The sequence below is a fragment of the Klenkia terrae genome (genome assembly GCF_900491935.1).
Taxonomy (GTDB): domain Bacteria; phylum Actinomycetota; class Actinomycetes; order Mycobacteriales; family Geodermatophilaceae; genus Klenkia; species Klenkia terrae.
Genome location: NZ_UEXK01000004.1, coordinates 3,263,859 through 3,377,180, shown reverse-complemented (window position 1 = coordinate 3,377,180; position 113,322 = coordinate 3,263,859). Strand labels below are relative to the sequence as shown.

105 protein-coding genes, 2 tRNA genes and 3 pseudogenes (1 of these 110 cut by a window edge) are annotated in these 113,322 nt (G+C 75.1%); 40 read left to right on the top strand and 70 right to left on the bottom strand.

What is annotated here, in order from left to right:
- The 3 genes from aroA to LFA75_RS16880 all read left to right on the top strand — a co-directional run.
- A protein-coding gene (aroA, locus tag LFA75_RS16890; protein WP_225234766.1) for a 3-phosphoshikimate 1-carboxyvinyltransferase crosses the window boundary here: on the top strand, window positions 1-1,168 show its 3' portion. The gene continues 110 nt to the left of window position 1, outside the view; only the last 1,168 of its 1,278 coding nucleotides appear in the window; its start codon lies beyond the left edge, outside the window; it ends in the stop codon at window positions 1,166-1,168.
- Window positions 1,169-1,172: 4 nt separating this feature from the next.
- Window positions 1,173-2,189, top strand: coding sequence for a ribosome small subunit-dependent GTPase A (rsgA, locus tag LFA75_RS16885; protein ID WP_225234765.1), 1,017 nt, complete (start codon window positions 1,173-1,175; stop codon window positions 2,187-2,189).
- Window positions 2,190-2,315: 126 nt separating this feature from the next.
- Window positions 2,316-4,067, top strand: coding sequence for a putative bifunctional diguanylate cyclase/phosphodiesterase (locus LFA75_RS16880; RefSeq protein ID WP_225234764.1), 1,752 nt, complete (start codon window positions 2,316-2,318; stop codon window positions 4,065-4,067).
- On the opposite strand, the gene LFA75_RS16875 is transcribed toward LFA75_RS16880, so the two are convergent.
- Window positions 4,034-4,582 (bottom strand): DUF2087 domain-containing protein, encoded by a 549-nt coding sequence (locus LFA75_RS16875; protein ID WP_225234763.1) that lies wholly within the window; start codon window positions 4,580-4,582, stop codon window positions 4,034-4,036. The genes LFA75_RS16880 and LFA75_RS16875 overlap by 34 nt on opposite strands.
- A gap of 24 nt (window positions 4,583-4,606) precedes the next feature.
- Between LFA75_RS16875 and hisN the strand changes: the two genes are divergently transcribed.
- Complete coding sequence (gene hisN, locus LFA75_RS16870; RefSeq protein ID WP_318250017.1) at window positions 4,607-5,401, top strand: histidinol-phosphatase; 795 nt, start codon at window positions 4,607-4,609, stop codon at window positions 5,399-5,401.
- Here hisN and LFA75_RS16865 read toward each other — a convergent pair whose 3' ends face one another.
- From LFA75_RS16865 to LFA75_RS16850, 4 genes are all read right to left on the bottom strand, one after another.
- Entirely contained in the window at window positions 5,402-5,578 is a 177-nt protein-coding gene (locus LFA75_RS16865) for a hypothetical protein (protein WP_225234762.1), read from the bottom strand.
- Between the two features lie 84 nt (window positions 5,579-5,662).
- On the bottom strand, window positions 5,663-6,172 hold the full coding sequence (locus tag LFA75_RS16860; protein WP_225234761.1) for an XdhC family protein: 510 nt from the start codon (window positions 6,170-6,172) through the stop codon (window positions 5,663-5,665).
- A complete protein-coding gene (locus LFA75_RS16855) occupies window positions 6,169-7,170 on the bottom strand; it encodes an aldo/keto reductase (protein WP_225234760.1) in 1,002 nt (333 codons plus the stop codon). The genes LFA75_RS16860 and LFA75_RS16855 overlap by 4 nt, the downstream gene beginning before the upstream one ends.
- 13 nt (window positions 7,171-7,183) lie before the next feature.
- A complete protein-coding gene (locus LFA75_RS16850) occupies window positions 7,184-7,966 on the bottom strand; it encodes an aldo/keto reductase (RefSeq protein ID WP_225234759.1) in 783 nt (260 codons plus the stop codon).
- A 100-nt stretch (window positions 7,967-8,066) separates the two neighbouring features.
- On the opposite strand from LFA75_RS16850, the gene LFA75_RS16845 reads away from it, so the two are divergent.
- From LFA75_RS16845 to LFA75_RS16830, 4 genes are all read left to right on the top strand, one after another.
- Window positions 8,067-9,482 carry a cystathionine beta-synthase gene (locus LFA75_RS16845; protein ID WP_225234758.1) on the top strand — a complete coding sequence of 472 codons (1,416 nt, stop codon included), beginning with the start codon at window positions 8,067-8,069 and terminating at the stop codon, window positions 9,480-9,482.
- The gene (locus tag LFA75_RS16840; protein WP_225234757.1) at window positions 9,479-10,642 is read left to right on the top strand and encodes a cystathionine gamma-synthase; all 1,164 of its coding nucleotides are present in this window, start codon (window positions 9,479-9,481) and stop codon (window positions 10,640-10,642) included. Before LFA75_RS16845 ends, LFA75_RS16840 begins: the two co-directional genes overlap by 4 nt.
- Window positions 10,643-10,685: 43 nt before the next feature.
- A complete protein-coding gene (locus tag LFA75_RS16835) occupies window positions 10,686-11,543 on the top strand; it encodes a glycosyltransferase family 2 protein (RefSeq protein WP_225234756.1) in 858 nt (285 codons plus the stop codon).
- Window positions 11,544-11,643: 100 nt separating this feature from the next.
- Window positions 11,644-12,450: an IclR family transcriptional regulator domain-containing protein gene (locus LFA75_RS16830; RefSeq protein ID WP_225234755.1), complete on the top strand. Its 807-nt coding sequence runs from the start codon at window positions 11,644-11,646 to the stop codon at window positions 12,448-12,450.
- Window positions 12,451-12,468: 18 nt separating this feature from the next.
- Here LFA75_RS16830 and LFA75_RS16825 read toward each other — a convergent pair whose 3' ends face one another.
- Window positions 12,469-12,915, bottom strand: a complete 447-nt coding sequence (locus LFA75_RS16825; RefSeq protein ID WP_225234754.1) for a MarR family winged helix-turn-helix transcriptional regulator — start codon at window positions 12,913-12,915, stop codon at window positions 12,469-12,471.
- Window positions 12,916-12,973: 58 nt separating this feature from the next.
- Between LFA75_RS16825 and LFA75_RS16820 the strand changes: the two genes are divergently transcribed.
- On the top strand, window positions 12,974-13,468 hold the full coding sequence (locus LFA75_RS16820; protein WP_225234753.1) for a VOC family protein: 495 nt from the start codon (window positions 12,974-12,976) through the stop codon (window positions 13,466-13,468).
- 158 nt (window positions 13,469-13,626) lie between these two features.
- A pseudogene (gene nhaA, locus LFA75_RS16815) lies at window positions 13,627-14,766 on the top strand (Na+/H+ antiporter NhaA); the annotation flags it as partial.
- A 30-nt stretch (window positions 14,767-14,796) separates the two neighbouring features.
- On the opposite strand, the gene LFA75_RS16810 reads toward nhaA, so the two are convergent.
- Genes LFA75_RS16810 through LFA75_RS16780 form a run of 7 tightly spaced genes read right to left on the bottom strand, consistent with a single transcriptional unit; the run spans window position 14,797 to window position 20,238 of the window.
- Window positions 14,797-15,453 (bottom strand): DsbA family protein, encoded by a 657-nt coding sequence (locus LFA75_RS16810; RefSeq protein ID WP_263639386.1) that lies wholly within the window; start codon window positions 15,451-15,453, stop codon window positions 14,797-14,799.
- Window positions 15,450-15,749: a GNAT family N-acetyltransferase gene (locus LFA75_RS16805; RefSeq protein ID WP_225234751.1), complete on the bottom strand. Its 300-nt coding sequence runs from the start codon at window positions 15,747-15,749 to the stop codon at window positions 15,450-15,452. The genes LFA75_RS16810 and LFA75_RS16805 overlap by 4 nt, the downstream gene beginning before the upstream one ends.
- Before the next feature lie 23 nt (window positions 15,750-15,772).
- Window positions 15,773-16,780, bottom strand: coding sequence for a branched-chain amino acid ABC transporter permease (locus tag LFA75_RS16800; RefSeq protein WP_225234750.1), 1,008 nt, complete (start codon window positions 16,778-16,780; stop codon window positions 15,773-15,775).
- Window positions 16,777-17,646, bottom strand: a complete 870-nt coding sequence (locus LFA75_RS16795) for a branched-chain amino acid ABC transporter permease (RefSeq protein WP_225234749.1) — start codon at window positions 17,644-17,646, stop codon at window positions 16,777-16,779. Before LFA75_RS16795 ends, LFA75_RS16800 begins: the two co-directional genes overlap by 4 nt.
- A complete protein-coding gene (locus tag LFA75_RS16790; protein WP_225234748.1) occupies window positions 17,643-18,353 on the bottom strand; it encodes an ABC transporter ATP-binding protein in 711 nt (236 codons plus the stop codon). The genes LFA75_RS16795 and LFA75_RS16790 overlap by 4 nt, the downstream gene beginning before the upstream one ends.
- A complete protein-coding gene (locus LFA75_RS16785) occupies window positions 18,350-19,108 on the bottom strand; it encodes an ABC transporter ATP-binding protein (protein WP_225234747.1) in 759 nt (252 codons plus the stop codon). Before LFA75_RS16785 ends, LFA75_RS16790 begins: the two co-directional genes overlap by 4 nt.
- Window positions 19,108-20,238 carry an ABC transporter substrate-binding protein gene (locus LFA75_RS16780; protein ID WP_404820976.1) on the bottom strand — a complete coding sequence of 377 codons (1,131 nt, stop codon included), beginning with the start codon at window positions 20,236-20,238 and terminating at the stop codon, window positions 19,108-19,110. The genes LFA75_RS16785 and LFA75_RS16780 overlap by 1 nt, the downstream gene beginning before the upstream one ends.
- A 468-nt stretch (window positions 20,239-20,706) precedes the next feature.
- On the opposite strand from LFA75_RS16780, the gene LFA75_RS16775 reads away from it, so the two are divergent.
- From LFA75_RS16775 to LFA75_RS16765, 3 genes are read left to right on the top strand one after another with little or no spacing between them, the layout of a single operon-like run.
- Window positions 20,707-22,497, top strand: coding sequence for an FAD-dependent monooxygenase (locus LFA75_RS16775; protein WP_225234746.1), 1,791 nt, complete (start codon window positions 20,707-20,709; stop codon window positions 22,495-22,497).
- Window positions 22,494-23,363, top strand: coding sequence for an intradiol ring-cleavage dioxygenase (locus tag LFA75_RS16770; RefSeq protein ID WP_225234745.1), 870 nt, complete (start codon window positions 22,494-22,496; stop codon window positions 23,361-23,363). Before LFA75_RS16775 ends, LFA75_RS16770 begins: the two co-directional genes overlap by 4 nt.
- Window positions 23,360-24,412, top strand: a complete 1,053-nt coding sequence (locus tag LFA75_RS16765) for a maleylacetate reductase (protein WP_225234744.1) — start codon at window positions 23,360-23,362, stop codon at window positions 24,410-24,412. The genes LFA75_RS16770 and LFA75_RS16765 overlap by 4 nt, the downstream gene beginning before the upstream one ends.
- A 49-nt stretch (window positions 24,413-24,461) precedes the next feature.
- Here the strand turns inward: LFA75_RS16765 and LFA75_RS16760 are convergent.
- From LFA75_RS16760 to LFA75_RS16745, 4 genes are all read right to left on the bottom strand, one after another.
- Window positions 24,462-24,538: transfer RNA gene (locus tag LFA75_RS16760), tRNA-Met, on the bottom strand.
- Window positions 24,539-24,702: 164 nt separating this feature from the next.
- Window positions 24,703-24,779 (bottom strand) — tRNA-Met (locus tag LFA75_RS16755).
- A 48-nt stretch (window positions 24,780-24,827) separates the two neighbouring features.
- Window positions 24,828-27,821: a UPF0182 family membrane protein gene (locus LFA75_RS16750; RefSeq protein WP_225234743.1), complete on the bottom strand. Its 2,994-nt coding sequence runs from the start codon at window positions 27,819-27,821 to the stop codon at window positions 24,828-24,830.
- A gap of 221 nt (window positions 27,822-28,042) precedes the next feature.
- Complete coding sequence (locus tag LFA75_RS16745; protein WP_225234742.1) at window positions 28,043-29,077, bottom strand: YlbL family protein; 1,035 nt, start codon at window positions 29,075-29,077, stop codon at window positions 28,043-28,045.
- Window positions 29,078-29,196: 119 nt separating this feature from the next.
- On the opposite strand from LFA75_RS16745, the gene LFA75_RS16740 reads away from it, so the two are divergent.
- Window positions 29,197-30,627 (top strand): zinc-dependent metalloprotease, encoded by a 1,431-nt coding sequence (locus LFA75_RS16740; protein ID WP_225234741.1) that lies wholly within the window; start codon window positions 29,197-29,199, stop codon window positions 30,625-30,627.
- A 14-nt stretch (window positions 30,628-30,641) separates the two neighbouring features.
- Here the strand turns inward: LFA75_RS16740 and LFA75_RS16735 are convergent, their stop codons facing one another.
- A complete protein-coding gene (locus LFA75_RS16735) occupies window positions 30,642-31,226 on the bottom strand; it encodes a M48 metallopeptidase family protein (protein ID WP_225234740.1) in 585 nt (194 codons plus the stop codon).
- A 258-nt stretch (window positions 31,227-31,484) separates the two neighbouring features.
- Here LFA75_RS16735 and LFA75_RS16730 point away from each other — a divergent pair, with 258 nt between their 5' ends.
- Together LFA75_RS16730 and LFA75_RS16725 are read left to right on the top strand one after the other, a co-directional pair.
- Entirely contained in the window at window positions 31,485-32,570 is a 1,086-nt protein-coding gene (locus LFA75_RS16730; RefSeq protein ID WP_225234739.1) for a ThiF family adenylyltransferase, read from the top strand.
- A gap of 46 nt (window positions 32,571-32,616) precedes the next feature.
- Window positions 32,617-33,951, top strand: a complete 1,335-nt coding sequence (locus LFA75_RS16725; RefSeq protein WP_225234738.1) for an ABC1 kinase family protein — start codon at window positions 32,617-32,619, stop codon at window positions 33,949-33,951.
- 66 nt (window positions 33,952-34,017) lie between these two features.
- Here LFA75_RS16725 and LFA75_RS16720 read toward each other — a convergent pair whose 3' ends face one another.
- The 4 genes from LFA75_RS16720 to LFA75_RS16705 form a co-directional block, all read right to left on the bottom strand.
- Window positions 34,018-34,236, bottom strand: a complete 219-nt coding sequence (locus tag LFA75_RS16720) for a hypothetical protein (protein ID WP_225234737.1) — start codon at window positions 34,234-34,236, stop codon at window positions 34,018-34,020.
- Window positions 34,233-34,526: a WhiB family transcriptional regulator gene (locus LFA75_RS16715; RefSeq protein ID WP_263639385.1), complete on the bottom strand. Its 294-nt coding sequence runs from the start codon at window positions 34,524-34,526 to the stop codon at window positions 34,233-34,235. The genes LFA75_RS16720 and LFA75_RS16715 overlap by 4 nt, the downstream gene beginning before the upstream one ends.
- A gap of 134 nt (window positions 34,527-34,660) precedes the next feature.
- A complete protein-coding gene (locus LFA75_RS16710; protein WP_225234736.1) occupies window positions 34,661-34,900 on the bottom strand; it encodes a hypothetical protein in 240 nt (79 codons plus the stop codon).
- 109 nt (window positions 34,901-35,009) lie between these two features.
- Window positions 35,010-37,028: an ATP-dependent DNA helicase UvrD2 gene (locus LFA75_RS16705; RefSeq protein ID WP_225234735.1), complete on the bottom strand. Its 2,019-nt coding sequence runs from the start codon at window positions 37,026-37,028 to the stop codon at window positions 35,010-35,012.
- 126 nt (window positions 37,029-37,154) lie between these two features.
- Between LFA75_RS16705 and LFA75_RS16700 the strand changes: the two genes are divergently transcribed.
- The 3 genes from LFA75_RS16700 to LFA75_RS16690 all read left to right on the top strand — a co-directional run bounded on the left by LFA75_RS16700 (window position 37,155) and on the right by LFA75_RS16690 (window position 38,802).
- The gene (locus LFA75_RS16700; protein ID WP_225234734.1) at window positions 37,155-37,418 is read left to right on the top strand and encodes a mycoredoxin; all 264 of its coding nucleotides are present in this window, start codon (window positions 37,155-37,157) and stop codon (window positions 37,416-37,418) included.
- Between the two features lie 119 nt (window positions 37,419-37,537).
- On the top strand, window positions 37,538-38,161 hold the full coding sequence (locus LFA75_RS16695) for an ANTAR domain-containing protein (protein WP_225234733.1): 624 nt from the start codon (window positions 37,538-37,540) through the stop codon (window positions 38,159-38,161).
- A gap of 101 nt (window positions 38,162-38,262) precedes the next feature.
- Window positions 38,263-38,802: a nucleoside/nucleotide kinase family protein gene (locus LFA75_RS16690; RefSeq protein ID WP_225234732.1), complete on the top strand. Its 540-nt coding sequence runs from the start codon at window positions 38,263-38,265 to the stop codon at window positions 38,800-38,802.
- A gap of 4 nt (window positions 38,803-38,806) precedes the next feature.
- Here LFA75_RS16690 and nudC read toward each other — a convergent pair whose 3' ends face one another.
- From nudC to LFA75_RS16670, 4 genes are read right to left on the bottom strand one after another with little or no spacing between them, the layout of a single operon-like run.
- The gene (gene nudC, locus LFA75_RS16685; RefSeq protein ID WP_225234731.1) at window positions 38,807-39,796 is read right to left on the bottom strand and encodes an NAD(+) diphosphatase; all 990 of its coding nucleotides are present in this window, start codon (window positions 39,794-39,796) and stop codon (window positions 38,807-38,809) included.
- Window positions 39,793-41,139: a M16 family metallopeptidase gene (locus LFA75_RS16680; RefSeq protein ID WP_404820947.1), complete on the bottom strand. Its 1,347-nt coding sequence runs from the start codon at window positions 41,137-41,139 to the stop codon at window positions 39,793-39,795. The genes nudC and LFA75_RS16680 overlap by 4 nt, the downstream gene beginning before the upstream one ends.
- Window positions 41,136-42,452: a M16 family metallopeptidase gene (locus LFA75_RS16675; protein WP_225234730.1), complete on the bottom strand. Its 1,317-nt coding sequence runs from the start codon at window positions 42,450-42,452 to the stop codon at window positions 41,136-41,138. Before LFA75_RS16675 ends, LFA75_RS16680 begins: the two co-directional genes overlap by 4 nt.
- A gap of 33 nt (window positions 42,453-42,485) precedes the next feature.
- Window positions 42,486-43,355, bottom strand: a complete 870-nt coding sequence (locus tag LFA75_RS16670; RefSeq protein ID WP_225234729.1) for a DUF2510 domain-containing protein — start codon at window positions 43,353-43,355, stop codon at window positions 42,486-42,488.
- 16 nt (window positions 43,356-43,371) lie between these two features.
- Here LFA75_RS16670 and LFA75_RS24155 point away from each other — a divergent pair.
- Window positions 43,372-44,103 (top strand): annotated as a pseudogene (locus LFA75_RS24155) (hypothetical protein); the annotation flags it as partial.
- Between the two features lie 285 nt (window positions 44,104-44,388).
- Here the strand turns inward: LFA75_RS24155 and LFA75_RS24150 are convergent.
- Together LFA75_RS24150 and LFA75_RS16655 are read right to left on the bottom strand one after the other, a co-directional pair.
- Window positions 44,389-45,195, bottom strand: a pseudogene (locus LFA75_RS24150) (serine/threonine-protein kinase); the annotation flags it as partial.
- 14 nt (window positions 45,196-45,209) lie between these two features.
- Entirely contained in the window at window positions 45,210-46,601 is a 1,392-nt protein-coding gene (locus LFA75_RS16655) for a M20/M25/M40 family metallo-hydrolase (RefSeq protein ID WP_455428482.1), read from the bottom strand.
- Between the two features lie 215 nt (window positions 46,602-46,816).
- Here LFA75_RS16655 and LFA75_RS16650 point away from each other — a divergent pair, with 215 nt between their 5' ends.
- On the top strand, window positions 46,817-47,650 hold the full coding sequence (locus LFA75_RS16650) for an alpha/beta fold hydrolase (RefSeq protein ID WP_225234727.1): 834 nt from the start codon (window positions 46,817-46,819) through the stop codon (window positions 47,648-47,650).
- 44 nt (window positions 47,651-47,694) lie between these two features.
- Here LFA75_RS16650 and LFA75_RS16645 read toward each other — a convergent pair whose 3' ends face one another.
- The 7 genes from LFA75_RS16645 to LFA75_RS16615 all read right to left on the bottom strand — a co-directional run bounded on the left by LFA75_RS16645 (window position 47,695) and on the right by LFA75_RS16615 (window position 59,815).
- Entirely contained in the window at window positions 47,695-51,081 is a 3,387-nt protein-coding gene (locus tag LFA75_RS16645; RefSeq protein ID WP_225234726.1) for an ATP-dependent DNA helicase, read from the bottom strand.
- Window positions 51,078-54,488 carry an ATP-dependent helicase gene (locus LFA75_RS16640; RefSeq protein WP_225234725.1) on the bottom strand — a complete coding sequence of 1,137 codons (3,411 nt, stop codon included), beginning with the start codon at window positions 54,486-54,488 and terminating at the stop codon, window positions 51,078-51,080. Before LFA75_RS16640 ends, LFA75_RS16645 begins: the two co-directional genes overlap by 4 nt.
- A gap of 45 nt (window positions 54,489-54,533) precedes the next feature.
- Complete coding sequence (locus tag LFA75_RS16635; protein WP_225234724.1) at window positions 54,534-54,830, bottom strand: MGMT family protein; 297 nt, start codon at window positions 54,828-54,830, stop codon at window positions 54,534-54,536.
- Window positions 54,831-55,965: 1,135 nt separating this feature from the next.
- On the bottom strand, window positions 55,966-57,006 hold the full coding sequence (locus LFA75_RS16630) for a hypothetical protein (RefSeq protein WP_225234723.1): 1,041 nt from the start codon (window positions 57,004-57,006) through the stop codon (window positions 55,966-55,968).
- Between the two features lie 89 nt (window positions 57,007-57,095).
- A complete protein-coding gene (locus LFA75_RS16625) occupies window positions 57,096-57,659 on the bottom strand; it encodes a TIGR03086 family metal-binding protein (RefSeq protein WP_225234722.1) in 564 nt (187 codons plus the stop codon).
- 62 nt (window positions 57,660-57,721) lie between these two features.
- Window positions 57,722-58,882 carry an adenylyltransferase/sulfurtransferase MoeZ gene (gene moeZ / locus LFA75_RS16620; protein WP_225234721.1) on the bottom strand — a complete coding sequence of 387 codons (1,161 nt, stop codon included), beginning with the start codon at window positions 58,880-58,882 and terminating at the stop codon, window positions 57,722-57,724.
- A 72-nt stretch (window positions 58,883-58,954) separates the two neighbouring features.
- A complete protein-coding gene (locus tag LFA75_RS16615) occupies window positions 58,955-59,815 on the bottom strand; it encodes a DUF3152 domain-containing protein (RefSeq protein WP_225234720.1) in 861 nt (286 codons plus the stop codon).
- A gap of 311 nt (window positions 59,816-60,126) precedes the next feature.
- Between LFA75_RS16615 and LFA75_RS16610 the strand changes: the two genes are divergently transcribed.
- Together LFA75_RS16610 and LFA75_RS16605 are read left to right on the top strand one after the other, a co-directional pair.
- The gene (locus LFA75_RS16610) at window positions 60,127-60,789 is read left to right on the top strand and encodes a TetR/AcrR family transcriptional regulator (protein ID WP_225234719.1); all 663 of its coding nucleotides are present in this window, start codon (window positions 60,127-60,129) and stop codon (window positions 60,787-60,789) included.
- Window positions 60,790-60,906: 117 nt separating this feature from the next.
- The gene (locus LFA75_RS16605; protein WP_225234718.1) at window positions 60,907-61,134 is read left to right on the top strand and encodes a DUF3107 domain-containing protein; all 228 of its coding nucleotides are present in this window, start codon (window positions 60,907-60,909) and stop codon (window positions 61,132-61,134) included.
- Window positions 61,135-61,283: 149 nt separating this feature from the next.
- Here the strand turns inward: LFA75_RS16605 and LFA75_RS16600 are convergent, their stop codons facing one another.
- Entirely contained in the window at window positions 61,284-61,952 is a 669-nt protein-coding gene (locus tag LFA75_RS16600; protein WP_225234717.1) for a ferritin-like fold-containing protein, read from the bottom strand.
- Between the two features lie 198 nt (window positions 61,953-62,150).
- Between LFA75_RS16600 and LFA75_RS16595 the strand changes: the two genes are divergently transcribed.
- From LFA75_RS16595 to LFA75_RS16580, 4 genes are all read left to right on the top strand, one after another.
- Window positions 62,151-63,995, top strand: coding sequence for a DEAD/DEAH box helicase (locus LFA75_RS16595; protein WP_225234716.1), 1,845 nt, complete (start codon window positions 62,151-62,153; stop codon window positions 63,993-63,995).
- Window positions 63,996-64,014: 19 nt separating this feature from the next.
- Window positions 64,015-65,154 carry an outer membrane protein assembly factor BamB family protein gene (locus tag LFA75_RS16590; protein ID WP_225234715.1) on the top strand — a complete coding sequence of 380 codons (1,140 nt, stop codon included), beginning with the start codon at window positions 64,015-64,017 and terminating at the stop codon, window positions 65,152-65,154.
- A gap of 94 nt (window positions 65,155-65,248) precedes the next feature.
- The gene (locus LFA75_RS16585; protein ID WP_225234714.1) at window positions 65,249-66,073 is read left to right on the top strand and encodes an alpha/beta fold hydrolase; all 825 of its coding nucleotides are present in this window, start codon (window positions 65,249-65,251) and stop codon (window positions 66,071-66,073) included.
- On the top strand, window positions 66,070-66,918 hold the full coding sequence (locus LFA75_RS16580) for an oxygenase MpaB family protein (RefSeq protein WP_225234713.1): 849 nt from the start codon (window positions 66,070-66,072) through the stop codon (window positions 66,916-66,918). Before LFA75_RS16585 ends, LFA75_RS16580 begins: the two co-directional genes overlap by 4 nt.
- 4 nt (window positions 66,919-66,922) lie before the next feature.
- Here the strand turns inward: LFA75_RS16580 and LFA75_RS16575 are convergent, their stop codons facing one another.
- From LFA75_RS16575 to LFA75_RS16560, 4 genes are all read right to left on the bottom strand, one after another.
- Window positions 66,923-67,780, bottom strand: coding sequence for a PHP domain-containing protein (locus LFA75_RS16575; RefSeq protein ID WP_225234712.1), 858 nt, complete (start codon window positions 67,778-67,780; stop codon window positions 66,923-66,925).
- A 41-nt stretch (window positions 67,781-67,821) separates the two neighbouring features.
- The gene (locus tag LFA75_RS16570) at window positions 67,822-68,487 is read right to left on the bottom strand and encodes a PH domain-containing protein (protein ID WP_225234711.1); all 666 of its coding nucleotides are present in this window, start codon (window positions 68,485-68,487) and stop codon (window positions 67,822-67,824) included.
- 10 nt (window positions 68,488-68,497) lie between these two features.
- Window positions 68,498-68,656: a hypothetical protein gene (locus tag LFA75_RS16565; RefSeq protein WP_225234710.1), complete on the bottom strand. Its 159-nt coding sequence runs from the start codon at window positions 68,654-68,656 to the stop codon at window positions 68,498-68,500.
- A gap of 121 nt (window positions 68,657-68,777) precedes the next feature.
- A complete protein-coding gene (locus LFA75_RS16560) occupies window positions 68,778-69,389 on the bottom strand; it encodes a DUF6758 family protein (RefSeq protein ID WP_318250016.1) in 612 nt (203 codons plus the stop codon).
- A gap of 77 nt (window positions 69,390-69,466) precedes the next feature.
- Here LFA75_RS16560 and LFA75_RS16555 point away from each other — a divergent pair, with 77 nt between their 5' ends.
- Window positions 69,467-69,871: an NUDIX hydrolase gene (locus LFA75_RS16555; protein WP_225234708.1), complete on the top strand. Its 405-nt coding sequence runs from the start codon at window positions 69,467-69,469 to the stop codon at window positions 69,869-69,871.
- 1 nt (window position 69,872) lies between these two features.
- On the opposite strand, the gene LFA75_RS16550 is transcribed toward LFA75_RS16555, so the two are convergent.
- Complete coding sequence (locus tag LFA75_RS16550; RefSeq protein WP_336392101.1) at window positions 69,873-70,421, bottom strand: MaoC family dehydratase; 549 nt, start codon at window positions 70,419-70,421, stop codon at window positions 69,873-69,875.
- A 39-nt stretch (window positions 70,422-70,460) separates the two neighbouring features.
- Here LFA75_RS16550 and LFA75_RS16545 point away from each other — a divergent pair, with 39 nt between their 5' ends.
- Both LFA75_RS16545 and LFA75_RS16540 read left to right on the top strand, forming a co-directional pair.
- The gene (locus LFA75_RS16545) at window positions 70,461-70,946 is read left to right on the top strand and encodes a hypothetical protein (protein ID WP_225234706.1); all 486 of its coding nucleotides are present in this window, start codon (window positions 70,461-70,463) and stop codon (window positions 70,944-70,946) included.
- Window positions 70,943-71,857, top strand: a complete 915-nt coding sequence (locus LFA75_RS16540; protein WP_225234705.1) for an MFS transporter permease — start codon at window positions 70,943-70,945, stop codon at window positions 71,855-71,857. Before LFA75_RS16545 ends, LFA75_RS16540 begins: the two co-directional genes overlap by 4 nt.
- Before the next feature lie 5 nt (window positions 71,858-71,862).
- Here LFA75_RS16540 and LFA75_RS16535 read toward each other — a convergent pair whose 3' ends face one another.
- The 5 genes from LFA75_RS16535 to LFA75_RS16510 form a co-directional block, all read right to left on the bottom strand.
- Window positions 71,863-72,156, bottom strand: a complete 294-nt coding sequence (locus LFA75_RS16535; RefSeq protein ID WP_225234704.1) for a WXG100 family type VII secretion target — start codon at window positions 72,154-72,156, stop codon at window positions 71,863-71,865.
- A gap of 4,091 nt (window positions 72,157-76,247) precedes the next feature.
- Window positions 76,248-76,754, bottom strand: coding sequence for a DUF6912 family protein (locus LFA75_RS16525; RefSeq protein ID WP_225234702.1), 507 nt, complete (start codon window positions 76,752-76,754; stop codon window positions 76,248-76,250).
- 41 nt (window positions 76,755-76,795) lie between these two features.
- Entirely contained in the window at window positions 76,796-78,205 is a 1,410-nt protein-coding gene (locus LFA75_RS16520) for a WS/DGAT/MGAT family O-acyltransferase (protein WP_225234701.1), read from the bottom strand.
- 40 nt (window positions 78,206-78,245) lie between these two features.
- Window positions 78,246-79,532, bottom strand: coding sequence for an AAA family ATPase (locus tag LFA75_RS16515; RefSeq protein ID WP_225234700.1), 1,287 nt, complete (start codon window positions 79,530-79,532; stop codon window positions 78,246-78,248).
- Window positions 79,532-80,290, bottom strand: coding sequence for an SAF domain-containing protein (locus LFA75_RS16510; RefSeq protein ID WP_225234699.1), 759 nt, complete (start codon window positions 80,288-80,290; stop codon window positions 79,532-79,534). Before LFA75_RS16510 ends, LFA75_RS16515 begins: the two co-directional genes overlap by 1 nt.
- A 173-nt stretch (window positions 80,291-80,463) precedes the next feature.
- Here LFA75_RS16510 and LFA75_RS16505 point away from each other — a divergent pair, with 173 nt between their 5' ends.
- Window positions 80,464-80,712: a helix-turn-helix domain-containing protein gene (locus tag LFA75_RS16505; protein ID WP_225234698.1), complete on the top strand. Its 249-nt coding sequence runs from the start codon at window positions 80,464-80,466 to the stop codon at window positions 80,710-80,712.
- A gap of 21 nt (window positions 80,713-80,733) precedes the next feature.
- Here LFA75_RS16505 and LFA75_RS16500 read toward each other — a convergent pair whose 3' ends face one another.
- Entirely contained in the window at window positions 80,734-81,303 is a 570-nt protein-coding gene (locus LFA75_RS16500) for a hypothetical protein (RefSeq protein ID WP_225234697.1), read from the bottom strand.
- 998 nt (window positions 81,304-82,301) lie between these two features.
- Between LFA75_RS16500 and LFA75_RS16495 the strand changes: the two genes are divergently transcribed.
- A complete protein-coding gene (locus LFA75_RS16495; protein WP_380095822.1) occupies window positions 82,302-82,580 on the top strand; it encodes an Rv3235 family protein in 279 nt (92 codons plus the stop codon).
- A gap of 34 nt (window positions 82,581-82,614) precedes the next feature.
- On the opposite strand, the gene secA is transcribed toward LFA75_RS16495, so the two are convergent.
- Together secA and LFA75_RS16485 are read right to left on the bottom strand one after the other, a co-directional pair.
- Entirely contained in the window at window positions 82,615-85,599 is a 2,985-nt protein-coding gene (gene secA / locus LFA75_RS16490) for a preprotein translocase subunit SecA (RefSeq protein WP_225234696.1), read from the bottom strand.
- 72 nt (window positions 85,600-85,671) lie between these two features.
- The gene (locus LFA75_RS16485; protein WP_225234695.1) at window positions 85,672-86,373 is read right to left on the bottom strand and encodes an SDR family NAD(P)-dependent oxidoreductase; all 702 of its coding nucleotides are present in this window, start codon (window positions 86,371-86,373) and stop codon (window positions 85,672-85,674) included.
- A gap of 74 nt (window positions 86,374-86,447) precedes the next feature.
- Between LFA75_RS16485 and LFA75_RS16480 the strand changes: the two genes are divergently transcribed.
- Window positions 86,448-86,840: a pyridoxamine 5'-phosphate oxidase family protein gene (locus LFA75_RS16480; protein WP_225234694.1), complete on the top strand. Its 393-nt coding sequence runs from the start codon at window positions 86,448-86,450 to the stop codon at window positions 86,838-86,840.
- Between the two features lie 52 nt (window positions 86,841-86,892).
- On the opposite strand, the gene hpf is transcribed toward LFA75_RS16480, so the two are convergent.
- The 12 genes from hpf to LFA75_RS16420 all read right to left on the bottom strand — a co-directional run bounded on the left by hpf (window position 86,893) and on the right by LFA75_RS16420 (window position 99,702).
- A complete protein-coding gene (gene hpf / locus LFA75_RS16475; protein ID WP_225234693.1) occupies window positions 86,893-87,558 on the bottom strand; it encodes a ribosome hibernation-promoting factor, HPF/YfiA family in 666 nt (221 codons plus the stop codon).
- Window positions 87,559-87,645: 87 nt separating this feature from the next.
- A complete protein-coding gene (locus LFA75_RS16470; protein ID WP_225234692.1) occupies window positions 87,646-88,383 on the bottom strand; it encodes a ComF family protein in 738 nt (245 codons plus the stop codon).
- A 96-nt stretch (window positions 88,384-88,479) separates the two neighbouring features.
- Complete coding sequence (locus tag LFA75_RS16465) at window positions 88,480-90,186, bottom strand: LpqB family beta-propeller domain-containing protein (protein ID WP_225234691.1); 1,707 nt, start codon at window positions 90,184-90,186, stop codon at window positions 88,480-88,482.
- On the bottom strand, window positions 90,183-91,775 hold the full coding sequence (gene mtrB / locus LFA75_RS16460) for an MtrAB system histidine kinase MtrB (RefSeq protein WP_225234690.1): 1,593 nt from the start codon (window positions 91,773-91,775) through the stop codon (window positions 90,183-90,185). Before mtrB ends, LFA75_RS16465 begins: the two co-directional genes overlap by 4 nt.
- 7 nt (window positions 91,776-91,782) lie before the next feature.
- Complete coding sequence (gene mtrA, locus LFA75_RS16455; protein WP_225234689.1) at window positions 91,783-92,490, bottom strand: MtrAB system response regulator MtrA; 708 nt, start codon at window positions 92,488-92,490, stop codon at window positions 91,783-91,785.
- Between the two features lie 169 nt (window positions 92,491-92,659).
- A complete protein-coding gene (gene ahcY, locus LFA75_RS16450) occupies window positions 92,660-94,147 on the bottom strand; it encodes an adenosylhomocysteinase (protein ID WP_225234688.1) in 1,488 nt (495 codons plus the stop codon).
- 167 nt (window positions 94,148-94,314) lie between these two features.
- Window positions 94,315-95,496, bottom strand: a complete 1,182-nt coding sequence (gene manA, locus LFA75_RS16445; protein ID WP_225234687.1) for a mannose-6-phosphate isomerase, class I — start codon at window positions 95,494-95,496, stop codon at window positions 94,315-94,317.
- Between the two features lie 26 nt (window positions 95,497-95,522).
- Window positions 95,523-96,539 (bottom strand): cation diffusion facilitator family transporter, encoded by a 1,017-nt coding sequence (locus LFA75_RS16440; protein WP_225234686.1) that lies wholly within the window; start codon window positions 96,537-96,539, stop codon window positions 95,523-95,525.
- Between the two features lie 20 nt (window positions 96,540-96,559).
- Window positions 96,560-97,696 carry an SIS domain-containing protein gene (locus LFA75_RS16435; RefSeq protein WP_225234685.1) on the bottom strand — a complete coding sequence of 379 codons (1,137 nt, stop codon included), beginning with the start codon at window positions 97,694-97,696 and terminating at the stop codon, window positions 96,560-96,562.
- Window positions 97,693-97,893, bottom strand: a complete 201-nt coding sequence (locus LFA75_RS16430) for a Trm112 family protein (RefSeq protein WP_225234684.1) — start codon at window positions 97,891-97,893, stop codon at window positions 97,693-97,695. The genes LFA75_RS16435 and LFA75_RS16430 overlap by 4 nt, the downstream gene beginning before the upstream one ends.
- On the bottom strand, window positions 97,890-99,269 hold the full coding sequence (locus LFA75_RS16425) for a phosphomannomutase/phosphoglucomutase (RefSeq protein WP_225234683.1): 1,380 nt from the start codon (window positions 99,267-99,269) through the stop codon (window positions 97,890-97,892). Before LFA75_RS16425 ends, LFA75_RS16430 begins: the two co-directional genes overlap by 4 nt.
- A gap of 82 nt (window positions 99,270-99,351) precedes the next feature.
- Complete coding sequence (locus LFA75_RS16420; protein WP_091242127.1) at window positions 99,352-99,702, bottom strand: DUF3499 domain-containing protein; 351 nt, start codon at window positions 99,700-99,702, stop codon at window positions 99,352-99,354.
- A 113-nt stretch (window positions 99,703-99,815) separates the two neighbouring features.
- Between LFA75_RS16420 and LFA75_RS16415 the strand changes: the two genes are divergently transcribed.
- Together LFA75_RS16415 and LFA75_RS16410 are read left to right on the top strand one after the other, a co-directional pair.
- Window positions 99,816-100,271, top strand: a complete 456-nt coding sequence (locus LFA75_RS16415) for a metallopeptidase family protein (RefSeq protein ID WP_225234682.1) — start codon at window positions 99,816-99,818, stop codon at window positions 100,269-100,271.
- An 88-nt stretch (window positions 100,272-100,359) separates the two neighbouring features.
- On the top strand, window positions 100,360-101,187 hold the full coding sequence (locus LFA75_RS16410) for a hypothetical protein (protein WP_225234681.1): 828 nt from the start codon (window positions 100,360-100,362) through the stop codon (window positions 101,185-101,187).
- On the opposite strand, the gene LFA75_RS16405 is transcribed toward LFA75_RS16410, so the two are convergent.
- Together LFA75_RS16405 and LFA75_RS16400 are read right to left on the bottom strand one after the other, a co-directional pair.
- Window positions 101,184-101,999 carry a hypothetical protein gene (locus tag LFA75_RS16405; protein WP_225234680.1) on the bottom strand — a complete coding sequence of 272 codons (816 nt, stop codon included), beginning with the start codon at window positions 101,997-101,999 and terminating at the stop codon, window positions 101,184-101,186. The genes LFA75_RS16410 and LFA75_RS16405 overlap by 4 nt on opposite strands.
- 44 nt (window positions 102,000-102,043) lie before the next feature.
- Window positions 102,044-102,367 (bottom strand): WhiB family transcriptional regulator, encoded by a 324-nt coding sequence (locus LFA75_RS16400; protein ID WP_455428462.1) that lies wholly within the window; start codon window positions 102,365-102,367, stop codon window positions 102,044-102,046.
- A 321-nt stretch (window positions 102,368-102,688) separates the two neighbouring features.
- On the opposite strand from LFA75_RS16400, the gene cofD reads away from it, so the two are divergent.
- Genes cofD through LFA75_RS16380 form a run of 4 tightly spaced genes read left to right on the top strand, consistent with a single transcriptional unit; the run spans window position 102,689 to window position 106,633 of the window.
- Entirely contained in the window at window positions 102,689-103,639 is a 951-nt protein-coding gene (gene cofD, locus LFA75_RS16395) for a 2-phospho-L-lactate transferase (RefSeq protein ID WP_225234679.1), read from the top strand.
- Window positions 103,632-104,693 (top strand): coenzyme F420-0:L-glutamate ligase, encoded by a 1,062-nt coding sequence (locus LFA75_RS16390; protein WP_225234678.1) that lies wholly within the window; start codon window positions 103,632-103,634, stop codon window positions 104,691-104,693. Before cofD ends, LFA75_RS16390 begins: the two co-directional genes overlap by 8 nt.
- A 4-nt stretch (window positions 104,694-104,697) precedes the next feature.
- Window positions 104,698-105,312 carry a dTDP-4-dehydrorhamnose 3,5-epimerase family protein gene (locus LFA75_RS16385; protein ID WP_225234677.1) on the top strand — a complete coding sequence of 205 codons (615 nt, stop codon included), beginning with the start codon at window positions 104,698-104,700 and terminating at the stop codon, window positions 105,310-105,312.
- 16 nt (window positions 105,313-105,328) lie between these two features.
- Complete coding sequence (locus tag LFA75_RS16380; protein WP_225234676.1) at window positions 105,329-106,633, top strand: lipopolysaccharide biosynthesis protein; 1,305 nt, start codon at window positions 105,329-105,331, stop codon at window positions 106,631-106,633.
- Here the strand turns inward: LFA75_RS16380 and LFA75_RS16375 are convergent.
- The 6 genes from LFA75_RS16375 to LFA75_RS16350 form a co-directional block, all read right to left on the bottom strand.
- Window positions 106,618-107,526, bottom strand: coding sequence for a DNA-3-methyladenine glycosylase family protein (locus LFA75_RS16375; protein ID WP_225234675.1), 909 nt, complete (start codon window positions 107,524-107,526; stop codon window positions 106,618-106,620). The two genes, LFA75_RS16380 and LFA75_RS16375, sit on opposite strands and share 16 nt — an antisense overlap.
- Window positions 107,527-107,694: 168 nt before the next feature.
- A complete protein-coding gene (locus LFA75_RS16370) occupies window positions 107,695-108,087 on the bottom strand; it encodes a DUF2304 domain-containing protein (protein ID WP_225234674.1) in 393 nt (130 codons plus the stop codon).
- Window positions 108,084-108,836 carry a glycosyltransferase family 2 protein gene (locus LFA75_RS16365; protein ID WP_225234673.1) on the bottom strand — a complete coding sequence of 251 codons (753 nt, stop codon included), beginning with the start codon at window positions 108,834-108,836 and terminating at the stop codon, window positions 108,084-108,086. The genes LFA75_RS16370 and LFA75_RS16365 overlap by 4 nt, the downstream gene beginning before the upstream one ends.
- 54 nt (window positions 108,837-108,890) lie before the next feature.
- Window positions 108,891-109,982, bottom strand: a complete 1,092-nt coding sequence (locus LFA75_RS16360) for a mannose-1-phosphate guanylyltransferase (RefSeq protein WP_225234672.1) — start codon at window positions 109,980-109,982, stop codon at window positions 108,891-108,893.
- Window positions 109,979-110,896 (bottom strand): glycosyltransferase family 2 protein, encoded by a 918-nt coding sequence (locus tag LFA75_RS16355; protein WP_225234671.1) that lies wholly within the window; start codon window positions 110,894-110,896, stop codon window positions 109,979-109,981. The genes LFA75_RS16360 and LFA75_RS16355 overlap by 4 nt, the downstream gene beginning before the upstream one ends.
- Window positions 110,893-111,972 (bottom strand): glycosyltransferase family 4 protein, encoded by a 1,080-nt coding sequence (locus LFA75_RS16350; protein ID WP_225234670.1) that lies wholly within the window; start codon window positions 111,970-111,972, stop codon window positions 110,893-110,895. The genes LFA75_RS16355 and LFA75_RS16350 overlap by 4 nt, the downstream gene beginning before the upstream one ends.
- A 117-nt stretch (window positions 111,973-112,089) precedes the next feature.
- On the opposite strand from LFA75_RS16350, the gene rfbA reads away from it, so the two are divergent.
- Complete coding sequence (rfbA, locus tag LFA75_RS16345; protein WP_225234669.1) at window positions 112,090-112,953, top strand: glucose-1-phosphate thymidylyltransferase RfbA; 864 nt, start codon at window positions 112,090-112,092, stop codon at window positions 112,951-112,953.
- A 12-nt stretch (window positions 112,954-112,965) separates the two neighbouring features.
- On the opposite strand, the gene LFA75_RS16340 is transcribed toward rfbA, so the two are convergent.
- On the bottom strand, window positions 112,966-113,322 hold a 357-nt coding region (locus LFA75_RS16340), incomplete at its 5' end, for a glycosyltransferase (protein WP_225234668.1).

Here is a 113,322-nt window from a genome sequence, read left to right as displayed (position 1 = left end):
CGGCCCGTCGCGGCTGGTCCGGCCGCTGAGGGCCCGCGACACCGACCTGATGGCGGCGGGGCTGCGCGCCCTGGGCGTCGGGGTGACCGAGGACGGCGACGACTGGCTGGTCGTCCCGGGCCCGCTGCGCGGCCCGGCGACGGTCGACGCCGGGCTGGCCGGGACCGTGCTGCGCTTCCTGCCGCCGGTCGCGGCGCTGGCCGACGGGCCGGTCACCCTGGACGGCGACGAGCGGCTGCGCGAGCGCCCCAACGCCGGGCTGATCGAGGGCCTGCGCGGCTGCGGGGTCACCGTCGACGACGGCGGTCGTGGCCGGGCGCCGTTCACCGTGCACGGCACCGGGGCGGTGCGCGGCGGCACGGTCACCGTCGACGCCAGCGAGTCCAGCCAGGTGGTGTCGGGCCTGCTGCTGGCCGCGGCCCGGTTCACCGACGGCCTGGACCTGCGGCTGGCCGGCGGCGTGCCGTCCATGCCGCACGTGCAGATGACCGTGGAGACCCTGGCCGAGCACGGGGTGCTGGTGCAGCGCACCGACACCGGCTGGCGGGTGCACCCGGGGCCGGTGGCCGCGGTGGACCGGGTGGTCGAGCCCGACCTGTCCAACGCCGCCCCGTTCCTGGCCGCCGCGCTGGTCACCGGTGGGCGGGTCACCGTCCGCGACTGGCCGCTGCGCACCACCCAGCCCGGCGCCCAGCTCGAGCAGCTGCTGGTCGTCATGGGCGCGGACGTGCAGCGCACGGCCGACGGCCTGCAGGTCACCGGCGGGGAGACCGTGCGGCCGCTGGTCGCCGACCTGGGCGAGGTCGGCGAGCTGACGCCGGTGCTGGCCGCGCTGTGCGCGCTGGCCGACGGCCCGTCCCGGCTGACCGGCATCGCGCACCTGCGCGGGCACGAGACCGACCGGCTGCAGGCGCTCGACGAGGTGCTGACCGCGGTCGGCGCCACGGTCACCCAGCTGCCCGACGGCCTGGAGATCACCCCCGGTCCGCTCCGCGCGGCCGAGCTGGACTCCTACGCCGACCACCGGATGGTCATGGCCGCCGCGGTGCTCGGCCTGGCCGTCGAGGGCGTGGTCGTCCGGGACCCCGGCGCGGTCGCCAAGACGCTGCCCGACTTCACCGACCGGTGGGCGCAGCTGCTGGCCCCCGGCGTCGGTGCGATGGGCTGAGCAGGTGTCCGGTCGCACGTTCGACAGCCGCTCCGACGAGGACGACGTCCGGGTCCGCCCGGGCCGGCGGGGCTCCCGGCCCCGCACTCGCACCAGGCCCAGCCACGACGACGCCGTCCCCGGGCTGGTGGTCGGGGTCGACCGCGGCCGGATGACCGTACGGGTCGAGGACCCGGGCGGCGGCCACGTCGAGGTCACCGCCATGCGGGCCCGGGAGCTGGGCAAGCACGGCGTGGTCACCGGCGACCGGGTCCGCCTGGTCGGGGACACCAGCGGCCGCACCGACACCCTCGCCCGGATCGTGGTCATCGAGCCGCGGGCCACCACGCTGCGCCGCACGGCCGACGACACCGACCCCACCGAGCGGGTCGTCGTGGCCAACGCCGAGCAGCTGGTGGTCGTCACCGCGATCACCGACCCCGAGCCGCACGTCGGCTTCCTGGACCGCTGTCTGGTGGCTGCCTTCTCCGGCGGGCTGACCCCGCTGCTGTGCCTGACCAAGGCCGACCTGGGCAGCCCCGACGAGCTGCTGGCCAGGTACGCCGGGCTGGAGGTCGAGGCGATCGCGGTCAGCCGGGACACCGACCTCGACGAGCTCCAGCCCCGGCTGGACGGCCGGATCTCGGTGTTCGTCGGCCAGTCCGGGGTCGGCAAGTCCACCCTGGTCAACCGGCTGGTGCCCGACGCCTACCGGGCCACCGGCGGGGTGAGCAAGGTCGGCAAGGGCCGGCACACGTCGTCCTCGGCGGTGCTGCTCGACCTGCCCGGCGGCGGGATGGTCATCGACACCCCGGGCATCCGCAGCTTCGGGCTGGCCGACACCGACCCGGCCGACGTGCTGGCCGCCTTCGACGACCTGGCCGCGGTGGCCCGGGACTGCCCGCCGCTGTGCGCGCACACCGCCGAGGACCCCGACTGCGCGCTGGACGACTGGGCCGCCGAGGGCCCGCCGGCCCGCGGCGAGCGGCTGGCCAGCTTCCGGCGGCTGGTCGCGGCGGTCACCCAGACGCCGAACTGGTGACCCCCGCCCACCGGGAGATCACCCCGGCGGGCGAGAAAACGACCGTTGCCGTTCCGTAGGCCTCAACCGCACGGTGACCGTGCCGATGACCACGGCGTGCCGAGTCTCCTGCCGAGCCCACCCGAGGTGGCCACCCCCCGCGTGATGGCCGCCGTCACCGGGTCGCTGTACTGCGCCGGCGGGTCCGTCGTCCTCGCCGCCGGGCTGGACGGGCTGCCGGTCACCCCGGCCGTGGTCGGCCTGCTGGCCCTCGGGGTGCTGTCGGTGCTCACCGGGCTGGCCTGCCTGCGCTGGGGCCGCCTGCTGGGCCGGGGCGTCTCCCACCTCCTGGTCGCCGCCGGCACCGTCCTCATCGCCGCCGCCTCGCTGCTGGCCGAGCACCCCGCCACGGCCACCGCGCTGGCCGGGCTGATGGTCTTCGTGGCGCTGGACTCGTTCTTCTACTTCGCCGGCCTGGGGGCCGTGCTGCAGCTGCTGGGTGCCATGGCCGGGGGCACGGCGGTGCTGCTGGTCCGCCCGGACGTGCCCGACGCCGTCCCGGTCGCGCTGTGCCTGGTGTGCGTGGCGGTCGCCGTGGTCGTGGGGGCACTCGTGCGCCGCGCCTCCAGCGCCAGCCAGGACCCGCTGACCGGCCTGGCCAACCGGCGCGGGTTCGACGACGCGGTCGATCGGCTGCTGCCGCTGTGCGCCCGCACCGGCACCCCGCTGTCGGCCGCCCTGCTCGACATCGACCACTTCAAAGCGATCAACGACACCCACGGGCACGCCGTCGGGGACGACCTGCTGCGCCTGGTGGCCGACCGCTGGTCACCGGCCCTGCCCGCGGGCGCGGTGCTGGCCCGGCACGGCGGCGACGAGTTCTCCCTGCTGCTGCCCGACTCCGCCGGGCCGGTGGCGCTGGCCGTGGTGGAGCAGCTGCGCAACGCCGTGCCCGAGGTCGGGCTGTCCTGCGGGGTGACCCAGCTGCAGCCCGGGGAGACCGCGTCGCAGCTGATGCGCCGGGCCGACCGGGCGCTGTACCAGGCCAAGGCGGCCGGGCGGGCGCGCAGCGTGCTCGACGACTCCGGCCCCGACCCGCTGGCCACCGAGCTCGCGGCCGCGCTGGCCGGGGACCCGGTCGCCGCCGGTCTGCAGGTCCACTACCAGGGCATCGTCACCCTCGCCGACGGCGCGGTCGTCGGCGTGGAGGCGCTGGCCCGCTGGGCGCACCCCACCCTCGGCCCGCTCTCGCCGGCCCGGTTCATCCCGCTGGCCGAGCAGACCGGGCTCATCGGGGCGCTGGGCGCCCACGTGCTGCGCACGGCCTGCGCGGACCTGGCCGACCTGCACGCGCGCACCGGCCGCCGGCTGCTGCTCACCGTGAACGTCTCGGGCCACCAGCTGTGCGACCCCGACTTCCCCGACCTGGTCGGCGCCGCGCTGGCCGGCACCGGGTGGCCGGCCGGGTCCACGGTGATCGAGGTGACGGAGAACCTGTTCGAGGCGGAGTCCCCCGCCGCGGTGGCGGCCCTGGACACCCTGCGCGAGCAGGGTCTGTCGGTGGCCATCGACGACTTCGGGACCGGCTACTCGTCGCTGGCCCGGCTGGACACGCTGCCGGCGGACTTCCTCAAGCTGGACCACTCGTTCGTCTCGGCGCTGACCACGTCGTCGAAGCGGGCCCGGCTGATGCGCAGCATCATGGCGCTGTCGGACGCCCTGGGGCTGCAGCTCATCGCCGAGGGCGTGGAGACCCCGGCCCAGGCCGACCTGCTCCGCTCGCTGGGCTGCCTCTACGCGCAGGGCTACCACTTCAGCCGACCGGTCCCGATCGCCGAGGTCGAGGCCCTGCTGCCCGCGTCGGCTCAGACCTCGACGGTGCCCCCGCTGCGCCAGTAGACCCCGGCGTCACGGGACAGCAGCCCCTCGTCGACCAGGTAGCGGCGCAGGGCCGCGGTGTCCGGGTGCCAGACCGCCAGCAGCGCGTTGACCTCCCGCTCGGGGTAGCGCACGCCGGGCTCGAAGACCCGCACCAGGTGGTCCAGGACGACCAGCCGCTTGCCGCGGTGCGCCGGGATCGACGTCAGCCGGCCCTCGCGCACGAAGGACTGCAGGACCGCGTCGGCCGCCGGGTCCGGCGACAGCGGCTCCGGGGGCGGCCGGTGCTCCCCCGCCGCCCGGGCCGCCGCGGCGAACACCTCGGTGCGCAGCTGCAGGGCCGCGCCGTCCCGGCGGACCAACCCGCCCCGGCCGAGCCGGCGGGCGGCCAGCGCCACCTCCGTCGGCGTGCGGCCGGTGGCCGCGGCCACCCCGTCGATGTCGGCGGCGCCCAGCGCGAGCGCGGCGACCACGGCCAGGCGCACCTCGTCGGCCAGCAGGCCGGCCAGCTTGGCGGCATCCGGATCGGTACCCACGGTGCTCGACGCTACGGTCACCCGGTGACGAGCGCTCGCGGGTGGACCGAGGACATGCAACTGGCGCACGTGCTGGCCGACCAGGCCGACTCGATCAGCATGGACCGGTTCAAGGCGCAGGACCTGGTGGTGGACACCAAGCCGGACCTGACGCCGGTCACCGACGCCGACCGCGCGGTGGAGCAGCAGCTGCGCAGCTCGCTGGCCCGCACCCGCACCCGGGACGCCGTCCAGGGCGAGGAGTTCGGCACCACCGGGCACGGCTCCAGGCGGTGGGTCATCGACCCGATCGACGGCACGAAGAACTTCGTCCGCGGCGTCCCCGTCTGGGCGACGCTCATCGCCCTGCTGGACGGCGAGACCCCGGTCGTGGGGATGGTCAGCGCCCCGGCGCTGGGCCGGCGCTGGTGGGCCGCCGCCGGGGTGGGCGCCTACACCGGCCGCCGGCTGGAGTCGGCGACCCGCTGCCACGTGTCGGGGGTGACCGAGCTGGCCGACGCCTCGCTGTCCTACTCGTCGCTGTCGGGCTGGGAGGAGCGCGACCGGCTCGACGGCTTCCTCGACCTGACCCGGTCGGTGTGGCGGACCCGGGCCTACGGCGACTTCTGGAGCTACACGATGGTGGCCGAGGGGGCCGTGGACGTCGCCTGCGAACCCGAGGTGTCGCTGTGGGACCTGGCCGCCCTGGACATCATCGTGCGGGAGGCCGGCGGCCGGTTCACCGACCTCGACGGCACCCCCGGCCCGGCCGGCGGGAGTGCGGTGGCCAGCAACGGCCACCTGCACCCCGCCGTCCTGGCGGCGCTGCCCACCCGCTGATCAGCGGGCGGTGCCACCGCCCTTGCCGCCCTGCAGCTTGCTGCGGACCTGGTCGATCTTGGCGCGGTTCTTCGGGTCCTTCGCGAACTGCTGGGCCTTGTCGGTGGCCGTGCGGATGGCGCGCTGGCCCTGGGGGCTCTTGGCGAACTGGGTGAGCTTGCTGATCAGCGATGCCACGAGGGGTCACCTTCCGTGTGCGGGACCTGCGAGCGGGTCCTCCCAGGATCCTCAACGGTGGCAGGTCGCCCGGCGTTCCGCAGGTCAGCCGTCCAGGAAGCCCCCGGCCCGGCCGTTGCGGTCGGCGAGCAGCCCGGCCAGCGTGGACACCGCGATCTCCGCCGGGGCGCGCGAGCCGATGTCCAGCCCGATCGGCCGGTGCACCCGCGCGACCTCGGCCGGCGGCACGCCGAGCGCGGCCAGCGCGGCCACGTGCGGGCCCACGTGCCGGGGGTTGCCCATCAGCCCGATCCACCGGGTGGAGGTCGCGAGGGCATCGCGCAGCACCTCGCCCAGCTCGTCGCGGTGGTGGTCGCAGACGACGACGTCGGCGTGCGGCTCGGCGGGCACCGCGGTCAGCCGGGTCGTGCCGGCGGGCAGCCCGTCCACCTCGCGGTCCCCGGGCTCGACCAGCACGGGGGCGTAGCCGCACTCCGCGCCCAGCCGCAGCAGGGCCGCGGCGACCGGCGAGGCGAACACGGCCACCAGCACCCGGTCGGTCACCGGGTCCGCCGCGTCGCCGTGCGCGACCCCGCAGTTCGGGTCGGCGGTCACCGGGCCGGGCTGTCGCCGTAGGCGTAGCCGGCGTCGGCGTACCGGCCGCCCTCGGCCGCCCCGGGCGGGGCGATCTGCTCCAGCCGGGTCAGGTCGTCGGCAGTCAGCTCGACCGCGTCGGCCCCGGCGTTCTCCTCCAGGTAGCTGCGCCGCTTGGTGCCCGGGATCGGGACGACGTCCTCGCCCTGCGCCGACACCCAGGCCAGCGCCAGCTGCCCGGCGGTGACGCCCTTCTCCGTCGCCAGCGCCCGGACGGCGTCGACCAGCCGCAGGTTGGCGTCGAACGCCTCGCCCTGGAACCGCGGCATGCCCTTCCGGAAGTCGTCGTCGCCGAAGTCGGCGGGGCTGGTGATCGCCCCGGTGAGGAACCCGCGGCCCAGCGGGGAGAACGGCACGATGCCGATCCCGTGCTCGCGGGCGACCGCGAGGACGCCGCTGCTCTCCAGGTCGCGGGTCCACAGCGACCACTCGCTCTGCAGCGCGGTGATCGGGTGCACCGCGGCGGCCCGGCGGACCGAGTCGGCGGAGGCCTCCGACAGCCCCAGGTGCCGGACCTTGCCGGCCTGCACCAGCTCGGCCATCGCCCCGACGGTGTCCTCGATCGGGACCTGCCGGTCCACCCGGTGCTGGTAGTAGAGGTCGATGGTGTCCACGCCCAGGCGGCGCAGGCTGGCCTCGCAGCGGGCCCGCACGTTCTCCGGTCGGCCGTCGATGGCCATCACGCCGTCGGGCTGGCGGGAGATGGAGAACTTGGTGGCCAGCTGGACGTCGTCCCGGCGGGGGCGCAGGCGCTCGGCGAGCAGCTCCCCGTTGTGCCCGTCGCCGTAGACGTCGGGGGGGTCCCAGAAGGGGATGCCCAGCTCGAGGGCCCGGTCCAGGGTCGCGAGGGACTCGTCGCGGTCCGCCGTCCCGTAGGACTGGCTCATCCCCATGCAGCCCAGGCCCTCCGCGGACACGTCGAGGTCGCCAAGCCGGCGCCGGCTGATCGGTGTGGTCATGGGTCGATCCTGCTCACGACCGGGCCAGGCCGTCCACCCGACCGCGCTCGATCCCGGTCAGCGCGAAGCCGAGCACGTCGGCGTTGGCCGCGATCCGCTCCGGGGTGACCGACTTGGGGATGACGACGACGCCGTGGTCCAGGTGCCAGCGCAGCACGACCTGGGCGGTGGTCACCCCGTGCGCCCCGGCGATCTCCACCAGCACCGGGTCGTCGAGGTCGGTGGACTTGAACGGGCTGTAGCCCTCGAGCACCACCCCGCGCTGCCGGTGGCCCTCGAGCACGTCGGCGTCGAAGAGCGAGGGCGCCCAGCGCACCTGGTTCACCGCCGGCATCACCCCCGTCGCCTCGGCCAGCTCGTCGAGCTGGGCCAGGGAGAAGTTCGAGACGCCGACGTCCCGGGCCAGGCCGGCGTCCCGCGCCGCGATGAACTCCCGCCACAGCGCGACGTCGTCGTCCCCGGTGGACCAGTGCACCAGCCACAGGTCGACCTGCTCGACACCGAGGGCGGACAGCGATGCCTCCAGCGTCGACCGGGCGGCCGAGGCCCGCTCCGGGGGCAGCTTGGTGGTCACGAAGACCTCCCTGCGGGGGACGTCGGAGTCCGCCAGCGCCCGGCCGACCTCGGCCTCGTTGCGGTACATCGTGGCGGTGTCCAGGTGCCGGTACCCGGCGTCCAGGGCGGCCCGGACGGCGTCCGTGCACGCGGTCCCGGTGATCTGCCAGGTGCCGAACCCCAGCAGCGGCATGGCTCCGCCGCCGGGCAGTGCGGCCGTGGGCTGCTGCGTCGCTGTCATGCCCGGTGCCCTGCCCGGGGACGGCGGCACCGACACGTGGGATCGTCGGCACGGACCGGGGACCCCGGCCGCCCCGCACACCCACGCTGGAGGACCTCCCGTGCAGTACGCCGAGTCCGTCGTCGACCTCATCGGGAACACCCCGCTGGTGCGCCTGACCAAGGTCACCGAGCACCTGGGTCCTGACGCCCCGCTGGTGCTGGCCAAGGTCGAGTACGTCAACCCGGGCGGGTCGGTCAAGGACCGCATCGCCGTGCGGATGATCGACGCCGCGGAGGCGTCGGGGGCCCTGCAGCCCGGCGGCACGATCGTGGAGCCCACCAGCGGCAACACCGGTGTCGGGTTGGCCATCGTGGCCCAGCAGCGCGGCTACAAGTGCATCTTCATCTGCCCGGACAAGGTCAGCGCGGACAAGGTCAACACGCTGCGGGCCTACGGCGCGCAGGTCGTGGTCTGCCCGACCGCGGTGGACCCGTCGGACCCGCGGTCCTACTACTCGGTCTCCGACCGGCTCGCCCGGGAGACCCCCGGCGGCTGGAAGCCCGACCAGTACTCCAACCCGAACAACCCGCGCAGCCACTACGAGACCACCGGCCCGGAGATCTGGGCGCAGACCGACGGCCGGGTCACCCACTTCGTCACCGGTGCCGGCACCGGCGGCACCATCTCCGGCGTCGGGCGCTACCTCAAGGAGGCCTCCGGCGGTGCGGTGCAGGTCATCGGCGCCGACCCGGAGGGCTCGGTCTACTCCGGCGGCACCGGGCGGCCCTACCTGGTCGAGGGCGTCGGCGAGGACTTCTGGCCCTCGACCTACGACCAGACCGTGGCCGACGAGATAGTCGCGGTCAGCGACGGCGACTCCTTCGCGATGACCCGGCGGCTGGCCCGCGAGGAGGGCCTGCTGGTCGGCGGCTCCTGCGGCATGGCCGTGGTCGCCGCGCTGCGGGTGGCGGAGAAGCTGACCAAGGACGACGTCCTGGTGGTGCTGCTGCCCGACGGCGGCCGCGGCTACCTGAAGAAGATCTTCGACGACGAGTGGATGGCCGACTACGGCTTCGTCGAGGCCGCCGACGGCGAGACCGTGGGCGAGCTGCTGCGGGCCAAGTCCGGCGACGGCGACGCGCTGCCGGCCCTGGTGCACACCCACCCCACCGAGACCGTCCGCGAGGCCATCGACATCCTGCGCGAGTACGGCGTCTCCCAGATGCCGGTCGTGCGGGCCGAGCCGCCGGTCACCGCCGGCGAGGTGGTCGGCTCGGTCGAGGAGAAGGCGCTGCTGGACGCGCTGTTCTCCGGTGCCGCCGCACTGTCGGACACCCTGGAGAAGCACATGAGCGCGCCGCTGCCGATCATCGGCTCCGGCGAGCCGGTGTCCGCCGCGGTCGCCGCCCTCGGCGGCGCCGACGCGCTGCTGGTGCACGAGGACGGGAAGCCCGCCGGCGTGGTCACCCGGCAGGACGTGCTCGGCCACCTCGCCGGCATCCCCGCCGCCGTGCCTCCTACGGTGACGGCATGACCGACCCGCACTCCCCCGCGTCGACGCACGGCTTCAGCACCCGGGCGATCCACGCCGGCCAGGAGCCCGACCCGACCACCGGCGCCGTCGTCGTCCCGCTGCACCTGACCAGCACCTACAAGCAGGACGGTGTCGGCGGGCTGCGCCAGGGCTACGAGTACAGCCGCAGCGCCAACCCGACCCGCACCGCGCTGCAGGACGCGCTGGCGTCCCTGGAGCAGGGCGCCACCGGCCTGGCGTTCGCCTCCGGGCTGGCCGCCGAGGACGCCCTGCTGCGCACCGTGCTGAACCCCGGCGACCACCTGGTCATCCCGATCGACGCCTACGGCGGCACGTTCCGGCTGATCAGCAAGGTGCTGCAGCGCTGGGGCGTCGACCACACCCCGGTCGACCTCGGTGACCTGGACGCCGTCCGGGCCGCGTTCCGGCCGACCACGAAGCTGGTCTGGTGCGAGACGCCGACCAACCCGCTGCTGGGCATCGCCGACATCGCCGCGCTGGCCCAGCTGGCCCACGAGCACGGCGCGCTGCTCGCGGTGGACAACACCTTCGCCTCGCCCTACCTGCAGCAGCCGCTGCCCCTGGGCGCCGACGTGGTCGTGCACTCCACGACGAAGTACCTGGGCGGGCACTCCGACGTCGTCGGCGGGGCGCTGGTCGCCGGCACCGCCGAGCTCGGTGAGCAGCTGGCCTTCCACCAGAACGCGATGGGCGCGGTCGCCGGGCCCTTCGACGCCTGGCTGGTCATGCGCGGCATCAAGACCCTCGGCGTGCGGATGGACCGGCACCAGGCGAACGCCGGGGAGGTGGCCGAGTTCCTGACCTCCCACGCGGCGGTCTCCTCGGTGCTGTACCCCGGGCTGCCGGACCACCCCGGCCACGAGATCGCGGCGAAGCAGATGTCGGGCTTCGGCGGGATGCTGTCGTTCCGCCTGCGCGGCGGCGAGGAGGCGGCGCTGGCCGTCTGCGAGCGCGCCCAGGTGTTCACCCTCGCCGAGTCCCTGGGCGGCGTGGAGTCCCTCGTCGAGCACCCGCACCGGATGACGCACGCCTCGGTCGCCGGCTCCGCGCTGGAGGTGCCCGCCGACCTGGTCCGGCTGTCCGTCGGCATCGAGGACGCCACCGACCTGTTGGCGGACCTGGAGCAGATGCTCGCCTGAGATCCCTGCATGGCCGGCCGGCGGAGGTGGGCACCGCGGTCCGGTGAGCACCCTCGCCGACCGCGTGTCCGTCGTCGTCGCCACCCGGGACCGCCGGGCATCGCTGCTGCGCACGCTGCACGCCCTGCCCGCCGGTCCCGAGGTGGTCGTGGTGGACAACGGGTCCGAGGACGGCTCGGCCACCGCGGCCCGCCGGCTGGGCGCCACGGTGCTGGCCCTGCCGCGCAACGCCGGCGCGGCCGCCCGCACCGACGGCGTCCGCCGGGCCGGGACCCCCTACGTCGCCTTCGCCGACGACGACTCGTGGTGGGCGCCCGGCGCGCTGGAGCGGGCCGTCGAGCTGCTGGAGGCCCACCCCCGGCTCGGCGTCGTCGTCGCCCGGGTGCTGCTGGCCGACGGCCGGGAGGACGCCGTCAGCCAGGAGCTCGCCCGCGCCCCGCTCGGCCGCTCCCCCGGTGCACCGGGCCCGGACGCGCTCAGCTTCCCGGCCTTCGCCGCCGTCCTCCGGCGGGAGGCCTACCTGGCCACCGGCGGCTTCTCCCGGCTGCTGTTCTTCGGCGGCGAGGAGCACCTGCTCGCCCTGGACCTCGCCGCCGCCGGTTGGCAGCTGGCCCACTGCGCCGACGTCGTCGCCCGGCACGACCCGGCCGCGGGGGACGTGGCACCGGACCGCTGGGCCCGGCAGACCCGCAACGACCTGCTGGTCACCTGGCTCCGGCTCCCGGTTGCGACCGCGCTGCGGCACACCGCGGCGCTGGGCGCCCGGGCGGTCCGGGAACCCGCCGCGGCCCGCGCCCTCGCCGGTGTGCTGCGCCTGCTGCCGGCCGCGCTGGCCCGCCGCCGGCCGGTCCCGCGGGCGCTCGCCGACCGGTTCGCCGCCGCCCAGCGCCCGCTGGGGTGACCCCCGGGAGGACGGCGACCTGGCCAGACGCGTCCGGCGTCCCGTACCGTTCGCCAGGCGAAGCCGCACCCTCGTGCCCCGCCGTCCGCAGAGGAGAACGATGAGCCTGACCGCTGCACCCCGGCTGGTCGACCCGCGGACCAGCGAGGGCACGGAGTACGTGCGGGCCCTGGACCGCGGGCTGGCCGTCATCCGGGCCTTCGACCGCGAGCACCCGCGCCGCACGCTGGCCGAGGTCGCCCGCGCCGTCGGGCTGGCCCCGGCCACCGCGCGCCGGCTGCTGCACACCCTGCAGTCCCTGGACTACGTCGTCACCGACGGGCAGACCTGGTCGCTGCGGCCACGGGTGCTCGAGCTGGGCCAGGCCTACCTGGCGACCACCACGGTGTGGGACGTCGTCCGGGAGCGGTTGACCCGGCTGGCCGCCGACGTCGAGGAGACCGCGTCGGCCGGCGTGCTCGAGGGCTCCGACGTGCTCTACACGGTGCGGGTGCCCTACCGCCGGATCATGAGCATGAACGTGGAGGTGGGCACCCGGATCCCGGCCTACGCCTCCTCGATGGGCCGGGTGCTGCTGGCCGGGCTGCCCCCCGCCGAGCTGGACGGCGTGCTGGCCGGGGTCGAGCTGGCCCCGATCACCCCGCAGACGCTCACCTCGGTCGACCAGCTGCGGGCGGTGGTCGCCGACGTCCGGGAGTCCGGCGTCTGCGTGCTGGAGCAGGAGCTGGAGGCCGGCGTGCAGTGCGTCGCCGCCCCCGTGCACGACCGGGACGGCGGCGTCGTCGCGGCGGTCACCGTCTCCTCGCACACCACCCGGGTCACCCCCGAGGAGCTGCGCGGACGGCTGCTGCCGGCCGTGCTGCAGGCCGCCGCGGACATCACCGAGGACCTCCGCCACCGCGGCTGAGGCTCGGACCTCGACAGCTCAGTCGGGCAGCCGGTCCAGCACGCGGTCGGTCAGCGCGGTCAGCGCCTGCAGCTGCGCCGGCGTCAGGTCGGCGAAGAAGAGCTCCCGCACGGTGTCCACGTGCGCGGGCGCCGCGGCCTCGATCGCGGCCCGGCCGGCCGGGGTCAGCACGACGTCGGAGCCGCGGGCGTCGCCGGCGGCGCCGGTCCGCTCGACCAGGCCGCGGGCGCCCATCCGGGTCAGGTGGTGGGACAGCCGGCTCTTCTCCCAGCCCAGCGCTGCGCACAGCTCGCGCGAGCGCACCCGCCCGCCGTCGGTCTCCGACAGCTTCACCAGCACGTCGAAGTCGGCCAGGGAGAGGTCGCTGTCGGCCTGCAGCTGGCGGTTCAGCGCCGCGGGCAGCCGGGTGGTCAGCAGCAGCCACCGCCGCCACAGGTGCTGCTGCTCGTCGTCCAACCAGGTCACGGCGACAGCCTAGACCGCTGTCGTTGACACGTCACCAAACCGGGCGCACGCTGTCCCCATGACCGTCGACCTCCCCGCCATCGAGGCCACCCGCGCCCGGATCCGCGACCAGCACCTGCGGCCGGCCGGCGAGCGCCCCGCCTCCACCGCCCGCGGCCTGCACCACACCGCGCTGATCAGCAGCGACGTCGAGCGCACGATCGCCTTCTACCAGGGCGTGCTCGGCTTCCCGCTCACCGAGCTGATCGACAACCGCGACTACCCGGGCAGCTCGCACTTCTTCTTCGACATCGGCAACTCGAACCTGCTGGCGTTCTTCGACTTCCCGGGCCTGGACGTCGGCCCCTACGCCGAGGTGCTCGGCGGGCTGCACCACGTGGCGATCAGCGTGGAGCCCAGCCGCTGGGAGGCCCTGGTGGCCAAGCTGACCGAGGCCGGCGTGGACCACGCGGTGCACAGCGGCGTCTCGGTCTACTTCCGCGACCCCGACGGCGCCCGCATCGAGCTCATCGCCGACCCGCTGGGCGAGATGTACGGGGAACACGTGCTCTGATCTCCGGGTTGGCCCCCTGACCCGCCGTACCACCGCCCGGGAGGCACACCGCATGACCCAGGCCCCCCGCCCCGGACCCGCCCAGCCGACGGTGGTCTACCGCCGGCACGCCTANCCGCGTGTCGGTCCCGACCCTCTCGCCGTCCTCGAAGCTCTACATGGGCACCGAGGCCGGCGGCTCCGCGCTGCTGCTGGTCGGCACGCTGCTGGCCCTGGCCTGGGCCAACTCGCCCTGGGCGGCCGGCTACGACTCGTTCTGGTCGACCACCGCGAGCATCGGCGTCGGCGGCGTCGAGCTGTCGATGGACCTGCGGCACTGGGTGAACGACGGCGCCATGGCGCTGTTCTTCCTGGTCGTCGGCCTGGAGATCACCCGCGAGGTGGCCACCGGCGAGCTGCGCGACCGGCGCTCGGTGGCCGCCCCGGCGCTGGGCGCGCTGGGCGGGCTCGCCGTCCCGGCCCTGGTCTACCTGGCCTTCAACCACGGCGGGGGGGCAGCCAGCGGCTGGGGCATCGTGATGAGCACCGACACCGCCTTCGTGCTGGGCGGGCTGGCGCTGTTCGGACCGCGCTGCCCGGACCGGCTGCGGCTGTTCCTGCTGACCCTGGCGATCGTCGACGACATCGGCGCGATCGGCGTGATGGCGCTGTTCTACTCCGACGAGCTCGTGCTGCCCGCGCTCGCCGTCGCCGGGGTCCTGGTGCTCGTGCTGCTGGCGCTGCGCTGGCTCGGGGTGTGGCGGCTGACCCCCTACGTGCTGACCGGGATCGCGCTGTGGCTGGCCGTGCACGAGTCCGGGGTGCACGCCACGCTGGCCGGCGTCGTGCTGGGCCTGCTGCTGCCCGCGCGGCCGCCCAGCCGCAAGGAGGTCGAGCGCACGGCGGCGTTCGGCCGGGCGCTGCGCGAGGACCCCGACGCGGCCAAGGCGCGGTCCACCAAGCTCGCGGTCGCCTCCACGGTGCCGGCCAACGCGCGGCTGCAGGAGTCGCTGCACCGCTGGACGGCCTACCTCGTCGTCCCCGTCTTCGGGCTGGCCAACGCCGGGGTGGTGCTGGACGGCGAGGCGCTGCGCGCCGCGGCCACCTCGACGGTGACCCTCGGCGTGGCCGTCGCGCTGGTGGCCGGCAACGCCGTGGGGATCACCCTCGGTGCGGTCGTGGCGCTGCGGACCGGATGGGGCGTGCTGCCCGGCGGCGTGCGCTGGTCGCACCTGATGGCCGGCGCGACCTTGGCCGGGATCGGCTTCACCATCTCGCTGTTCATCACCGACCTGGCCTTCGACGACGAGCTGCTGCGCGAGCAGGCCAAGATCGGGATCCTGCTGGGGTCACTGACCGCAGCGGTTCTCGGCACCGTCGGCCTGCGCACCCTGGGCGAGCGGTTCCCGCTGTGCTCGCCGGCGTCCGACGAACCACCGGCGCTTCCCCCGCGCCCCTGGCTGGAGCCCGGCGTCCGGGTCTGAGGAGCCCTGCCCGGCCGCGCCGACCGCGCGGCGCAGCGCCGCCAGGTCGGGCCGGCCGCTGAACAGCTGGCCGTCGATGATGAGCGTCGGCGTACCCGGCACCTCCAGCGCGACCCCCGTGGCGAAGTCGGCCTCCACCTTGTCGCCGTAGCGCTGGGCCGCCTCCCCCACCGCCAGGGCGGGGTCCAGGCCCAGCTCGACGGCGTACCCGGCCAGGTCGGCGTCGGTCAGCCGGTCCTGCCGCTGGTAGAGCAGGTGGTGCATCTCCCAGTAGGCGCCCTGGTCACCGGCGGCCTCGGCGGCCAGGGCCGCGGTCAGCGCGTAGGGGTGCGTGTCGTGCAGCGGCCAGTGCCGGAAGACCAGCCGGACGCCGCCGTCCGAGCCGTCGACGAGCGCCTTGAGCACCGGGGCGGCGGCCGCGCAGTACGGGCACTCGTAGTCGCCGTACTCCAGCACGGTGACCGGCGCGTCCGGGGCGCCGTAGACGTGGTCGTCGGCGTGGACGGCGAGGGGGTCCCTCACGCGGTCGGCTCCACCAGGTCCCGGTACTCCGGGTGCCGGGCGATCCAGCCGGCCACGAAGGGGCACTGCGGGACGACGGTGCCGCCGGCCGCGCGGACGTCGTCCAGCGCGGCCCGGACCAGCGTGCCGCCCAGCCCGTGGCGCCCCTCCCCGGACTCCACCTCGGTGTGGGTGAAGGTCCAGGTGTCCCCGGCGCGGGTGTAGGCCGCCAGGCCCACCCGCTGGTCGCCCTCGAGGATCACGTAGCGGCTGTGCTCCGGGTCGTCCCGGACGGTGGTCTGCGACGGTGCGCTCATGCCGCGCGCAACGCCGCGGCCCCTCAGCGGCTTCCCACCCGGTGGCCGGTCGGGAACAGCTCGACGCGACCCCGGGTCAGCCCCCACAGCCCCTTGGGCGCCAGCAGGGTGACCGCGATGGCGACCAGCCCGACGACCACGAGGTACCAGTTGCCCAGGTCGGCCAGGGAGTCCTGCAGCGCGTAGAAGACCAGCGCCCCGATGATCGGGCCCTCGATGGTGCCGATCCCGCCGATCACCACGATGAAGATCATCATTGCCGAGTAGTCGACGGAGAAGATCGACCCGGGCTGCACCCGCAGCGTGTTCGCCACGATCATCGCCCCGGCGAGCCCGCAGCCGGCCGCGGCGGCCACGTAGACCACCCGCTTGGCCCGGGTGACCCCGACGCCCAGCGAGCCCGCCGCGGTCGGGTCGTCCCGGATCGCGGTCAGCGCCAGCCCGAGCCGGGAGCGCATCAGCAGGTACACCCCGCCCACCACGACCACGACGATCGCCAGCGAGAGCCAGTAGACGTAGGCGATCCGGTAGGTCGGGTCGATGCCGGCGAACCCGGTCAGCGACGCACCGGACCCCGCCCCCAGCGCATCGACCTGGGTGACCAGCAGCCGGACGACCTCGGCGATCACCCAGGTGCCGATGGCGAAGTAGCCCCCGTTGAGCCGGAACGCCAGGTAGGACGTCGGCCAGGCCAGCAGCGCGCAGACCACCGCCGCCACCGGGACGGCGAGGAACGGGTCCACCCCGACGGTCGAGGCCAGGTACACCAGCCCGTAGCCACCGACCCCGATGTAGGCCTGCTGGCCGATCGAGACCATGCCGCCGTAGCCGGCCAGCAGGTTCCACATGGTGCCCAGCACGACCAGGCTGAACAGCCCGACCAGGTCGACCTGGGTGCCGCGGGTGGTCAGCAGCGGCAGGTAGCCCAGCACCGCGACCGCGACGACGGCGAGCCCGGCGCCCACCCAGGCACCCCGGCCACCCCGGCGCACCCGGGGTGCGGACGCCGCCCGCTCGACGGTGGCGGTCACGCGGTCACCGCCGAGGGCAGCAGGCCGCGCGGGCGGGTGGCCAGCACGACCAGGAAGACCAGGTGGCCGGCGAGCACGCCGTAGGCCGGGTCGACCGCCGCGCCCAGCGCCTGGGCGACCCCGAGGACGACGCCGCCCAGCAGCGTCCCCCACAGCGAGCCGAGCCCGCCGATGACCACGGCCTCGAAGGCGAAGATCAGGGTGACCCCACCGGCGGCCGGGTCGAAGGTGCTGCGCGCGCCCAGGAAGACCCCGGCGATGGCCACCGTGCCCAGCGCGATCGCCGTGGCCACCCCGTAGAGGTGCCGGCCGTCGATGCCCATCAGCGCGGCGGCGTCCCGGTCGTCGCTGGTCGCCCGCATGGCCCGGCCGGTCGCCGTCCGGGCGAGGAACTGGCCGATCGCGGCGATGACCAGCACGCCGACGACCGCGGCCAGCAGCGGGAAGACCCCGACGGTCAGCCCGTCGCCCAGCCGGATGCTCGCGGTGCCCAGCGCCCCGACGTCCAGGCGGCGGCTGTCCGCGGAGAACGCCTCCAGCAGCGCGTTCTGCAGCACGATCGCCAGCCCGAAGGTGACCAGCAGCGGGGCCAGCTCGCCCCCGCCCAGCGCCCGGTTCAGCAGCCCGCGCTGCAGGCCGTAGCCGACCGCGGCCATGACCGGCACCACCACCAGCAGCGCCAGGAACGGGTGCAGCCCCAGGGCGTCGCCCAGCACGTAGGCGCCGAACGCGGCCAGCACCGCGAGCACCCCGTGCGCGAGGTTGACGATCCGCATGACGCCGAAGACCAGCGACAGCCCGGCCGCCACCAGTGCGTACAGCCCGCCCAGCAGGATCCCCTGCACGACGGCGTTCACCCAGCTCATGTGCTCGTCACCCCGAAGTAGGCGGCCGACAGCGCGGCCATGTCCACCGACGCCGCCGGGCCCTCGAGCACCGTGCGGCCCTCCAGCAGGCACTGCACCCGGTCGGCCACGGCCAGCGCCTGGTGCACGTCCTGCTCGACCACCAGCACCGTCGTCCCCTGGGCGGTGATCCGCGGCAGCGCCGCGTACAGCTGGGCGACCACGACCGGCGCCAGGCCCAGGCTCACCTCGTCCAGCAGCAGCAGCCGCGGGTTGGCCATCAGCGCCCGGCCGATCGCCACCGCCTGCTGCTCGCCGCCGGACAGGTTGGCCGCCGGGCGCGCCCGGCGCTCGGCCACCAGCGGGAACAGCTCGTAGACCGCGGCCAGGCCCCACGGACCGGGCCGGCCGGAGTGCGCGCCCACCAGCAGGTTCTCCTCCACCGACAGGCTGGGGAACAACCGCCGGCCCTCCGGGCTCATCGCGATCCCGCGGCCGACCCGGCGGTGCGCCGGGACCCCCGCCAGCGACTCCCCGTCCAGCCGCACGTCCCCGCGCCGGGGCCGGAGCACCCCGGCGACCGTCTTGAGCAGGGTGGACTTGCCGCCCCCGTTGGCCCCGATCACCGCGAGCGTCTCGCCCTCGGCGACGGTGACCGTCAGACCGGTCAGCGCCGGGACGTCGCCGTAGGAGACGTCGACGTCGTCGACCTCCAGCAGCGGGGTCACGCGGCGTCCCCGAGGCCCGGGTCGTCCCCGGCCATGGTGGTGCCCAGGTACACCTCGATGACCTGCGGGTCGGCGAGCACCGCCTGCGGGTCGCCGACCGCCAGCACCTTGCCGTAGGTCAGGCACATCAGGCGGGTGACGACGGCGACCAGCGCGTGCACCACGTGCTCGATCCAGACGACGGCCACGCCCTCCCGGCCCAGCTGCCGGACGGTCTCCACCAGTGCGGGCACCTCGGCCTCGGTGAGCCCGCCGGCGATCTCGTCCAGCAGCACCAGCCGCGGCCCGGTGGCCAGCGCCCGGGCCAGCTCGAGGCGTTTGCGGTCCAGCAGCCGCAACGTGCCGGCCGGGGTGTCGGCCTGGCGGTCGAGCCCGGCGGTCACCAGCGCGGCGAAGGCCGCGTCGGCCGCGGCCCGCCCGCGCAGCCCCGCCCCGAAGGACGCGGCCACCAGGGCGTTCTCGAACACCGTCATGCCGCCGAAGGGCCGGGGCACCTGGTAGCTGCGGCCGATGCCGCCGCGGCAGCGGGCAGCGGCGTCGGTGCGGGTGACGTCGGTGCCGTCGAGGACGACCCGGCCGCCGTCGGCGGGGAGGACCCCGGCGACCACGTTGAGCAGGGTGGACTTCCCGGCCCCGTTGGGACCGACCACGCCCAGGGCCTCACCGGGGGCCAGGGAGAACGAGACGTCCTCCAGCACGGTGAGCTTCCCGAAGCGCTTGCCGACCCCGGTGACCTCCAGCAGCGGGGCGGTCATCAGCCCAGCGGCTCGACGGTGCCGGCGGTCGGGATGCCCGGCTGCTCGGAGTTGCTGACGATGACCAGCTCGAAGGGGTGCTCGCCGCCCTCGGTGGCCCGCCACTGGCCGCCGACCAGCGGGGTCTTGGCCACGTTGGGCACCGGGCCCGAGGTCCAGTCCAGGTCGCCGACCACGGTCGAGACCTGCAGGTCGGCGAGGGCGTCGACGACGGCCTGGCCCTCGACGCTGTCGGCCTCGGTGAGAGCGGCGACGGCGACCTCGAACAGCGCGTGCACGAAGCCGATCGGCTGGGTCCACTGCTGGCCGGTCTCGGACTCGTAGGCGTCGGCCAGCTCCTGCGCCGACTGCCCGGTCAGGGAGCTCTCGTAGGGGTACTCCGGGGTCCACCAGACCTCGGTGGACAGCCCGTCGGCGGAGTCCCCGATCGCCTCGACGGCCGAGGGGAACAGCAGCGCCTTGGCCACGGTCGCGATCCGCGGGCTGTAGCCCTGCTGCTGGGCCTGCTGCCAGAAGGTGGCGAAGTCCGGCGGGATCGGCACGCCGAGCAGGATCTGCGCGTCCGCGGCCTGGAAGGCCGAGATCTGCGCGCTGTAGTCCTGGGTGCCGTTCTCGTAGAGGCCCGGGTCGGTGATCGTGTACCCGTTCTCGGACACCACGCCGGGGAAGTCCGCGGACCAGGCGTTGCCGTCGGGGTCGTTGGGCCACAGCGCGCCGGCCTGGCTGTTGGTGTCGACCTGGCTCCACATGTCCTGGTAGACCGCCTCGACGTCCTCCAGGCCCCAGAAGAAGTGGTACGTCCAGTCGAAGGAGTCACCCTCCGAGGCGCCGCGGCCGAAGAAGTAGGGCTGCCAGGGGGCAGCGGTGGTGATGCACGGGACGCCGTTGGCCTCGCACTGGTCGGCCACCGGGTTGACCGTGTCCGGCGTGGAGGCGGCCAGGATCAGGTCGGCGCCGTCGTCGTTGATCAGCTCGGCGGTCACCTCGCCGGCCCGCACGGAGTCCGACTGGGTGTCCTTGACGACGATCTCGACGTCGTAGCTGGTGCCCCCGAGCTCGAGCGGGTTGTCGGCGAAGTAGTCGGTCATCTGGTCCACGACGAAGCTGTCGGCCTCGCCGAAGGCGGCCAGCGGACCGGTCTGCGGGGTGACGTAGCCGATCGTCAGCGTGCTGGTCGAGGGCGGGGTCGTCGGCTCGGACTACGACCCGATGCTGGCCAAGGTGATCGCCTGGGGTCCCACCCGGGAGACCGCTCGGGNGCCAGCGCCGGCCCGGTGGCCGCCCGCGGCAGGCCGGCGCCGGTGGCGGCGACCGCCCGGGCGAGTGCCGGGCGAGAGAGGGTGCGACGGTGCACGAGGACTCCAGGGGGTGACGGGGCGCCGTTCGTCAGACGAACGAGCGTGCGTAGAGCGGTCGCAGTGAAGTACGCCACGCTCCGCGCTGTCAATCAGCTCCCGCACGGCCGATGCACAGCCGTGACCTCGACCCGCCCGGCGTTGACGGGACGGGGGCCACGGGCTTGACTCGACGTGGACCGACCGTCCAGCGAAGCACCGTTCGTCAGGCGAACGGCCACACCGCCGTGGAGGAAGCACCGCATGTCGTCCCCCAGCACCCCCGTCGCCCCGCCCGAGGGCCGCACCGTCGTCGAGACCGACGTCCTGGTGGTCGGCAGCGGCCCGGCCGGCTCGGCCGCCGCCCTCGCCCTGGCCACCTACGGCGTGGACACGCTGGTGATCACCAAGTACGGCCGGCTGGCCGACACGCCCCGGGCGCACATCACCAACCAGCGCACCATGGAGGTGCTCCGCGACCTGGGCGTCGAGGAGGAGGTGGCCGCCGAGGCCGCCCCGCAGGAGCTGATGGGCAACCTCGTCTACTGCACCTCGATCGCCGGGGAGGAGCTGGGCCGGCTGCACAGCTGGGGCACCCGGCCCGACCGGCTGGCCGACTACACGGCGGCCTCCCCCACCCGGATCTGCGACATGCCGCAGGACCTCATGGAGCCGGTGCTGCTGCACAACGCGCAGTCCCGCGGCGCCCGGGTCCGCTTCGACACCGAGTACCTCTCCCTCACCCAGGACGACGAGGGCGTGACCGTCCGGGTCCGCGACCGGGTGCGCGGGGACTCCTACGACATCCGGGCGCGGTACGTGGTCGGCGCCGACGGCGGCCGCTCGCAGGTGGCCGCCGACCTGGACCTGCCGCTGGAGGGCCGGATGGGGGTCGGCGGATCGATCAACATCGTCTTCGAGGCCGACCTCACCCACCTGGTCGCCGACCGGCCCTCGGTCCTCTACTGGGTGCTGCAGCCCGGCGCGGACGTCGGCGGCATCGGCGCCGGCCTGGTGCGGATGGTCCGGCCGTGGCACCGCTGGCTGATCGTGTGGGGCTACGACATCGACGGCCCGGCGCCCGACCTCACCGAGGACTACGCGCTGTCGATCGTGCGCAAGCTGATCGGCGACGACGACGTCCCGGTGCGGATCGAGAGCTCCTCGGCCTGGACGGTCAACCACCTCTACGCCCGGTCCTACTCCTCGGGCCGGGTCTTCTGCGCCGGGGACGCCGTGCACCGGCACCCGCCGTCGAACGGGCTGGGCTCCAACACCTCCATCCAGGACTCCTTCAACCTGGCCTGGAAGCTCGCCGCGGTGGTGAAGGGCCAGGCCGGGCCGGGGCTGCTGGACAGCTACTCCGCCGAGCGCGCCCCGGTGGGGAAGCAGATCGTCGACCGGGCGAACCAGTCGATCGGGGACACCGCCCGGATCTTCGACGCCCTGGGCCTGCTGTCCACCGAGGACCCGGACGAGATGGTCGCCCACATGGCCGCCCGCAAGGAGGCCACGCCGGAGGCGGAGAAGCAGCGGGCGGCGCTGCGCGAGGCCATCGCGTTCAAGGACTACGAGTTCAACTGCCACGGCGTGGAGCTGGACCAGCGCTACGCCTCCGGCGCCGTCGTCCCGGACGGGACGCCGCCCGAGGAGCCCACCCGGGACCCCGAGCTGTACCACCACCCCAGTTCCCGGCCCGGCGCCAAGCTGCCGCACGCCTGGCTGACCACCGACCACCGCCGGCAGGTGTCCACCCTGGACCTGGTCGGGCACGGCCGGTTCACCGTGGTCACCGGCATCGGCGGCGAGGGCTGGGTGTCCGCGGCCGACGCCGTCGGCGCCGAGCTCGGCCTCGACGTCGGGACGGCGCTGGTCGGCCCCGGCCGGGCGCACGACGACCTGTACGGCGACTGGGCCCGGCTGCGCGGGGTGTCCGACGGCGGTGCCTTGCTGGTCCGCCCGGACGGCTACGTGGCCGCCCGCTGGGCCGAGGCCTCCCCCGATCCCGACGCCGCGCTGGGCGCGGCCCTGCGCACCGTGCTGGACCGCTCGTGAGCGGCGAGCTGTTCAGCGAGGAACGGTCCGCCGAGGTCGTCGCGGCGTCCTTCGCCGGCACCCCGGACCCGCGGCTGCGGCAGGTGCTGACCTCGCTGGTCCGCCACCTGCACGACTTCGCCAAGGACGTCGAGCTCACCGAGGCCGAGTGGGAGGCCGCGATCGGCTTCCTCACCGAGACCGGCCAGACCTGCACGCCCACCCGGCAGGAGTTCATCCTGCTCTCGGACGTGCTGGGGCTGTCGATGCTGGTGGAGACGATCAACCACCGCACCGGCGGCACGGCCACCGAGTCCACCGTGCTGGGCCCCTTCCACATGGTCGCCTCCCCCGTCCGCGAGCTCGGCGACGACATCGCCCTGGACGGCAAGGGCACCCCGTGCCTGGTGTCCGGCCAGGTCACCGGCCCCGACGGCGCCCCGCTGGCCGGGGCGACCGTCGACGTCTGGCAGACCAACGAGGACGGCTTCTACGACGTCCAGCAGCCCGACCTGCAGCCCGCCGGCAACCTGCGCGGCATCTTCACCACCGACGACGAGGGCCGGTTCTGGTTCCGCTCGGTCGTCCCCCGCTACTACCCGATCCCCGACGACGGCCCGGTCGGCCGGCTGCTGGCCGCCACCGCCCGGCACCCCAACCGGCCCGCGCACCTGCACTTCATCGCCGCCGCCGAGGGGTTCCGGCCGGTGACCACGCACGTCTTCGTCGCCGACAGCCCCTACCTGGACTCCGACGCCGTCTTCGGGGTCAAGGACTCCCTGGTCCGCGATGTCCCCGAGGTCGACGACCCCGCCCGGGCGGCGGAGGTCGGGCTGGCCAACCCGTTCCGCACGCTCACCTTCGACCTCTCGCTGCTGCCGGCATGAGGTCCTTCACCCACACCGCGCTGCCGATGCGGGTCGTGTTCGGCCCCGGCTCGCTGGCCCGGCTGCCCGAGGAAGTCGTTGCGCTCGGGCTGACCCGGGTGCTCGTGCTGTGCTCCCCCGAGCAGGAGGAGACCGGCCGGATGGTCGCGGCCGCCCTGGGCGACCGGGCGGCCGGGGTGCTGGCCGAGGCGCGGATGCACGTCCCGGTCGAGGTCGCCCACCGCGCGCAGGCCCTGGCCGCCGAGCTGGGCGCCGACGGCTGCCTGGCCGTGGGCGGCGGGTCGGCCGTCGGACTGGGCAAGGCGATCGCACTGGAGCACGGGCTGCCGGTGCTCGCCGTGCCCACCACCTACGCCGGGTCGGAGATGACCCCCGTCTGGGGCCTGACCGCCGACGGGCTCAAGAAGACCGGCCGGGATCCGCGGGTGCTGCCGGTGTCGGTGGTCTACGACCCGGAGCTCACCCTGACCCTGCCGGTCGCCATGTCGGTGACCTCGGGCATGAACGCGATCGCGCACGCCGTGGAGGGGCTCTACGCCCCCGACGGCACGCCGATCGTCTCGCTGATGGCCGCCGAGGGCGTCCGCGCGCTGGTGTCCGCGCTGCCGCGGATCGCCGCCGAGCCGGCCGACCTGGAGGCCCGCGGCGACGCGCAGTACGGGGCGTGGCTGTGCGGGGCGGTGCTGGGGGCCACCACGATGTCCCTGCACCACAAGCTCTGCCACGCCCTCGGCGGCACGCTGGACCTGCCGCACGCGCCCACCCACACCGTCGTCCTGCCGCACGCCCTGGCCTTCAACGCCCCGGCCGTGCCCGACGCGGTGGCCGCCCTGGGCCTGGGGGCCGACCCGGCGCGGGCGCTGTGGGACCTGGCCGGCGAGCTGGGGGCGCCCCGTTCCCTGGCCGAGCTCGGCATGGCCGAGGCCGACGTCGACGTGGTCGCCGACCAGGTGCTGGCCAGCCCGTACGCCAACCCCCGCCCGGTCACCCGGGACGGCGTCACCGCCCTGCTGCACCGGGCCCTGGCCGGCGAGCCGCCCACCGCCTGAGCCCGGATGCGACGAAGGCCCGGACTCCGAGGAGTCCGGGCCTTCGTGGTGGTAGCGGGGACAGGATTTGAACCTGTGACCTCTGGGTTATGAGCCCAGCGAGCTACCGAGCTGCTCCACCCCGCGTCGCAAGGAAGACATTACCCCGCCCCCGGGTCGGCGTCGAACCGGGGGGACGTGACGGTGCACACCCTGCTGTGCCGGCTCGGAACACCCGGGCCCCAGACGCACCGCACCCCGGGAAACACCGCGGCCCCGGGCTCGTGTCGAGTCCGGGGCCGCGGTGATCGTGGTAGCGGGGGCAGGATTTGAACCTGCGACCTCTGGGTTATGAGCCCAGCGAGCTACCGAGCTGCTCCACCCCGCGTCGGTAGGACCACCCTAGCCCACCGGGCCGGGGTGGTCCCACCCGGGGTCAGCCCGTGGGGCTGGCCGCGGCGCCGCTGGCCGTGGCCGCGGACTGCGCCGCCTGGAACGCCGCCGACGCGTCGGCGAGGGCCTGCTGGGCCGTGCCGACCGCGGCGAAGTTGCCCGAGGCCTGCGCGGCGGCCAGGTCCTGCAGCGCCTGCTGGATCTGGGCGATCGCCTGGGCGGTCGCCGAGTCCACGACCACGTCGCCCCCGCCGTCCGACGGCGGAGCGGTCGTCGTCGGCGCCGAGGTGGTCGGCGAGCTGCTGCTGCCGTCACCACCGGTGTCCGGCGTCGTCCCGCTGTCCGGTGCCGAAGCCCCGGCGCCGGCGCCGAACACCTGGTCCAGCGCGGCGGCGAGGGTGTCGCCGTACCCGATCCGGCCCTGGTAGTTGACGATCACCTTCTGCAGCAGCGGGAACCCGTTGTTGGACCGGGCCTGCACGTACACCGGTTCGACGTACAGCAGACCGGCGTCCCCGATGGGCAGGGTCAGCAGGTTGCCGAACCGGACGTCGTTGCCCTGCCGCAGGATGTTCAGGTTCGACGCCACCGCCTCGTTCGAGGTCATGGCGTTCTGCACCTGGCTGGGTCCCTGGTAGGGCGTGTTGCCCGGCAATCGGAGCACCTGCAGCTGGCCGTAGTCCCCGGGGTCCGAGGACGCGGAGATGAACGCCGACAGGTTCTCCCGGTTGAACGCGTTGAGCGCGCTGGTCAGCTGGAAGCTCGCCCCGGAGTCACCGGGCCGCTGGGCAAGGATGTAGTACGGCGGCTGCGCGGCGGTGCTGCCGTCGATCGTCGGGTCGTCCGGGATCTGCCAGCGGTCGTTCTGGTTGTAGAAGTCCCCGGCGTCGCTGACGTGGTAGCGGGTCAGCACGTCGCGCTGCAGCTTGAACAGGTCCTCGGGGTACCGGACGTGGCTGACCAGGTCGTCGGGCATCTCCGACTTGGGCTGCACGACGCCCGGGAAGGCCTGCATGTAGGTGGCCAGCACCGGGTCCTCCTCGTCCCAGGCGTAGAGCGTGACCTGCCCGGTGTAGGCGTCCACGGTGGCCTTGACCGAGTTCCGGACGTAGTTGAACGTCTCGTTGGGCAGCGCCGTCGTCCCGGTGCCGGTGAGCGCGTCGGTGGTCGCCTCGCCCAGCTGCATCTGCTCGGCGTACGGGAACGCGTCCGACGTCGTGTAGCCGTCGAGGATCCAGGTCACCCGGCCGTCGACGACCGCCGGGTACGGGTCGCCGTCCACCGTCAGGAACGGGGCCGCCTTCTCCACCCGGTCCAGCGGGTCCCGGACGTAGAGCACCCGGGAGTTGTCGTTCACCGCACCGGAGAGGATGAAGTTCCGCTCGCGGTAGTAGATGGCGAAGGTCAGCTGCCGGAAGAAGCTGCCGATCGAGACGCCGCCGCCGCCGTCGTAGGTGAAGTTGACCTGGCCCTCGTCGGACCCGGACTCCGGCCGGTCGAATTCCCGGTCGCCCTCGCCGTCGGCGGAGCCGACCACCGAGTAGACGTCGGTGCCGTTGTCGTTGAGCAGCTCGCCGTAGTAGATCCGGGCCTGCTCGACCGGGATGTTGCCGGTGGTCGGCAGGTCGCCGGTGGTGAAGTTGGGCTGGCCGCCGTTGTTGGCCCCGCTGACCACCTGGTTGGCGGGTGCTGCGACGAAGCCGTTGCCGTGGGTGTAGACCGCGTGCCGGTTGATCCAGCTGCTCTGGTTGTCCGACAGGTTGGACTGGTCGAGCTCGCGGGCGGCCACGACGTAGTCCTGGGTGACGCCGTCGACGGTGTAGCGGTCGACGTCCAGGCGGGCCGGGAAGCCGTACACGTTGCGGATCTGCTGGAGCGCGGTGAACGTGTCGGACAGGACGTTGGGGTCCAGCAGGCGGATGTTGGACACCGTCGGGGACCCGGCCAGCTCGGCCGCGGCGGCCGCGGCGTCGGCGTCGGTCGCGGTGTCCGTCGTCTGGTCCTGGGCGTACTGGACGTAGTCGACGTCGCTGATGTCGTAGGCCTCGCGGGTGGCGTCGATGGCCCGCGAGATGTAGGCCGCCTCCTTCTCGTCCGGAGTGGGCCGCACGACGAACTGCTGCACGATCGCCGGGTAGGCCACCCCGATGACCAGCGAGGACAGCATCAGCAGCACCAGCGAGGCGGCCGGCAGCGCGAAGTTGCGGACCACGATGTTGGCGAAGAACGCGATCGCGCAGATGGCGGCGACGAAGACCAGGATCGTCTTGGCCGGCAGCAGGGCGTTGACGTCGGTGTAGCTGGCGCCGGTGAACACCCCGCCGCGGTCGGAGTAGACGGTGCTGTAGCGGTCCAGCCAGTAGGCCACCGCCTTGAGCGCCACGAAGACGCCCAGCAGCACCGACAGCTGCACCCGGGCCGCGCCGGACAGCTTCTGGCCCGGGGTCTGCAGCCGCAGGCCGCCGAACACGTAGTGCGTCAGCAGCGAGCCGATCAGCGCCAGGATCGCGATGGCGAACCCGAAGCCGAGCACCAGCCGGTAGAAGGGCAGCTCGAAGACGAAGAAGGAGTTGTCCAGCCCGAACTGCGGGTCGACGGTGCCGAACGGGGTGGAGTTGCGGAAGGTCAGCCAGGTCTCCCAGCTGCCCTGCGCGGTGAAACCGGCGAACAGGCCCAGGACGACGGCCAGCGCCACCAGCACCAGGGTGCGGCGGGGCTCGATCGACTGGCGGTAGCGCTCGAGGTTCTGCTGCTCCAGGCTCATCGGCCGGAACGTCGGGCGGAACCGGTAGGCCAGGTACACCGCCAGCGCCACCAGGCCGCCGGTGGCGACGCCGGCGACGGCGAACAGCAGCACCCGGGTCTGGATCTCGGTCCAGAACACCTCGGTGTAGCCGGTCTCGTCGAACCAGAGGAAGTCGACGTAGACGTTGGTCAGGGTGCCGATCACGGTGAACAGCACCAGCAGGACGGCGATGACGCCGATGACCAGCTTGGCGCGCCGGGACAGGGTCGGCACCGGCACGGGTGGCCGCATGGTCACGGGGCGGGCTCCTTCAGTTGCTCGAGTTCGTCGTCCTGCTGCGGCGACCGCCGGGGATCACAGCTGACCGACCGGTCGCCGACAGCCGCCCGACAGGCGCGGGGGGCAGCCTGACCGGAGAGGCTGGGGACGTCTGCTCAACTGCCGCGGCCGCCCCCGGGTTCCCGGTCGCGCCCAAGCACACCACGCCCGCCTGGGTGCCCGGGCGGGAGTGGTCAGTCGCCGGCGGTGCAGGGCGTCGGGGTGCCGCCGTCCCGGAAGGTCGCCAGCGCCGTCAGGGCGTCCTCGAGGGTGGCCACCCGGGCCATCGGCAGCCCTGGCTGGGCGTTGGCCAGGGCCTCCTCGCAGTTGTCGGCGGGGACCAGGAACAGCTGGGCGTCGATGTCGCGCGCGGCGATCATCTTCAGCGGGATGCCGCCGATCGGGCCGACCGTGCCGTCGGCGTCGATGGTGCCGGTGCCGGCGATGACCGCGCCCTCGGTCAGGTCGGTGTCCCCGACCAGGTCGATGATCCCCAGGGTCAGCATCAGCCCGGCCGAGGGCCCGCCGACGTCGTCGACGCGGATGTCCACCGTGAACGGCGCCGAGGGGGTCTCCAGCACCCCGATGCCCAGGAAGGACCCGTCCCGGCCGTCGCCGGAGGTGGTGGTCACCGTCGCCTGGCCGGCCTCGCCCTGCCGGGTGTAGTCCACGGCGACGGCGGTGCCGGCCGGGATCGCGGTCAGGACGGCGTCGAGGGTGTCGGTGTCCGGGGTCGGCGTCCCCTGCACGGCCTCCAGGGCGTCGCCGGCCTCGAGCTGCCCGGCCGAGGGCGAGTCGTCGGCCACGCTCTGCACGACGACCTTCTCCGGGTACCCCAGCTCGCCGAGCGCGGCGGCGTTCGCCGACTGCTCCGAGGTGAGGAACGCCTGCCGGTTCTGCTGCTGGGTCTCCTCGACCGACTGGTCCGGGGGGTACACGGTGTCCCGGGGGACGACCGAGACCTCGTCGTCGAACCAGCCCTGCACCGCGCCGACCAGGGTCAGCGGCCGCTGGGGCACGCCGACCGTGGTCAGGTTCAGGTTCCCGCTGACGTCGTTGCGGTCGCGGCCGGCCACGCTGATGATCGGGTCGCCGTCGAGGTCGCCGAGGGTGTTGTAGGTCGGGCCGGGCACCTGCGCGACGTAGGGCACCGGGACCAGCGTGCCGACGAGGCCGAACCCCAGCAGCAGCACCACACCCGCGACGAGGACGGTCACACGACGGCTCACGGGGGCCGACAGTAGGTGACCCCGCTGGCAGCGGCCGTGCTCAGCGCCGGTGCGGGTGTTCGCCCAGGGCGTCCGCCGCCGACCCGGTGGACCGGCCCGACGCGGTTACCGTGGTGGTCATGAGCGACGTCCCCTTCGGATTCGGCCCCTCCGACCGCGACCCGGAGCGGCGCGACCAGAACGGGCCCGGTGGCGGCGACCCCGCCGACCCCTTCGGCTTCGGCGCGCTGTTCGGCGGGGCCGGCGGCGGGTCGCCCGAGGACCTGCTGGGCAAGATGCCGCTGTTCGCCGAGCTGCAGAAGCTGATGTCGTGGTCCGGCGGCCCGGTGAACTGGGACCTCGCCCGGCAGGGCGCGATCAGCCAGCTCGCCGCCGGCCACCAGCCGACCTCGGCCGCCGAGCGCAGCGAGGTCACCGAGGCGCTGCGCCTGGCCGACCTGTGGCTGGACCAGGCCACCGAGCTGCCCTCGGGCGTCGAGCGCACGCTGGCCTGGTCCCGGGTGGACTGGCTGGAGCAGACGCTGCCCGCCTGGGGTGCGCTGATCGACCCCCTCGCCGAGCGCGTCGTGGCCGCCATGACCGCGGCGCTGCCGGCCGAGGCGGCGGCGATGGCCGGTCCGCTGGCCGGCGTGATGGGCCAGATGGGCGGGGTCATGTTCGGCGCGCAGGTGGGCCAGGCCCTGGGCAAGCTCGCCGACGAGGTCGTCACCAGCACCGACGTCGGGCTGCCATTGACCCCGGCCGGCACCGCCGCGCTGGTGCCGCAGAACATCGACGCCTTCCGCGAGGGCCTGGACCGCCCCGAGGAGGAGGTCCGGCTGTTCCTCGCCCTGCGCGAGGCGGCCCACCAGCGGCTGTTCGCCCACGTGCCGTGGCTGCGCCAGCAGATCACCGACGCCGTGCACGCCTACGCCCGCGGCATCCACGTCGACGCCGACGCCATCCAGCGCGGCCTCGAGGACGCGATGGGCGGCATGGAGGGCGGGTTCGACCCGCAGGACCCGGAGAAGCTGCAGCAGCTGCTGGGCAGCGGCGTCCTGGAGCCGGCCGAGACCCCCGAGCAGCAGCGCGCGCTGCTGCGCCTGGAGACCCTGCTGGCCCTGGTCGAGGGCTGGGTCGACGTGGTCGTCACCGCGGCCGCCGGGCAGCGGCTGCCCGGGCACGGCGCGCTGGCCGAGACCATGCGGCGCCGCCGGGCGTCGGGCGGCCCGGCCGAGCAGACCTTCGCCACGCTGGTCGGGCTGCAGCTGCGGCCCCGCCGGCTGCGCGACGCGGCCACCGTCTGGGCCGCGATGGCCGCCCAGCACGGCACGGAGGCCCGCGACGGGCTGTGGTCGCACCCGGACCTGCTGCCCTCGGCCGAGGACCTCGACGAGCCGCTGGACTTCGTCGGCCGGCAGGGTCAGCGGACGGCGGCCGAGACCGCGGCCGAGCAGGACGAGTTCGACCGGCTCACCGCCGGGCTGGACCTGGACGAGAGCACCGACGAGAGCACGGACGAGGGCGACGACAGCACCGGGGACGCCCAGGAGCCCCCGAAGCCGGCCTGATCACTCCGGCGCGATCACTCCTGCGCGGAGCCGGTCCCGGTGCGCGCCTCGACGCCCTCGAGGTAGCCCAGGGCCCGCTCCGCGCGGGGGTACCGCTCCACCAGCGCCCAGAACGCGGCGTCGTGGGCGGGCTCCAGCAGGTGGGCCAGCTCGTGCACCAGCACGTAGTCCACGACGTACTCGGGCATGTCCCGCAGCCGGCTGGACAGCCGGATGGTGCCGTCGGCCGGGGTGCAGGAGCCCCAGCGGCGGTGCTGGTTGTCCACCCACCGCACGCTGCTGGGCAGCACCCCGCCCAGGTAGGCCTCGGACAGGCCGCGGGCCCGCACCATCAGCTCGTCGTCGCTGCCCAGGGTCCGGCGGCCGCGGTGCTCGCGGGTCTCCAGCTTGGCCACCATCCGGTCGACCCAGGTCCGCTCCTCGGAGCGGCTGAACGAGGCGGGGATCAGCACCACGGTGCGGCCGTCCTGCCGGTAGGCGGTGACGGTGCGCCGCCGGCGGGTGCTGCGCCGCACCTCGACGGGCCCTGCACCGCCGACCGACAACGCACCGGCCGACGGGTCGCTCGAACGGGGACGCGGGGTGGTCGGGTGCTGCACGCACGCACCGTAACCACCGCGGCCGGGTTCGCCCAGCCCACCGACACCCGGTCGGGTGCAGGTGCACACCGACGGTGGACACCGGGTGCGTCCACACCCTCCACCCGCCCGCGGACTGGCCCGCGGACCCGGGGACACCGTCCTGTCCCCCGCTCGTGCACAGCGCCACGCCGAGCACTCCCCACGTGCTCCACAACCTTGTCCACAGGCTGTGGGCGGAGCGGGCCGGCGCGTCGTCCCGGCTGCCAGGCTCCGCCGGTGACCGACAGCCATCGCCCCCTCCTGCCGCGGGCCGTGCCCGTGCTGCGGGTCGCGCCCGGGACCCTGCAGGTCGGCGGGGTCGACGGCGACCCCGGCCTCCGGGTGGGTCCGCTCCCGGCCGGCGGGGCGCAGGCCCTGGCCGTGCTGCTGCGCGGGCTGGACGGCGACCGGCCGGTGGGCGCCGTCCTGGCCGAGGCGGTCGCCGCCGGGCTCGACCCGGCGGTGGTGTCCGATGTGCTCGACGGGCTGCGCGCGTGCGGCCAGCTGCTGGACGTCTCCTCCGCCGACCTGCTCGCCGCCGCCCACACCCCGGCCGCCCGGGCGCGCACCGAGGTGGAGCTGCCCGCGGCGCTGCGCACCGGCAGCCCCGGGGCCTGGCGCCGGCGGCGGGTCGCGGCCGTGGTCGTGGACGGCGCCACCCGGGTCGGGGTGCCGCTGGCGGCGATGCTGGCGGCCAGCGGGGTCGGCCGGGTGCACGTGCGCGACCGCGGCACGGTGGGCGCCGCCGACACCGTCGTGGGTGGGCTGTCGGCCGCCGACGAGGGCCGCCCGCGCACCCTGGCCGCCGCCGACGCCGTCCGCCGGGCCGCGCCGGAGGTCGACCTGCGGCCGCTCCCCCCGGGCACCGTCCCGGACCTGCTCGTGCTGACCCGGCCCTGGGCAGCCGTCGACCCGCTGCTGGGCCACCTGCACACCGCGCGGGTGCCGCACCTGGTGGCCACCGTCCGCGGTGAGGTGGGCGTGGTGGGACCGCTCGTGGTCCCCGGCCGGACCGGGTGCCTGCGCTGCGCGGAGGCCACCCGCACCGACGCCGCCCCCGGCTGGCCGGCCCTGGCCACCCAGCTGCGGGAACCACCCACCGCCCGCACCGGTCCGCCGGCCGGGCCGGTGACCGGCAGCACCGGCCTGTGCGCGGCCACCGCGGTCACCGCCCTCACCCAGGCCCTGGCCCACCTCGACGGCACCGCTGCGCCGCTGGCCCTGGACGCCGCGCTCGAGCTCCGCTCCCCCGATCTGCTGCCGCACCGGCGGGCCTGGCCACCCCACCCGGCGTGCGCGTGCCGCACGGCGGGACCCCGGTGACGGGCCGTCCCGGCGGGCCGGGCCGCGAACAGGGACACTGGGGGGCGTGACGGACAGCGGGCGGGACATCCCACGCGGCAGCGTGTCGCGGACGGCCAAGCTGGCGTCGCTCCCGCTGGGGGTCGCCGGGCGCGCGACGCTCGGCATCGGGCGGCGGCTGTCGGGCCAGTCGGCCGAGCAGGTGTCGGCCGACCTGCAGCAGCGCACCGCCGAGCAGCTGTTCGCGGTCCTGGGCCAGCTCAAGGGCGGGGCGATGAAGCTCGGCCAGACGCTGTCGGTCTTCGAGGCCGCCGTCCCCGAGGAGCTGGCGGCGCCCTACCGCGAGGCGCTGGTCAAGCTGCAGGAGGAAGCGCCGCCGATGCCGGTGCGCACCGTGCACGCGGTGCTGGCCCAGCAGCTGGGCGGCACCTGGCGGACCCGGTTCAGCGACTTCGACGACGTGCCCGCCGCGGCGGCCAGCATCGGCCAGGTGCACCGCGCCACCTGGCGCGACGGCCGGGACGTGGCGGTCAAGATCCAGTACCCGGGTGCGGGCCCGGCGCTCATGGCCGACCTGAACCAGCTGGCCCGCTTCGCCCGGATGTTCGCCGTCCTGTTCCCGGGGATGGACGTCAAACCGCTGATCACCGAGCTCAAGGCGCGGGTGGCCGAGGAGCTCGACTACGCGATGGAGGCCGACTCGCAGCGGGCCTTCGCCGGCGCCTACGCCGGTGACCCGGACATCGCCGTGCCGCGGATCGTGGCCAGCGCGCCCAAGGTCATCGTCTCGGAGTGGATGGAGGGCACCCCGCTCTCGAAGATCATCACCTCGGGCACCAAGGAGCAGCGCGACCGGGCCGGGCTGCTGATGTCCACGCTGCACTTCTCCGGCCCGACCCGCGCCGGGCTGCTGCACGCCGACCCGCACCCGGGCAACTTCCGGCTGCTTCCCGACGGTCGGCTGGGCGTCATCGACTTCGGCGCCGTGGCGCGGCTGCCCGGTGGCTACCCCGAGCCGATCGGCCGGCTCGTCCGGTGGGCGCTGGAGGGCCGGGCCGACGACGTGCTGGCCGACCTCCGGGCCGAGGGCTTCATCCGGCCGTCGGTCGAGGTCGACGCACAGGCGATCCTGGACTACCTGCTGCCGCTGCTGGAGCCGGTGGCCGCCGACCGGTTCCACTTCAGCCGGGCGTGGATGCAGGACCAGGCGACCCGGGTCGGTGACCCGCGCAGCGAGGCCAGCCGGCTGGGCCGCCAGCTCAACCTGCCCCCGGCCTATCTGCTCATCCACCGCGTCACGATCGGGTCGATCGGCGTGCTCTGCCAGCTCGACGCCGAGGCCGACTTCCGCTCGGTCATCACCGAGTGGCTGCCCGGCTTCGCGGGCGAGCCCGCGCGCTGACCGCGCCGGAGGCCCCCCGGTGACCAGCTGACCTGGTCACCGGGGGGCGGTGCCGTACCCACCGTCCTAGCGGACGGCGGCGCTGGCGCGGGCCGCCCGGCGCGTGGCGCGCTCGGCCCGGCGGGCCCAGCGGCGTGCGGCGACGACCCGGCGGGCCCGGGCGGCCGCGTCGGCGTCGGCCATCAGGTCGGCCTGGCGGATGCGCGCCACGTCGAACCGGTCGTAGCGGTGCAGGTCCATCTCTCCCCCTCCCGGGGTGTCGGTGGTGGTCGGTGAGGTGGTCATGCGGCGACCTTCCGCGGCCGGCCCCGTGGGCGCTTGCGGGCGATCACGACCCCGTGGTCGAAGATCTGCCCACCCCAGACGCCCCAGGGCTCGGCCCGGGCGAGGGCCCCGGCCAGGCAGGCGGCCTGCAGGGGGCAGGTCGCGCAGAACTCCTTGGCCTGCTCCAGCCGGTCCGGGGTCTCGGCGAACCAGAGGTCGGCGTCCTCGGTCCGGCAGGGCAGCGCCGTGGGCAGGGGTCGCTCGAGCTCGGCCCGCGGGACGGACACCGGTCGCTCGATCGTGTGCTGCACGGTCGGTCCTCTCCTCGTGTGCTCGCGGTCGACGGAGGCCCGCCGACCAGGTGGTCGGTGGGATCGACGGCACGAAGAAGGCCGCGGATCCCGGGTGTCCGGGTTCCGCGGCCTCGAGGGGACCGACCTGAGCGCTAGCTCAGGGGGTCTCTCGGGGGCAGGTCACCCGGGGTGGTGCTGTTCAGCTGGACGACGCCGGTCGGCAGACCGGTCATCGGGACGTCGACGGCCGGACGGAGCCGGACCGCGGTGCCCGCAGGCAGACCGGTGGCGCGCTCGGCAGCGGTGACGCCACGGGCGGCCCAGGCATCCAGGCCGCGCACGGCGAAGGCCCCGGCGTAGGACGGGGCCTTCGTGGCGGTGGTGGAGATCAACGTGACCCCTCCTCTCGGGGCTCGGGGAATCGGCCGGTGGGCCGTTCCCGGTGCGGGCGGTGCGTGTGCGGCTGAGGTTAGGGGACCCCGCGGAACGGGGTCAACGCAATTAATCCGCGAGTTCTCCGTCGACCGCGGCGAGCACGTCGACGCCGTACAGCTCGAGCTTGCGGGCCCCGATGCCCGGCAGCGCGGACAGCTCGGTCAGCGACCCCGGCCGGGTCTCGGCGATGGCCTGCAGCGTCGCGTCGTTGAAGACCACGTACGCCGGGATGGACGCCTGCGCCGCGGTGGCCGCCCGCCATGCCCGCAGCCGCTCGAACAGCTCGCCGGCCGGCCCCTCCAGGACGACCTCCACCCGGCGGGCCACCCGGGTGCGCACCGGCACGGGCGCGTCGGGCGCCAGCCCGGTGAGGAACCTGCTGCGCGGACGGACCCGCTTGCCGCCGGGCTGGCGGGCCAGCGACCAGGACAGGGTCAGCTGCTCCCGCGCCCGGGTGACCGCGACGTAGAGCAGCCGGCGCTCCTCCTCCACGGCGTCGGGGCGGGCCAGCGACTGCGCGATGGGCAGCACGCCGTCCACCAGCCCCACCACGAAGACGGCGTCCCACTCCAGCCCCTTGGCCGCGTGCATCGAAGCCAGGGTGACCCCCTGCACGGTGGGCGCGTGCTGGGCGTTGGCCCGCTCGGCCAGGTGGCCGACGAACCCGGCCAGGGTCAGGGTCGGCTGCTCGGCGACCAGGTCCACGGCCAGGTCGACCAGCGCCGACAGCGACTGCCAACGGTCGCGGGCCGCACCGCCGGGCGGCGGCCGGTGCTCGACCCAGCCCACCGAGGCGAGCACGTCGCGGACGGCGGGGACCAGCGGGCTGCCGTCGTCCCGGCCGGCGGCGGCCCCGCGCAGCAGCAGCACGGCCTCGCGCACCTCGGGCCGCTCGAAGAACCGCTCGCCGCCCTTGAGCACGTAGGGAACCCCGACGTCGGCCAGGGCCGACTCGTAGACCTGGGACTGGGCGTTGATCCGGAACAGCACGGCGATCTCGGCCGCGGGCAGCCCGGAGTCGACCAGCTCCCGGCAGGCGGCGGCGACCGCGGCGGCCTCGGCCGGCTCGTCGGGGTGCTCGAGGAACCGCGGCTCGGGCCCGGCGGCCCGCTGCCCCATCAGCCGCAGCCCCGGCAGGCCGGTGCGCCGGGGGGCCATGCCGATCAGCTTGTTGGCCAGCCCGACCACCTCGGGGGTGGAGCGGTAGTCGCGCTCGAGCTTGACCACCTCGGCGTCGGGGTAGCGGTCGGCGAAGCCGAGCAGGTAGTCCGGGTCGGCGCCGGTGAAGGAGTAGATGGTCTGGTGCGGGTCGCCGACCACGCACAGCTCGGCCCGGCCACCCAGCCAGGCGTCCAGCAGCCGCTGCTGCAGCGGGTTGACGTCCTGGTACTCGTCGACCACGAAGTGCCGGTACTGGCCGCGCACCTCGCGCGCGACGTCCCGGTGCTCCTCGAGGGCGTAGGCGGTGACCAGCAGGAGGTCCTCGAAGTCCAGCGTGCCGTCGCGCTGCTTGGCCTGCTCGTAGCTGGCGTAGACCGCCGCGACCGCGGCCGGCTCGAAGGGCGCCTCCCGGCCGGCGGCCCGGGCCCGCGCCGGGTAGTCGTCGGGGGTGGCCAGCGTCGTCTTGGCCCACTCGATCTCCCCGGCCAGGTCACGCAGGCTGGCCCGGTCGGTGGTCAGCCGGTGCCGGGTCGCCGCCCCGGCGACCACGCGCAGCTTGTTCTCCACCAGCTCAGGCAGCGGGCCGCCCAGCACGCGGGGGGCGAAGTAGCGCAGCTGCCGCATGGCGGCGGCGTGGAAGGTGCGGGCCTGCACCCCGCCCACGCCCAGGGCCGACAGCCGGCCGCGCAGCTCGCCGGCCGCCCGGGCGGTGAAGGTCACCGCCAGGACCTGCTCGGGGGTGTAGACGCCGGTGTGCACGCCGTAGGCGATCCGGTGGGTGATGGTGCGGGTCTTGCCGGTGCCGGCCCCGGCCAGGATGCAGACCGGGCCGCGCACCGCCGCGGCCGCGGCGCGCTGCTGCTCGTCCAGGCCGGCGAGCACGGCCTCCGCACCGGTCGGCCGTCGCTGCTCCTCGACCGTCACCCCCCGAGTCTGGCAGCCGGGTACGACAGGCCGGGGAAGCATCCCCGGGGCACCGGCGTTGGATCCGGAGCACGACCCGGGGACCCGCTGGTCACCGGCACCGACCGACGACGGAGGATCGAGCGCATGACTGCCGCCACCGCACCCGTGACCATGTACACCACGAGCTGGTGCGGGTACTGCGTCCGCCTCAAGAAGCTCATGCAGCGCGAGGGCATCGAGTGGGCCGAGGTCAACATCGAGACCGACGAGGGCGCCGCTGACCTGGTGATGAAGGCCAACGGCGGCAACCGCACCGTCCCCACGCTGATCTTCGCCGACGGCACCGCGCTGACCAACCCGAGCATCGACCAGGTCAAGGACCAGTTGTCGCAGACCTCCGGCGCGTGATCCCCCCGCCGCGGTCCTCCTCGGGTCATGATCACGGGGTCGCCGGCCGTGGGGAGCCGGTGGCCCCGCGGCCACCGGGGCCGCGGGTGCCGAGGGAGGACGTGGCGGTGGGCAGCCCCGTGAGCAGCGCGACGGCCGGGTCCGCGACGGCCGGGTCCCAGCCCGACGACGTCGTCCGCACCCCGGACGGCGACCCCGCCTTCGTCATCACCCGCACCACCCGCGGGTGGGCAGTGGTGACCCCGGCCGGGACCGAGCAGGCCGCCGACCTGGTCGAGGCGATGAGCCTGGCCGACCTGATCGCCGAGGACCTGGGCGCCTCCCCCGAGCCCGACCGCGACGCCCGCCGGGCCGCCCGAGGCACCGCGGCCGACGAGCCCGGCGCCGACCCGAGGGACCAGCAGCTGGCCGCGCTGCAGCGCTCGGTCGGCCAGCTCGAGCACGCGCTCGCCGCGCGGGTGTCGGTCGAGCGGGCCATCGGGGTGCTGGCGGTCCGCCGGGGCAGCTGCCCCCGCGAGGCCTTCGAGCAGCTGCGCCGCGAGGCCCGCTCCTCCGGTCGACCCGTGCAGGACCTGGCCCGCGAGGTGCTCAGCGACCTCGGCACCGGCACACCGCCGGCCGCCGTGCCCGCACCGGCCGGTCCGCCCCCGGTGGAGTCCCTCCCGGCGCCCGAGCGCCCGGCCCGCCGTCGCGTCGAGCGCTCGCGCACCCGGCAGACCGTCCTCGCCGAGGGCGAGCACTGAGCTCCCCGCTCCCGCTGACCCCCGCAGCCCTGGCCCGACGACTGGCCGGGCTGCTGGCCGACGCCGCCCCCTCTCCCGGTGCCGCTGCCCTGCGGGTGGCCGTGGACGGCCCCGACGTGGCCCGGCCGGCCGACCTCGCCGGTGCGGTCGCCGACCTGCTGCCGTCGCTGGGCAAGCCGGCCGCCGTCGTCCCGGCCGACGGGTTCCTGCGTCCCGCGTCGGTCCGCCTCGAGCACGGCCGCACCGACGCCGACGCCCGGTACACCGACTGGCTGGACGTCTCGGCGCTGGCCCGCGAGGTGCTCGACCGGGTCGGCCCGGGCGGCCCCGGCGACGTGCTGCCGCAGCTGTGGGACGTCGAGCGGGACCGCGCCACCCGGGCCGACCGGGTACCGGTCAGCGGCGTGGTGCTGGTGCCCGGTGCCCTGCTGCAGGGCGTGGGGCTGGCCTTCGACGTCGTCGTCCACCTGCGGGTCTCCCCCGCCGCCCGGCGCCGGCGCTTCCCGGCCGAGCAGGCCTGGGAGCTGCCGGCGTTCGACCGCTACGACGACGAGGTCGACCCGGTCGCCCTGGCCGACGCGGTCGTGCTCGCCGACCACGCCGACCGCCCCGCGCTGGTCCTGCAGGGCCGCTTCGGCTGAGTCGCTACTCGGCCAGCCAGGCGTCGATGAGGTGCCGGGCGATCGACACCGGCGGCGGCAGCGCGGCCGGGCCGTTGCCGCTGCGCAGCTCCTCGCGGCTGAACCAGCGGGCCTCCTCGATCTCGTCGTGGTCGACCTGCAGCTCGGTGCCGACGGCCCGCGCGGTGAAGCCGAGCATCAGCGACTGCGGGAACGGCCACGGCTGGCTGGACACGTAGCGGACGTCGGTGACCTCCAGCCCGACCTCCTCGGCGACCTCGCGGGCGACGGCGGCCTCGGCGGACTCCCCCGGCTCGACGAACCCGGCCAGGATCGAGAACCGCCCGGGCGGCCAGACGGCCTGCCGGCCCAGCACGCACCGGTCGCCGCCGTCGTGCACCAGCATGATCACCGCCGGGTCGGTGCGCGGGAACACCTCCTGGCCGGTGGTGGGGTCGCGCTGGGTCCAGCCGGACTTCTCGATGGTCGTGGCCGCGCCGGTGTAGGGGCTGAACCGGTTGCGCTCGTGCCACTCCACGATGCCGACCGCCTGGGCCAGCAGCCCGGCGTCCCGGGCGCCCAGGTCCGAGCCGATCTCGCGCAGCCCGCTCCAGGTGTCGACCGGGGTGCCGCTGATGGTCAGCGAGCGCTCCCCGCGGACGACGGCGTACGCGACGTCGTCGGCGTGGCCCAGGTAGATGCCGCCGGTCGGGAACTCGGCGCGCTGGTCCCACAGCAGCTCCGGGCCGGCCGCGCCCTCGTGCACCGGCACCGCGCGCTGGGCGTCGATCGTCAGCACCCGCACCGGCCGGCCGCGGGCCGGGTCGTCGAGGTCGCGGTCGAGGTGGCCGCGGTCGTGGCCGACCCGGGACAGCACCGGGACGTCGTCGGTGGTCGGGCCGCTGCTCTCGGGCCAGACGGCGACGTCGACGGGCAGCTCCGAGGGAGGCGGGTTGTCGGCCGGGCCGCTGCCGCCCGGCGGGGTGGCGGCCGGGTCGACCGGCGGCACGGTCATCGCTGCACCGGACCCAGGGCGGCCAGCTGGTCGGCGGTCGCGTCGGCGTCGCCCACCACGACCGCGGTGAGCCCGGCCGGGTGCAACCAGCGACGAGCGGCGGCGGTGACCTCGTCGAGGGTGACCGCGGCCAGGGCCGCCTGGTGCTCGGCCAGCCAGTCGGCCGGCAGGCCCGAGCCGATCAGCGCCGACAGCGTGCTGGCCAGCCCGGCGTGGGTCGCGGTCGCCAGCGCCGTGGTGCCCAGGATGTAGCGCCGGGCGGCGTCCAGCTCGGCCTCGGTCATCGGCACCAGCGCGATCCGGCCGAGCTCGTACACCGTCTCCAGCAGGGCCGGCCCGGTCACCCCGGTCGCGACGTCGGCGTCGACCAGGAACGACGACCCGGCCTGCAGGTGGTCCACCGAGCTGCGCGGGCTGTAGGTGTAGCCGCGCCGCTCGCGGATGTTCTCCACCAGCCGGGAGGAGAAGTAGCCGCCGTAGACCATGCTGGCCAGCCGCACGGCGGGCAGCTCGGGGTCCCGCCGGCCGGGGGCCGGGCCGCCGAGGCGGAGGTTGGACTGCACGGCGCCGGGCCGGTCGACCAGCAGCAGCGGGCCGACCGGGGCCTCCACCAGCAGGGGCGCGTCGACGGCGGTGCCGCTGCCGGTCCAGCCGCCCAGCGCCGCGGCGACCGCGTCGGTGGCCGCGGCCGGGTCGACATCGCCGACCAGCACCAGGGTGCTGCCGGCGGGGAGCACCCGCTCGCGGTGCAGCTTGCGCAGCGCCGCGGGGGTGATGGCGGCGACCTGCTCGGTCTCGGGCAGCTGGACGGCGTAGGGGTGGCTACCGTAGCGGCGGGTGGCCAGCGCGGTGCGGGCCACGACGCCGGGCTGGGAGCGGGCGATCGCGATCCGCTCGGCGACCCGGGCCTTCTCGGCGGCGACCTGGTCGGCCGGGTAGGTGGCCCGGCCCAGCAGCTCGGCCAGCACGCCGAGGACGGCGGGCAGGCCCGAGGGCAGCATCGTCGTCCCGAGCAGGAGGCGGTCGGGGTCGGCCGAGACCGACAGCTCGGCGCCCTCGGCCTGCAGCAGCTGGGCGATCTGCACCTGGTCGTGCGCGGCGGTGCCCAGCAGCACCGCGCCGGTCAGCACGGAGGTGCGGGCGACGTGGGCGGCCGCGGCCCGGGTCGAGGCGGCGGCGAACGGGATCCGCAGCCGCAGCTCGACCAGCGGGACGCCTGCGCGCGGGACGACGGCGACCTGCAGGCCGGTGTCCAGGGTGGTCAGGTGGACCTCGGGGACCGGCTGCGGGCGGGGGTCGCCCAGCGGCGGCACGAGGGACAAGTCCAGGACGGGCGCGCTCATCGGGTGGTCCCCTTGTCGGCGGTGCGCAGCTCCAGGACGGCGGCGGTGTCGGGCACCAGCCCGCGGGCGGCGTGCTGCACCGCCTCCGGGGTGACGGCGGCCAGCCGGGCGGCCAGCTCACCGGCCAGCTCGGCCCGGCCGTGGATCAGCTCGGCGGAGGCGAAGCCCAGCGTGCGGCCGAGCACGGAGTCGGCCCCGCGCAGCAGCTGGGCGCTGGTGCGGGCCTGCACCCGGGCGAGCTCGGCGGCGCCGACGCCGTCCTGGGCGACCTTGTCGATCTCCTCGTGCACGGCGTCGAGCACCCGCTGCGGGGTGACGTCGGCGGAGTGGTGCACCTGGGTGGTCAGCGTGGTGGCGTCCCGGACGTCGAACGGGTCGCCGAACAGGCCCACGTAGGAGGACTGCGCGACGGCCAGGTGGTCGCGGTGCACCAGCCGCAGCTCCAGGCGGGAGGCGTCGCCCTCGCTGAGCAGCTCGGACAGCAGCACCGTGCCCAGGTAGGTGTCCAGGTCCGCGACCGGGTCGGGCACCCGCCAGGCGATGGCCACCGCCGGGGCCGGGGCGAGCGCGTCGACGACGACGCCGTGCCGCGGGCCGGTCGGCGAGGCCTCGCCGGTGTAGGGCGTGGGCGGGGCGGCGCGGTGCGGGACGGCGTCGAAGTACCGCCGGACCAGCCGCTCGGTCTCGGCGACGTCGAGGTCGCCGCCCAGGCACAGCACGGCGTTGGCCGGGGCGTAGTAGCGGTCGAAGAAGTCCTTCGCGTCGTCGACCGTGGAGGACTCCAGGTCGACGAAGGAGCCGTAGCCGTCGTGGGTGTTGGCGAAGGACTCGAAGGCGATCTGCGGCAGCTGCAACCAGGGGAAGGCGCCGTAGGGCCGGTTGAGCACGTTGACCCGGATCTCCTCCTTCACCACGTCGATCTGGTTGCGGAGGTTCTCCTCGGTGATGGCCGGCGAGGCCATCCGGTCGGCCTCGAGGAACAGCGCGCGCTCCAGCGCCTCGGCCGGCAACGCCTCGAAGTAGTTCGTGTAGTCCTGGTGGGTCGAGCCGTTGAAGGAACCGCCGGCGGCCTGCACCAGGCGGGCGTGCTCCATCTTCGGCACGTGCGCCGACCCCTGGAACATCACGTGCTCGAAGAGGTGCGCGAACCCGGTGCGGCCCTCGGGCTCCGAGCGCATCCCGACGTCGTAGAAGACGCTCACCGCGACCACCGGGACGCTGGTGTCGGGGGCCAGGACGACCCGCAGCCCGTTGTCGAGGGTGAACCGCTCCACCGGGTGCCGCAGGGTCAGATCAGCACCGGGAGACGTCACGCCACCGAGCCTAGGTCGTCGCTCCCCGGTCCGTCACAGCACGTCGACGGCGTCGACGACGCGGTCGATGACGCCGTACAGCTCGGCGTGGGTGTTGGGGATCGACAGGTACAGCAGGGCCGGTGCCGGCCGGCCGGTGTCGATGACCACCAGGGCCGCGCGCTCGCCGGTGGCGTCGTAGCCGGCGGCGTCCCAGCTGAGCACGAACTCGTAGATCCAGGCCGGCGCCCCGTCCACGGTGATGGCCTCGTCGCGCAGCTCCTCGCGCTCGTTGGGCCCGGGGTAGTAGTTGGCCCGCACGCTCTGCGCGAGCGTCTCGATCGTGGCCTGCTCGCTGCCCGGCCCGGTCCAGCCGTACCCCTCGGCCACCGGCCCGGAGGTGATCTGGGCGATGAACTCACCGCCGTCGGGGACGCTGTCCTGGGTGGTGAAGTACTGCCCGCGCACCGACGTGGTCTCCAGCGGCACCGACAGCGCGTACTGGTACCAGCCGTCGCCCAGGTAGGGGTAAGAGATCCCGGCCTCGTCGTCGATGATCTGCACCGTGCCGGGGGCGAAGGTCGGGCCGGTGGCGGTCGGCCCGGCGACCACGGTCGGCGTGGGGTCGTCCGCGCTGCGCCGTGCGACGCCGCCGACGATCGTGACCACGAGGACCACCACGGCGGCGGCCACCGCGCCCAGCACCCAGACCGTGCGCCGGCTCCCACCGGCCGGGCGCACCGGCGGGGGCTGCCACGGCGCCGGGGGCGGCAGGTAGGTGCTCTCGCCGCGGGCGGTGGTGACCCCGGGACCGGCCGGGGTGAGGACGTCGGACCAGCCGATCCCGTTCCACCACCGCACCATCCCCGGGGCGCCGTCGGGGTCGGGGTAGTAGCCGGGCGGGGCGGTTCCCGGTCCGCTCACGGTCGCGTCCTCCCCGGTGTCACAGGTCGTCCCGGTCGGCGTTGTCCCGCCACCAGTTCAGCAGGTCCGACAGCCCGTCCTGACCGCCGCGGCCGGTGACCGAGGAGTACCCGGACCGGTCGTCCCAGGTCCAGGTCAGCACCGGAGCCCCGGCGTCGTCCAGCCCGCAGGACAGCCGGCCGACCGGTTCGTCGTCGAAGTCGGCCAGCCGCACCCAGCCCTGCTCGCCGTCGGAGCTGGAGCACTCGAACGCGTCGTCGCCCTCGAGCTGGGACAGCCCGGCGCGCTGCACCCCGGCGTCGAACGCCGCGCCGGCGGCCTCCGGCGAGACCAGCAGCTCGTAGGTCTGCGCGCTCGGCCCGTCGGCCGACGGGCTGACGCCGCAGTCCAGGCCGGTCAGCACGTCACCGTCGGCCTCCGTGCGCGTGCAGTCCCCCGGCACCACGTCGGTGGGCAGGCCCACCGCCAGCAGTGCCTGCTGGGCGTCGACGGTGGCCTCCTCCGCGTTGGAGGCGCGCACGGTGGCGACGACCGCCCACGTGCCCAGCGCGGCGGCCAGCAGCGCGAGCAGCACGACGAGGACCGTGCCGCCACGGCGGCGACCCGACGGCGCCGTTTGCGGCCGGCCCACCCACGGCGGCTGCCCCGGCGGCGGCGCGACCTGCTGACCGGCACCCTGCGGCCCCGGCTGACCGGGACCCTGCTGACCGGGACCCGGCTGACCGGGGCCCTGCTGACCGGGGCCCTGCTGACCGGGGCCTGGCTGACCGGGGCCCTGCTGACCGGGGCCCTGCTGACCGGGGCCCTGGTGGGGTGGCCCCTGCTGCTGGGCGGGCTGGACCGTGGTCGGGCTCGGCTGAGGACGCAGCGCGGTCCCGGCGCGGCCGGGGTCACCGCCCTGCACGCCGACCGTGGTGGGCGCGGTGCCGTTCGGGCCCGGCGGGCGCTCGGCGGGCCGGGGCACCTCGATGCCGCTGACGCCCAGGGCCGCGCGGGCGGCGGCGGCCATGCCGCCGGCCGAGGTCCAGCGATCCGCCGGGTCCTTCGCCAGACCGCGGAGCACCACGCCGTCGAGCACGTCCGGGATCCCCGGCCGGACTGCGCTGGGTGGCTCCGGGGGTGTGTTGACGTGGGAGAACATCTGGCTGACCGCGTCGCCGGGCGGGAACGGACGACGCCCGGTCAGCGCCTCGAACAACACGCAGGCCAGCGAGTAGACGTCGGTGGCCGCCGACAGCTGCCGGCCGTGGAACCGCTCGGGGGCCATGTACTCCGTGCTGCCGATGGTCAGGCCGGTGCCGGTGAGCGAGGGACCGGTCTCCTCCCCCACCGGGCGGGCGATGCCGAAGTCGACCAGGTAGACGAAGTCGTCGCCGGCCACCGAGTCGGCCAGGTCCCCGCCGTCGGCCCGGGCCACCAGCAGCACGTTGGAGGGCTTGACGTCGCGGTGCACCAGGCCGTCGGCGTGCGCGGCGTCCAGCGCACGGGCGACCTGGCCGACGAGGTCGACGGCCCGGGCCGGGTGCAGCGGACCGGTGCGGCGCAGGAGCGAGGCGAGGTCCTCCCCCTCCACCAGCCGCATGTCCAGGAACAGCCGGCCGTCGATCTCGCCGTAGCGGTGGATGGGCACCACGTGCGGTTCGCGCAGCCTGGCCACGACGCGGGCCTCGCGGCGGAAGCGCTCGCGGTAGGACTCGTCGCCGGCCCACTGCGGATGCAGCACCTTGAGCGCCACCTCGCGCTCGTGCTCGGCGTCCAGGGCGCGGACGACCTCGCCCATGCCGCCCTGGCCGAGCACGCCGAGCACCCGGTAGGGGCCGAACTGGTCGCCGTCCTCCATCGTCGGTCCCCTGCTCAGCGGTCGAAGGGGACGGTGGCCAGCTCGCGCCACAGGTGGGCCGCGGCCTCGGCGCCGCGGGGCAGCATCGGCAGCAGCACGCGCTCGTTGGGCGCGGGGATGCGGTCGGTGGGCAGGCCGGCGCCCCGGAACAGCAGGGGGGCGCCGAGCACGGCGACCAGGTCGGCCTCGGGCCCGCTGCCGCCCTCACGGGTGAACAGCACGTCGCCGGCCGACCGGTCGAAGGCCTGCCCGATGGCCGTGAGCAGCGCCGCCATCGCCGGGTGGTCCAGGTCGCTGGCGCACGGGCTGACCCCGCCTTCGGGGACGTGCACGTCGGCCTCGATGCCGGCCGGCACGTGCTCGGCGACCCAGCTGCGCAGCTGGTCGCCGAGGTCGGCGGGCACCTGGTCGGCGACGAGGCGGAAGGTGACCTTGGCGTGCGCCTCCGCCGGGATGATCGTCTTGTGGCCGGGGCCGGTGTAGCCGCCCCACATGCCGTTCACCTCGGCGGTCGGCCGGGCGCCGATGCGCTCCAGCGTGCTGAACCCGGCCTCCCCGGCGGCCGCCCGGGACGCCGCCGGGCCGGCGAGCCAGGCCTCCTCGTCGAAGGGCACCCGGCCCATCAGCTCCCGCTCGCGGTCGGTGAGCGGGCGGACCTTGTCGTAGAACCCGGGCAGGGTGACCCGGCCCTGGTCGTCGTGCAGCGCGGCCAGCAGCGACGCCATGGCGTGCAGCGGGTTGGGCACGCCGCCGCCGAACGAGCCGGAGTGCAGGTCCACGCCGGGGCCCCGCAGGGTGATCTCGGCGTCGGCCAGCCCCCGCATGGCGGTCACCGCGCTGGGCACGTCGGGGGCGGCCATGCCGGTGTCGCTGACCACCACCACGTCGCAGGCCAGCCGCTCGCGCTGCGCCGCCAGGAGGGCCGGGAAGTGCGGGGAGCCCGACTCCTCCTCGCCCTCGACCAGCAGCTTCACGGTGACGGCCGGGGTGTCCCGGCCGGTGGCGGCCAGGTGCGCCCGGATGCCCAGCAGGTGGAAGGCGACGTTGCCCTTGTCGTCGATCGCCCCGCGGGCGTGCAGCTCGGGGCCCAGCTCGGTCTCGACCCGGGTGGGCTCGAACGGCGGGTGCGTCCAGGCGTCCTCCGGGGTCACCGGCTGCACGTCGTGGTGGCCGTAGACCAGGGCGACCGGCGCCCCGGCGTCGGCCGACGGCCACTCGGCGTAGACCGCGGGGGCGCCCGGCGTCGGCCAGACCTCCACCACCGGGAACCCGACCCGCCGCAGCGCGCCGGCCAGCCAGTCGGCGCTGGCGGCGACGTCGGCGGCGTGCGCGGGGTCGGCGGAGATCGACGGGATGCGCAGCCAGGCATCCAGGTCGGCGTCGAGGTCGTCGAGGTGCGCGGACACNCCGACCCGCCGCAGCGCGCCGGCCAGCCAGTCGGCGCTGGCGGCGACGTCGGCGGCGTGCGCGGGGTCGGCGGAGATCGACGGGATGCGCAGCCAGGCATCCAGGTCGGCGTCGAGGTCGTCGAGGTGCGCGGACACGAAGTCCCGCTCGGGGTTCTGGCTCACCCGGCGACCGTAACGCGCCCGCACCGGTCCCCCGGGCTACGTTGCCCGGCATGGGCGCTGGGCAGCTGCAGGTGGACGTCGGGGACCTGGTCTTCGACGTGCGGACCGACGGACCCGAGGACGGGCGGCCCGTGCTGCTGCTGCACGGGTTCCCGCAGACCTCGCTGTCCTGGTCGGCGGTCACCCCGCTGCTGGCCAAGGCGGGGCTGCGCACCTACGCACCCGACCAGCTGGGCTACTCCCCCGGTGCACGTCCCGGGGAGACCGACGCCTACGCGCTGCCCGCGCTGGCCGCGGTGACCGCGGACCTGATGACGGCGCTGGACATCCCGACCGCCGACGTCGTGGGGCACGACTGGGGCGCCAACGTGGCCTGGGCGCTGGCCGGCTGGCACGCCGACCGGGTGCGCACGCTGACCGCGGTGTCGGTCCCGCACCCGACGGCCTACACCCTGGCCTACCGGGCCGACCCGGAGCAGAAGGAGCGCTCGGCCTACATCAAGCTCTTCTGGCAGGCCGGCAAGGCCGAGCGCGTGCTGCTGGAGGACGACGCCCGGCGGCTGCGCCGGGTGCTGGGCGACGTCCCGGCCGAGGCGGTGGACACCTACGTGGCGCACCTGTCCGCGGCGGGCGCGCTGACCGCGGCGCTGGACTGGTACCGGGCGATGAGCTCGAGCACGCCGCTGGACCCGGTCGGGGTGCCCACCACCTACGTCTGGAGCGACGAGGACATGGCCGTGGGCCGCACCGCGGCGGAGGCGTGCGCCGACCAGGTGACCGGGGACTACCGGTTCGTCGAGCTCACCGGCATCTCGCACTGGATCCCGGAGAAGGCCCCCGAGGCGCTGGCCGCGGCGATCCTGGACCGGGTCGCCCGCGGCTGAGCCCACCGCCGGGCCCGCCGCGGCCCGGGTGCGCCGCCGGTTGCTCATGCGCCGTCGGTCACCAGGGCCAGCAGCCCGGCCTCGTCGAGCAGGTCGACCGGCCGCAGGGTCACCCCGGCCAGCACGTGGTGGAACCCGGCGCTGACCCGCTCCACCGGCACGCCGACCAACCGGGACCAGCCCAACCGGTAGGCAGCCAGCTGCACGCCGACCGCGGCGAGCTCGGTGGCGCCCGGCACCGGCCCGGTCTTCCAGTCGACGACCTCGTAGCCGCCGCAGCCGTCGCCGTAGACGGCGTCGATGCGGCCGCGCAGGGTCAGCGGCCCGAGCGGGGTCTCGAACGGCGCCTCGACGTCGACCGGCTGCCGGTCGGCCCACTCGCCGGCCAGGAACGCCTGCTGCAGTGCGGTGAGCGCCTCGTCGGGCGCGGCACCGGCGTCGCCGGATCCGGGCAGCTCGTCGAGGTCGATCAGGCGGGTGGCGCCGAACCGCTGCTCCAGCCAGAGGTGGAAGGCGGTGCCCCGGCGGGCCAGCGGGGCCGGTGCCGCCGGCATCGGGCGGCGCAGCCGGCGGGCGAGCGCGGCCGGGTCACGGCGCAGCGCCACCAGGGAGGACACCGAGAGGTGGGCCGGCAGGGTCACCTCGGTGGCGCTGCGGCCGGACTCGGCGCGCTCGCGCAGCAGCAGCTGGGCGTCGCGGACCCAGTCGGTGACCACCGGGTCCTCGACGGCCCCCAGCCCGTCGCCCTCCAGCGGGTGCGCGCGGGTGGCGGTGACCAGCTCGGCCGCGGCGGTCAGCGCCCGGCGGCGACCCGACGACAGCGGGTCGGCCGGCCAGATCCCGACCGGCCACTCGGCCAGCGCCGGGTTCGTCGCGTCGGCCGGCGGCGGGTCGGCCCAGGCGTCGACCGCGCCGGTGCCGGGCAGCGACTCGACCGCCTCGCGGACGGCCAGCAGCAGGGTGGAGGGGCCGTTGGGCTTGACGCCGTCGCGCCACCAGCTGCCCGAGCACAGCAGCAGGCGCTTGGCCCGGGTGACCGCGACGTAGCCCAGCCGCACCTCCTCGGCCGAGCCGAAGGCCTTCCAGTCGGCCACGTAGTCGGCGAGGGCGTCGCGGACCACCGCCTGGTCGCCCGACCCGGGCACCGGCAGCCGCAGTGCCGGCAGGTCGGCGCGGTCGGTCAGCCGCAGCTCCGCCGGGACGGCGCCGGGGTCGTTGATCCAGGAGTCGGAGGTGTCGGCCTTGCTGGGGAACTGCCCGACGGTCATCCCCGGGACGGCGACGACGTCCCACTCCAGCCCCTTCGCCGAGTGCCCGGTCAGCAGCTGCACCGCCTCCGGGTTGACCGTGACCTCGCCGGGCTCCAGGCCGCGCTCGCGCACCTCGGCATCGGCCAGGTAGCCCAGGAACGCCGGCAGCGACGGCAGCTCGGCCAGGTCGGCGAACTGCGCGGCGACGGTGTGCAGGGCGTCCAGGTGGGTGCGGGCGCCGCCGGGGCTGGCGTCGGGGTGGCTGGCCAGCTCGGTCTCCAGACCCAGCGTGCGGACCACCTCGTCGACCAGGTCGGGCAGCGGCTCGCCCAGCCGGCCGCGCAGCATGCCGAGCTCGGCGCCCAGCCGGCGCAGCCGGCGGTGCCCGTCGGCGGAGTAGGCGGTCGGCGCACCCAGGTCGTCGAGGGCCTCGACGATGCTGCCCCGCTCGGGGGCGAGCTCGACCACCGCGGCGCCGTCCGCCGGGGCGGTGGCCGGGGCGGTGGCCGCGGCCGTGTCCGCGACCGGTCCGTCCGGTGCGGGCCGGCGGCCGCGGACCAGGTGGCGGGCCCGCGCCTCGAGAGCGGCCAGGTCGCGCGGGCCGATCCGCCAGCGGGCCCCGGTGAGCAACCGGCCCAGGGCGTCGCCGGCGGTGGGGTCGACCAGCACGGTCAGCGTGGCCACCACGTCGGACACCTCGGGCACGTCCAGCAGGCCGCCGAGGCCGACGACCTCGACCGGGAGGCCCCGCTCGCGCAGCGCCGCGGCGATACCCGGCAGCTGCGCCCGGCGTCGGGCCAGCACCGCGATGGTCGGGCGGCCCGCCGGTGGCGCGCCGTCGTCGCCGGGTGGACCGTGCCACTGGGCGGCCAGCCGGTCGGCCAGCGCGGCGGTCTCCTCCGCCGCGGTCTCGTACAACCCGACCCGGACCTCACCGGGACCGGCCGCGGGAGCGGCGGTGAGGTCGGGCAGCGGGGCCGCGTCGGCGGGCTGGGGCAGGTCGGCGGCCACCCGGTTGGCGACCGCCAGCACCGCCTGGTCGTTGCGCCAGCTGGTGGACAGGGTGAGGCGCTGCGCCGGGCGGTCGGGCGCACCCGGGAACGTGCGCGGGAAGCGCTCGATGGTGCCCGAGGACGCCCCGCGCCAGCCGTAGATCGACTGGCGCGGGTCGCCGACGGCCAGCACCGGGTGGTGGGCGTCGCCGCCGAACAGCGCCTCGAGCATCCGGAGTTGGCCGACCGAGGTGTCCTGGTACTCGTCGAGCAGGACCACCCGCCAGCGGGCGCGCTCGCGGCGGCCGACCTCCGGCGAGCTGGTGGCCGCCCGCGCGGCGTAGGCGACCTGGTCGGCGTAGTCGATGGCCCCGGCCGCCCGCTTGCGGGCCTCGAAGGCCTCGACCATGGGCAGCAGGGCGACCCGGGACCGCTGCCGGGCCAGCATCTTCAGCACGTCGGCGTAGGGGCCCTTGGTCCGGCCGGTCACCGGGTAGGCGTGCACCTGCGCCTCCAGCCGGGCCGTCCAGGACCGCAGCCGGTCCGGGGCGATGTCGTGCTCGCCCAGCTCCGCCGCAAGCTGCAGCACGTCCTCGGTGGTGGTCACCAAGCCCAGGGCGACGTCGCTCATGTCCCCGGTGTGCGCGGCGACGGCGGTGGCCGCCTGCCCCCAGCACATCGCCGGGCCCAGCACGCCCGCACCGGGTTCGACGCCGATCCGCAGCCCGTGCTCGGCGACGATCCCGGCGGCGTACCCGTGGTAGGTCGCCACGGTCGGCGAGGCCACCTCCAGCCGCTCCCGCAGCGCCTGGTCGGTGTCGGGGTGCGCGGCCAGCGCGGTCAGCCGCAACCGGATCCGGGCGCCGAGCTCGCTGGCCGCCTTCCGGGTGAAGGTCAGGCCGAGCACGGCCTCCGGGGCCACCAGCTGGTTGGCCACCAGCCAGGCCACCCGGGCGGCCATGGTCTCGGTCTTGCCCGACCCGGCGCCGGCGACCACGACCATCGGCCGGTCGACCGGCGCCTGCACGACGGCGGCCTGCTCGGGCGACGGGGCGTAGGACAGCCCGCACCGGCGGGCCACCTCGGCCGGGTCCAGCAGCTCGGGCACGACCGCGGCCCGGGGTTCGACGAAGCCGGGAAGGTCGAAGGCCAGCTGCCCGTCGGCGGCCCCGGACGCACGGCGGGTCACCGGGTCACCTGCCGACCGGACTCCTGCATGGGGCAGCTGCGCCGGAAGGAGCACCGCTCGCAGTCGGTGTCGGTGCGCGCGGCGAACGTCGCGGCACCCATGCCGTCGCCGACCTCGGCGACCAGCTCGCCGGCCCAGGTGGCCGTCGCCGGGACGTCGGCCGGCAGGGGCGGCTGCACGTGCTCCTTGGCCGCCTTCTGCGCACCGCCGACCTGCAGCAGCGCCGCGCCGCCGGGGACCGTGCCGTGCCCGCCGAAGGCGCCCTCGGCCACGGCGACCTGGTAGGCGGCCAGCTGCCCGTGCTCGTCGACCGTGCGGGGCGCGGTCTTGCCGGTCTTGAGGTCGACCACGACCAGCCGGCCCTCCTCGTCCCGCTCGAGCCGGTCGACCTGGCCGCGCAGGCGGGCCCGCCCCACCACCACGTCGAAGTCCTCCTCGGCGGCGACCAGCTCGCGGGTGCCGCGGGCGTGCCAGGCCAGGAACTTGGCGAGCATCTCCTGGGCCCGGTCGCGCTGGCGCTGGTCGAACCAGCCCGGACCGAGGTCGAGCCGGTCGAGCTCGGTGGCCAGCACGTCGGGGGCCTCCGCCGGGGCCAGCCCCTCGGCCACCTGCTGGGCGACGTCGTGCACCGCCGAGCCGACCGTCCGCGTGGTCTCCGGGGACGCCTCGGCCCCCACCGAGCCGAGCACCCAGCGCAGCGGGCAGCGCTGGAACGTGTCGATCGCCGAGGGGCGCACCCGGACCAGCTCGGCCGGGGCGACCAGCGGGGCGTCGTCGGACAGCGGGGCCAGCCCCCACCAGGACGACGGGTCCGCGCCGGGCACCCGTTCCTCGGCCAGCCGGCGCAGCACCGCCGCGGCGGCGGTCCGCCGGGCGGGCGGGGTGTGCGGGTCGGTGAGTGCCCGGGCTCTTATACACATCTGACGCTGCCGACGATACCCCGCGCGCCGTGCTNGTCGGTCAGCGGGCTCATCACGCAGGCGCCCGACGTCTCCGACAGCCCGAACAGGTTCTGCACCACGGCGCCGGGGAACGCAGCGCCCATCGCCCGGGCCAGCGGCGGGGCCCCCGTGGGGCCGCCCCCCACGGCGGGCCCGGCGGGGGGGGCGCCCCCCGGGGCCCTCGCCCCCCCCGCCCTCCCCGGCGTCCGGCGGCGGGGCGACCAGGTCGAGGAAGCGCGAGGCGTTGGCCCCCACGTCGCCGCCCTCCAGCCCGCCGTCGACCGCGGTGACGACCAGTCGCCGGCGGGCCCGGGTGACCGCGACGTAGAACAGCCGACGCTCCTCGGCCAGTGCGAGGGTCCGCCGGTCCAGCGTGGCCGCGTCGGTCCCGGCCGCCACCTCCACGAGGTCCTCGGCGCCCAGCAGGCTGGCCCGGGTGCGCAGGTCGGGCCACACGCCCTCCTGCACCCCGGCCACGCACACCACGTCCCACTCCAGGCCCTTGGCGGCGTGCGCGGTGAGCACCCGCACCGTCTCCCCGGCCGGCGCCCGGGCCGCGCCGCCGTCGCCGGGCAGCTCCTGGGCGCCGAAGTGGTCGACGAACTGGCCGACGGTGGCGTACGGCAGCCGGTCGACGAAGCTCGCCGCCGCGTCGAACAGCGCCACCACGGCGTCCAGGTCGCGGTCGGCGACCGCGCCCGGCGGGCCGCCGGCGGCGCTGGCCGCTGCCCACCGCGTCGCCAGACCGCTGGCCTGCCACATGGCCCACAGCACGTCCTCCGCGGTGCCCTCGCGCAGCAGGGCCACCCGCCCGGCGGCCAGCACGCTCGCCACCCGGGTGGCCGGCCGGGCCACCGGCGCCGGGAGGGCGTCGAGCAGGGTGGCGTCGGCGAGCACGTCGGCCAGCGGGGCGCCGCGCTCGGCCGGGTCGACGCCGCGGGCAACCAGCTCCCGGCGGGCGGCGCGGCGCAACCGGCGCAGGTCCAGCACGGTCGCCCCGCCCAGCGGCGAGGCCAGCAGCGCCTCGGCCCCCGTCTCGGTCAGCCCGGTCTCGGTGAACCCGGTCTCGACCGGCCCGGTGCCGACTGGTGCTGCTCCCGGGCCCTCGCCGTCCGCGATCGGTGCCGGCAGGAGGGCGCGCAGCGCGGCCAGCAGCGGTTCGACCGCGGGCTGCTGGGCGAGCGCGAGGTCGTCGGCGGAGACGGTGACCGGGACCCCGGCCTGGCTCAGCGCCCGGCGCACCGGTCCCAGCGCGGCCGAGCCCCGGACGACGACGGCCATCTCCGACCAGGGCACGCCGTCGAGCAGGTGGGCGCGGCGGAGCGTGTCGGCCACGTGCGCCGCCTCCACCGCCGGGGTGTCGAACACGTGGACCTGGGCGCTGCCCGGGGCGGTCGCCGGGTCCGCGGTGAGCCGGCGGTGCTCCCACGGGCCGGGCAGCCCCTCGGCGACCCGGCAGCTGATCCGGAGCAGCTCGATGCCCGAGCGGCGGCAGACCCCCCGCGACACCCGCGCCGCCGGCCGGCCGCCGCGGGGGGCGCAGCGCTGGGGGAACTCGACCAGGCCCCGGGGCTCGGACCCGCGGAAGGCGTAGATGGCCTGGTCGGGGTCACCGACGACCACGAGGTCCCGGCCCCCGCCGGACAGCAGGTGCAGCAGCTCGACCTGCGCGGGGTCGGTGTCCTGGTACTCGTCGACGAACAACCAGCTCGCCCGCTCCTGCTCGGCGCGCAGCAGGGCCTCGTCGGCGCGCAGCTCCTCGATCGCCTCGCGCACGAGCTCGGCCGGGTCGTAGCCGCTGCCCGACCCCAGGAACGCGGTCTCCAGCCCGGTGACGTCCTCGTACTGCTGGGCGAACTGGGCGGCCGCCGACCAGTGCGGCCGGTCCAGCGCCGCGCCCAGCTCCGCCAGCCGGGCCGGCGGGAGACCCCGCTCGGTGGCCCGGAGCAGGAGCTCGCGCAGCTCGCGGCGGAACCCCGCGGTGCCCAGCGCCGGCCCGAGGTCCTCGGGCCAGCGCACGCCGTCGTCCTCGGCGTCGCCGGTGAGCAACCGGCGCACCGTGAGGTCCTGCTCGGCGGAGGTCAGCAGCCGCGGCGGCGGGTCACCGCGCAGCGCGGCCGCGCGGTGCAGGACGCCGAAGGCGTAGGAGTGGAACGTGCGGGCGACCGGCTCGCGGATCGTGCGGGCGACCCGGGCGGTGATCCGGGTGCGCAGCTCGGCGGCGGCCTTGCGGCTGAACGTCAGCACCAGCACGCGCTCGGGGTCCAGCCCGGCCTCGATGCGCCGGGCGACGGCCTCGACGATGGTCGTGGTCTTGCCGGTGCCCGGCCCGGCCAGCACCAGCAGCGGACCACCGGGGTGGTCGACGACGGCCTGCTGGGTGGGGTCGAGGACCGGGCGGCGCGGCGCCCGGGCCGGGGGCAGGACGAGCCGGTACCCCGGCTCCGCGGTGCCCGTCGCTGTCATGCCTCGATGACACCACGGGGGTCCGACAGATCGTGGCGGCCGGGGTCAGTCCTCGGGCCAGCGCACCGCGTCCAGGTCGACCCGCCCGCGCCGGACCGGCACGCCCTCGGCGGCCAGCAGTTCGAGCTGACGGGCCCGGACCGGCTCGGCGGGGGGGCCGTCGGCCCGCACCACGCGGTACCAGGGCACCGCCGCACCGCCCCGGGACAGCGCACGGGCGACCCGCCGGGGACCCACCCCGACGAGCCGCCCGACGGCGCCGTACGTGCTGACCCGGCCGACCGGGATGTCCTCGACCACGTCGAGGACCGCCTCGTCGACGTCGGCCGGGTCGGCCGTCACCGGCTCACGCAGAGGAATCAGCCGTAGCTTCCCTCACAACTCAGGACGTCGTGTAGTTGAAGTACCAGTAAACCCGAGTTATGCCATCGTCGAAACAGTTCCCCACAGTGGTCTTGGGCAACTTGGAATAGGTGGTTCGGGCGGACTCGCACTGCGCCTTCGTGATGTAAGGCCCCTTCGTCGCTGTGCTCGCTTGCGCCATGCCGGGGCTCACCAATAGAAGCGCAGCAACCGTAGACGCCATCACGACGGGCTTCAACAACTTCATTTGCCACTCGTCTCTCCCGGGGGGGCACAGCCTATCGCGCGTCCGTGACGTGGTCCACAGTCCGCAAGGATCCGATACGATCGCGACCGATCCACCAGGAATTACAGCTCGTCGCAATAGCCCGAAGGAGAGTATCGAATACGGCCGGGACGAGAGCGATGAGTGGAGCATGCGCTGCCAGCTGCTGCGGCGACGCCAGTGCGGGCGGCGCGGGATTGGGAACTGGCACAGTCGCCGCGCTTGGGATCCCAGCGGCAGGCGGCAGTGGCCGGCGTGACCGGTAGAGGCGAGGAGCTGTATCCAGGTGGTGGCTACCAGACCTGCCGACAGCGAAAGCAGATCTGGCGCTGCGCGAAGTCGTGCAGTGGCAGGGGAGCCAGCCTGGGCCCTTCGCGCATCGGAGCCGCTTCTCGCCGTGGACCCGCAGCGTTACGGAAGTCGAAGCCGGCGAGCTTGCACGAGGTTTGTTGGCGTCGAATGCGGTTGCCCGCAGCCCGCCTACGTCGGCGCTCATCGCCTGCACCCAGGGGGCGAGGACTCCGTACGCAAGCCTCCCCCCGGGCCAGCTAACCCCAGGCTAATCCACTTTTAGGCCACGTTCTCGCGTCAATGGCCACAATTAAACGCTCATGTCGCCAAATTGGCGGCGCAGAGGCAGCCATTCTTGAGTGAGCCGCCGGCCCTCACTGGGTCCACAGAGTGTTCGACATATTGACAATTGTGCGGGATGCAGCGCGACGCCGCCCGAGACGGCGAACGGACGACACGCCGGGACCTCTGCCGTCCGTGCTGATTCGGCCGACCTGGATGTCCCCAACCACGTCGAGGACCGCCTTGTCGACGTCGACCGGGTCGGCCGTCATCCGGTCAGCCGACGTAGTTGCTGTTCGTCAGCCACCAGTTGTAGAGGATGGCCACGTCGGCCTGGCTGGTGCCAGCCAGCTGCACGACACCCTCTGTGAGGAACTCGTCGTCGGTCCACGCGATGAACACGGACCCGTTGGAGGAGATGCCGCAGGCGATCTGGCCGCCGGGCACGTCGTTCTGCGTCCAGGTGCCGCTGCCCACGGCCGTGGTGCAGTCCTGGCCCTCGGCAATGGGCTGGACGCCCTGTCCGGCGATGTCGGTAGCGAACACCGAATCCAGCGTCCCCTGTTCCTCGTAAAGGTAGAACTGCGCCCCCAGTGGGCCGGGCTGGGTCGCCGACGGGCCGCACTCGGCGGCGTCGGTCGCGCCGTCGCTGGGCACGTCGATCGGCGTGCAGTCGCTGAAGTCCGTCGGCACCATCGACAGCAGCTCGCCCTCCGAGCTGCTCGACGACGACGAGCTGCTGGACGAGCTCGACGAGGACGAGGACTCCGAGGACGACGACGTGGTCGTGGGGGCCGCGGTCGTGGTGGTCGACGTCGGGTCCGCGGTGGTGTCCGAGTCGTCGTTGCCCAGGGTGAGGAACAGCGTGACACCGACGGCGATGATCACGACGAGGGCCGCGACCCCCCCGATGAGCAGGCCCTTCTTGTTGCCGCCCGAGCCCTGCGGCGACCCGCCGTAGGGACCCCCGCGACCACCCGGTCCACCGGGACCACCCGGTCCACCGGGACCGCCGAACGGCGGGGCGCCGTAGCCGCCCTGCCCCGGGGGCTGGCCGTACCCGGGCGCCCCGAACTGCTGGGTGGGCGGCGGACCCTGCTGACCAGGGCCCTGCTGACCAGGGCCCTGCTGACCGAAGCCGGGCTGCCCGTACTGCTGCGTGGGCTGCTGGGCACCCCACCCGCCCGGCTGCCCCGAGCCCTGCTGGCCGAGCACCTCGGTCGGTTGCTCACCCGCCGGGGGCTGCTGGCCGTACGGCGGCTGCCCGCCCGACGGCGGGTTGCCGTAGGGCGGCGGGCCCTGGGGGGGCTGACTCATGGGAGGGACCTCCAGCTCATGCGGACTCTGCCGCTCCGGATCGTAGGGCCCGACCCGGGCCCGGGCTCCCCCAGCCGGTCACGAAGTGATCACGCCCGGCGGTCGAAGGCGGCGAGGAACCGCACCAGCGGGTCGGCCCCGGCCGGCACCGGCGACGCCGGGTCGACCAGCCCGGCCGCGCGGCCCGCACCGACCTGCTCCAGGGCGGCGGCCACCAGGTCGGCGTCCAGCACGGGGTCGCCGCCGGTGGCCCGGGCGAGGTCCCAGGCGTGCACGGTCAGGTGGGTGGTGAGCACGGCGAGGTGGTCCGTCGCCGGGGCCGGCCCCTCGGCCAGCTGCACCGTCGCGTCCACCGCCCCCGGCTGGGCGAACGCGGTCAGCGCGGCGTCGGCCGCGGCCTCCCACGAGCCCAGCGGGTCCCCGGCGAGGAGCTCCTCGGTGTCGGTGGGCACCGGTCCGCCGGCCGGGTGGCCGGCCAGGAGCGGGGGCACCCGCAGCTGCTCGCCGACCAGGTGCGCCACCAGGTCGGCCACGTCGCGCCCGGGGCGGACCACGGCGTCCCACTGCTCGGCCTCGACGGCGTCCACCCGGTCGGTCACCTGGGCCTGCGCCCGCTGGAAGAGCTCGAGGAGTCGTGCCTGCCGGGGATCCACCCCACCAGTAGAACGCACAGCGGCCCGCCCCCCGGGTGGGGGACGGGCCGCTGGGTGGCACCTCAGTAGGTCGGCAGCGCCTTGTCGATGCGCGTGGCCCAGGCGGTCACGCCGCCCTGCACGTGGACGGCGTCGGAGAACCCGGCGGCCTTGACGGCGGCCAGGGCCTCGGCGGACCGCACCCCGGTCTTGCAGTGCAGCACGATCGGCTTGTCCTGCGGCAGGGAGGACAGCGCCCGGCCGGAGAGGATCTCGTCCTTGGGCACCAGGCGGGCACCGGGGATGGACACGATCTCGTACTCGTTGGGCTCGCGGACGTCGATCAGCTCGAAGTCCTTGCCGGCGTCCATCATGTCCTTGAGCTCGTCGACGGTGATCGTCGAGCCGGCGGCGGCCTCCTGGGCCTCCTGGGACACCACTCCGCAGAACGCGTCGTAGTCGATCAGCCCGGTGATCGGCTCAGCCTCGGGGTCCTTGCGGATCTTGATGGTCCGGAAGGTCATCTCCAGGGCGTCGTAGACCATCAGCCGGCCCAGCAGCGTGTCGCCGATGCCGGTGAGGAGCTTGACGGCCTCGGTGGCCTGGATGGCGCCGATGGTCGCGCAGAGCACGCCCAGCACGCCGCCCTCGGCGCAGGAGGGCACCATGCCCGGCGGCGGCGGCACGGGGTAGAGGTCGCGGTAGTTCGGGCCGTGCTCGGCCCAGAAGACCGACACCTGGCCGTCGAACCGGTAGATCGAGCCCCAAACGTAGGGCTTGCCCAGCAGCACGCAGGCGTCGTTCACCAGGTACCGGGTGGCGAAGTTGTCGGTGCCGTCGACGATCAGGTCGTACTGGCTGAAGATCTCCTCCACGTTGGAGGAGTCCAGCCGGGTCTCGTGCAGCCGGACGTCGACGAGCGGGTTGATCTCCTTGATCGAGTCCCGCGCGCTCTCGGCCTTGGACCGGCCCACGTCGGACTGGCCGTGGATGATCTGGCGCTGCAGGTTGGACTCGTCGACGGTGTCGAACTCGACGATGCCCAGCGTCCCCACCCCGGCCGCGGCCAGGTACATCAGCACCGGCGAGCCCAGGCCACCGGCGCCGACGGCGAGCACCTTGGCGTTCTTGAGCCGCTTCTGCCCGTCCATCCCGACGTCGGGGATGATCAGGTGGCGGCTGTAGCGGCGGACCTCGTCGATCGACAGGTCTGCGGCGGGCTCCACCAGGGGTGGCAACGACACGTCGGGCTCCTCGAGTTGCTGGCTGCTGCTCCTGCAGTGGCCCCAACAGCCTGCCAGTCCCCTGTCTTCCCCCTAGGCGGGGAAGGGCCAGGCGTTCTTCTGGCAGCCGTCCAACCCGAGGGTCTGCTGCTCCATGACCGGGGCCAGCTGCCCGGCACCGGGGCAGGGCTGGTGGCCGTTGCCCAGGGCGTGCCCGACCTCGTGGTTGACCACGTACTGCCGGTAGGTGGCGACGTCGCCGGCGTAGTCGGGGACGGCGGTCTCCCAGCGGGCCAGGTTGATCACCGCGCGCTCGCCGTAGCGGCAGGAGGTGTAGCCCCCGGTGCCGACGCCGGGGCAGTAGGTCTCCATGCTGCCCGGGCTGACCAGGCTGACCTTGAAGTCGTAGTCCCCCGCCGCGGCCTCGGCCGCGCCGACGCGCTGGAAGCTCATGGCCCCGTCGTGCCCCCACGACCGGGGGTCGCCCAGCGTCGCCTCGACGGCGGCGGCGAAGGCCGGGCCGTCCATCCCGATGCCGTCCTCCACCTCCACGACGAAGCGCTGCAGCGGGCCGCTGCCGTAGACCGCGGACGTGCCGTCGACCGCGGAGACCGTGCCGGCCCCGGTCTCGACGTAGCTGGCCGCCCCGACGGTGGGGGCCAGGTCGGTGGGGTTGGCGTCGCCCTCGGCCGGCGCCGGCGTGGCGGCGGGAACGGGGGTGGTCACCGCGGTGGTGGTCGCCGCGGCCTGGCTCGCCGGGGCCTGCGCGGTGCTGGACGCCGGGTCGGCCTGGCCGGTGCCGGTGACGGCGACGTCGACCAGCGCCAGCACGGTCAGCACCGCGAGCATCGGGACGGCGTAGGCGCGCCACCCCCACCGCCGGGCGAAGCGGGTGAACCAGCCACCTCCACCGGGCTCGCCGGTGGACCGGCGGACCGGGTCGCGGCGGGCCACCAGGGGGCCGGCGGGGGGGGGCCGCCCCGGGCCCGTCTCTCATAAACACCCCACGCCGGCGGCCGTACTCCCTCCGGTGCTTCCTCGGGGCTCCGCGCCACGTTCAAACAACACCCCTCCGCCTCTCGCTACCACCCACCCACTCCTAGCCTNTCGGCCGGCCGGGCGCGGACCGCCCGCCGGGGAGCCGGGGGCGCTGTCGGGGAGGGTGGCCACGGAGGCCGGACGGACGTCGGGCACCCGCGCGACGGTAGACCACCAGCGCCACCGGGCCGCGCCCGGATGAACTCGTCGGTAACATCTGCCGGGCCATGCAGCCCTCCCGTGCACCCGCGCCCGCCGACGACCCCGGTCGCCGCACCTCCCGCCTGCCGCGGGGTGCGCGCCGCCTGCAGCTGCTGCGCGCCGCCCAGGACGTGTTCGTCGCCCAGGGGTTCCACGCCGCGGCCATGGACGACATCGCCGACAAGGCCGGCGTCAGCAAGCCGGTGCTCTACCAGCACTTCCCGGGCAAGCGGGAGCTCTACCTCGCGCTGCTGGAGCAGCAGGTCGGCGAGCTGACCGAGCGGATGCGGGCGGCCATGAGCGGGACGCAGGACAACCGCACCCGCGTGGACGGCGCGGTCGGCGCCTACTTCGACTTCGTCGACGCCGACGGCGAGGCCTTCCGGCTGGTCTTCGAGTCCGACCTGCGCAACGACGACGAGGTGCGCCGGATCGTCGACGCCGGCACCCGCGGCTGCGTCGAGGCCATCGCCGAGGTCATCGCCGCCGACACCGGGGTCGACCAGGAGCGCGCGCTGCTGCTGGCCTCGGGCATGACCGGGCTGGCCGAGACCAGCGCCCGGTGGTGGCTGCCCCGCAAGGGCACCGTCTCCCGCGACGAGGCCGTCGCGCTGATGAGCTCGCTGTCCTGGCGCGGCATCTCCGGCTTCCCGCGGCTGGGCGACGCGGACCACCCCACCCCGTCCTGAGCCGGCCCCGACCGTTCGCTGTGGGCGCACCCGCGGGCCGCACCGGGCGGGTCCCGCTCGGCTAGCGTCGTGGGCAGCGGCCAGTGCGGCCGCCAGACCTGAGGAGGCATCTCCAGCGTGGAAGTCAAGATCGGTGTCCAACACTCCCCCCGCGAGCTGGTCATCGACAGCCCGAAGACCCCCGACGAGATCGCGGCCGAGGTGTCCCGGGCGATGACCGGGTCCAAGGACGGCCTGCTGACCCTGGTCGACGAGCGCGGTCGCCGGATCGTCGTCCCGACCGACCGGATTGCCTACGTCGAGATCGCCGAGGCCGACACCCGCCGCGTCGGCTTCAACAAGTAATACCGCGGTCCTCCGGACCGCACCGCGGTCGACGGCCGTCCCCCTGGGGCGACGAGCGCGTCCGTGGTCGTCCGGGAGGAGGTCTCCGACCCCCGTCCCGGACGACCACCGTGCAGGTGCCGTCCCCGGCCGCAGGACGATCCGGTCCACTACCCGTTCAGGCCCAGGGCTTCCATCCGCGCCGAGTGGGCGGTCGTCAATCGACCCAGGAGCTCGGCGATGCCGTTGAGGTCGCCGGTGCCGGTGATCAGCAGGTCGGCGAGCCCGTCCCGCTCGGCGATGACGGCCTGCGACTGGGTCATGGCCTCCCCCACCAGCCGCCGGGCCCACAGGGCCAGCCGGCCGGCCCCCCGCCGGTCCCCGGCGATGGCGGCCCGCACCTCGCGGACGGCGAAGTCCGCGTGCCCGGTGTCGGCCAGCACCTCGAGCACCAGCCCGCGGTCGGGCTCGGGCAGGAACGCGGCGACCTCGCGGTAGAAGTCGGTGGCCAGGCCGTCCCCGACAAAGGCCTTGACCAGGCCCTCCAGCCAGGTGCCGGCCCGGGTGGAGTCGTGGAAGGCGTCCAGCGGGGCAACGAAGGGGGCCATCGCGTCCGCCGGGGCGACGCCCAGCTCGCGCAGCCGCTCGTCCAGGCGCTGGTGGTGGGCGATCTCGGCGGCGGCCATCCGCGCAAGGGCGGCGCGGCCGTCCAGCGTCGGGGCCAGCCGGGCGTCCTCGGCCAGCCGGTCGAAGGCAGTCAGCTCGGCGTAGGCGAGCACCCCCAGCAGGTCGACGACGGCGGGGCCGACCTCGGGTACGACACCGTCCGGAACGCTCACCCGGGTACTCCCTCCGCTGCACCGGCACCGGCCCCGGTCGGGGTCGGACCCACCCGCGACCTGCCGCGGGACCTGTGCGGACGGTATCCCGCGCTAGGATGATCTGCGGCGGGCCGCACGGCTCGCTCTCCGTGTGCGCTGATGACCGCTGGACGACGACCGCCGGGACCCACGAGGGCACCGAGGTCGGTCTCCCGGGTGAGTCTGCCCCACGACGCCCGGTCTGCTGGCCGCGTCGGCGCTGGAACTGATCGCAGCACCCCCGACCGGGGCCCGCGACGGGTCGGCGACACCGACCGCACCGCAGCCCCCCTCCAGACCGAGGCGAGAGCACTGACCACCAGCCAGACCCCCACCACCACCGCCACGACCCCCGAGGTCGACCACGCCGAGACCGGCGCCCCCGCACCCGAGGAGCTCGAGCAGCACGTCGAGGAGCTCGGCGGCGCGCCGGTCGCCCCCGACAGCCCGTTGTTCAGCGACTTCGACGTCCACCCCGACGTCATCGCCGCGCTGGCCGAGGTCGGCATCACCCGCACCTTCGCCATCCAGGAGCTGACCCTCCCGCTGGCGCTCGCCGGCCACGACCTCATCGGCCAGGCCCGCACCGGCACGGGCAAGACCCTCGGCTTCGGCGTCCCGATGCTGCAGCGCGTCGTCCCGCCGGCCGAGGGCGGCGACGGCGTCCCGCAGGCGCTGGTCGTCGTCCCCACCCGTGAGCTGTGCGTGCAGGTCTCCCGCGACCTGGCCGCGGCCGGCGCGCGGCGCGGCATCCGCGTCCAGGCCATCTACGGCGGCCGGGCCTTCGAGCCGCAGGTCGAGTCGCTCCAGCAGGGCGTCGAGATCGTCGTCGGCACGCCGGGCCGGCTGCTCGACCTGGCCCAGCGGGGCAACCTGATCCTGGGCAAGGTCAAGGTCCTCGTCCTGGACGAGGCCGACGAGATGCTCGACCTGGGCTTCCTGCCCGACATCGAGCGCATCCTGGCGATGGTCCCGGACAAGCGGCAGACGATGCTGTTCTCGGCGACGATGCCCGGCCCGATCGTCACGCTGTCCCGGTCGTTCATGACCCAGCCCACGCACATCCGGGCGCACGGCAACGACGAGGGCTCCACGGTCCCGCAGACCACCCAGTTCATCTACCGGGCGCACAACCTGGACAAGCCCGAGCTGCTGTCCCGGGTGCTGCAGTCCCGCGACCGCGGCCTGGTCATGGTCTTCTGCCGCACCAAGCGCACCGCGCAGAAGGTGGCCGACGACCTCGTCGAGCGCGGGTTCGCCGCCGCCGCCGTGCACGGCGACCTGGGCCAGGGCGCGCGCGAGCAGGCCCTGCGCGCCTTCCGCGCCGGCAAGGTCGACGTCCTGGTCGCCACCGACGTCGCCGCCCGCGGCATCGACGTCACCGGCGTGAGCCACGTCGTGAACTACCAGTGCCCCGAGGACGAGAAGACCTACGTGCACCGCATCGGCCGCACCGGTCGCGCGGGCAGCACCGGCGTCGCGGTCACCCTGGTCGACTGGGACGACATCCCGCGCTGGCAGCTGATCAACAAGGCGCTGGACCTGGACTTCGCCGACCCGCCGGAGACCTACTCCACCTCGCCGTGGGTCTACACCGACCTCGACGTGCCGACGACCGCGACCGGCCGGCTGCCCCGCGCCCAGCGCACCCGCGAGGGCCTGGGCGCCGAGACCCTCGAGGACCTCGGCGAGACCGGCAAGCGCCAGCGCACCGGCGACCGCGGGACCGACCGGGGCGGTGACCGCGGTGGTCGCGGCGGCAGCTCCGGCCCCGGTCGCGAGGCACCCGCCGAGGAGACCCCGGCCGCCGGTCCCCGCAAGAGCCGTCCGCGGCGACGGACCCGGGGCAACGGCGAGGCAGCCGCCGGTGCGGCCGCCGCGACCGACGGCCCGGGCCCCGCGCCCGCCGCCGACGGCGCCGAGGCCGGCGCCGCTGCCGGCGACGGCACCCCGCGCCCGCGTCGTCGTCGCCGTCGGGGCGGTGCCGGCCGCAGCGGCGGCGGCGAGCCCGCCGCCTCCTGACGTCGGGCAGGATCACGGCGTGAGCCGTCTCCGCCGTCCCCCCGCACGGGTCTGGGGCTGGACGGCGGCCACCCTGGGGGTGGTCGTCGTCGCGGTCCTGGCCTGGCGGGGGGCCGACGCGGCCGCCCCCTCCAGCACCACCGCCGACCCGGCCGTGCCGGTCGGCGGGGCGCGCGCGGCGCCGGTCGCGCAGGCCTGGTCCGCCGAGCCCGGCCCCGCCGCACCCCGGCGGGTCGTCGAGTCCGGCCGGGTGCTGCTGACCTCGGACGACGGGGTGGCCATGCTGGACCCGGCCACCGGCGGGGAGGCCTGGCACTACACCCGCGCGAACGCCCGGCTGTGCGACGCCACCGCCGTCGACGGGCTGGTGGTCGTGTTGTTCTCCACCGGCGGCCGGTGCAACGAGCTCACCGCGCTGCGCGCCGACACCGGGGACCGCCTCTGGTACCGCTCGGTCGGCTTCCGGGCCGATGCGACGCTGGCCAGCACCGACCGCGTCGTGCTGGCCATGAGCCCGACCGGCCTGACCACCGTGGACCCGACCGGCAACAACATCCGCTGGCACACCCCGGCGCCCGAGGGCTGCCGGTTCACCGCCGCCGACGTCGGCAGCACCGGGGTCGCGGCGCTGCAGCAGTGCGCCGACGGCGACGTCCAGGCGGTGCTGCTCGACGGCTTCGCCGGCACCCCGCTGTGGACCCGGGACCTCGGCGTGACCAGCGCGCAGCTGGTCGGCGCCGACCGCGTGGTCGACGTCGTCGTCGGCGACGACCTGCAGGTGCTGTCCCCCGCCGACGGCAGCACGGTGCAGACGGTCGCGCTCGGGCCGGACGCCGACGACCCAGCCCCGCAGCAGGCCGGCCTGGCCGACGCCGCCGTGGTGTGGCTGCGCGGCACCGCCTACGTCCTGGACGCCGCGACCGGCGCCGTGCGCTGGTCGGTGCCCGCCCTCGGGCTGCCGTCGACGGGCACCGGCAAGGGCGACCCGACGTCGGTGGTCGTCCCCGAGGACGGCGCCTTCGTCACCCGGGACCTGACCACCGGCACCGAGACCGCCCGCTCCACGACCACCGACGAGGTCCCCGCCGGCGGCCGCACCTCGGTCGTGGGCCCCTCCGTCGTGGTGGCCTCCGCGGACCTCGTCGCTGCTTTCCGCTGACGAACGGGGGACACTCGGTGCCATGCTCCCTGGCGGTTCCGAACACAGCGCTCCGGGTGATCTCCGGCAGCTGACCCCGACGACGGCCCGACCGGTGCGGTTCACCGGCACCAGCGGACCGCTGGCCGCCCTGGACACCGGACCGGGACGGCGGGGCACCGTCCTGCTCGTCGCCGGCTTCACCGGGTCCAAGGAGGACTTCGCCCCCCTGCTGGACCCCGTCGCCGCCGCCGGCTGGCGGGCCGTGGCCGTCGACCAGCGCGGGCAGTTCGAGTCCCCGGGTCCCGACGACCCGGCCGCCTACACCGTCGACGAGCTCGCCGCCGACCTGCTGGTGCTGGCCACCGAGCTGCACGGCGAGGGCCCGCTGCACCTGCTGGGCCACAGCTTCGGCGGGATCGTCGCGCGGGCCGCGGTGCTGGCCGACCCGGGCACCTTCGCCTCGTTGACCCTGCTGGCCAGCGGCCCGGTCGGGCTGACCGGACCGCGCGCAGACCTGCTGGAGCACCTGGCCCCGCTGCTGGAGGCCGGCGGCGTCGCGCTGGTGCACCGCACCCTGGAGGAGCTGGCGCTCACCGACCCGTCGGCCCCGCCGGTGCCCGCGCCGGTCCGGGAGTTCCTGGCCCGTCGGTTCCTGGCCAACAGCGAGGCCGGCCTGACCGGGATGGCCGCGGCGATGACCGGCGAACCGGACCGGGTGGCCGAGCTGCGGTCCACCGGCGTCCCGGTGCTGGTCGCCCACGGCGCCGACGACGACGCGTGGAGCCCGGCCGCCCAGGAGGACATGGCCCACCGCCTCGGCGCCCGGCACGAGGTGATCGGCGGCTCGGTGCACTCCCCCGCCATCGAGCAGCCGGCCCGCACCGTCGAGCTGCTCACCGGCTTCTGGGCCGGCGTCCCGGCCGGGGTCGACGCATGACCGGCGTCTCGGCACGCGACTTCACCGACGCCGAGGACCGGGACGGGTTCTTCGGCCCCGGGTCGGTCACTTGGCGCATCCACGCCGACCCCAGCTTCTCCGTCGGCGGCATCCGCGCCCTGCTGCTGCAGGCCCTGCACCCGGTGGCCATGGGCGGGGTGCACCGGTTCTCCGAGGGGTTCACCAGCGAGCCCTGGGCCCGGCTCACCCGCACCGCCGAGTACGTCGCGACGCTGACCTTCGGCACCCGCCGAGAGGCACTGCGCGCGGTCCGCCGGGTGCGGGGCATGCACCGGGGGAAGTCCGACACCGAGCCCACCACCGGGCGCGCCTACTCCGTCGACGACCCGGACCTGCTGCTGTGGGTGCACGCCTGCGAGGTCGACTCGCTGCTGTCGGTGGCCCGCCGGTCCGGCGTCCCGCTCACCGACGCCGATGCCGACGCCTACGTGGCCGAGCAGGCGGTGGCCGCCGAGCTGATCGGCTGCGAGCCCGCCGACGTCCCGCGGTCCGAGGCCGCCCTGGCCGCCTACTTCGACCGGGTCCGGCCGGAGCTGGCGATCACCGGTCCGGCCCGGGACGCCGCGCGGTTCGTCGTCGTCCCCCCGATGCCCGGGTGGGTGCAGCTGCTCACCCCGGCCCGGCCGGCCTGGGCCGGGTTGGCGTCGCTGGGGCTGGCGACGCTGCCGCGCTGGGCCCGCTCGATGTACGGGCTTCCCGCACTGGCCGTCACCGAGCCGGCCACCACGGCGTCGCTGCGGGCCTTCCGGGCGGCCACGCTGGCCATCCCGACCCGGGTGCGGGAGAACCCCACCCTCCGCGCGGCCCGCGTCCGGGTCGCCTAGGAGCTCAGTCGGCGAAGGGCGCGCTGCCGGTCCCGGCGGCCAGCAGCCGCTCGAACTGCGCCGGGTCGGTGGTGCAGGCACCGATCGGGGTGCGCTTGTTCGTGCCGTGGTAGTCGCTGGAGCCGGTGGTCAGCAGGCCCAGGTCGGCGGCCAGGCCGCGCAGGTGCACCCGGTCGGCGTCGACGTGGTCGGGGTGGTCGACCTCCAGCCCGAGCAGCCCGGCGGCGGCCATCGCGGCCATCGCGTCGTCGCCGACGACCCGGCCGCGCGCGCGGGCCAGGCCGTGGGCGAAGACCGGCACCCCGCCCGCGGCGCGCACCAGCGCGATGCCGTCGAGGACGTCGGTGTCGGCCTTGGCCACGTAGTACGGGCTGGTGTGGTGCAGCGGGCCGGCGAACGCCTCGTCGATCGACGCCACGACGCCGGCGGCGACGAGGGCGCGGGCCACGTGCGGTCGGCCCACCACGCCCCCGGCGCTGCGCTCGACGATGTCCGCCCACGACACCCGGTACCCGTCGGCGACCAGCGCGGTGACGATCCGCTCGCCGCGGGTCAGCCGCTCGGCGCGCAACCGGGCCCGCTCGGCGGCGAGCTCGGGGGCCAGCGGGTCGAACAGGTAGGCCAGCAGGTGCACGCTGATCGGCGCACCCTCCGCCGGGAACCACCGGCAGGACAGCTCCATCCCGGGCACCACGGTGAGCCCGGTCGGCCGGGCCGCGCGGACGACGTCCCAGCCGTCGGTGGTGTCGTGGTCGGTCAGCGCCACGACGTCCAGGCCGGCGGCGACCGCGGCGGCCAGCAGCTCGGCCGGGGTGTCGGTGCCGTCGGAGACGGCGGAGTGGGTGTGCAGGTCGATGCGCATCGGGTCCAGCCTGCCGCACCGCGGCGCACCCCACCGGGTGGTCAGCGGGAGCGGGTGGACCTGCCGCGCGGGAAGGCGCTGCGGAACCCCGGGATGGGGCCCGTGCTGTGCCGCTCCGGCGCGGCCGGCGCCGTCCGCTGCGGGGTGGGTCGGCGGGTCGGGTCGCCGCCGTCCTCGTCGTCGGAGCCCCGGCCGGCGTCGCTGGGGAACAGCAGCCCGCTGATCTCGTCGTAGATCGTCTTGGCGTCGGGGAGGTAGGTGATCTGCGACAGCGCCTGGTCCTGGCCGGCCGACTCGAACCGGAACCCGCCGTAGCCCAGCAGCTGCCCGACCAGCGTCTCCTGGTAGGTCAGGTCGGTGATGCGCCGCAGCGGCATCACCGCGACCTTGCGCACGATCACCCCGGAGGTCAGCAGCACCCGGCGCTTGGTCACCAGGAAGTGCCGGATCCACCACTCGGCGACGGCCAGACCGAGGTAGCCCAGCGCACCCAGGGCGATCGCCAGGCCCAGCACGACGGTGAACCGGTTGTCCGGGTCCAGCGCCAGCACCCACAGCCCGGCGACGAGCACGGGCACGCCGCGGACGCCCGGGCGGACAAGCGCGGCCCAGTGCCGACGCTGGTTGACCACCGCCTTCTCCCCCGGCAGCAGGTACCGACCGGCGTCCCGCCCGAGGGGCGCGGACGGCGTCCGGGGCCGCGTCACGGTGCGGAGGTCAGAACAGCGAGCCGACGAACGTCGACAGCTGCCCGGCCGCGTCGGCCAGGGCCGTCCCGGTGGTGCGGACGATGTCGGCCGACCGCTCGGGCTGCGAGATCACGTAGAACAGCACGAACGCGATGACCACGAAGCTCAGCAGCTTCTTGAGGTTCACCCGACACCTCCTCCTTCTCGACCAACGACCGGACCCTGCGGACCCGCGCGGCCGGGGAGGACCGCGGTCACATGGGTAACACAGGACGCACCCGTCACGACCGCGCCACGCCGCAGGGGGATCAGGCCCCGGGGAGGAAGTGCTCCCCGGGCGGGCCCAGCGGCAGGTCCGGGGGCACCCGGTCGCGCAGGTCGACCAGCCCCAGGTCCTCGGCCAGCAGCCAGGCCGCCGTCGCCGGCCAGGTCACCAGCCACAGCCAGACCCCGAAGGCCTCCCCCACCAGCGCCGACCGGTCGTCGGTGGTCGGCACCGACCACAGGGCGGCCCGCTGCCCGGCCGCGGTCACCGCCGCGGTCGACGGCCCGCCCACCAGCTCCCCCGGGTCCAGCCACGGCAGGCCCGCGTAGCCGGCGCCCAGCCCGGTGCCCGGCTCCTCGGCCACGAGGACGAGCTCGGCCGGGCCGCCCAGCGGCGCCGGCCCGGCGCAGTCCACGACGATCCCCCGGGCACCCGGCTCGNGCTGTCCGCGGTCTGCGCCGACGCCCGGCATCGGGTCGGGCACCCAGGCCGGGACCCGGGCGTCGGCGCAGACCGCGGACAGCGTGTCGTGCCCCAGGACGGCGGTGTGGTGCAGCGGGGTGACCGCACCGTGCAGGTGGCACCAGGCCTCGTCGGACCCTGGACGCGCCACGAGGTCCTCACCGCAGCGGGGGCACACCGGTCCGACGTTCATCGCGCCCACCGTCGCGGGCGGGGGCCCCGCTGTCAACGACCACCGCACCGGGGCGGACCACCGCGCACACTGCTCGCGTGGAGCTGGTGGCGTGCGTGGGCGCGGTCGTGCACGACGCGGCCGGGCGGTTGCTGGTCGTCCAGCGCGCCCACGACCCCGACCGGGGTGCGTGGTCGGTGCCCGGCGGCCGGGCCGAGCCCGGTGAGGACGACGCGACCGCCGTGGTCCGGGAGGTGCTGGAGGAGACCGGGCTGCACGTCGTGGCCGGCGCCGTCGCCGGGCGGGTGCTGGTCCCGGCCACCGCGCCGGTGTACGAGGTGGTCGACCTGGTGTGCACCCCGGTCGACCCCGGCGCCGTCCCCGTGGCGGGGGACGACGCCGCGGCCGCCGCGTTCGTGGACCTGGCCACCCTGCAGCAGCTGGCGTGCACGCCGGGCCTGCTGACCGCGCTGGCGGGCTGGGGCCTGCTGCCGCGCTGCTGACCTACCGGCGGACGGGCTCGGGACGGCCGGGCTGCTCGCCGCCGCGGGCGTCGCCGTAGGAGCGCTTGGGCACCATCACCTTGCGCCGGAAGATGCACACGACCGTGCCGTCCTGCTTGTAGCCGATGGTCTCCACGTGGACGACGCCCCGGTCGTCCTTGGACCGCGACTCCGTCTTGTCCAGCACCGTGGTCTCGCCGTAGATCGTGTCGCCGTGGAAGGTCGGGGCGACGTGCTTGAGCGACTCGACCTCGAGGTTGGCGATGGCCTTGCCGCTGACGTCGGCGACGCTCATCCCGAGCAGCAGCGAGTAGACGTAGTTGCCGACCACCACGTTCTTGCCGAAGTCGGTCGTCTCGCCGGCGTAGTGCGCATCCAGGTGCAGCGGGTGGTGGTTCATGGTGATGAGGCAGAACAGGTGGTCGTCGTACTCGGTGACCGTCTTCCCGGGCCAGTGCTTGTAGACCGCCCCGACCTCGAACTCCTCGTAGTACCGGCCGAACTGCACGGATGGGCTCCTGTCGTCGTTGACCTGGACATCCCCTGGCAGGTGAGGGCCCCGGGGCGTCGGCGATCCTACGATGGGGCGGTGCCCCTCCAGACCGTGACCGATGTGCAGGCCGAACCGGAGGTCGTGCCCCTGACCGCCACCGGGCGGCGGGCCCGGCTGGCCGCCGTCGCGGTCGTGCTGGCCCTCCTGCTGGCCGGCAGCGTGTGGGGCGACGACTCGGAGTTCCCCTTCGGCCCCTTCCGCATGTACTCCACCCGCGCCGACCCCGACACCCCGGTGGTCTCCACCCGGGTGGTCGGGGTGACCGCGGCGGAGGAGGAGGTGCGGCTGTCCGGCGGCGAGGTCGGGCTGCGCCGCGCCGAGTTCGAGGGCCAGCTCCCCCGGCTGGTGGACGACCCGTCGCTGCTCGGGCTGCTCGCCGACTCCTACGGGTCCCGGCACCCCGGCGGACCGGAGCTGGTGCGGGTCGAGGTGGTGCAGCGGCACATCGAGCTGGCCGACGGCGAGCCGACCGGCGCCTACCGGGACGACGTCCTCGTGTCCTACGAGCTGGACGCCTCGTGACCGGCACCCGGGCACTGCCCGCCCGCCCGGAGACCGCACCCGCGGTGCCGCTGACCCCGCGCTGGTGGTTCCGGCCCGTCCCGCTGGCCCGCATCGCCGTGTTCCGGACGATCGCCTACCTGTTCGTCCCGGTCGACGTCTTCCTCACCACCGCCTGGGTGCGCGCGCACGCCGACGTCCCGACCGAGTTCTACCAACCGCTGCTGATCGGGCGGGTCCTGCACCTGCCCACCCCCACGCACACCGTCGTGCTCGTGGTGCAGTGGGCCCTGGTGGTCGCCGCGGTCGCCGCGGCGACCGGGCGGGCCCCGCGGCTGCTGGGCTGGACCGTCTTCGCGCTGTACGCGGAGTGGATGGTCATCGCGATGAGCTACGGCAAGGTCGACCACGACCGGATCGCCTACCTCGTCGCCCTGGCCGTGCTGCCCACCATCGGGGTGGCCCGGTGGCGCGACCGGCGCTCCTCGCAGGCCGCCGGGTTCGGGGCCGCGGCGATCCTGGTGACGGTCATGCTGACCTACTTCCTGGCCGCCTGGGCCAAGATGCGGTTCGGCGGCTGGGACTGGGCGACCGGTTCCACCCTGACCCGGGCGGTCGTGCGCCGGGGCACCGACCTGTCGACGTGGACCCTCGACGTGGCCTGGCTGCTGCCGGCCGCCCAGTGGCTGATGCTGGCCTTCGAGTTCCTGTCGCCGCTGATGCTGCTGGTCCGCAGCGACCGCGCACGGATCGGCCTGGTCGTCTTCCTGCTGGGCTTCCACGTGATGGTCTACGCCGGGGTCGGCATCATCTTCCTGCCGCACTGCATCGCGATCCTGTCGGTCCTGCCGTGGGAACGCCTCCGCCGGGACCGGTCGGTCGCCGGGCAGCCGGTCGCCGTACCCGTCGGGGACGGCGACCGACCGGCCTGACCGGCTCAGACCAGTGCGCCGATCCGGGCCGCCATCTCCGCCTCGTGCTGCTGGTAGGCGCCCGCCACGTCGGTGAGCAGCCGGCCCATCCCGGACAGCGCCTCGCTCACCCCCGCGCTGCTGGCCCGCCACTGCTCGTACAGGCCGCGGAACTGGACGGCGGCCGAGCTGTCGGTCCAGCCGTCGGTGACCCCGGTGTCGATGCCCGCGGACAGGCTGCCCAGCCGGGACGTCTGCTCGGCGGCCTCCCCCTCGCACTGGGCGGCCATGGCCTGCAGGGTGGCGATGTCGACCTTCACGGTTCCTCCTGTGGTCCGGGCACCTCCCGGTCGAGCGGGGACGATAGGGCCGGGGTGGGTCGCCGCGTCCGCCGTCGTCCACAGGCCGGGTGGTCGTCCACAGATCGCCGCCGCGGCGTCCGGGACGCCGCCGGGCGGGGCACCCTGCCCGGGTGCTCGACAGCCCCCCACCCCGGTCCGGTCCGGTCCCCCGCCGGTGGACGCTGCACACCGCCGGCGGCGAGGTCGACGTCGAGGTGTCCGCACCCGAGGACGCCGTCCTGGCGCAGGTGCACCCGGCGCTGGCCGCGGCCGGCCTGCCCGCCGAGGGGCTCTGGGCAGGGTCCCGGTCACTCGCGCCCGAGACCCCGCTGACCGACCCGGCGCTGCGGCACGGGACCCGGTTGGGGGTCGACCGGCCCGGGCCCCGCGGACCGGGCCCCGGCGGCGCCCTCGAGCTGCACGTGTGCGGCGGACCCGGGGCCGGCCGCACCCACCCGCTGACCCGGGGCGTCCTCGTCGTCGGGCGGGGCCGGGGACCCGGGCACCCGCCGACGGCCCGCCTGGCCGTCCCCGACGGCCAGGTGTCCCGGGCGCACGTCGAGGTGACCGTCACCGGGTCCGGCGTCGTCGTGCGCGACCTGGGGTCGGCCAACGGCAGCCGGCTCGACCGCACCGCCGCCGGCGGGGGCGGCTGCGAGATCGGGCCCGACCCGGTCGGCTGGCCGCTGGGGGCGGTGCTGCGGATCGGGGCCACCGCGCTGCGCCTGGTCGCACCGCACGCCGCCCCGGTCGGCGCCGGGCCCGGACCCGGGGGCCGGCAGCGGGTCCGGTCGGCCGACGGCCCGGGGCACCCCGCGGTCGCGCCGGTGGTGGTCGACGTCCCCGGTGCACCGCCGGCACCGGCGCACCGGTCCCCGGCCTGGCCGGCGATCGTCCTGCCGGCGGCGGGCGGGGCCGCGATGGCCTGGGTGCTGTCGGCCCCGCAGTTCCTCCTGCTCGCCCTGCTCGGTCCGCTCGTGGCGCTGGGCACCTGGGGCTCGGACCGCTGGTCGGGACGGCGCGGCCACCGGCGACGGACCGTCGACCACGCCGTCGCCCTCGCCGAGGTCGACGCCCGCACCGACCGGGCCGTCGCCGACGAGCTCGCCCGGCGGGACCTGCGGGCACCGGACCCCGCGGCGCTGGTCGCGGCGGCCACCCGGCGATCGGTGCCCCTGTGGACCCGTGGTCGTGCCGACCCCGACCTGCTGGTCGTGCGGCTGGGCACCGGGCCCGGCGTGACCGCCGTGGTCCGACGCACCGCAGAGGCGCCCGACGCGCCGGAGCCCGCCGACCGGGTCCCGGTGACGGTGGACCTGCGCGCGGTCGGGCTCGACCTGCGCGGCCCCCGCCCCGCCGTGCTGGGCGTGCTGCGGTCGGTGGTCAGCCAGGTCGCTGTGCTGCACCCGCCCGATGCGGTGGCGATCACCGTGCTCGCCGCGCCCGGGCACCTGCCGGACTGGCGCTGGACGCGGTGGCTGCCGCACGTGGCCGTGGGCACCGCTGCACCCGGCGACGCCGCCCCGGGCGGCCCCGTGCACCTCCTCGTCGTCGACGGGGCACCCACCGACGACGGGCGGGCCGGGCCGCTGCCGCGTGCGGGGGTCGTGCTGGCCGGCGCCGGCGGCGGCACCGGCGGCCAGGCCCGGGACGACCGGACGGCGGTGGTCGAGGTCGCCGGTGACACCGACGGCCGGGCCCGGCTGCGCCGCCCCGGGCAGCCCGACCAGCCGCTGGACCTGGACCTGGTCGACCCCGGCGTCGCCGACCGGCTCGCCCGGGACCTCGCGCCGCTGGCGGTCCCCCGGGCCGCGGGCGGCCTGCCCGCGCAGGTCCGCTGGCGGGACCTGGTGCGGGACACCCCGCCGCGGTGGTCGCGCAGCCGGGCCCACCTCACCTGCCTGCTGGGCACCGGCGCGGCCGGGCCGGTCGCCCTGGACCTGTGCGCCGCGGGTCCGCACGCGGTGGTGGCCGGGACGACCGGTGCCGGCAAGTCCGAGCTGCTGCGGACGCTCGTCCTCGGTCTCGCGTCGGCGCACCCGCCGGACCTGTGCAGCTTCCTGCTCGTGGACTACAAGGGCGGCGCGGCGTTCGCCGAGGCCACGGACCTGCCGCACACGGTCGGCGTGCTGACCGACCGGGACGGGGCGTCGACCGCCCGGGCGCTGCGCTCGCTCGGCGCCGAGCTGACCCGCCGGGAGCGGCTGCTGGCCGACCACGGCGCCCGCGACCTCGCCGAGCTCGGTCCGCAGGTGCTGGCGCCGCGGCTGGTGATCGTGGTCGACGAGTTCGCCACCCTCGGTGACGAGCTGCCCGGTTTCGTGCCGGGGTTGGTCGCCATCGCGCAGCGGGGCCGCTCGCTCGGCGTGCACCTGGTGCTGGCCACCCAGCGCCCCGCCGGCAGCGTCGGGCCCGAGATCCGGGCCAACTGCTCGGTCCGGCTGTGCCTGCGGACCACCGACGAGGCCGGGTCCCGGGACGTGCTGGGGGTGCCCGACGCCGCCTGGCTCCCCGTCGACCGGCCCGGCCGCGCACTGCTCCGGGTCGGCGGCGACCGCCCGGTCGCCCTGCAGGTCGCCCGGGTGGGCGGGTCNNTTTGTTTTTTTCAAGCGGAAGGCGGCATACGACATCCTCTCTGGTCTCGTGGGCTCGGAGATGTGTATAAGAGGCGGGTGCAGGCGCAGGAGCCGCTGCTGGTGGACCTCGCGGCCGGGGGTTGCTGGCTGGTGGTCGGCGGGCCCGGCAGCGGGCGCAGCACCGCGCTGGCGACGCTGCTGGCCGCCGCCGAGGACCGGCTGGACCCCGAGGCACTGCACGTGCACGCGGTCGACCACGCCGGCGGCGCCCTGGCCGGTGCGGTCCGGGGCGGGCGGCACACCGGCACGCACCTCGAGCGGGGGGACGACCACCGGCTGCAGCGGCTGGTCACCCGGCTGCAGCAGGAGGTCGACCGGCGCCGCGCCGCCCCGTGCACCGCGCCCGCCCTGCTGCTGCTCGTCGACGGCGTCGACTCGGTGTGGACGACGCTGGAGGAGCTGGCACCGGGCTCCGGGAGTGCGGCGCTGCTCCGGCTGATGCGCGAGGGGGCCGCGGTGGGGCTGACCGCGGTGCTCACCGCCGACCGGGTGCTGCCCGGGAGCCGGCTGGCCGGTGCGGCGACGCACCGGCTGGTGCTCCCGCTGGCCGACCGGGCCGACTACGCGGTCGCCGGGGTGCCGGCCCGGGCCGTCCCCGGCCATCGGCCGCCGGGCCGGGCGCTGCTCGGCGACGAGGCGCAGGAGGTGCAGCTGGCCCTGCCCGGCGCGCTCCACCGGCCCTCGGTCCCCGGACCGGCCCGCGTGGTGCCGGGCCGGGTCGAGGTGGTCGAGCTCGCCCCGGACCCGCCGGCACCGGCGGTCGGGGCGCTGCCCGCGGGGGTCGTCGTGCTGGGCCCGGGCGGGGACGACGGCGACCCGGTGCTCCTCGACCTGGTGCGCAGCGGCGGGCTGCTGGTCGCCGGCCCCCCGGGCAGCGGGCGCAGCTGCACGCTGCGCGCGCTGGCCGCCCGGCTGGTCGCCGCCGGCACGCCGGTGGCGCTGGTGACCGGTCCCCGCGGTCCGGCCGGTGGCCCGGTGCCGGCCGGGGCCCTCGTGGTCGACCCGGGTGGGGTGCGGGCGCTGCAGGACTGGGTGGCCGCCGTGACCGGCGAGCTCGCCGTCGTGCTGGCCGACGACCTGGGGCAGCTGCCCGACCCGATGCTGGACGCCCTGGCCGGCCTGGCCGCACCGGGCGGGCCGACGGTGCTGGTCGCCGCCGCGGCGCCGGCCGACCTGACCGGCTTCCGCGGGCCGGCACCTGCCCTGCGCCGGACCAGGACGGCGCTGCTGCTGCGGCCGGACCGCGGGGACGCCGAGCTGCTGTCCCTGCGGCTGCCGCGGGCCGCCCTGCCGTCGCGGCCGGGCTCGGGCTGGTTGGTCACCGCCGGCGCGCCGACCCGGGTGCAGGTCTCCCGCCGGTGAGGTGCTGGAACGGCCCCGTCGCAGGGACCCGGTGCGCGCGGAGCGTGTGCCGGGGGGCGACGGGGTCCTTCCTCAGAGCAGGTCGAGCGCCGGGCCGATCTCCTGCGTGGCGTACCAGGCGAGCTCGTGGCCCTCGGCCTGGTCGACCACGAACTGGGCGTCCTCGCTACCCAGGTCGGCCTCCAGCACGACCGACACCGCCTTGGCCACGTCGGCTTCGGCCTCGGCGACGTCGATGTGCGCGCTGGCGACGTCGGTCATGGCCAGGTCGGTCGTGGCCCGCGCGGCCCCGCGGTCGGTGTCCGGGTCGCCGAGCGGCGTGACCGCCCCGTCGGGGAGGTCCGCGGCCAGCACGACCCGGCGGCGGGCCGCGGTCGGGTCGACGTCGACCAGGCGCAGGCTCGCCCGGGCCGCGGCCAGCAGCGCGGCGTACTCCAGCTCCTCCTCGTCGGAGTCGCTGAGCTCGTAGAACTCCCGGAGCTCGGGGGTCACCGCGAACACCGTCAGCGGGCCGGTCAGCCGGCCGTCGTCCAGGAGGCGGCGCAGGACGGTGGTCGTCGCCGGCAGGTACACGCGCATCGCTCCAGTGTCGCCCACCCGGCGCGGCGGACGGGCGGCGGTCACCCCTCCCGGGTGGTCTCGACCAGGTCGGCGACCTCCTGCTCGATGAGGTCGGCGAGCACGTCGACGTCGCTGACGGAGTCCCGGTCGGCGTTGAGGCCGAAGTAGACCGTGCCGTCGTAGCTGGTCAACCCGATCGCCAGCCCCTGTCCCCGGGCCAGCGGCACCACCGGGAAGACCTCGAGCATCCGGGCGCCGGCGGCGTACAGCGGGACCTGCGGACCGGGCACGTTGGTGACCACCAGGTTGAACAACCGGCGGGACAGCCCGCTGGCCGCGCGCGCACCCAGCGCGTGCAGGGTCGGCGGCGCGAACCCCGACAGCGCGACGAGCGCGTCGGCCCCGACCGACTGCCCGCCCTGAGCGGCACCGCGCATCGCATAGCCGATCCGCGCCACGCGGACCCGGGGGTTGGGCTCACCGACCGGCAGGTCCAGCAGCAGCGAGGACACCACGGTGCCCTCGGCGTCCTCGTCGGCGTCGTCGGGGCGCACGGACACCGGGACCAGGGCCCGGATGGAGGTCGACCCGACGACCGGCTCGCCACGGGACAGCAGCCACTCCCGCAGCGCCCCGGTGACGGCGGCCAGCAGGACGTCGTTGACCGTGCCGCCCAGTGCCCGGCGCCCGGCCTTGAGCTCGCCCGGGCGGGCGCGGGCCACGGCCACCCGCCGCTGCCGGCCGATCGACCCGTTCAGCGGGCTGGTCGGGGCGGGGCGGACCGTCGTCCGGGCCAGCGCGCTCAGCACCGACCCGGCGGTCCCGACCAGGCGGCCGGCGGTCGGCCGCAGGTCACCGGTCGCCGTGCGCACGGTGTCCAGGACGGCGGTCGGCCGCTGCACCGCCTCCTCGACGGCCTCCCACACCAGGGCGACCGGACCCGGGGGGCGCCGCGGCCGCCACTCGTCCGGCGGTGCCGGGCGGTCGGCGGGGACCGGGGCGTCGTCCAGGATGACCTGGCCGATGTCGATCGCGGTCAGGCCGTCGACGAGGGCCGGGTGGGTCTTGGTGACCACCGCGATCCGGTCGCCGGCCAGGCCCTCGACCAGGTACATCTCCCACAGCGGCCGGGAGTGGTCCAGCGGCCGCGCGGTCAGCCGGGCCACCAGGTCCAGCAGCTGCTCCTCCGTGCCCGGGCGGGGCAGCGCGGAGCGGCGCACGTGGTAGGTCACGTCGAAGTCGGGGTCGTCGATCCAGGCCGGGTTGGCCAGGTGGCCCGGCACCTCGACCACCTTCTGCCGGAACCGCGGCACCAGGACAAGCCGAGAGCTCACCAGGTCGACGAGGTCCTCGTGGTCCAGGCCGCCCCGCGGGGACTCCAGCACCAGGAACCCGGCCACGTGCATCGGGGTGTCGGCGTCCTCGAGGTACAGGAACGACGCATCCAGCGAGGTCAGCCGGTCGACCACGGTGCTCCCTCCGTCGGGGGGCCCAACCTACGCACACCGTTCACCGGCGGCGACGGCTGCGTCCGGGCACCGGCACGCCGGTCAGCTCGGCGGCCAGGTCGCGCAGGCCGGTGCGCAGCGCCGAGCGCTCCGCGACCTCGCCCAGCGTCCGGCCGGCGGCCAGTGCCGCGTCGGTGGCCCGGCGGTCGGCGGGCAGGAACCCGACCACCGGCGCACCGGTGAACCGGGTCAGCGCGTCGCCGATCTCCCGCCGGGGGTCCCCGGGCACCGGGCCGCGGCGGACCTGGTTCACCACCACGCCGGGCCGCACCGCGGGCAGCACGTCGCGCAGCTGGCCGAGCGCGCGGATGGTCCGCTGCAGGGCCACCGGGTCCGCCCCGCTGACGCACAGCACCGTGTCTGCCTGCTCCAGCACCGTCGTGGTCACCCCGTTGCGACGGGGCGCGGCCGTGTCGAAGGACAGCTCCTCGTCCTCCTCCACGCAGAAGGCGCAGTCCACCACGGTCAGCGCGGACAGCCGGCGGGCCTGGTCGAGCACGGTGCCGACGGCCTGCGGGCGCAGCTCGGGCCAGCGGTCGGCGCGGGCCAGCCCGGTCAGCACCCGCAGCTTCGGGGTCACCGCCCAGGCCAGCCGGGCCAGCCGGGCGACGTCCAGGCTCCCGGCGGTCGCCTGCCGCGCGGCGGCGGAGATGCCGGGCGACTCGTCGAGCAGACCCAGCGCCTGGGCGACCACGCCGCCGTAGACGTCGGCGTCGACCAGCAGCGTCGAGACGCCCAGACGGGCCGCCTCGTCGGCCAGCCCGACGGCCACCGTGGTGCGGCCGGGCGCGCCGGTCGGCCCCCACACGGCCACCACCCGGCCCCGGCCGGCCGGGGGCCCCGCGGGGTCGTCGGGCACGCCCAGGGCGGGCAGCGCGGCCCGGGTGTCGGCGATGTCGTGACCGACCTGCCCGGCACCGGCGGACGGGCCGGCGACCGCCTCGCGCAGGGCGGCGGCGATCCGGGCCGCGTCGGTGTCGGCCGGGAGCACCCGGGCCACTCCGAGCTGGCGCAGCCGGTCGGCGGCCGCGTCGTCCCCCGGTTCGACCAGGCCCACGACGGCGACGCCGGCGGCCAGCAGCCGGGAGACCGTGTCCCCGTCGAGCCGGCGCAGCTCGGCCGACAGCAGCACGGCCTGACCGGTGCCGGTGCTGGCCGCCGCCAGCAGGTCGGCGACGTCCACGCACCGGCGGACGACGGTCACCCCGTGGTCGGCGCGGTCCAGCGCGCCGACCAGCTCGGACTCCCAGGCCGCGCCGGTGACGGCGGTGAAGACCTGCAGCGCCATCAGCCGGTCGGCCCCGCCGAGGTCGACGGCGCCGTGGACGGCCCGGCGGTCGGCACGGTCGCCGACGAGCCGGCACCGTCCGCGCTGTCCCGGACGACGACCACCAGCGCCCGACCGCCCACCGCCCCGAGCACGTCGGGCACCTGGTCGGCGGCCAGGCCCACCACGACCTGGATGGTGGTGGTGCTGGTCGACAGCACGCCCTCGCCGCGGCCGGAGACCGCCTGCACGGTCGCCCCGCCGAGGACCAGGGACACCTCACCGGACACGTCGGTGGCCCCGGCAGCGGGGTCGGCGACGGCGTAGACGTCGATCACCTGGCCCCGGGCCAGGGCGGGCGGGGCGTACCCGGCCTGCACCGGCAGGGCCAGCTGCACCTGCTCCGACGCGGGGTCCAGCGCCGACCGCGGCACGAGCTCGCCGGCCAGCACGGCACGGCCCAGCACCTGCCCCGCCGGGTCGGTCGACGTCGAGAGGTAGCCGCCGGCGACGTCGTCCAGCCGGACGGGGACGGCGACCAGGTCGTCGGCCTGGAGCACGGTGCCCGCGGCCAGGTCGCCGGCGGCGGACCAGACCGGGACCGTCGCGTCGGCCGCGGTGACCACCCGGGCGCCGATGAGCACCGAGCCCAACACCAGCAGGACGCCGAGCACCAGGCGGAGGTCCAGCCAACGGGGCGGGCGGACCCGGCGCGGCACCGGGCCGGCCGGGACGGCGGTGCGGTCGTCCGCGACCGCCGTCGGCGTGCTCCCGCTCATCGAGCTCCGTTCGTCGTGCTCGCACCCGTTCGGGCACGACCAGGTGCCGATGATGACCTACAGGAGCGGATACGTGCACTGGTTGTGGACGTGGGGCCTGTGGATCCACCCGACCGGGTCACCCGGCAGGTGCCAGACTGTCGTCCATCTCTGGAGGGAGACGACCGCACCCGATGGCCACGCCCCGCTTCCTGACCCTCGACGACGTCGCCGAGACGCTCAACGTCTCGTGGTCCCAGGCCTACGCGCTCGTCCGCCGCAAGGAGCTCATCGCCATCCAGATCGGCGGCCGCGGGCAGTGGCGGGTCGAGCGCGACGAGCTCGAGCGCTTCATCCAGCAGAAGTACGCCGAGGCGCGGGGCACGACCCCGCCGCCGGTCGACGCGGTGGCCGCCCCGGAGGGCACGACCGCCGCCGACTGACCGACCCCGGACCGACCATCGTCAGTCCGACCCGGGCACCACCGACACCACCACGGCCAGGGCCTCCAGCACCACGAGCTGCACCGACCGGACCGCTCCCCGGCGCCGGGGCTGGTCCAGGTGGTGCTCGGCCAGCTCCAGGAAGTCCGCGCCCACCCGGTCGACCGTCCCGGTCAGCACCGTGCCGTCGTCGAGCAGGCACCGCACCGGCGCCCGGTCCCGGGCCAGTCCGCGGACGGCCCGCCGCAGGTCCCACGACCGGGCGACCGGTCCCTCCTCCCGGCCGGCTGCGGTCGCGCCCCCCGGCCCGGTCACGACCCGCACGGCACCGGTCGACACCAGCAGGTCGCGGCCCTGGTCGTCGGTCAGCAGCAGCCAGTCGACGCCGACGTCGCGCAGCCGGCCCTCGACCGCACCGGCGCCGCGGCAGACCACCCGGACCGGGTGGCCGAGGGCGCCGCGCACCCGGTCGACCCAGCGGACCGCACCGGTCTCGGCCCGGGCCCGGGACCCGGCGACCGCGTTCTCCTCGGCCGCCTCCTCGGCCTCGAAGGCGGCGTCGAGCTCGGCGAACAGCTGCTCCCAGCGCATGCCGCGACACAGTAGCCGTCCACAGACCCGTGCGTTTGGTTGCGTTTGCTGCGTTCGGTCGTGTTCGATGCGCTTCATGGACGAGGTGGCGCGATGACGGTGCGGCGGTGGGCGACCACGACGGTGGTGATGGCCGTCGTCGGCGTCCTCCTGTGGGCCGCGGCCCCCGACCCGGGCACGGTGGCCGCGGCGACCACCGACCCCCAGCGGCTGGTGGACATCCAGGGACCCGACGCCCTGGTCACCCTGCTGGCCTGGGCGCTGGCCGCCGCGTGCTGGTGCTGGGGGTCGCTCGGGCTGCTGCTCACCGCGGCCAGCGCCGCCCCCGGACTCGGCGGACGACTGGCCGGTGCGCTGCTGACCGTCGTGCTGCCCGCCGGGTTGCGCCGCGCGGCCGCCCTGGCCGTCGGCGTCTCGTTGGTCGCCGCCCCGGGCGTCGCCCTCGGCTCCCCCGGCCCGACCCCCAGCACCACCGTCGTCTCGAGCACCGTGGGGAGCACCCTCTCGAGCACCGTGGGGAGCACCGCCTCGAGCACGGGCCCGGCGACGGCCGCCTGGTCCGACGTCGGTCCTGCTGCGGCCCCGCCGGTCCCCGACTGGCCGGCCCCGGTGACCGCCGCCGAGCACGTCGTGGTGCGCGGGGACTGCCTCTGGGACATCGCCGCGGCGTGGCTCGCGACCCGCGGACCGGCCACCGACGACCAGGTCCAGGACGCGGTGCAGGCGTGGTGGCAGACCAACGCCGACGTCGTCGGTCCCGACCCCGACCTGCTGCTCCCCGGGCAGGTCCTGCGCGCCCCGCCCCNTGAACGACACCGGGCCGCACCGGCCGCCGCCAAGCGCAGGACGCGCGCAGCCTCAGATGTGAAGAAGAGCCGGGCCCCGCGCCGGGCGCCGCCCGGGGACCGCCTCCGGGATCGCCGCCGCCGGGCGGTGCCCACCGGGGGGGGGGGCGGGCGCTGCCCGACCCCGCACCGGCCGCGCACCGCCTGGTGACGATGACCCTGGAGGCGTTCAGCGGGCGGCGCCCGTTCGCCCAGCTGCAGGCGGCCTACACGCTGCCGGTGTTCACCGCGGTCAGCCGTGGGCGGCGCCCGGCCTGGTGCGTCGAGGGCACCGGGCCGTTGCTCGTGGGTGCGGTGCGGGTCGCCGAACCCGTCGAGGGCGTCGCCGAGGTGTGCGCGGTGGCCCGGCGCAACGGGCGGGCGCACGCCGTGGCCGCCCGCCTGGAGGCGCTCGACGGCCGTTGGCGGTGCACCGCCCTGCAGATCGGCTGACGGGCCCCCTCGCGCCTGCGAGGGGGCCGTTCGCTCAGGCCCCGGTGACCCCGTGGCACTGCTTGTACTTCTTGCCCGACCCGCACGGGCACGGGGCGTTGCGGGCCGGCGCCTTGGTGCCGGTGACCGTGGCCGACTTGGCCGCCGCGCCCTTGCCGCCGCCGGAGCGCCGGGTCTCGGCCTCGCCGTCCAGGCCGGGGGCCGAGTAGCTGAGGTCGTCCGTGGACTGCGGGCGGTCCAGCCCCTTCACCGCCAGCTCGGGGCCGGTGCCGGTCGAGGTCGACGACACCGGGGCCGCAGGGGCCGCCGCCGCGGCGGACGACCGGCGCGCCGAGGCCGCCGGGGCGGCCGCGCTCGCCGGGGCCGCGGGCGGTGCGTCCTCGACCGGGGCGGGCTTCATGAGCTCGGCGGCGCGGGCGGCCGCGGCGCGGGCCAGCACCTTGTCGTTGCCCGACTGCGCGCGGGCCAGCGCCTCGGCCTCGGCGGTGTCCTGCTTGGCCTTGGCCTCGGCCTCCTGCTGCTCCTTGGTCTTGACCTCCAGGTTGAACAGGAAGCCGACCGACTCCTCCTTGATGCCGTCGAGCATCGCGTTGAACATGTCGTAGCCCTCGCGCTGGTACTCCACGACCGGGTCGCGGTTGGCCATCGCGCGCAGGTGGATGCCGGCCCGCAGGTAGTCCATCTCGTAGAGGTGCTCGCGCCACTTGCGGTCCAGCACGCTCAGCAGCACCCGGCGCTCGAGCTCCCGGGTGACGTCGCTGCCCAGGGTCTCCTCGCGCACCTCGTACTGCGCCTGGACGTCGGCGAGCAGCTCGCGCTTGAGCACGTCGGCGGTGAGCGCGGACTGGTCGCCCTCGGCGTGGTCGTCGAGCAGCTCCTGCTGGGTGAGGCCGACCGGGTAGAGCGCCTTGAGCCCGGTCCACAGCTGGTCGAGGTCCCAGTCCTCGGCGTACCCGGCCTCGGTGGCGCCGTCGACGTAGGCGCCCACGACGTCGTCCAGCATCGACTCGACCTGCTCGTGCAGGTCCTCGCCGTCCAGGACCTTGCGGCGCTCGTCGTAGATGACGGTGCGCTGGCGGTTGAGGACCTCGTCGTACTTGAGGACGTCCTTGCGGGTCTCGAAGTTCTGCTGCTCGACCTGGGTCTGCGCCGACCGGATCGCGCGGCTGACCATCTTGGACTCGATCGGCTGGTCCTCGGGGACCCGCAGCGTGGTCATCATCGACTCGAGCATCGGTCCGTTGAACCGGCGCATCAGGTCATCGCCCAGCGACAGGTAGAACCGGGACTCCCCCGGGTCGCCCTGGCGGCCGGCGCGGCCGCGCAGCTGGTTGTCGATGCGGCGGCTCTCGTGCCGCTCGGTGCCCAGGACGTAGAGACCGCCGGCGTCGACGACCTCCTCGTGCTCCTTGGCGACCTGGGCCTTGGCGTCGGCCAGCTCGTCGTCCCAGGCGGCCTCGTACTCCTCCGGGGTGTCGGTGGGGTTGAGCCCGCGGGCGCGCAGCGCGTCGTCGGCGATGACCTCGGGGTTGCCGCCGAGCTGGATGTCGGTGCCGCGGCCGGCCATGTTGGTGGCCACGGTGACCGCCGAGAGCCGCCCCGCCTGGGCCACGATCGCGGCCTCCCGGGCGTGGTTCTTGGCGTTGAGCACCTCGTGCGGGATGCCGCGCTGGAGCAGCACCTTGGAGACCATCTCGGACTTCTCGACGCTGGCCGTGCCGACCAGCACCGGCTGCCCGGCCTCGACCCGCTCGGCGATGTCGTCGACGACGGCCTCGAACTTGGCCTTCTCCGTCTTGTAGATGACGTCGGAGCGGTCCTCGCGGACCATCGGCCGGTTGGTCGGGATCGGCACGACGCCGACCTTGTAGGTCTGGTTGAGCTCGGCCGCCTCGGTCTGGGCGGTGCCGGTCATCCCCGACAGCTTCTCGTAGAGCCGGAAGTAGTTCTGCAGCGTGATCGTGGCGAGGGTCTGGTTCTCGTCCTTGATCGCCACCTTCTCCTTGGCCTCGATGGCCTGGTGCATGCCCTCGTTGTAGCGGCGCCCGGCGAGCACGCGGCCGGTGAACTCGTCGACGATGAGCACCTCGCCGTTGGTGACGATGTACTCGTGGTCCTTGTGGAAGAGCTCCTTGGCCTTCAACGCGTTGTTGAGGTAGCCGATGAGCGGGGTGTTGACCGCCTCGTAGAGGTTGTCGATGCCGAGTTGGTCCTCGACGAACTCGACGCCCTCCTCGGTGATCGCGACGGTCCGCTTGGACTCCTCGACCTCGTAGTGCCGGTCGCGCTTGAGCAGCGGGGCGATCCGGGCGAACTCGCCGTACCACTTGGCCGACTGCTCGGCCGGACCGCTGATGATCAGGGGGGTACGGGCCTCGTCGATGAGGATGGAGTCGACCTCGTCGACGATGGCGAAGTGGTGGCCGCGCTGCACCAGGTCGGCCTGGGACCAGGCCATGTTGTCGCGCAGGTAGTCGAAGCCGAACTCGTTGTTCGTGCCGTGGGTGATGTCGTGGGCGTACTGCTCGCGGCGCTGGGCCGGCTTCTCCCCGGACAGGATCGTGCCCACCGACAGCCCCAGGAACCGGTGCACCCGGCCCATCCACTCGGCGTCGCGCTTGGCCAGGTAGTCGTTGGTGGTGACCACGTGCACGCCGTCGCCGGTCAGCGCGTTGAGGTAGGCCGGCAGGACGCCGGTCAGGGTCTTGCCCTCACCGGTGCGCATCTCGGCGATGTTGCCCAGGTGCAGCGCGGCCCCGCCCATCAGCTGCACGCGGTAGTGCCGCTGGCCCAGCGTGCGCCCGGCGCCCTCGCGGACGACGGCGAACGCCTCCGGGAGCATGGAGTCCAGCGACTCGCCGTCGGCGTAGCGGGTCTTGAACTCGTCGGTCTTGGCCCGCAGCTCGGCGTCGGTCAGGTCGACGACGTCGGGCTCGAGGGACTCGACCGCGTCGGCGATCTTGGACAGCCGCCGGACGAGCTTGCCTTCGCCCGCGCGCAGGATCTTGGAGAACACCACGCGACCAATGTAGTGCGGTCCCGCCACCGTGCCCCGGCCCCCGACCTGGACCGGCGCGGCCTGTGCGCCGCCTCAGCGCAGGACGAGCGCCCCGGCCCTCGGGTCCAGCACGACCTCCTTGGCACCGGTGCGCATGCCCTCGAGCACCGCGTCGACGACGGCCTGCCGGTCGAAGCCGGCCGGCAGCTTCGGCGGCGACCCGGCCAGCGCCCGGTCGACCAGCCCGGTCTCGACGTGCGGCGGCTTGACGTCGAGCACCGCCAGCCGGCGTGGGCGCAGCTCCCGGCGCAGCACCGAGGCCCAGGACGACAGCGCCGCCTTGGACGCCGAGTACTCGGCCATGTGCAGGGTGGGCGCGTCGGCCACCACCGCGGACAGCAGGACGACGGCGCCGCCGTCGGTCAGCAGCGGGAGGGTCGCGCGCACCAGGCTCATCGGCCCGAGGGTGTTCACCGCGAACACCTCCTCCACGACGGCGTCGTCGGCGTCCGCGGCCGGGCCGAACGCGACCACCCCGCTGGCCACCACCACCGCGTCCAGACCGCCCAGGGCCGCAGCCGCCTCCCCGGCAGCTGCCCGGCCGGACTCGACGTCCACGACGTCCAGCCCCTGCGCCGGGACCCCGCCCAGGTCGGCGGCCAGCGCGGCCAGCCGGTCGGGATCGCGCCCGGCCACCGCCACCTGGGCCCCGGCGTCGACCAGCCCCCGGGCCAGCGCACCGCCCAGCACCCCGGTCGCCCCGACCACCCACACGCGCGCACCCTGGAGTTCCACCCGGTGATCGTCCCCCGCCACCGGCACTTGCGCAGGTCAGAGCAGTGGCCTCCGGGCGCCCGTACGCTGCGCCGGTGACCCGAGACGAGTTGTCCGAGGACCTGCGCGCGTTCTTCACCGAGCGGCACCTGGCGACGCTGACGACGCTGCGCGCCGACGGCAGCCCGCACGTCGTCCCGGTCGGCGTCACCTTCGACGTCGATGCCCGCACGGCCCGGGTGATCACCTCGGGCACGTCGGTGAAGGCCGGGCACGTGCGCGCCGGGGCCGGCACCGCCCGGGTGGCGGTCTGCCAGGTCGACGGCCGGCGCTGGACGACGCTCGAGGGCACCGCGACCCTGCGCGAGGACCCGGAGTCCGTCGCCGACGCCGTGCAGCGCTACGCCGCCCGCTACCGCCAGCCGCGGGTCAACCCGGCCCGGGTGGTGCTGGAGATCGCGGTCGACCGCGTCCTCGGCAACGTGTAGACGCACCGACGGCCCGCCCCGCGGGAGCAGGACGGGCCGTCGGTGCGGTCGGTCAGACCGACGCGGGTTCGCGCTCGGCGGTGCGGGCCACGTCGACCACGGGCTGGCCGGCGAGCCGGATGAGGCCGTAGTCGTAGGCGTGCCGGCGGTAGACCACCGTCGGCTGGCCGGTCTCGGCGCAGGCGAAGAGGAAGAAGTCGTGGCCGACGAGCTCCATCTCGTGCAGCGCCTGGTCCACGGTCATCGGGGTGGCCGGGTGCTGCTTCTCGCGGACGACCTGGCCGGGCAGGTGCTCCGGGAGGTCGGTGCGGTGCTCGCCCTCGGCGAGGGCGGCGTCCAGGGCCAGCGCGGTGGCGGCGTCGACCTGGGCGGCCGAGGAGTCGACCCGGACGCTGGCCGGGGTCCGCCGGCCGTGGTGCACCCGGCGCCGGTCGGCGGCGCGCCGCAGCCGGTTCTCCAGCTTGGCCACGGCGGCGTCCAGCGCGGACTGGAAGTCCGCGGCGCAGGCCTCGGCCCGGACGACGGGGCCCTTGCCCCGCAGGGTGATCTCCACGCGCTGGCAGTTCGCGGACTGGCGTGGGTTCTTCTCGTGGAGCAGCTCCACGTCGAGGCGCTCGATCTTGGCGTCGAAGCGCTCGAGCTGGCCGACCTTGTCCTCGACGTGCTGCCGGAAGTGCTCGGGCACCTCGACGTTGCGACCTCGGACGACGATCTCCATGTGACCTCCCGAACTCGGGTGTGATCGACCCGACGCTAGCCCCGGTCCGGCCGGTCCGACAGTGGGCAGACCGGGTTGCCCGCCGGTTCACCGCTCACGCACCGTGAACACCCCAGGTCCGGGCCCGACGGCGGCGACCGGACGGCCGCGGGGGGTGGCTGCGACGACCGCGGCCACGACCGGCGTGTCGTGCCGGCGCGCCGCGGGGATCAGCACGGCGGCGGCCTCGGTGACCGACGCCCCGCTGCTGACCACGTCGTCGACCACCACCAGCAGGCCGCTCCCCCGCCGGACCGGTTCGCGCAGCACGAAGGTGCCGGCCAGGTTGGCCCGCCGCTGCCGGGCGTCCAGCCCGGCCGAGTCGCGGACCCGGCCGCGCCGGCCCAGCAGACGTGCCGCGGTCACCGGCACGCCGGCCCGGCGCAGCTCGCGCACGGCGGCCCGGGTCAGCTCGGCGACGTGGTCCCGGCCGCGCTCGCGCACGGCGGCCCGGCTGCTCGGCAACGGCACGAGCAGCACCGGCCCGCCGCCGGCACCCGCGCGGACCACCACCACGGCCAGCGCGAGGGCGGCACCCAGCGGTGCGGCCAGCTCGGTGCGCCCGTGCTCCTTGAACGCGTTCACCACCGGGCGGACCGGCCCGGCGTAGGCCGCGGCGGCCACCGTCGGCGGGAACCCGTCGGGGTGCCGGCGCGGGGTGGCCAGCCGGGGCCGGGCCAGCAGGGCGGCGCAGCGGGGGCACAGCAGGCAGCCCGGGTGCCCGCAGCCGGCGCACACCCGGGGCAGCACGAGGTCGACCAGCGGTTCGAGCACCCGGGGCAGCACCGACCGAGCCTGCACCCGGGCCGGCACGCGGCCGGGCCAGCGAGCCCCCCTGTGCACGGGACCCCCGCACTGTGGACGACGAGGCCCGCCGCGGGCTCAGAGGGGGTAGAAGGGGGCGCTGCCGCCCAGCGGCTCCTGGCCGCGCACCAGGGTCGACCAGGTCCCCGACACCAGCTGCCACAGCGTGCCGCCGGCGACCACCAGGGGGGTGCGGCTAGGCGCGGCGGCCACCGCGGTGGGCTGGGCCGGGAGCCCGGAGCGGCTCAGCGTCGTCAGGTCCCAGCCGTCCACCCCGACCGAGTAGGGCGCCGTCCCGTCCTCGTCCTGGGCGCCGGCCAGGACGACCAGCTCCGAGGCCGCCCGCCAGGCGACGTCGACCACCTGGGACAGCTCGGGGGCCACCGACCGCAGGTCGCGGACGGCGACCTGGTCGTCGCTGCGCACCACGGTGCCCACCAGCAGCTCGCCGCCGTCGGGCCCGTCGACGACGACGGCGGCCCGGACCCCGTCGGGCGAGAGCTGGAAGACCCGGGCGGCGCCCTGCTCGGGCAGGGTCGGGGCGCTGACCGTCTGCGGCGTGCCGGTCGCCGGCACCCGGATGACCTCGCTGCCGTCGCGGACGGTCCACACCTCGGCGCGGGTGGCCGCGGTCGTCGGGTCGGTGAAGGACCCGGCCGGGAGGACCGGGGCCAGCGCACCCCCGTACGGCCCCACCAGGAGGGTGGCCGTGCCGCCGGCGACCGACACCCCGACGGTGGTGCCCAGGGCATTGGTGCGGGCGTCGGCGGTCACGGCGGCGGCGCTGAGCGCGTACTGACCGGTGCCGGCGGGCCCGGGCGCGGCCTCCCCGGCGGTGACGGTGCGCAGGGCGCCGTCGGCGACGTAGTGCCCGACCGAGACCGCGGGGACGGCATCGGGGTCGAAGGACGCCCAGTCGTCGACGGTCTGCACGTCGGGGACGCCGGAGACGTCCACGGGGGCGCCGTCGACCCGGACCCGGACCGCTCGGACGTCGTCGAGCTGGTCCAGCGACCAGACGAGCTGGGCGCACAGCACGTTGAGCGCATCGGCGTTGTCGGCGGGCAGGCCGGTCAGGTCCACGGTGGCGACCTGCTGGGCGATCCGCACGTTGCTGCGCAGCTCGGCGCCGGTCAGCGGGTTGGCGACCCCGGCCGACAGGACGGCGGAGGGGCCGGTCAGCAGCCGGTCCACCAGTGCGGTGGCCTGGGACTCCCCCGACACCAGGAACCGGGGGTCGGGGACGACCCGGGTGCCGGTGGGGTCCAGGAAGTAGGCGTTGACCTCGTCGTAGGTGCGGGCGAAGTCCGGCTCCAGGAGCACCAGCCCGTCCCGGGGGTCGGCGATCCGCCACTCGCCGTCCTCCTGCACGAGGGTGAAGACCTGGTCGTAGGTCTGCCCGCTGCCGGTGGTGAAGGCGCCCTGCGCGTCGACGCCGCCGACCAGACCGGCGGTGACCGCGACGGTGTCGTCGTCCCCGGCGACCGGGGCGTAGTCGGAGCTGATCACGGTGATGGCGCCGGTGTCGCTCCAGCTGTCCGCGGCCTCGCCGGTGAGGTACTGGCGGGCGACCGGGTGGTTGCGGGTGGTGCTGGCCATGGCGTCGACGAAGCCGCGGACGATCTCCTCGCGGCTGGCCCCGGCGACCGGGGGCAGCGCCTCGATGCCGACGTCCTCCGGCGGGTCGGCGACCTGGGTGATCTCCACCGGCGACGAGCTGGTGGGCACCGTGCCGCACCCGGCCAGGACGACGGCCAGCGCGACGAACGCCGGGCGGGCCCTCACCGCGGGCTCCGCGGGCGGCGGCGGACGACGACGGGGCGCAGCGGCAGCGGGGACCCGGTGAGGTCGGTCCCCGCGACCAGCGGCAGGGTCAACCGGAACTGGGCGCCCTGGTCGGGCTGGCCCCACACCTGCAGCCACCCGCCGTGCAGGCGGGCGTCCTCCAGGCTGATCGACAGCCCCAGGCCGGAGCCGCCGACGGTGCGCACCCGGGCGGGGTCGGCCCGCCAGAACCGGTCGAACACGTGCTGGGCCTCCTCGGAGTCCAGGCCGATGCCGTGGTCGCGGACGGTGATCGCGGCCGCCGTCCGGTTGGCGGCCAGGGTGAGCTCGACCGGGCGGCCGGTTCCGTGCTCGACCGCGTTGCCGACCAGGTTGCGCAGAACGCGCTGCACCCGGCGCGCGTCGATCTCGGCGATGACCGGGCGGTCGGGCACGCGCAGCTCCAGCCGGCAGTCCAGCCGGTCGGCGAGGGAGGTCATGTCCTCGACCACCCGCTCGAGCAGGGGGCCCAGCGCGGTGGGCTCGGCCTCGAGCTCGGCGGCCCCGGCGTCGTAGCGGCTGATCTCCAGCAGGTCCGACAGCATGAGCTCGAACCGGTTGACCTCGGCGTAGAGCAGCTCGGCCGACCGGGCCACGTGCGGGTCGAAGTCCGCCCGGGACTCGTGCAGCACCTCCGCGGCCATCTGCACCGTGGTCAGCGGCGTGCGCAGCTCGTGCGACACGTCGGAGGTGAACCGCTGCTGCAGCTGGGACAGGCCCTCCAGCTGGGTGATCTGCTTCTGCAGGCTGTCGGCCATGGCGTTGAAGCTGCTGGCCAGCCGGGCCAGGTCGTCCTCGCCGTTGACCACCAGGCGCTCCTCCAGCTGACCCGCCGCCAGCCGTTGGGCGCTGCTGGCGGCCCGCCGGACGGGGTCGACGACGAGCCTGGTCACCAGGACGCCGATGCCCACCACGAAGAGGGTCAGCGCGATCCCGCTGATGGCGACGGTGCTGCGCACCAGCGACAGCGTCTCCTGCTCCTGGTCCAGCGGGAAGGCGTAGTACAGGTCGACCTGCTCCCCGCTGGGGCCCTCGACGGGCACGGGGGCACCGATCAGCAGCGTGGGCACCCGGCGGGAGGACCCGTCGTCCACCAGGCCGTACTGCCAGACCTGGGTGCCGGCGTCCACGGCGGCCACCAGCTCGGCGGGCAGGTCCGGGTACAGGCTCTGCCGGCTCTGAGCGGGCCGCGCGGTGTCCCCGGTCCGGTACACCAGCACGGTGTCGAAGTTGCCGGCCGACCCGTTGCGGCTCTGCAGCTCCCGGACGGTGCGGGCCAGCGTGGACCGCACGCTGGCCGCGTCACCGGTCACGATGCCGGCCACCTGCGACTGGGCGTAGGCGACGCCGGCCTGCGCCTGGTCGATCGCCGCGTTGCGCTTGACGGTGAGCAGCTGGGTGCTGATCTGCTGGAACAGCACGATGCTGACCACGACGACGACGACGCCGGCCACCAGCATCGTGATGGCCCCGATGCGGAGCTGGAGCGAGGACCGCCAGGCGTGCCAGCCGGTCGAGGCCCATCCGCGCAGGCGGGTCGCGACCGTCACCGACGGGTCATGCGGGGCCGGCCTTGTAGCCCACCCCGCGCACGGTCAGGACGACCTCCGGCCGCTCCGGGTCGCGCTCGACCTTGGCGCGCAGGCGCTGCACGTGCACGTTGACCAGCCGGGTGTCCGCGGCGTGCCGGTAGCCCCACACCTGCTCGAGCAGCAGCTCGCGGGTGAAGACCTGTCGGGGCTTGCGCGCCAGGGCCACCAGCAGGTCGAACTCCAGCGGGGTCAGCGCGATGGGCTCGCCGCCCCGGCTGACCTGGTGGGCCGGGACGTCGATGGCGACGTCGCCGATGGTGAGCGTCTCGGCCTGCCCGGTCTCCCCGCGCCGCAGCTGAGAGCGCACCCGGGCGACGAGCTCGACGGGCTTGAACGGCTTGGTGACGTAGTCGTCGGCGCCGGCCTCCAGGCCCTGGACGACGTCGATCGTGTCGCCCTTGGCGGTGAGCATGATGATCGGCACGCTGGACTGGGTCCGGATGTCGGCGCAGATCTGCAGGCCGTTGCGCCCAGGCAGCATGAGGTCCAGCAGGACCAGGTCGGGGCGGACCTGCTGGAAGGTCGCCACCGCCCGCGCCCCGTCGGAGACGAAGGCCGGTTCGTAGCCCTCCCGCCGCAGCACGATGCCGAGCATCTCGGCGAGCGCGGCGTCGTCGTCGACGACGAGGACCCGACCGCGGGTGGGACCGGGCAGCGAAGCAGGGGACGGCACGCCCCCATTGTGCGCGAGCCGGTGCAGAACGGGCCGCACCCCGGTCCGGGATCTCCCCCGGCCGGGGTGCGGCTCGCTCCGTGCGGTGGACGCTCACGCGCCCGGCCGCCGGCCCCCTCGCAGGGCCCCGGGGCGCGCGCAGCGTGTCCCGGGGGGCGAGGGGGTCCTTTCAGTAGCGGTAGTGGTCGCTCTTGTACGGGCCCTCGACGGCGACGCCGAGGTAGTCGGCCTGCACCTTGGACAGCTCGGTGAGCTTGACGCCGAGGGCGTCGAGGTGGAGGCGGGCGACCTTCTCGTCGAGGTGCTTGGGGAGCACGGTGACGCCGGGGGTCTTGCCCTCGTAGGCCGCGCGGTTGCCCCACAGCTCGATCTGGGCGAGCACCTGGTTGGTGAAGGAGTTGCTCATCACGAAGCTGGGGTGCCCGGTGGCGTTGCCCAGGTTCAGCAGCCGGCCCTCGGAGAGCACGATGATCGTGTGGCCGTCGGCGAACCGCCACTCGTCGACCTGCGGCTTGATGTTGGTCTTCACGACGCCGGGGATCTTGGCCAGACCGGCCATGTCGATCTCGTTGTCGAAGTGCCCGATGTTCCCGATGATCGCCTGGTGCTTGGTGGCGGCCAGCTGCTCGGCGGAGATGATGTCCTTGTTGCCGGTCGTCGTGATGATGATGTCGGCGGTGCCGATCACGTCGTCCAGCGTGGTGACCTGGTAGCCCTCCATGGCTGCCTGCAGCGCGCAGATCGGGTCGATCTCGGTGACGATGACCCGGGCACCCTGGCCGCGGAGGGCCTCGGCGCTGCCCTTGCCGACGTCGCCGAAGCCGCAGACGACGGCGACCTTGCCGCCGATCATCACGTCGGTGGCGCGGTTGATGCCGTCGATGAGCGAGTGGCGGCAGCCGTAGAGGTTGTCGAACTTGCTCTTGGTGACCGAGTCGTTGACGTTGATCGCCGGGAAGAGCAGGCGGCCGTCGCGGGCGAGCTCGTAGAGCCGCAGGACGCCGGTGGTGGTCTCCTCGGTGACACCCTTGATGGCCTGGCCGATGCGGGTCCAGTACTGCTCGTCGGCGGCGATGGTGTCGCGCAGCACCTGCAGGACGACCGAGAACTCCTCGCTGTCGGACTCGGTGGTGTCGGGCACCGCGCCGTCGGCGGCGAACCGGGTGCCGAGGTGGACCAGCATGGTGGCGTCGCCGCCGTCGTCCAGGATCATGTTCGGGCCGACGACGGTGCCGGCCTCGTCACGGAACTCGAACAGGCGCTGGGTGCACCACCAGTACTCCTCCAGCGACTCGCCCTTCCAGGCGAACACGGGGGTGCCGGACGGGGCGTCGACGGTGCCCTCGGGGCCCACGGCGATGGCCGCGGCGGCGTGGTCCTGGGTGGAGAAGATGTTGCAGGAGACCCAGCGGACATCGGCGCCCAGCGCGGTCAGGGTCTCGATGAGGACGGCGGTCTGCACGGTCATGTGCAGCGAACCCGCGATGCGGGCGCCGGTCAGGGGCTTGTCCTCGCCGAACTCGGCGCGCAGGGCCATCAGACCCGGCATCTCGTGCTCGGCGAGGGAGATCTCCTTGCGGCCGAAGCCGGCGAGGGAGAGGTCGGCGACCTTGAAGTCGTCGGCGGTCAGTACGCGTGCGCCTGTAGAGGCGGTCATGTCGCTCCAGAGTGTCCCGGCCGCGCCAGAGGGGCTGCGGCTGCGTCGGATCTGTTCGTGAGCGAGCATGCCGAGGCTTCGGCGGGGCTCGTGCCGTTGCCCAGGCTACCGGTTCGGCGGCCTGGCGTCTCGCGTACCGGGGGTTCGGACCACCCCCGGTACCTGGTTCACACCGCGCGCAGACCGGTGGTGGCGCGGTACAGGATCGCCGGCCCCTGGGCCTCCAGGGGCGCCCCCGCCGGCACGAAGGCCGACTGCCCGCGACGGAGCACCAGCTCCCCGTCGTCGGTGGTCAGCACGGCGGTGCCCTCGGTGCACAGCAGGACCTGGGGCCCGGCGGTGCGCAGGCTGCCGGCGTAGTCGCCGAGCTCGCACCGGGTGAGCTCGAAGTCCTCCACCGGGACCGGGTAGCGCAGGCCGCCGGGCCCGAGCACCGGGTGCAGGACCGGCACCCGGCCGTCGCCGAAGTCGAGCACCTCGACCAGTGCGGCGAGGTCGACGTGCTTGGCCGTCAGCCCGCCCCGCAGCACGTTGTCCGAGCTGGCCATCACCTCGATGCCCGCCCCGCACAGGTAGGCGTGCAGGTTTCCCGCGGGCAGGAAGACCGCCTCGCCCGGCGCCAGCTTGAGGTGGTTGCACAGCAGCGAGATGACCACCCCGATGTCGCCGGGGTAGGTCTGCGCCAGGCTGGCCGCCCAGCGGTAGGTGTTGATGAACTCGGGGTCGTGCGCGGCCACGAAGGTGGCGGCCTTGGCCGCGACCGCGGTCACCAGGGACTGCCGCCGCCGCGCCGACAGCGCCAGGAGCTGCGGCACGGCGACCTGCAGCCCGCCGCGCGCGAGGGCCGCGATGGTCGGCTTGAGCTCGGGCAGCTGGAGCTTGGCCAGGCAGTGCAGCGACTCCTCGACCGGGCGGAAGCCGCAGAGCGCCTCGACCGGGGTCATCGCGAGCAGGATCTCGGGCTTGTGGTGCGGATCCTTGAACGTCCGGGTCGGGTCGTCCTTCGGGATCCCCGCGGCCTCCTCGGCGGCGAACCCGACCTCGGCCTGCGCCGTGGTGGGGTGCGCCTGCAGCGACAGCGGCGACTCCGCGGCCAGCACCTTCATGAGGAAGGGCAGCCGGTCACCGAACCGCTGCCGGACCACCGGCCCCAGGAGCCGGTCGGGTTCGGCCGCGATGGCCGCGTCCAGGCCCCGCCCGTCCGACAGCCGGCTCGGGGCGTCGGGGTGGGCACCCATCCACAGCTCGGCGAAGGGCTCGGTGGCCGGGGACGCCTCACCCAGCAGCTCCGGGATGACGGTGCGACTTCCCCACGGGTAGTGCCTGATGGTGTTCGTCAGCTGCCACATCGTGCGCGAGGCTACCGGGGCGAGGGTCACCCCTCCGACGTCGACGACCCCGGGGCAGAACTTGAGGACCGCTCACCCGCACTGGGCTGTCCGGCCCGGCGGATGTCGGGCTCGAGGTAGATGACCGTGGCGATCGGGACGGCGGCCCGGATCCTCGCCTCCGCCTCGTCGATGGCCCGGGCGACGGCCTCGGCGGTGTCGTCGTGCCGAACCGCGATCTTGGCGGCGACCAGCAGCTCCTCCGGCGCGAGGTGCTGGGTGCGCAGGTGGATCACCGACTCGACGTGCTCGCCGCCCTCGAGCGCGGTCCGGATGTCGCGCTGCACGGCTTCGGTGGCGGCCTCGCCCAGCAGCAGGCTCTTGGTCTCCACGGCCAGCACCGAGGCGACCGCGATGAGGAGGACGCCGATGGCCACCGTCCCCAACCCGTCGTAGACCCCGTCGCCGGTGGCGGTGGTCAGCCCCACGCCCAGCATCGCCAGGACCAGGCCGGTGAGCGCGGCGGTGTCCTCGAGCAGGACGACGGGCAGCTCGGGGGCCCGGGCGTTGCGGATGAAGGCCCAGTAGCTCTCCCCCGCCGGCCGCACCGCGTTGGTCTCCCTGACCGCCGTCCGCAGCGAGAAGGACTCCAGAACGATCGCCACGCCCAGGACGCCGAACGCCCACACCGGGCTGGTCAGCTCCTCCGGCGCCAGGATCTTGTGCACGCCCTCGTAGACGGCGAAGACACCGCCGACGCTGAACAGCACCACCGCCACCAGGAACCCGTAGACGAAGCGGTCGCGACCGAAGCCGAACGGGTGCTGCGCGGTCGGCCGGCGCTTCGAGGTGCGGCCGCAGATCAGCAGCAGCACCTGGTTGCCCGAGTCGGCCACCGAGTGGATGGCCTCGGCGAGCATCGAGGACGCGCCGGTGACCAGGAAGGCGACGAACTTGGCGACCGCGATGCCCAGGTTGGCCAGCAGGGCGGCGACGATCGCCCGGGCGCTGCCGCCGTGGCCGCCGTCGGCGTTCTCGGTGGTGGCCTCGGTCTGTTGCGTCACGCGAGGAGTGTGCCCCTGGCTCAGCGGGCCCGCTCGGCGTCCAGGGCCAGCGCCAGGTACACCGCGGCGAAGTCGGCGGCGGCGACCTGACGGGCGACCCGGGCCAGGCGGGGCACGCCGTCGGCGTCCCCCTGCTCAGCGAGCCCGCTGACCGGCACGTTGCGCTCGGTCGCGGTGCGCAGCACCTGGTGCAGCGCCTCCGACGCCGACCTCGGCTCGCGCTCAGCCGGCCCTTCCGGTCCGCCGGCCTCGGCGTCCCGGACGGTGATCAGCCGCAGTCGGCGACCTTCGTCGTCGGTGCGGTCACGGAAGAAGTCGTCGGCCTCGGCGGGGGCGAGAGGGCCACCGAGCACCGCGCAGGCCGCCACCCGCTGGTCGGGCAGCCGGAAGGCCGTCGCCGGCAGCCCGGCCAGCGTGGCCAGCTGGTCGGCCACCCGGCCGGCGGCCGCTGCGGCCAGCGGACCCTCGGCGGCGATGACCGGCAGGGCGTCGAGCAGCTCGAGGGCCAGCATCTTCGCCGGGTTGGCGTACGTCGGGACGACCGGCCCGCAGTCGGCCGCCACCGCGTCGAGGGCGTCGGCCACGGCATCGGTGTCGGCGGCCTCGGCGGACAGCAGCCCGAGGTCGGTCGCCAGCCGGAGCATCGGGGTCAGCAGCGACCACAGGGTGGTGTGCTGCACCCGGGACGGCGGCAGCGGGACGTAGGGCGCCCGGGCGCTGGCGCAGGCGGCGTGCAGCGGCGCGCCCTCGGCGCCGATGCCGACGACGGCCACGCCCCGGCGGGCCGCCTCGTAGGCCGGGGCGAGGGCGTAGTGCCCGGCACCGGTGCGGGTGGCGATCACGACGACGTCGGAGGCACCCATCCAGACCGGCAGCTGCGGGCCGGGCACCACGTCGACGGTCACCGGGCTGCCGGGCCCCAGCAGGGCGCGCAGCACGGACGCCGCCACGGCACCCTCCCGCCGGGCCACGACGACCAGGCCGCGCGGGCGACCGGCGTCGGTGACCCGACCGAGCCCGGCCTCGGCGGTCAGCGCGGCGGTCTCGCGGACCTGCGCCCCGGCCCCGGCCACGGCCGGGAGCAGGCCGCGGGGGTCCCGGGCACGCAGCAGCTCCGGGTCGTCCAGGACCTCCTCGGCCAGCTCGGGCGAGGTCACGGCGTGCGGTGCCGGGCCTCGTCGAGGAGCAGCACCGGGATGCCGTCGCGCACCGGGAAGGCGCGGTCGCAGGTGCTGCACAGCAGCTCGGCGGCCTCGACGTCGAGCGTCAGCGGGCTGTGGTGGGTGTCCGGGCAGGCAAGGATCGCCAGCAGGGACGGGTCGATGCCCAGCGTGTCGGGGTGGGTCGTGGTCATGAGCGCACCATCTCCAGGACGTCGTCGCGGATCTCGGTCATGCGGGCCTCGTCGGGGGCCTCGACGTTCAGCCGCAGCAGCGGCTCGGTGTTGCTGGCCCGGAGGTTGAACCAGGCACCGTCGGGCAGCGCGACGGTGAGGCCGTCCAGCTCGTCGAACGTGACCCGCTCGTCGGCGCCGTAGGCCTCCCGCACCGCGGCCACCCGCCCGGCGGCGTCCTCGACGGTCGAGTTGATCTCGCCGGACGCGGAGTACCGGCTGTAGGCGGCGGTCAGCTCCGACAGCGGTCGGGACTGCTCGCCGAGCGCGGCCAGCACGTGCATCGCCGCCAGCATCCCGGTGTCGGCCCGCCAGAAGTCCCGGAAGTAGTAGTGCGCGGAGTGCTCGCCGCCGAACACGGCGTCCGTGCGGGCCATCTCGGCCTTGATGAAGCTGTGCCCGACGCGGGTCCGCACCGGCTCCCCGCCGTGCTCGCGGACGATCTCGGGCACCGCGGACGAGGTGATCAGGTTGTGGATGATCGTCGTCCCCACCCCCCGGGCCAGCTCGCGGACGGCGACCAGGGCGGTGACCGCCGACGGGCTGACCGGCTCGCCGCGCTCGTCGACCACGAAGACCCGGTCGGCGTCGCCGTCGAAGGCCAGCCCGATGTCGGCACCGTGCTCGGGGACCGCGGCCTGCAGGTCGACCAGGTTGGCCGGGTCCAGCGGGTTGGCCTCGTGGTTGGGGAACGAGCCATCGAGCTCGAAGTACATCGGCACGATCTCCAGCGGCAGCCCGGACAGCACGACCGGCACGGTGTGCCCACCCATGCCGTTGCCGGCGTCGACGACGACCTTCAGCGGCCGGCTCCCGGAGAGGTCGACCAGACCGCGGAGGTAGTCGGAGTACTCGCCTAGCACGTCCCGGCTGCTGACGGCGCCGGGCGCGCTGACCACCCGGTCGAACACGGCCACGCCGTCGAGCTGCTGCTCGGACCAGGTGCGGATCTGCGCGAGACCGGAGTCCTGGCCGATCGGCGCCGCGCCCGCCCGGCACATCTTGATTCCGTTGTACTGCGCCGGGTTGTGGCTGGCGGTGAACATCGCCCCGGGGAGGTCCAGGCTGCCGGCCGCGAAGTAGAGCATGTCGGTGGACCCCAGGCCCGCCTCCACGACGTCCAGGCCACGGGCGAGCACGCCCTCGGCGAAGGCCCGGGACAGCGGCACCGACGTCTCGCGCATGTCGTGGGCGGTGACGACCGCGGTGGCCCCGGTCTCGGCGTGCACGAACTCCGCGAAGGCCGCCCCGATCGCCCGGGCGACGTCCTCGTCCCACTGGTCGGGGACCACGCCGCGCACGTCGTAGGCCTTGATCAGCGACGACAGGTCAGGCACGGGTCCACCTCGAGAGCGCTGGGCTGGTCCCCGGTCGAGGACGCCCGCAGACCCTATCGAGCGGGTACGACAGCGGCGCCGGTCACGGGAGGTTCGGCAGCACCCGGAGGTGCCCGCGCCGGGTCCCGGACCCGTCGTCGGCAGGGTCGCGCTCGGGCTCGGGCCGGGCCGCCTCGCGGACGGCGTCGGCCAGGGCCAGTAGGTCGTCCCCGGTCGGGCCGGCGTCGTCGGTGTCCACCTCGTGCCGGACGACCTCCCACCCGCGCGGGACGGTCAGCCGCTCGGCGTGGAACTCGCACAGGTCGTAGCTGTGCGGCTCGGAGTACGTGGCCAACGGGCCGACGACCGCCGTGGACTCTGCGTAGACGTAGGTCAGGGTGGCCGCCGCCGGCTGCGCGCACCCACTGCGCGAGCAGCGTCGCGACTGCCTCACCACCGGATCCTCACGGCTCGCACCATAACCGCGCCGACGGCACTTCGTCAGCAGGCACTCCGGCGCGAGCACGAGAACGGCGGTCGACGGGGCCGTCGTAGGCTCGCCCCGCCATGGACCGCTCCCCTGCCCGCCGCCGCGACCGGCACGGCCGTGGCCTGCGCGGCCGGCTGGTGCCCCCCGGCGTCCCGCTGTCCCGCAGCCGTGCCGAGCAGTTCGACGACCTGGTCCTGGACGCGGTCGAGGAGATCGAGCGGCGCTGGGAGCGCGAGCTGGCCGGGGTGGAGTTCGCGGTCGAGGACGTGCCGTGGGTCGACCACAGCAGCCCCGACGAGGTCGTCCTGGACGCCGACGTCCTGGACGACGGCAGCGTCCCGCTGGCCCGGGTGATGCCCGGGCGACGCGAGGGCGGTGTCGAGCACCCACCCCGGATCGTGGTCTACCGGCGTCCGCTGGAGATCCGGGCGCACGACTCCGTGGACCTGGCCGACCTGGTGCGGGACGTGGTGGTGGACCAGGTGGCGGTGCTGCTGGGCCGGGACCCGGAGGAGATCGACCCCACCGGCTGACATGCTGGGCCCGGTGAGCGACGGGGGACGATCGATGCGCAGGTCACGACGACGGACCACGACCACCCCGACCACTCCGGCCCCGGTCGTGGCGCCCACGACTGCGGAGCGCGTCGTCGACGACCTCCCGGGTTTCTACGACGCACCGCCCGGCTCGCCGATGCCCCCGGCTCCCGCTGCGGGTCCCGCGCCGGGACCAGCACCGGCACCCGAGGCGGCCGACGACCGGTCGTCGACGACCGGTCGGCGCCGTCGCCGCGGGGTCGTCGCGGCCGGGGTCGCGGTCGTCGCGGTGGTGACGGCGGTCGTGGTGGTCGGCACGGTCACCGACCGGGACGGTGCCGAGCCCCCGGCGGGGACGGCGGCGACGACGTCGGCCGCCCCGCGCACCTCGTCGGCCCCCTCGACGTCGTCCCCGTCCGCGCCCCTCACTGCGGCCGCCGCCGGGGACCTCGCCGACCTGGACCTCCCCGCCGGGGACGACGGGTTCACCGGCTCGCTGACGTCGACCGGGGTGGTCCTGGAGCCGCAGGCTGTCGGGGTGACGGTGGCCTACCCGCAGCTGACCGTCAGCTCCGACGGCACCCGCGCGGTCGCGCACCTCGACCTGGCCGTGTGGAACTGCCTGGGCGACCAGGCACCTGCCGACCCGGCGGCGGCCGACTGCCGACGGGTGCTGGCCGAGTTCGCGGACCTCGGCTCCCCGGACCTGCAGGTGACCCGCACCTCTGACGGGCTGCAGCTGAGCGGGACCTTCGCGACCTACACCCGACCGAACGGCTCGGCGCCGGTCTACACCGGCCGTAGCTACCCCCTCGAGGTTCAGGTCGAGGACGCCACCGGTGGACCGACCGGCACCCTCCGGCTCGGCAGCGGTGCGGCCACCGTCGTCCCGCCGGGGGAACTCGTCGGCTAGCGCCCCTGCCCCGAGGCGGTGAGGGACACCCAGGGCTGCCCGGGGGCGTCGTCCGACCCGCCGTCGGGGCCGAAGCCCCACCACGGTCGCCGCACCGGACCGTCGAGCAGCGTCAGCAGCCCTGCGGTGGGCACCCCGCCCGCCAGGACTATGGCGTGCTCGAGCTGACCCGCGGCGGCGTGCACCCGCGCCAGGGCCCGGAGATCAGCCCGCCGGGCACCGGCCGGCCGGTGCTCCAGGAAGACCGGGAGCCGGCCCTCGAGCAGGGCGGGGTCGGTGGACCGCAGGGCCCCCGTCCCGAGGGTGTCCACGAGGGATCGGCTGCGGGAGGTGCGGAAGGCGGCACCCGTGCCCAGGCGGGCACCGAGCGCGGCCAGCACCGGGTCACCCAGCGGCAGACCGCTCAGGTCCAGCTGCCACCGTCCGCGCACCCCGGCGAGGAGGTCGGTGATGCCCTCGGCGAGGAGACCGGCGACCTCGGGGTCGGCGGCGGGCAGGCGGCGCGGGGCCGAGCCCGGCGGACCGGGCACTCCGTCGTCGCCGAGCAGCCGGACCACGGTGACCGGGCGCCCACGCCGGAGCCGGCTGCGCGACGTCAGCAGCGCCAGCCCCGCCGGACGACCGTGCCGGTGGGCTTCCACCACCACCGCCCGGTGCCGGGCACGACGGGCGGGGGGCGGCGCCGCGTGCAGTGCGGCGGCCAGCCAGGGCCCTCGGGCGGTGGTGGGTACTGCGATTGCGGACAGGAGCGGACCAGCGGCGCGGATCTCCCGCACCACCCTCGCCCGCCCCTCGACGACCCGGGTGAACACGACCTCAGCGTCGCGTACTCACCCCGGCCCGCCGGCGGCGGGGTTCAGACCGCGCGGCGACGGAGCCGACGACGCTCGCGCTCGGAGAGGCCACCCCAGATGCCGAAGCGCTCGTCGTTGCCCAGGGCGTACTCCAGGCACTCCATCTTGACGTCGCACCCGGTGCAGATCTTCTTCGCCTCGCGGGTCGAGCCGCCCTTCTCCGGGAAGAACGCCTCGGGGTCGGTCTCGGCGCACAGGGCGCGCTCCTGCCAGCCCTGGTCGTCCTCCTCCAGACCAGCGGACCAGTTCGCCGCGGCGAACCCGGTCGTGCCGGTCCCGTAGCCGGACCCGTAGGCCGGCTCGGTCTGCTGCTTGTAGTCGCTCAACCAAGACACCTCTGCCATGACGATGCGTCCCCTCTCGCCTTCGTCACAGTGCGTGATCATCGGGCCACTCCCGACGTGCCGCACTCGGTGACATCGAGGGAATTACACGCGTGTCATTGGGGGTGGGTCAAGTCGGACTCCTGTAACGCCGAGCCCCAGAAGTCACAGGTGTCACGCAGGGTCTCGAGGGGGTCACGAAGGCCGGTGACACGCCGCACCGGTGCACAACATCTGCCGACGAAGTGCCGGTAGTTGGTTCAGATCATTCCGACACGGAACCGACCTCGAGAACGTCTCTTGCCATCAGGCACCATGGTGTGCATGAGGATCGTGGTCGTGGCCGGCGGCATCGGCGGGGCCCGTTTCCTGACCGGGGTGCGCTCCGCGGCTCCCGGGGCCGACATCACGGCCGTCGTGAACACCGGCGACGACGTCACGCTGCACGGGTTGCGGATCTGCCCGGACCTGGATTCCGTGATGTATACGCTCGGTGACGGGATCGACCCCGAGCGCGGCTGGGGTCGACGGGGCGAGAGCTGGGTCGTCAAGGACGAACTGGCTGCCTACGGGGCCGAACCGACCTGGTTCGGGCTCGGCGACCGGGACCTCGCGACCCACCTCGTCCGCACCCGGATGCTCGATGCCGGTTACCCGCTGTCCGAGGTCACCCTGGCCCTCGCCGAGCGCTGGCAGCCCGGGGTCACCCTGCTGCCGATGAGCGACCAGCGGGTCGAGACCCACGTGGTGGTCACCGATCCCGACACCGGGCGGCCGCAGGCCATCCACTTCCAGGAGTGGTGGATCCGGCACCGCGCCGCGCTGGACCCCAGCGCCTTCGTCCAGGTGGGTGTCGAGGACGCCCGACCGGCACCCGGCGTCGTCGAGGCGTTCGCCGCGGCCGACGCCGTGCTCCTGGCGCCGTCGAACCCGGTGGTCTCGGTCGGCACCGTGCTCGGCGTCCCCGGGCTGCGGGAGGCGCTCCTGGCGTCGCCGGCGCGGGTCGTGGGGGTGTCCCCCGTCGTCGGCGGGGCACCGGTCCGCGGGATGGCCGACCGGTGCCTGCCCGCGATCGGGGTCGAGGTGAGCGCCGAGGGCGTCGGGCGGCACTACGGCGCCCGCTCCGCGGGCGGGCTGCTCGACTCCTGGTTGGTGCACGAGACCGACGTCTCCGACGTCCCAGGCGTCGACGTCCGGCGGGTACCGCTGCTGATGACCGACCCCGCCACCACGCAGGCGATGGCGGAGGCGGCGTTGAATGCCGCACGTGCCTGAAGGTCCCCTCTCGATCCACGCGGTCCCCGGTCTCCCGGAGTTCGCCCCGGGCGACGACCTGGCCGGCTCGATCGCCGCAGCTGCCCCGTGGCTGGCCGACGGCGACGTCGTCGTCGTGACGTCCAAGGTCGTCAGCAAGGTGGAGGGCAACCTGGTGCGGGTCGCCCCGGGCGAGGACCGCGAGGCGGTGCGCCAGCGCGCGATCGACGCCGAGACCGTGCGGGTGGTCGCCCGTCGGGGGCCGCTGAAGATCGTCGAGACCCGGCACGGCTGGGTGGTGGCCGCAGCCGGGATCGACGCCTCGAACGTCGCGGCCGACACCCTCGTCCTGCTGCCGGCCGACGCCGACGACTCGGCCCGCCGGCTACGGGCTGCGCTGCAGTCCCTGCTGGGGGTGACGGTGGCCGTCGTGGTCAGCGACACCTTCGGCCGCACGTGGCGCGACGGGTTGACCGACGTGGCGGTCGGCTGCGCCGGGCTGCCGGCGCTGGTGGACCACCGCGGTGCGGTGGACGCGCACGGGAACCGTCTGGAGACCACCCAGGTCGCCCTGGTCGACGAGCTGGCCGCCGCAGCCGACCTGGTCAAGGGCAAGCTCGCCGGGGTGCCGGTGGCCGTCGTCCGCGGGCTCCTCCTCGACGTCCCGGACCAGGACGCCGGCACCCGACCGCTGGTCCGGCTCGGCCCCGGCGACCTGTTCGCCCACGGCACCCGTGACCTGGTGTCGGCCCGGGCCCCCGGCTCGGGCATCACGGCCCGCCCGGGAGCTGTCGAGGCCGTGGCAGGGGCATTCAGGGTGGCCTCGGTCGCCCTGCCGGAGTTCCCCGTCGTGTTCGCCTACGGCAGCGACGAGCCCGACGTCGTCGACGTCCACCTCACCGACGCCTGGACGACGACCACGGCGCTCAACCTGGGCGCGCTGGTCGGCGCCGCCCTGGTGCAGCTGCACGCCGAGGGCTGGGCGACCCGCTGGGAACCGGTGGGCTCGCCGGGTGGGTCGTCCTTGGTCGGCCGCCTCCGGGTCGGTGCCGGGGAGCCGGACGAGGCAGGATGACCGCATGGACATCCGCGAACTGAAGGTGCCCGACAGCTACGTGCTCGACCTCGTGCCGCACGGCGACAGCCGGGGTCGGTTCACCGAGTGGTACCGCGCCGACATCCTCGCCGAGGCCACGGGCTTCGGGCTCACACTGGCCCAGGCCAACCATTCGGTGTCCGCTCGGGGCGTCCTGCGCGGAGTGCACTTCGCCCTCGTCCCGCCCGGTCAGGCCAAGTACGTCTACTGCCCGAGCGGGAAGATCCTCGACGTCATCGTGGACATCCGGGTCGACTCGCCCACGTTCGGGGCCGTCGACGCCGTCGAGCTCGACAGCGAGCACCCCAAGGCCGTCTACCTGTCCGAGGGTCTGGGGCACGCCTTCGTGTCGCTGGCCGACAACAGCTCCGTCACCTACCTGGTCTCCAGCGGCTACTCGCCGGGCCGCGAGTTCGGCATCAACCCCATGGACCCTGAGCTCGACCTGCCCTGGCCGATCGACGTCGAGTTCGAGTTGTCCACCAAGGACACCGCGGCGCCGACCCTGGCCGAGGCCCGCGAGCAGGGACTGCTGCCCACCATGGCGCAGTGCACGGCTCGCTACGACGAGCTGCGGTCGTCGGCCGGCGCCGCGTGACACCCTGCTCCGCGGCGTGAGCGAGCCCTCGCCCGCCGGTGCCGCTCCACCTGCAGCGCGTTCGTCGGGGCTGCTCCAGCAACTCGGGCCGGTCGCCATCGGGCTGGTCGTCCTCGGGGTCGGCTCCTTCGCCTACCTGGGAATCTCGGGCCGGCTGCTGGGCCCGGCCGACTTCGCCCCGGTCGCGACCCTCTGGGTGGTCTTCAACGCGGCGGCCCTTGCGTTCTACCAGCCCATCGAGCAGGAGCTCAGCCGCGCGACGGCCGAGCGGCGCGCGGTGGGCACCGGCGCCGCTCCGGTGCTCCTGCGCTGCCTGGTGCTCGGCACGGGCGTGACCGCCGTCCTGGCGGCCCTGGCACTCGGCTTCCGCGAGACCGTGGCCGACCGCCTCTTCAACGGGGAGTCCGCCCTCGTCCCGCTCCTGCTGGTCGGGATGGTCGGCCTCTTCGCCGAGCACACCCTGCGGGGGCTGTTCAGCGGCGCGGGACGATTCGGCCGCTACGGGGCCCAGCTGGCCGTCGACGGTCTGCTGCGCGTCGTAGGTCCCGTCGTCCTGGTGGTCGCCGCCTCGCACGACACGGCAACCGTGGCCGCCGCCCTCGTGCTCGCCCCGCTGCTGGCCGCTGTGGCCACCGCCGGACGGCCGCGCCGGCTGGCCCACCAGGGTCCTCCGGCCGCCTGGGGCACGGTCGCCCCCGCGCTGGCCACCCTGGTCGGGGCCGCCGTGCTGTCCCAGCTCATCGTGAACGCGGCGCCCATCGCAGCGCAGCTGCTGTCCGGAGGGGCCGGGCCGGGCCGGGTCGGGTCGTTCATCGCTGCCCTGGTCATGACCCGGATCCCGCTGTTCTTCTTCGGTGCCGTGCAGGCCACGTTCCTGCCTGCGCTCAGCAAGTACCTGGCCGAGGACGACCTGCCCGGGTTTCGTCGTCAGGTGCGCACGGTGGTGCTCCTCGTGGCCGGGGTCTCGGGCCTGTTCCTGGCCGGGCTGGCGATCCTGGGCCCCTGGGCGCTCCGGCTCCTGTACGGCCCCGACTTCGACGCCTCCCGTGGGCTGCTGACCCTGCTCGGTGCGGGAGCGGCCGCCTACATGCTCGCCCAGGCGATGGCCCAGGTCCTGATCGCGCTGCAGGTCTACCGAGGCCCGCTGCTGGGCTGGGCGGCGGGCTCCGCCGTGTTCCTCGCCGCCCTCGCGGTCCCCCTCGGCGTCGAGGGCCGGGTGTCCCTCGCCCTGCTGGCCGGCGGAGTGGTCGCGGCCGGGGTGATGACGGTCGGCGTCGTCCGGGCGGTCGCGCGCCGGACCGCCGCTCAGAACCGCCGGTAGTCCGTCGGCGACATGCGCGGCCCCCGTTTGGGCGGCCGGGTTCCGCCGATCTCCAGCAGCCGGATCACCCGCTGGCGGTGCCCCCGCCACGGCTCGAGGAGCTCGAGCATCCCCTCGTCGTCGGTCTTGCGGCCGGCCAGCGACCACCCCACCAGGTTCTTCAAGTGGTAGTCGCCGACGCTGACCTGGTCCGCGCAGCCGAGGGCCCGCTGGGCCACCTCCGCGGCCGTCCAGACGCCGATGCCCGGCACGGACCGGAGCCGCCGGCGGAGGTCGTCGCACCCCGTGTGCTCGGCGCACTCCAGCCGGGACGCGACGCCCGCCACGGCCAGCAGGGCACGTCGGCGGGCGCCGTCCAGGCCGCACCGGTGCCACTCCCAGTCGGTCACGGCACGGATCCGCTCGGCCGACGGGACCACCCGCATGCCGGTGGGCGCGGGCCCCGGGGCCGGGTCACCGGCCAGCAGGAGCAGCTGCCGCCAGGTGCGGTGCGCCTCGATCCCCGTGACCTTCTGCTCCAGCACGCCCGGGACCAGGGCGTCCCACACCCGGCCGGTGCCACCGATGCGCAACCACGGGGAGGACCGGTGCAACCGATGGACGAGCTGGTGGCGATGGGAAGGGAAGCCCTCGGGACGGTCCTCAGCGCCCAGCCACCGCGGGACCACGTCGACGGCCCACGCGGCGCCCGGGCCCCACGCCTGCGCCTGCACCTCGCCCGCCCGGACTGTGAGCCGGACGGTCGCAGCGCCGTCCGGCGTGGTGGTGGTCCGCCACGTCCCGCCGTCGGCTGTGTGCTGCAGGGTCGGGTCGCTGGTCCCCCGACGGTGCGGGGACAGCGTCCGCCGGATGTCCAGCGGCCAGTCCGGCCGCCAGGAAGCCTCGAGCGGCACCTCGACCGTCGCGGACAGAGCGGACCCCCTCAGATCGTCACGGCCGGCACTGCACGTCGCGCACCCGCGTATCGACCGGCACACGACGGCGCGGTCCCCGACAGCGGACGTCAGCAGACCACCTGTTGAGCCGAGGGTAGGCCGCACAGCGGCGCCGCGGGCGGGCCGTCAGGCCGTCGGGTGGCTCTGCCCGGTCGACGGCTCGACGAGCGGGCGGGTCCCGTGGGCGCGGACCCGCGCCTCGGCCTCGATGAGCGCGACCTGCCGGGCGAGCGCCACCATCCGCGCCTCCTGCTCCCGGAACCTGACGCCTGTGCTGCCCACCAGGTAGATGATCACCAGGGCCAGCCCGTAGAGCATGAGGTCCGTACCGCGGGTCACCCCCACCACGTCGGCCGCGAGCTGCAGGAGGTCGGGGAACAGCACCGCCGTCGCACCGGCGACCACGGTCACCCCGGCCAGGATCTTCCGGCGCGCCTGACCGCGCAGGGAGGCACGGGCGCGCAGCGACAGCACCACCGCGGCGATCAGTGCCGGGACGAGGAGCCACTTGATGATCATCGCGTCCGCCCGTTGCTGACCCGGTGGGCCATGGTGTCGACCAGGATGTTGACGCTGTTGAGCAGCGGTTGGCCCTTGGCGGTCGAGTAGTCGGTGTAGAGGATGTGGACTGGGAACTCGGTGACCCGGTGCTCCGGCCGGGTGAGGAAGTACTCGAGCTCGGAGGCGTAGGCCATCCCCGTGTGCGACAGCCGCACCCTCGCGGCGATGTCCCGGGTGACCACCCGCAACCCGTTGTGCGCGTCGGTGAGCCGGGTACCGGCGCCCCTGTTCAGCACCTTGCTCGCGGTACGGAGGATGAGACTCCGCAGGAAGCTCATCTCGGTGCGGCCGTCCAGGAAACGGGAGCCGATGACCACGTCCCAGCCCTCGCGGATGAGCCTCACCATGCCGAGCAGGTCGGCGAGCTGGTGCTGGCCGTCGGAGTCGAAGCAGGCCACGTACCGCGCGTCGGTGAACGTGACGGCCGCCTCGTAGCCCGTCTGGAGGGCGCCGCCGGCGCCGAGGTTGACCGGGTGGCTGACGCGCAGGGCGCCCGTTCGGTCGATCTCGTCGGCGGAGGTGTCTGTACTGGCGTCGTCGACGGCGATGACCCGCAGGCCGGCGTCGAGGAGCTCCCGGATCACACCACCGAGCACGGGCGCCTCGTTGTAGACCCTGACGACGACCACCGTGTCCGACCAGTCCTCCCCCGCCGCGGCGGGGGCCGGCGGTGCACTGGCAGACCGGGGCTGCTGCTCGTTACTCATCGCTGCCGGAGGGTAGTCCGCCGGCCCACACCCGGGAGCGATCGACGGGAGCCATCAGGTCCACGCCGCTCCGGTCCGCTGCTCCACCAGCGCGAGCAGCTCCTTCACCCGCTCGGCGTCAGCCACCGGGCAGACCATCGTCACGTCGGCGGTGTGGACCACCACGCTGTCCCGGACACCGACGAGGGCCACGAGGTGCGACGGGTCGTCGGACAGGACGACGTCCCCCGAGCTGTCCAGAGCCACGACGAGGCCGCGGACGGCGTTGCCGACACCACCCCCGTCCGGGGCCCCCGCCAGTGCGGGCCAGGACCCGACGTCCAGCCAGTCGACGTCCAGGGCGACGACCAGCACCCGGCCCGGCTCGGCAGCTGCCGGCTCGAGCACCGCGTAGTCCACGCTGATCTTCGGCAGGGTCGGGAAGATCTCGGCGAGTGCTTCCGCGCGGTCCTCGGCAGCGATGATCCGGCGCAGTCCCTCGGCGGTCTCCGGCAGGTGCCGGGCCAGCGCGTCCAAGACGGTGCGGGCCCGCCAGACGAACATCCCCGAGTTCCACAGGTACTCCCCCGAGGCGAGGTACCGCTCGGCGGTCTCCCGGTCGGGCTTCTCCCGGAAGGACGCCACCTCGACGGCACCGGAGACCTCCGTCGGCCGACCCCGCTGAACGTAGCCGAACCCGGTCGCCGCCGAGGTAGGTGAGATCCCCAGGGTCACCAGGGCACCCGGCCGGACGGCGAGGCAGTCGTAGGCGACCCGGAGCGCGTCCGCGAAGGCCTCGACGGGGCGGATGACGTGGTCGGCAGAGACGACGGCGAGCTCGGCGTCGGGGTCCACATCGGCGACCACGGCGGCGGCCAGACCGACGGCGTTCGCGGTGTCCCGGGCCACGGGCTCCAGGATCAGCCGGTCAGCGCCCAGCTCGGGCAGGGCCGCCCGAACCAGGTCGCCGTACCGCTCGCCGGTGCACACCCAGATCTGCTCGGTGGGCAGCACCGCCTGCAGCCGGCTGAACGCCTCGGCCAGCAGGCTGTGCACGCCGCCGTCCGGTGCCGCCACGACGTCGAGGAGCTGCTTGGGCCGGGCGGTGCGGGACAGCGGCCACAGCCGTGTACCTGACCCGCCGGCCATGATCACGGCGTGTCTCACGTCCAGTCCTCCTGTCCGGCCGTCGGTGGTTGGTCACCCAGTCGCTGTCGCGGGGCCGCTCCGGCGCCCACCCGGCCGCTCACGTAGGAGACCAGCATCCTGGCCCCCAACCCGCCCCGCAGGGCCCAGCGCAACGGGGCGTGCCGTCGGCGGGGGTACTGGCCAGACAGGTAGCGCAGCGCGCTCGTGTGGTGGACGCGTTGCATGCGGTGCGGCTCCCTCCGGGTGGCGTGCCCACCCTCGTGCACGACGACCGCGGAGGGCGCGTAGACGTGCACGTACCCGGCGGCGGTGAGTCGCTGCGCCAGGTCGACGTCCTCGAAGTACATGAAGTACCCCGGGTCGAATCCGCCGACGGCGTGGAAGGCCGCCATGTCGACCAGGAAGCAAGCGCCCGACAGCCACCCTGCCGGCCGCTCCCGGGGCGCTCCCCGCTCCCGCCGGTACCGGGCGGTCCATGGGTTGCCCGGCCACACCCACCCGAGCAGCGCGTGTCCCGTGCCCGTCGACAGCGACGGCAGGTCCCGCGCCGAGGGGTAGAGGTCGCCGTCGGGTGTCCGGATGGCCGGACCGACGGTCGCGGCGCGGGGCCAGCGGGCGGCCACCGCGAGCAGCTCGTCGACGCTGCCGGGGTCGAACACGATGTCGGGGTTGGCGACCAAGGCCCAGCCCGTCGGCAGGTCGGCGACCCCCGCGTCGACGGCCGGCCCGTACCCCACGTTGCCACCGACCGGCAGCACCCGGACGTCGCCGGCGCCCGCCGCCGCGGCCTCGGGGGCGCCGTCGACCGAGCCGTTGTCGGCGAGCACCACGTCGACCGGTCCCGAGCAGGCGCGCCGCAGGCTGTCCAGGCAGCTGTGCAGCGTCGGCCCAGGCGAGTAGGTGACGACGACGACCCGCAGCGAACCGCTCACCCGGCGACCGCCTTCCGGTAGGACTCCACGTGCGCCCGGGCGCAAGCGTCCCAGTCGAAGCCGCGCGCCCTCTCCACGCCGCGCCGGCGCAGGTCGTCCCTACGAGCGGGGTCGTCGAGCAGCCGGACCAGCGCCGCCCGGATCCCGTCCTCGTCCGGCCCGGTGTACTCGACAGCGTCCCCACCCACCTCGGGCAGTGACAGCAGCGGGGTGGTCAGCACCGCGGCCCCGCTGGCCATCGCTTCCAGCACCGGCAGGCCGAAGCCCTCCCCCAGGCTCGGGTAGACCACGAGCTCGGCCTCACCGAGGAACGCCGCGAGCAGGTCCAGCGGCAGGTAGCCGGGCCGGCGAAGGTCGTGCGTCGCCGGCACCGCCGCTTCCGCGCCGTCCACACCGGGGTCCCACCCCCGGCCTCCACCGAGCACGAGGGCCGGCGGTGACGGGAGGCTCGACCACGCCCGGACCAGGGCGGGCACGTTCTTGCGCGGTTCCAGGGTCCCGAGGAATGCCAGGTAGGGACCCTCGAGGTCCAGTAGCTCCCGGACCCGCCGGCGCTCGACCGCGGTGGGGACGTGGAAGTGCTCGACTTCCACACCGAGGAGCGCGACGTCCACCCGGCGGGCATCGGCACCGGCCACGCGGACGAGCTCGTCCCGGGTGGCCGCCGACGGGGTGAGGCATCGGGCGGCCCGCCGCAGCGCAACCCGGGTCCACCCCTGGAAGAACCACCGCTTCACCGTCAGGTGCACCTCGGGGAGCGTGAAGAACGTGGCGTCGTGCACCGTCGCCACCACGGGCACCGGGCTCAGCAGCGGCAGCGTGTAGTGCGGGCTGTGGACGAGGTCCGCGCGCACCCGGCGGGCCAGCACCGGCAGGAGCGTCTGCTCCCACAGGAGACGGACCGGGCGGCGCGTGATCGCGGCCGGGGCAGCGTGCACCTCGGCGCCCGGGACGAGGGATCGGTACACCGGCACGTCGTGGGCCTGCGCCACGACGACCAGGTCCACGCCCTGCCGGACCAGTGCAGGCAACAGCTCGTCGACATACCGGCCCACGCCCCCCCGGTCGGCGGGCACAGCCGTGGCGTCGACCAGGACACGGGGGGTGTCGAGCAGGACATACTCCAGGGGTGCGGCGGCGGGGAGCCCGAGCTTAGTGAGCCCCGGTCGTGGACCCGCCGATAGGCTGGGCCGATGCGTGGGATCATCTTGGCCGGCGGCAGTGGCACCCGGCTCTACCCGATCACCAAGGCGATCAGCAAGCAGCTGATGCCGATCTACGACAAGCCGATGATCTACTACCCCCTGTCGTTGTTGATGAACGCCGGGATCCGAGAGGTCCTCGTCATCACCACCCCCGAGGACCAGTCGGGCTTCCAGCGCCTGCTCGGTGACGGCTCCGACGTCGGGATCGAGATCACCTACGCCGTGCAGCCCCGGCCCGAGGGGCTCGCGCAGGCGTTCGTCATCGGCGCGGACTTCATCGGTGACCAGCCGGTGGCCCTCGTGCTGGGCGACAACATCTTCTACGGCACCGGGCTCGGAGAGAGCCTGCGCGCCAACACCGACCCTCGAGGCGGCCACGTCTTCGCTTACCACGTGTCCAACCCTCGCGACTACGGCGTGGTCGAGTTCGCCGAGGACGGCAAGGTGATCTCCATCGAGGAGAAGCCCACCCATCCCAAGAGCTCCTACGCGGTACCGGGTCTGTACTTCTACGACAACCAGGTCGTGGGGATCGCTGCCGACGTCCGGCCCAGCCCCCGGGGGGAGCTGGAGATCACTGCGGTCAACGACGAGTACCTGCGCCGCGGCGAGCTCACCGTGACCGTGCTCGAGCGGGGAACGGCCTGGCTCGACACCGGTACCCACGTCTCGATGATGCAGGCGGCCGAGTTCGTCCAGGTGGTCGAGGAACGCCAGGGATGGAAGATCGGCTGCATCGAGGAGGTTGCCTGGCGACGCGGCTTCATCGATGCCGACCAACTCGCCGAGCTGGCCAAGCCGTTGCGAAAGAGCGGGTACGGCGAGTACCTGCTCCGACTCCTGCAGGACTGACCGGCGGTCCGGTCACCCGCGGGCCGACCGGACCTCGTCGTAGAGGTGCCACAGCCGGTCCGCGACCAGGTCCCACGTGAAGTCTGCGGCCCTGGCCGAGCCGGCGGCACGGAGCCGGGCCCGCTGGGCCGGGTCGTCGACGAGCTCGCCGAGGACGTCGGCGAGCGCAGCGGCGTCCCCGACCGGGACGACCCGGGTGGCCCCGCCGCCGACCTCGACGAGCGCGGGCGCGTCGGAGGTGACCACCGGGACCCCGGCCGCCATGGCCTCCACGACCGGCAGACCGAAGCCCTCCGCCCGGCTGGGTACGACCGCGACGAGGGCCGTGGACAGGACGGCGCCGAGGTCCTCGTCGCGGTCGTACCCAGC

What these genes read in the sequence shown, in the direction of transcription:
- LFA75_RS16830 (WP_225234755.1), top strand. Translation starts at nt 11,644, where the DNA reads ATGAGCCTGACCGCTGCACCCCGGCTGGTCGACCCGCGGACCAGCGAG.
- LFA75_RS16575 (WP_225234712.1), bottom strand. Translation starts at nt 67,780, where the DNA reads ATGCGCATCGACCTGCACACCCACTCCGCCGTCTCCGACGGCACCGAC.
- LFA75_RS16525 (WP_225234702.1), bottom strand. Translation starts at nt 76,754, where the DNA reads ATGCGCGTGTACCTGCCGGCGACGACCACCGTCCTGCGCCGCCTCCTG.
- LFA75_RS16775 (WP_225234746.1), top strand. Translation starts at nt 20,707, where the DNA reads ATGTCGTCCCCCAGCACCCCCGTCGCCCCGCCCGAGGGCCGCACCGTC.
- LFA75_RS16720 (WP_225234737.1), bottom strand. Translation starts at nt 34,236, where the DNA reads ATGACCACCTCACCGACCACCACCGACACCCCGGGAGGGGGAGAGATG.
- LFA75_RS16650 (WP_225234727.1), top strand. Translation starts at nt 46,817, where the DNA reads ATGGGCGCTGGGCAGCTGCAGGTGGACGTCGGGGACCTGGTCTTCGAC.
- LFA75_RS16610 (WP_225234719.1), top strand. Translation starts at nt 60,127, where the DNA reads ATGCAGCCCTCCCGTGCACCCGCGCCCGCCGACGACCCCGGTCGCCGC.
- LFA75_RS16785 (WP_225234747.1), bottom strand. Translation starts at nt 19,108, where the DNA reads ATGACCGCCCCGCTGCTGGAGGTCACCGGGGTCGGCAAGCGCTTCGGG.
- LFA75_RS16850 (WP_225234759.1), bottom strand. Translation starts at nt 7,966, where the DNA reads ATGACAGCGACGCAGCAGCCCACGGCCGCACTGCCCGGCGGCGGAGCC.
- LFA75_RS16805 (WP_225234751.1), bottom strand. Translation starts at nt 15,749, where the DNA reads ATGAGCGCACCGTCGCAGACCACCGTCCGGGACGACCCGGAGCACAGC.
- LFA75_RS16385 (WP_225234677.1), top strand. Translation starts at nt 104,698, where the DNA reads ATGGACATCCGCGAACTGAAGGTGCCCGACAGCTACGTGCTCGACCTC.
- LFA75_RS16820 (WP_225234753.1), top strand. Translation starts at nt 12,974, where the DNA reads ATGACCGTCGACCTCCCCGCCATCGAGGCCACCCGCGCCCGGATCCGC.
- LFA75_RS16765 (WP_225234744.1), top strand. Translation starts at nt 23,360, where the DNA reads ATGAGGTCCTTCACCCACACCGCGCTGCCGATGCGGGTCGTGTTCGGC.
- hpf (WP_225234693.1), bottom strand. Translation starts at nt 87,558, where the DNA reads ATGGAGATCGTCGTCCGAGGTCGCAACGTCGAGGTGCCCGAGCACTTC.
- LFA75_RS16495 (WP_380095822.1), top strand. Translation starts at nt 82,302, where the DNA reads ATGACCCTGGAGGCGTTCAGCGGGCGGCGCCCGTTCGCCCAGCTGCAG.
- ahcY (WP_225234688.1), bottom strand. Translation starts at nt 94,147, where the DNA reads ATGACCGCCTCTACAGGCGCACGCGTACTGACCGCCGACGACTTCAAG.
- LFA75_RS16365 (WP_225234673.1), bottom strand. Translation starts at nt 108,836, where the DNA reads ATGAGTAACGAGCAGCAGCCCCGGTCTGCCAGTGCACCGCCGGCCCCC.
- LFA75_RS16515 (WP_225234700.1), bottom strand. Translation starts at nt 79,532, where the DNA reads ATGGCGCTGCAGGTCTTCACCGCCGTCACCGGCGCGGCCTGGGAGTCC.
- LFA75_RS16370 (WP_225234674.1), bottom strand. Translation starts at nt 108,087, where the DNA reads ATGATCATCAAGTGGCTCCTCGTCCCGGCACTGATCGCCGCGGTGGTG.
- LFA75_RS16700 (WP_225234734.1), top strand. Translation starts at nt 37,155, where the DNA reads ATGACTGCCGCCACCGCACCCGTGACCATGTACACCACGAGCTGGTGC.
- LFA75_RS16840 (WP_225234757.1), top strand. Translation starts at nt 9,479, where the DNA reads ATGACCGACCCGCACTCCCCCGCGTCGACGCACGGCTTCAGCACCCGG.
- LFA75_RS16630 (WP_225234723.1), bottom strand. Translation starts at nt 57,006, where the DNA reads ATGAGTCAGCCCCCCCAGGGCCCGCCGCCCTACGGCAACCCGCCGTCG.
- LFA75_RS16430 (WP_225234684.1), bottom strand. Translation starts at nt 97,893, where the DNA reads ATGACCACGACCCACCCCGACACGCTGGGCATCGACCCGTCCCTGCTG.
- cofD (WP_225234679.1), top strand. Translation starts at nt 102,689, where the DNA reads ATGAGGATCGTGGTCGTGGCCGGCGGCATCGGCGGGGCCCGTTTCCTG.
- LFA75_RS16500 (WP_225234697.1), bottom strand. Translation starts at nt 81,303, where the DNA reads ATGCGCTGGGAGCAGCTGTTCGCCGAGCTCGACGCCGCCTTCGAGGCC.
- LFA75_RS16855 (WP_225234760.1), bottom strand. Translation starts at nt 7,170, where the DNA reads ATGACCACACCGATCAGCCGGCGCCGGCTTGGCGACCTCGACGTGTCC.
- LFA75_RS16740 (WP_225234741.1), top strand. Translation starts at nt 29,197, where the DNA reads ATGAGCGACGTCCCCTTCGGATTCGGCCCCTCCGACCGCGACCCGGAG.
- LFA75_RS16750 (WP_225234743.1), bottom strand. Translation starts at nt 27,821, where the DNA reads ATGCGGCCACCCGTGCCGGTGCCGACCCTGTCCCGGCGCGCCAAGCTG.
- nudC (WP_225234731.1), bottom strand. Translation starts at nt 39,796, where the DNA reads ATGACCGTGCCGCCGGTCGACCCGGCCGCCACCCCGCCGGGCGGCAGC.
- LFA75_RS16415 (WP_225234682.1), top strand. Translation starts at nt 99,816, where the DNA reads ATGGACCGCTCCCCTGCCCGCCGCCGCGACCGGCACGGCCGTGGCCTG.
- LFA75_RS16680 (WP_404820947.1), bottom strand. Translation starts at nt 41,139, where the DNA reads ATGAGCGCGCCCGTCCTGGACTTGTCCCTCGTGCCGCCGCTGGGCGAC.
- LFA75_RS16795 (WP_225234749.1), bottom strand. Translation starts at nt 17,646, where the DNA reads ATGAGCTGGGTGAACGCCGTCGTGCAGGGGATCCTGCTGGGCGGGCTG.
- rfbA (WP_225234669.1), top strand. Translation starts at nt 112,090, where the DNA reads ATGCGTGGGATCATCTTGGCCGGCGGCAGTGGCACCCGGCTCTACCCG.
- manA (WP_225234687.1), bottom strand. Translation starts at nt 95,496, where the DNA reads ATGTGGCAGCTGACGAACACCATCAGGCACTACCCGTGGGGAAGTCGC.
- LFA75_RS16510 (WP_225234699.1), bottom strand. Translation starts at nt 80,290, where the DNA reads ATGAGCGGGAGCACGCCGACGGCGGTCGCGGACGACCGCACCGCCGTC.
- LFA75_RS16505 (WP_225234698.1), top strand. Translation starts at nt 80,464, where the DNA reads ATGGCCACGCCCCGCTTCCTGACCCTCGACGACGTCGCCGAGACGCTC.
- LFA75_RS16580 (WP_225234713.1), top strand. Translation starts at nt 66,070, where the DNA reads ATGACCGGCGTCTCGGCACGCGACTTCACCGACGCCGAGGACCGGGAC.